Origin of the sequence: Herbiconiux daphne (genome assembly GCF_024979295.1) — a bacterium.
Lineage (GTDB): Bacteria > Actinomycetota > Actinomycetes > Actinomycetales > Microbacteriaceae > Herbiconiux > Herbiconiux daphnes.
Map to the genome: position 1 here is coordinate 55811 of NZ_JANLCJ010000005.1, position 115343 is coordinate 171153.

Annotated in this window: 92 protein-coding genes (2 of these 92 running past the window's edge); 44 read left to right on the forward strand and 48 right to left on the reverse strand. The window is 70.3% G+C overall.

The features are described 5' to 3' along the window. On the reverse strand, positions 1-1456 hold the 5' portion of the coding sequence (locus N1032_RS13990; RefSeq protein ID WP_259539751.1) for an acetyl/propionyl/methylcrotonyl-CoA carboxylase subunit alpha. 338 nt of this gene lie to the left of the window's left edge; the window shows 1456 of its 1794 coding nt (coding positions 1-1456); the start codon lies at positions 1454-1456; its stop codon lies off the left edge, out of view. 128 nt (positions 1457-1584) lie between these two features. Continuing rightward, positions 1585-2232: a Maf family protein gene (locus N1032_RS13995; RefSeq protein WP_259540173.1), complete on the reverse strand. Its 648-nt coding sequence runs from the start codon at positions 2230-2232 to the stop codon at positions 1585-1587. 31 nt (positions 2233-2263) lie between these two features. Here N1032_RS13995 and N1032_RS14000 point away from each other — a divergent pair, with 31 nt between their 5' ends. From N1032_RS14000 to N1032_RS14015, 4 genes are all read left to right on the forward strand, one after another. After that, positions 2264-3724 (forward strand): class I SAM-dependent RNA methyltransferase, encoded by a 1461-nt coding sequence (locus N1032_RS14000; protein ID WP_259539753.1) that lies wholly within the window; start codon positions 2264-2266, stop codon positions 3722-3724. 267 nt (positions 3725-3991) lie between these two features. Next, complete coding sequence (locus N1032_RS14005; protein ID WP_259540174.1) at positions 3992-4657, forward strand: response regulator transcription factor; 666 nt, start codon at positions 3992-3994, stop codon at positions 4655-4657. Next, a complete protein-coding gene (locus N1032_RS14010) occupies positions 4647-6347 on the forward strand; it encodes a sensor histidine kinase (RefSeq protein WP_259539754.1) in 1701 nt (566 codons plus the stop codon). Before N1032_RS14005 ends, N1032_RS14010 begins: the two co-directional genes overlap by 11 nt. Further along, positions 6344-7534 (forward strand): hypothetical protein, encoded by a 1191-nt coding sequence (locus tag N1032_RS14015; RefSeq protein WP_259539755.1) that lies wholly within the window; start codon positions 6344-6346, stop codon positions 7532-7534. The genes N1032_RS14010 and N1032_RS14015 overlap by 4 nt, the downstream gene beginning before the upstream one ends. A gap of 292 nt (positions 7535-7826) precedes the next feature. On the opposite strand, the gene N1032_RS14020 is transcribed toward N1032_RS14015, so the two are convergent. After that, positions 7827-8063, reverse strand: a complete 237-nt coding sequence (locus tag N1032_RS14020; protein ID WP_259539756.1) for an acyl-CoA carboxylase subunit epsilon — start codon at positions 8061-8063, stop codon at positions 7827-7829. A 48-nt stretch (positions 8064-8111) separates the two neighbouring features. On the opposite strand from N1032_RS14020, the gene N1032_RS14025 reads away from it, so the two are divergent. Both N1032_RS14025 and galE read left to right on the forward strand, forming a co-directional pair. Beyond that, the gene (locus tag N1032_RS14025) at positions 8112-10631 is read left to right on the forward strand and encodes a phosphatidylglycerol lysyltransferase domain-containing protein (protein WP_259539757.1); all 2520 of its coding nucleotides are present in this window, start codon (positions 8112-8114) and stop codon (positions 10629-10631) included. A gap of 103 nt (positions 10632-10734) precedes the next feature. Next, entirely contained in the window at positions 10735-11703 is a 969-nt protein-coding gene (galE, locus tag N1032_RS14030) for a UDP-glucose 4-epimerase GalE (protein WP_259539758.1), read from the forward strand. Between the two features lie 65 nt (positions 11704-11768). Here galE and N1032_RS14035 read toward each other — a convergent pair whose 3' ends face one another. After that, a complete protein-coding gene (locus tag N1032_RS14035) occupies positions 11769-13340 on the reverse strand; it encodes an acyl-CoA carboxylase subunit beta (RefSeq protein ID WP_259540175.1) in 1572 nt (523 codons plus the stop codon). 170 nt (positions 13341-13510) lie between these two features. On the opposite strand from N1032_RS14035, the gene N1032_RS14040 reads away from it, so the two are divergent. The 5 genes from N1032_RS14040 to N1032_RS14060 all read left to right on the forward strand — a co-directional run bounded on the left by N1032_RS14040 (position 13511) and on the right by N1032_RS14060 (position 18870). Continuing rightward, positions 13511-14359 carry a biotin--[acetyl-CoA-carboxylase] ligase gene (locus N1032_RS14040; RefSeq protein ID WP_259539759.1) on the forward strand — a complete coding sequence of 283 codons (849 nt, stop codon included), beginning with the start codon at positions 13511-13513 and terminating at the stop codon, positions 14357-14359. A 29-nt stretch (positions 14360-14388) separates the two neighbouring features. Then, a complete protein-coding gene (locus N1032_RS14045; RefSeq protein WP_259539761.1) occupies positions 14389-15267 on the forward strand; it encodes a PH domain-containing protein in 879 nt (292 codons plus the stop codon). A gap of 548 nt (positions 15268-15815) precedes the next feature. After that, positions 15816-16964: a 5-(carboxyamino)imidazole ribonucleotide synthase gene (locus tag N1032_RS14050; RefSeq protein ID WP_259539762.1), complete on the forward strand. Its 1149-nt coding sequence runs from the start codon at positions 15816-15818 to the stop codon at positions 16962-16964. A 17-nt stretch (positions 16965-16981) separates the two neighbouring features. After that, complete coding sequence (gene purE / locus N1032_RS14055; RefSeq protein WP_259539763.1) at positions 16982-17482, forward strand: 5-(carboxyamino)imidazole ribonucleotide mutase; 501 nt, start codon at positions 16982-16984, stop codon at positions 17480-17482. Then, positions 17479-18870 (forward strand): LCP family protein, encoded by a 1392-nt coding sequence (locus tag N1032_RS14060; RefSeq protein ID WP_259539764.1) that lies wholly within the window; start codon positions 17479-17481, stop codon positions 18868-18870. The genes purE and N1032_RS14060 overlap by 4 nt, the downstream gene beginning before the upstream one ends. A 90-nt stretch (positions 18871-18960) precedes the next feature. Here N1032_RS14060 and N1032_RS14065 read toward each other — a convergent pair whose 3' ends face one another. The 5 genes from N1032_RS14065 to N1032_RS14085 form a co-directional block, all read right to left on the reverse strand. Continuing rightward, positions 18961-20100, reverse strand: a complete 1140-nt coding sequence (locus tag N1032_RS14065) for a glycosyltransferase family 4 protein (protein WP_259539766.1) — start codon at positions 20098-20100, stop codon at positions 18961-18963. Next, the gene (gene rfbD / locus N1032_RS14070; protein ID WP_259539767.1) at positions 20100-20951 is read right to left on the reverse strand and encodes a dTDP-4-dehydrorhamnose reductase; all 852 of its coding nucleotides are present in this window, start codon (positions 20949-20951) and stop codon (positions 20100-20102) included. The genes N1032_RS14065 and rfbD overlap by 1 nt, the downstream gene beginning before the upstream one ends. Before the next feature lie 19 nt (positions 20952-20970). Next, on the reverse strand, positions 20971-21957 hold the full coding sequence (gene rfbB / locus N1032_RS14075) for a dTDP-glucose 4,6-dehydratase (protein WP_259539768.1): 987 nt from the start codon (positions 21955-21957) through the stop codon (positions 20971-20973). Between the two features lie 71 nt (positions 21958-22028). Next, positions 22029-22502, reverse strand: coding sequence for a hypothetical protein (locus N1032_RS14080; RefSeq protein WP_259539769.1), 474 nt, complete (start codon positions 22500-22502; stop codon positions 22029-22031). A 34-nt stretch (positions 22503-22536) separates the two neighbouring features. Next, on the reverse strand, positions 22537-22866 hold the full coding sequence (locus N1032_RS14085) for a helix-turn-helix domain-containing protein (RefSeq protein WP_259539771.1): 330 nt from the start codon (positions 22864-22866) through the stop codon (positions 22537-22539). Between the two features lie 90 nt (positions 22867-22956). Here N1032_RS14085 and N1032_RS14090 point away from each other — a divergent pair, with 90 nt between their 5' ends. The 11 genes from N1032_RS14090 (at position 22957) to N1032_RS14140 (ending at position 39565) form a co-directional block, all read left to right on the forward strand. Next, on the forward strand, positions 22957-23487 hold the full coding sequence (locus N1032_RS14090; protein WP_259539772.1) for a GtrA family protein: 531 nt from the start codon (positions 22957-22959) through the stop codon (positions 23485-23487). Beyond that, complete coding sequence (locus N1032_RS14095) at positions 23487-24323, forward strand: glycosyltransferase family 2 protein (RefSeq protein WP_259539774.1); 837 nt, start codon at positions 23487-23489, stop codon at positions 24321-24323. Before N1032_RS14090 ends, N1032_RS14095 begins: the two co-directional genes overlap by 1 nt. After that, on the forward strand, positions 24320-26188 hold the full coding sequence (locus N1032_RS14100; protein ID WP_259539776.1) for a hypothetical protein: 1869 nt from the start codon (positions 24320-24322) through the stop codon (positions 26186-26188). The genes N1032_RS14095 and N1032_RS14100 overlap by 4 nt, the downstream gene beginning before the upstream one ends. Positions 26189-26202: 14 nt before the next feature. Further along, on the forward strand, positions 26203-27336 hold the full coding sequence (locus N1032_RS14105) for a glycosyltransferase (RefSeq protein WP_259539778.1): 1134 nt from the start codon (positions 26203-26205) through the stop codon (positions 27334-27336). Continuing rightward, positions 27326-28459 (forward strand): dTDP-4-amino-4,6-dideoxygalactose transaminase, encoded by a 1134-nt coding sequence (rffA, locus tag N1032_RS14110; RefSeq protein WP_259539779.1) that lies wholly within the window; start codon positions 27326-27328, stop codon positions 28457-28459. Before N1032_RS14105 ends, rffA begins: the two co-directional genes overlap by 11 nt. A gap of 99 nt (positions 28460-28558) precedes the next feature. Next, complete coding sequence (locus N1032_RS14115; RefSeq protein ID WP_259539780.1) at positions 28559-29719, forward strand: acyltransferase family protein; 1161 nt, start codon at positions 28559-28561, stop codon at positions 29717-29719. A 110-nt stretch (positions 29720-29829) separates the two neighbouring features. Continuing rightward, complete coding sequence (locus N1032_RS14120) at positions 29830-33942, forward strand: glycosyltransferase (RefSeq protein ID WP_259539781.1); 4113 nt, start codon at positions 29830-29832, stop codon at positions 33940-33942. Positions 33943-33951: 9 nt separating this feature from the next. Next, positions 33952-34563, forward strand: coding sequence for a dTDP-4-dehydrorhamnose 3,5-epimerase family protein (locus tag N1032_RS14125; RefSeq protein ID WP_259539782.1), 612 nt, complete (start codon positions 33952-33954; stop codon positions 34561-34563). Continuing rightward, positions 34563-35432 (forward strand): glucose-1-phosphate thymidylyltransferase RfbA, encoded by an 870-nt coding sequence (rfbA, locus tag N1032_RS14130; protein ID WP_259539783.1) that lies wholly within the window; start codon positions 34563-34565, stop codon positions 35430-35432. Before N1032_RS14125 ends, rfbA begins: the two co-directional genes overlap by 1 nt. Positions 35433-35491: 59 nt before the next feature. Then, entirely contained in the window at positions 35492-37861 is a 2370-nt protein-coding gene (locus N1032_RS14135; RefSeq protein WP_259539784.1) for a cell wall-binding repeat-containing protein, read from the forward strand. Positions 37862-37897: 36 nt separating this feature from the next. Next, the gene (locus N1032_RS14140; RefSeq protein ID WP_259539785.1) at positions 37898-39565 is read left to right on the forward strand and encodes a cell wall-binding repeat-containing protein; all 1668 of its coding nucleotides are present in this window, start codon (positions 37898-37900) and stop codon (positions 39563-39565) included. A 73-nt stretch (positions 39566-39638) separates the two neighbouring features. Here the strand turns inward: N1032_RS14140 and N1032_RS14145 are convergent, their stop codons facing one another. The 9 genes from N1032_RS14145 to N1032_RS14185 form a co-directional block, all read right to left on the reverse strand. Further along, complete coding sequence (locus tag N1032_RS14145; protein ID WP_259539787.1) at positions 39639-40433, reverse strand: hypothetical protein; 795 nt, start codon at positions 40431-40433, stop codon at positions 39639-39641. A 9-nt stretch (positions 40434-40442) separates the two neighbouring features. Then, positions 40443-41369 carry an NAD-dependent epimerase/dehydratase family protein gene (locus N1032_RS14150; RefSeq protein ID WP_259539789.1) on the reverse strand — a complete coding sequence of 309 codons (927 nt, stop codon included), beginning with the start codon at positions 41367-41369 and terminating at the stop codon, positions 40443-40445. A 12-nt stretch (positions 41370-41381) separates the two neighbouring features. Then, a complete protein-coding gene (locus N1032_RS14155) occupies positions 41382-42551 on the reverse strand; it encodes a glycosyltransferase family 2 protein (RefSeq protein WP_259539790.1) in 1170 nt (389 codons plus the stop codon). A 75-nt stretch (positions 42552-42626) separates the two neighbouring features. Then, on the reverse strand, positions 42627-43610 hold the full coding sequence (locus tag N1032_RS14160; RefSeq protein ID WP_259539791.1) for a glycosyltransferase family 2 protein: 984 nt from the start codon (positions 43608-43610) through the stop codon (positions 42627-42629). Next, positions 43607-44749 (reverse strand): glycosyltransferase family 4 protein, encoded by a 1143-nt coding sequence (locus N1032_RS14165; RefSeq protein ID WP_259539792.1) that lies wholly within the window; start codon positions 44747-44749, stop codon positions 43607-43609. Before N1032_RS14165 ends, N1032_RS14160 begins: the two co-directional genes overlap by 4 nt. A gap of 178 nt (positions 44750-44927) precedes the next feature. Further along, positions 44928-46061 carry a glycosyltransferase family 2 protein gene (locus tag N1032_RS14170; RefSeq protein WP_259539793.1) on the reverse strand — a complete coding sequence of 378 codons (1134 nt, stop codon included), beginning with the start codon at positions 46059-46061 and terminating at the stop codon, positions 44928-44930. A 1-nt stretch (position 46062) separates the two neighbouring features. Continuing rightward, positions 46063-47271, reverse strand: a complete 1209-nt coding sequence (locus N1032_RS14175; protein ID WP_259539794.1) for an ABC transporter ATP-binding protein — start codon at positions 47269-47271, stop codon at positions 46063-46065. 3 nt (positions 47272-47274) lie between these two features. Further along, positions 47275-48186 carry an ABC transporter permease gene (locus N1032_RS14180; RefSeq protein ID WP_259539795.1) on the reverse strand — a complete coding sequence of 304 codons (912 nt, stop codon included), beginning with the start codon at positions 48184-48186 and terminating at the stop codon, positions 47275-47277. Between the two features lie 86 nt (positions 48187-48272). Next, complete coding sequence (locus tag N1032_RS14185; RefSeq protein ID WP_259539796.1) at positions 48273-50837, reverse strand: glycosyltransferase; 2565 nt, start codon at positions 50835-50837, stop codon at positions 48273-48275. A gap of 62 nt (positions 50838-50899) precedes the next feature. Here N1032_RS14185 and N1032_RS14190 point away from each other — a divergent pair, with 62 nt between their 5' ends. The 5 genes from N1032_RS14190 (at position 50900) to N1032_RS14210 (ending at position 57517) form a co-directional block, all read left to right on the forward strand. After that, a complete protein-coding gene (locus N1032_RS14190) occupies positions 50900-51421 on the forward strand; it encodes a hypothetical protein (RefSeq protein WP_259539797.1) in 522 nt (173 codons plus the stop codon). A 91-nt stretch (positions 51422-51512) separates the two neighbouring features. Continuing rightward, entirely contained in the window at positions 51513-51821 is a 309-nt protein-coding gene (locus N1032_RS14195) for a hypothetical protein (RefSeq protein WP_259539799.1), read from the forward strand. Positions 51822-51826: 5 nt separating this feature from the next. Then, positions 51827-52636: a rhamnan synthesis F family protein gene (locus tag N1032_RS14200; RefSeq protein WP_259539800.1), complete on the forward strand. Its 810-nt coding sequence runs from the start codon at positions 51827-51829 to the stop codon at positions 52634-52636. Positions 52637-52664: 28 nt separating this feature from the next. Then, positions 52665-54704, forward strand: a complete 2040-nt coding sequence (locus N1032_RS14205) for a glycoside hydrolase family 99-like domain-containing protein (protein ID WP_259539801.1) — start codon at positions 52665-52667, stop codon at positions 54702-54704. A gap of 134 nt (positions 54705-54838) precedes the next feature. Then, a complete protein-coding gene (locus tag N1032_RS14210) occupies positions 54839-57517 on the forward strand; it encodes a hypothetical protein (RefSeq protein WP_259539802.1) in 2679 nt (892 codons plus the stop codon). Between the two features lie 27 nt (positions 57518-57544). On the opposite strand, the gene N1032_RS14215 is transcribed toward N1032_RS14210, so the two are convergent. The 8 genes from N1032_RS14215 to N1032_RS14250 form a co-directional block, all read right to left on the reverse strand. Then, positions 57545-59260, reverse strand: a complete 1716-nt coding sequence (locus tag N1032_RS14215) for a hypothetical protein (RefSeq protein ID WP_259539803.1) — start codon at positions 59258-59260, stop codon at positions 57545-57547. 6 nt (positions 59261-59266) lie between these two features. Continuing rightward, entirely contained in the window at positions 59267-60925 is a 1659-nt protein-coding gene (locus tag N1032_RS14220) for a hypothetical protein (protein ID WP_259539804.1), read from the reverse strand. Positions 60926-61053: 128 nt separating this feature from the next. Continuing rightward, positions 61054-62394, reverse strand: a complete 1341-nt coding sequence (locus N1032_RS14225) for a hypothetical protein (protein WP_259539806.1) — start codon at positions 62392-62394, stop codon at positions 61054-61056. After that, on the reverse strand, positions 62391-63815 hold the full coding sequence (locus N1032_RS14230; protein ID WP_259539807.1) for a hypothetical protein: 1425 nt from the start codon (positions 63813-63815) through the stop codon (positions 62391-62393). The genes N1032_RS14225 and N1032_RS14230 overlap by 4 nt, the downstream gene beginning before the upstream one ends. Beyond that, on the reverse strand, positions 63812-65203 hold the full coding sequence (locus tag N1032_RS14235; RefSeq protein WP_259539808.1) for a hypothetical protein: 1392 nt from the start codon (positions 65201-65203) through the stop codon (positions 63812-63814). Before N1032_RS14235 ends, N1032_RS14230 begins: the two co-directional genes overlap by 4 nt. Next, positions 65178-66203 (reverse strand): NAD-dependent epimerase/dehydratase family protein, encoded by a 1026-nt coding sequence (locus tag N1032_RS14240; protein ID WP_259539809.1) that lies wholly within the window; start codon positions 66201-66203, stop codon positions 65178-65180. Before N1032_RS14240 ends, N1032_RS14235 begins: the two co-directional genes overlap by 26 nt. Before the next feature lie 26 nt (positions 66204-66229). Further along, positions 66230-66985 (reverse strand): glycosyltransferase family 2 protein, encoded by a 756-nt coding sequence (locus N1032_RS14245; RefSeq protein ID WP_259539810.1) that lies wholly within the window; start codon positions 66983-66985, stop codon positions 66230-66232. Then, positions 66982-68187 carry a nucleotide sugar dehydrogenase gene (locus tag N1032_RS14250; protein WP_259539811.1) on the reverse strand — a complete coding sequence of 402 codons (1206 nt, stop codon included), beginning with the start codon at positions 68185-68187 and terminating at the stop codon, positions 66982-66984. The genes N1032_RS14245 and N1032_RS14250 overlap by 4 nt, the downstream gene beginning before the upstream one ends. Before the next feature lie 148 nt (positions 68188-68335). Here N1032_RS14250 and N1032_RS14255 point away from each other — a divergent pair, with 148 nt between their 5' ends. Continuing rightward, complete coding sequence (locus N1032_RS14255) at positions 68336-68863, forward strand: GtrA family protein (RefSeq protein WP_259539812.1); 528 nt, start codon at positions 68336-68338, stop codon at positions 68861-68863. On the opposite strand, the gene N1032_RS14260 is transcribed toward N1032_RS14255, so the two are convergent. The 6 genes from N1032_RS14260 to N1032_RS14285 form a co-directional block, all read right to left on the reverse strand. After that, the gene (locus N1032_RS14260) at positions 68833-70323 is read right to left on the reverse strand and encodes an ArnT family glycosyltransferase (RefSeq protein ID WP_259539813.1); all 1491 of its coding nucleotides are present in this window, start codon (positions 70321-70323) and stop codon (positions 68833-68835) included. The two genes, N1032_RS14255 and N1032_RS14260, sit on opposite strands and share 31 nt — an antisense overlap. A gap of 31 nt (positions 70324-70354) precedes the next feature. Continuing rightward, positions 70355-70672 carry a hypothetical protein gene (locus N1032_RS14265; RefSeq protein WP_259539814.1) on the reverse strand — a complete coding sequence of 106 codons (318 nt, stop codon included), beginning with the start codon at positions 70670-70672 and terminating at the stop codon, positions 70355-70357. After that, positions 70666-72360 carry a DUF2142 domain-containing protein gene (locus N1032_RS14270; RefSeq protein ID WP_259539815.1) on the reverse strand — a complete coding sequence of 565 codons (1695 nt, stop codon included), beginning with the start codon at positions 72358-72360 and terminating at the stop codon, positions 70666-70668. The genes N1032_RS14265 and N1032_RS14270 overlap by 7 nt, the downstream gene beginning before the upstream one ends. Further along, entirely contained in the window at positions 72357-72749 is a 393-nt protein-coding gene (locus N1032_RS14275) for a DUF2304 domain-containing protein (RefSeq protein WP_259539816.1), read from the reverse strand. Before N1032_RS14275 ends, N1032_RS14270 begins: the two co-directional genes overlap by 4 nt. Then, positions 72746-73483 (reverse strand): glycosyltransferase family 2 protein, encoded by a 738-nt coding sequence (locus N1032_RS14280; protein WP_259539817.1) that lies wholly within the window; start codon positions 73481-73483, stop codon positions 72746-72748. Before N1032_RS14280 ends, N1032_RS14275 begins: the two co-directional genes overlap by 4 nt. Positions 73484-73545: 62 nt before the next feature. Continuing rightward, the gene (locus N1032_RS14285) at positions 73546-74478 is read right to left on the reverse strand and encodes a glycosyltransferase (RefSeq protein WP_259539818.1); all 933 of its coding nucleotides are present in this window, start codon (positions 74476-74478) and stop codon (positions 73546-73548) included. Positions 74479-74534: 56 nt separating this feature from the next. On the opposite strand from N1032_RS14285, the gene N1032_RS14290 reads away from it, so the two are divergent. Continuing rightward, positions 74535-75845 (forward strand): hypothetical protein, encoded by a 1311-nt coding sequence (locus N1032_RS14290; RefSeq protein WP_259539819.1) that lies wholly within the window; start codon positions 74535-74537, stop codon positions 75843-75845. After that, complete coding sequence (locus N1032_RS14295; RefSeq protein ID WP_259539820.1) at positions 75842-76606, forward strand: glycosyltransferase; 765 nt, start codon at positions 75842-75844, stop codon at positions 76604-76606. Before N1032_RS14290 ends, N1032_RS14295 begins: the two co-directional genes overlap by 4 nt. 70 nt (positions 76607-76676) lie before the next feature. On the opposite strand, the gene N1032_RS14300 is transcribed toward N1032_RS14295, so the two are convergent. Genes N1032_RS14300 through N1032_RS14315 form a run of 4 tightly spaced genes read right to left on the reverse strand, consistent with a single transcriptional unit; the run spans position 76677 to position 81561 of the window. Beyond that, positions 76677-77561, reverse strand: a complete 885-nt coding sequence (locus N1032_RS14300) for a glycosyltransferase family 2 protein (protein ID WP_259539821.1) — start codon at positions 77559-77561, stop codon at positions 76677-76679. A 38-nt stretch (positions 77562-77599) separates the two neighbouring features. Next, positions 77600-78916 (reverse strand): O-antigen ligase family protein, encoded by a 1317-nt coding sequence (locus tag N1032_RS14305; RefSeq protein ID WP_259539822.1) that lies wholly within the window; start codon positions 78914-78916, stop codon positions 77600-77602. Further along, on the reverse strand, positions 78913-80331 hold the full coding sequence (locus tag N1032_RS14310) for an O-antigen ligase family protein (RefSeq protein ID WP_259539823.1): 1419 nt from the start codon (positions 80329-80331) through the stop codon (positions 78913-78915). The genes N1032_RS14305 and N1032_RS14310 overlap by 4 nt, the downstream gene beginning before the upstream one ends. Before the next feature lie 51 nt (positions 80332-80382). Continuing rightward, positions 80383-81561: an acyl-CoA dehydrogenase family protein gene (locus N1032_RS14315; RefSeq protein ID WP_259539825.1), complete on the reverse strand. Its 1179-nt coding sequence runs from the start codon at positions 81559-81561 to the stop codon at positions 80383-80385. A gap of 173 nt (positions 81562-81734) precedes the next feature. Between N1032_RS14315 and manA the strand changes: the two genes are divergently transcribed. Continuing rightward, positions 81735-83042 (forward strand): mannose-6-phosphate isomerase, class I, encoded by a 1308-nt coding sequence (manA, locus tag N1032_RS14320; protein ID WP_259539826.1) that lies wholly within the window; start codon positions 81735-81737, stop codon positions 83040-83042. Between the two features lie 11 nt (positions 83043-83053). Here manA and N1032_RS14325 read toward each other — a convergent pair whose 3' ends face one another. Then, positions 83054-84010 (reverse strand): GlxA family transcriptional regulator, encoded by a 957-nt coding sequence (locus N1032_RS14325; protein ID WP_259539827.1) that lies wholly within the window; start codon positions 84008-84010, stop codon positions 83054-83056. Positions 84011-84195: 185 nt separating this feature from the next. Between N1032_RS14325 and N1032_RS14330 the strand changes: the two genes are divergently transcribed. The 3 genes from N1032_RS14330 to N1032_RS14340 all read left to right on the forward strand — a co-directional run bounded on the left by N1032_RS14330 (position 84196) and on the right by N1032_RS14340 (position 90152). Then, positions 84196-84516 carry a WhiB family transcriptional regulator gene (locus tag N1032_RS14330; protein ID WP_259539828.1) on the forward strand — a complete coding sequence of 107 codons (321 nt, stop codon included), beginning with the start codon at positions 84196-84198 and terminating at the stop codon, positions 84514-84516. A 283-nt stretch (positions 84517-84799) separates the two neighbouring features. Continuing rightward, positions 84800-88726, forward strand: a complete 3927-nt coding sequence (locus N1032_RS14335) for a glycosyltransferase (RefSeq protein WP_259539829.1) — start codon at positions 84800-84802, stop codon at positions 88724-88726. Further along, entirely contained in the window at positions 88716-90152 is a 1437-nt protein-coding gene (locus N1032_RS14340; protein WP_259539830.1) for a DUF5719 family protein, read from the forward strand. The genes N1032_RS14335 and N1032_RS14340 overlap by 11 nt, the downstream gene beginning before the upstream one ends. Before the next feature lie 78 nt (positions 90153-90230). Here N1032_RS14340 and N1032_RS14345 read toward each other — a convergent pair whose 3' ends face one another. Beyond that, the gene (locus N1032_RS14345; RefSeq protein WP_259539832.1) at positions 90231-90671 is read right to left on the reverse strand and encodes a metallopeptidase family protein; all 441 of its coding nucleotides are present in this window, start codon (positions 90669-90671) and stop codon (positions 90231-90233) included. A 136-nt stretch (positions 90672-90807) separates the two neighbouring features. Between N1032_RS14345 and N1032_RS14350 the strand changes: the two genes are divergently transcribed. Continuing rightward, positions 90808-91011, forward strand: a complete 204-nt coding sequence (locus N1032_RS14350) for a DUF3499 domain-containing protein (protein ID WP_259539834.1) — start codon at positions 90808-90810, stop codon at positions 91009-91011. Here N1032_RS14350 and N1032_RS14355 read toward each other — a convergent pair. Genes N1032_RS14355 through N1032_RS14365 form a run of 3 tightly spaced genes read right to left on the reverse strand, consistent with a single transcriptional unit; the run spans position 90999 to position 93054 of the window. Beyond that, positions 90999-91340 (reverse strand): DUF2834 domain-containing protein, encoded by a 342-nt coding sequence (locus N1032_RS14355; protein WP_259539835.1) that lies wholly within the window; start codon positions 91338-91340, stop codon positions 90999-91001. The genes N1032_RS14350 and N1032_RS14355 overlap by 13 nt on opposite strands. Next, positions 91337-92428 carry a hypothetical protein gene (locus N1032_RS14360; RefSeq protein WP_259539836.1) on the reverse strand — a complete coding sequence of 364 codons (1092 nt, stop codon included), beginning with the start codon at positions 92426-92428 and terminating at the stop codon, positions 91337-91339. The genes N1032_RS14355 and N1032_RS14360 overlap by 4 nt, the downstream gene beginning before the upstream one ends. After that, complete coding sequence (locus tag N1032_RS14365; RefSeq protein WP_259539837.1) at positions 92425-93054, reverse strand: MerR family transcriptional regulator; 630 nt, start codon at positions 93052-93054, stop codon at positions 92425-92427. Before N1032_RS14365 ends, N1032_RS14360 begins: the two co-directional genes overlap by 4 nt. Before the next feature lie 95 nt (positions 93055-93149). On the opposite strand from N1032_RS14365, the gene ahcY reads away from it, so the two are divergent. After that, positions 93150-94637: an adenosylhomocysteinase gene (ahcY, locus tag N1032_RS14370; protein WP_259539838.1), complete on the forward strand. Its 1488-nt coding sequence runs from the start codon at positions 93150-93152 to the stop codon at positions 94635-94637. 18 nt (positions 94638-94655) lie between these two features. Here the strand turns inward: ahcY and N1032_RS14375 are convergent, their stop codons facing one another. Then, on the reverse strand, positions 94656-95576 hold the full coding sequence (locus N1032_RS14375; RefSeq protein WP_259539839.1) for an RDD family protein: 921 nt from the start codon (positions 95574-95576) through the stop codon (positions 94656-94658). Between the two features lie 17 nt (positions 95577-95593). Here N1032_RS14375 and N1032_RS14380 point away from each other — a divergent pair, with 17 nt between their 5' ends. After that, positions 95594-96589: a stage II sporulation protein M gene (locus N1032_RS14380; protein ID WP_259539840.1), complete on the forward strand. Its 996-nt coding sequence runs from the start codon at positions 95594-95596 to the stop codon at positions 96587-96589. 1005 nt (positions 96590-97594) lie between these two features. Here the strand turns inward: N1032_RS14380 and N1032_RS14385 are convergent. The 5 genes from N1032_RS14385 to N1032_RS14405 all read right to left on the reverse strand — a co-directional run bounded on the left by N1032_RS14385 (position 97595) and on the right by N1032_RS14405 (position 104366). Then, the gene (locus N1032_RS14385) at positions 97595-98902 is read right to left on the reverse strand and encodes a DUF58 domain-containing protein (RefSeq protein WP_259539841.1); all 1308 of its coding nucleotides are present in this window, start codon (positions 98900-98902) and stop codon (positions 97595-97597) included. Between the two features lie 556 nt (positions 98903-99458). Further along, positions 99459-100490, reverse strand: a complete 1032-nt coding sequence (locus tag N1032_RS14390; RefSeq protein WP_259539842.1) for an AAA family ATPase — start codon at positions 100488-100490, stop codon at positions 99459-99461. 101 nt (positions 100491-100591) lie between these two features. Continuing rightward, positions 100592-101956 (reverse strand): DUF4350 domain-containing protein, encoded by a 1365-nt coding sequence (locus N1032_RS14395; protein ID WP_259539843.1) that lies wholly within the window; start codon positions 101954-101956, stop codon positions 100592-100594. Further along, on the reverse strand, positions 101953-102645 hold the full coding sequence (locus N1032_RS14400; protein WP_259539844.1) for a DUF4129 domain-containing protein: 693 nt from the start codon (positions 102643-102645) through the stop codon (positions 101953-101955). The genes N1032_RS14395 and N1032_RS14400 overlap by 4 nt, the downstream gene beginning before the upstream one ends. Continuing rightward, positions 102642-104366 carry a glycerophosphoryl diester phosphodiesterase membrane domain-containing protein gene (locus tag N1032_RS14405; RefSeq protein ID WP_259539845.1) on the reverse strand — a complete coding sequence of 575 codons (1725 nt, stop codon included), beginning with the start codon at positions 104364-104366 and terminating at the stop codon, positions 102642-102644. Before N1032_RS14405 ends, N1032_RS14400 begins: the two co-directional genes overlap by 4 nt. Positions 104367-104571: 205 nt before the next feature. On the opposite strand from N1032_RS14405, the gene mtrA reads away from it, so the two are divergent. The 6 genes from mtrA (at position 104572) to secA (ending at position 113551) form a co-directional block, all read left to right on the forward strand. Next, the gene (gene mtrA, locus N1032_RS14410) at positions 104572-105249 is read left to right on the forward strand and encodes an MtrAB system response regulator MtrA (protein ID WP_259539846.1); all 678 of its coding nucleotides are present in this window, start codon (positions 104572-104574) and stop codon (positions 105247-105249) included. Between the two features lie 13 nt (positions 105250-105262). Then, the gene (mtrB, locus tag N1032_RS14415) at positions 105263-107137 is read left to right on the forward strand and encodes an MtrAB system histidine kinase MtrB (RefSeq protein ID WP_259539847.1); all 1875 of its coding nucleotides are present in this window, start codon (positions 105263-105265) and stop codon (positions 107135-107137) included. Further along, positions 107130-108818 carry a GerMN domain-containing protein gene (locus N1032_RS14420; RefSeq protein WP_259539848.1) on the forward strand — a complete coding sequence of 563 codons (1689 nt, stop codon included), beginning with the start codon at positions 107130-107132 and terminating at the stop codon, positions 108816-108818. Before mtrB ends, N1032_RS14420 begins: the two co-directional genes overlap by 8 nt. A gap of 61 nt (positions 108819-108879) precedes the next feature. Beyond that, positions 108880-109635: a ComF family protein gene (locus tag N1032_RS14425; protein WP_259539849.1), complete on the forward strand. Its 756-nt coding sequence runs from the start codon at positions 108880-108882 to the stop codon at positions 109633-109635. Positions 109636-109750: 115 nt separating this feature from the next. After that, positions 109751-110485: a ribosome hibernation-promoting factor, HPF/YfiA family gene (gene hpf / locus N1032_RS14430; RefSeq protein ID WP_259539850.1), complete on the forward strand. Its 735-nt coding sequence runs from the start codon at positions 109751-109753 to the stop codon at positions 110483-110485. A gap of 126 nt (positions 110486-110611) precedes the next feature. Next, on the forward strand, positions 110612-113551 hold the full coding sequence (secA, locus tag N1032_RS14435) for a preprotein translocase subunit SecA (RefSeq protein ID WP_259539851.1): 2940 nt from the start codon (positions 110612-110614) through the stop codon (positions 113549-113551). Positions 113552-113628: 77 nt separating this feature from the next. On the opposite strand, the gene N1032_RS14440 is transcribed toward secA, so the two are convergent. Further along, positions 113629-114027 (reverse strand): Rv3235 family protein, encoded by a 399-nt coding sequence (locus N1032_RS14440; RefSeq protein WP_259539852.1) that lies wholly within the window; start codon positions 114025-114027, stop codon positions 113629-113631. Positions 114028-114407: 380 nt separating this feature from the next. Between N1032_RS14440 and N1032_RS14445 the strand changes: the two genes are divergently transcribed. After that, positions 114408-115343: the 5' portion of a sensor histidine kinase gene (locus N1032_RS14445; RefSeq protein WP_259539853.1), read on the forward strand. The gene runs 558 nt beyond the window's last position; only the first 936 of its 1494 coding nucleotides appear in the window; its start codon is at positions 114408-114410; its stop codon lies off the right edge, out of view.

Consider the following 115343-nt stretch of genomic DNA (forward strand, 5'->3'; position numbering starts at 1 on the left):
GGGCCACCTCGACGCGCTTGCCATTGACCTCGACGATCACGGTGCGGCGCTCGGCGGCCGGTGCGGCGTCTTCGAGCGACCCGCTCCACGGCTCGGCGGGGTTGACGTATTCGGTTTCGATCCAGCGGGTGTAGACCGAGAACGGCTCGCCGTCTTCGGGGGCGAACGCGGGGTTGCGCACCACGTCGCGGTGGAACGGCAGCACCGTCGGCAGACCGGCCACCTCGAACTCGTCGAGCGCGCGGCGGGCACGGTCGAGGGCGTCTTCGCGGGTCGATCCGGTGACGATGAGCTTGGCGAGCAGCGAATCGAACGAGCCCGAGATCACGTCGCCGGCCTGAACGCCCGAGTCGACGCGCACGCCGGGGCCGCCGGCGGGCTTGAACACGTGGATTGGCCCGGGCGAGGGCAGGAACCCGCGCCCCGGGTCTTCGCCGTTGATGCGGAACTCGAACGAGTGGCCGTGCGGCACCGGGTCGTCGTAGTCGAGCGTGCCCCCCTCGGCGATGCGGAACTGCTCGCGCACGAGGTCGATTCCGGTGACCTCTTCGGAGACCGGATGCTCGACCTGCAGTCGCGTGTTCACCTCGAGGAACGAGACGGTGCCGTCTTTGCCGATCAGGAACTCGCAGGTGCCGGCGCCGAGGTAGCCGACCTCTTTCAGGATCGCCTTCGACGATTCGTAGAGCAGCGCGGTCTGCTCCGCGTTGAGGTAGGGTGCGGGAGCCTCTTCGACGAGCTTCTGGTGGCGTCGTTGCAGCGAGCAGTCGCGGGTCGAGACCACGACGACGTTGCCGTAGGCGTCGGCGAGGCACTGGGTCTCGACGTGTCGAGGCTGGTCGAGGTATTTCTCGACGAAGCACTCGCCGCGGCCGAACGCCGCGATCGCCTCACGGGTGGCCGACTCGAACAGCTCGGGCACCTCTTCGATGGTGCGCGCGACCTTGAGGCCGCGACCGCCGCCGCCGAAGGCCGCTTTGATGGCGACGGGCAGACCGTGGATGGCGACGAAGTCGAGCACCTCGTCGGCGCCGCTCACCGGGTCGATGGTGCCGGGGGCCAGCGGCGCCCCGACCTTCTCGGCCACGTGACGGGCCGAGACCTTGTCGCCGAGCTTCTCGATCGCGTCGGGTGACGGACCGATCCAGGTGAGGCCGGCGCCGATCACGGCGCGCGCGAAGTCGGCGTTCTCGGCCAGGAAGCCGTAGCCCGGGTGCACGGCGTCGGCGCCGGAACGACGGGCGATCGACAGGATCTTGTCGATCACGAGATAGGTCTCGGCACTCGTGGTGCCGTCGAGGGCGTACGCCTCGTCGGCCAGCTGAGCGTGCAGGGCGTCGCGATCCTGGTCGGCGTAGACCGCCACCGAGGCGATTCCGCTGTCGCGGGCCGCCCTGATCACTCGAACTGCGATCTCGCCTCTGTTGGCGATGAGGACCTTGGTGATTCGCGGCATAATCCCCTAGCTTATTGCCGCGTCACATCACTGATTTGGCATATAGGCACAAAAATGGGGCGCGAACTGGTCGCAGTGTCTACAAGCTGTCGGCAGGCGCGTCGACGATCTCTGTCGACGAGCACTGTCTACGGGCGCTCGATGTTCCAGAGGCTCGTCCAGTCGACCCCGAAGTCGTGCAGCAGGTCGCGCAGCACCGGCAGCGACATGCCGATGACCGCCGAGGGCGGCCCGGTGATGGTGCGGATGAAGGGGGCGGCGAGCCCGTCGATGGTGAAGGCGCCTGCCACGAGCAGCGGTTCGCCCGACCCGATGTAGGCGTCGATCTCGGCCTCGGTGATGTCGTCGGCGAAGGTGAGCTCGGCGTGGTCGGTGCGGCCGGCCGCGCCGTGACGGATGCCGCCGCGGTGGTCGATCAGCCAGTGCCCCGAGTGCAGCACCCCGGTGCGGCCGCGCTGCAGCAGCCAGCGCTCGCGGGCGACCTCCGGGTGATGCGGCTTGCCGTAGGCGATCCCGTCGAGCTCGAACGCGGAGTCGCCGCCGAAGATGAACCCGTCGATCGGTTCGCCGCCGGGCTGCAGGCCCACCACCGCCTCGGCCTTCGCCCGCGCGAGCAGCTGCACCATCGCATCCGGGGTCAACGGGCCATCGGCCGCCTCGGCGCGCGCGACCGCGGCATCCTCGTCGACCTCCGACGGCACGACCACCGGTTCGATGCCGATCTGCCGCAGTAGGGCGAGCCTCGCGGGGGAGGTCGAGGCGAGATAGAGACGCACGGTGCCGCCTTTGCTGTGCAATGCTCGAAGGATGTCTGAAGACCGAGACGACCCCGTCAGCCCCTCCGAGCTCGTCGAGCTGCAGATCAACAATGTAGCCCACGGCGGTGTCATGGTGGCGCGCCTCGACGGTCGCGTCGTGTTCGTGGCCGACGCCGTTCCGGGCGAGCGGGTGCTGGCGCGCATCGCCGACGACTCGAAGTCGTCGTTCTGGCGGGCCGACACCATCGAGGTGCTCGAGGCGTCGCCTGCCCGTGTGCCGCACGTGTGGCCGGCCGCCGGCCTCGAACGGGCTCCGGCCGAGCGGGCGGGCGGGGCAGAGTTCGGGCACATCGCGCTCGAACGCCAGCGCTCGCTCAAGGGCGAGGTGCTGACGGATGCGCTGCGGCGCATGGGCGGTGTCGATCGCGCCGTCGAGGTGGAGGCCGTCGGTGCCGACGCTCATGCGGACGCGGACGCGGACGCCGATGCAGATGCCGGTGCCGGCGCCGACGGTGCGCCCGAGCCGGCGGGCGGGCGCGTCGCCGGAACGGGCTGGCGCACGCGGGTGCGGCTGCACGTCGGGCCCGACGGGCGAGTGGGCCCGTATGCCGCGCGCTCGCACCAGGTGGTGCCGGTCGACGATCTTCCGCTGGCCACCCCGGCCCTCGAGCAGGCGGCGGCGCTCGGCCGCCGGGTGCACGACGCGGTCGCCGTGGAGCTCGTCGAGACCTCGCAAGGGGAGGTACGCGTCATCCGGGTGACCGAGGAGCAGTCGAAGACCGGTGGCCGTTCTCGGGCCGGCGCTAAGGGGCGGAGCGAGCGCGGGCGTGGCCGGCGCGCGCCCGCGCGCACGGGGTCGGATGTCGCGAGCGCCCGCGGTGCCGCCGCCGGCACGCCCCCCAACCCCGCCACCATCGTGGAGCGGGTGGGGGAGCGGGAGTTCCGGCTGGCCGAGAACGGGTTCTGGCAGGTGCACCGCGATGCGGCGGCCACCCTCTCCGACGCGGTGAAGAGCCTCACGCGCGAAGACCTGTTCGATCCGCGTGCCGCCAACCACGACCTCTATGGCGGAGTCGGGCTGCTCGCCGCCGCCATCGGCGACCGCTTCGGCCCGGCGACCCGCATCACGAGCGTCGAGAGCGATGCGGCGGCCACCGACTACGCGTCGGGCAACCTCGCCGAATGGGTGGGCGCCCGGGCCGTGACCGCGCGCGTCGACCGCTACCTCGCCGACCTCGAGCGGCAGGCCTCACCCGACGACCGCCGCCGGCTCGCCGCCGCGACCATGGTGATCGATCCGCCCCGCTCGGGGGCGGGCAAAGAGGTGGTCTCCTCGCTTGCGCGGCTCGGCGTGGCGCAGGTCGTCTACGTCGCCTGCGACCCCGTGGCGTTCGCCCGCGACGTGGGCACGTTCCGCGAGGCGGGCTACGAGCTCGACGCCCTGCGGGCGTTCGACCTCTTTCCGCACACCCACCACGTCGAGTCGGTCGGCGTGCTCGTCCGCGCGTGACGCGCCTCGCGCCATGCCCACGTCGCCCCGCGTCCTGCGCACCCGCCTCGCGCCGCGACACCCGCACCTCGCCCCGCGCCCTGGGCACCCGCCGCGCCCCACCCGCCGCGCCCCTCCCACCTCTCCGAGAAGTCACTTTTTGTGCCCAAACACGGTCGCGAAGACCGAAAAGTGACGTTTCGCGGGGAATGAGATGATGGTGTCGAGGCCGACGAGGGGTGGATGGTGGGCGACGACGACGTGACTCCGGGGGAGTCGAGCGGCGGGATGCCGCAGCCGGCGGCGGTTCGGGTCGCCATCGTCGACGACCACGAGTCGGTGCGTCTCGGGCTCAAGGCGGCCTGCCTGGAGTCGGGCTTCGAGGTGACCGCCGCCGCGGCATCCGTCAGCGAGCTCTGGGTCGCGATGGCCGGCCGCAGCTGCGACGTCATCGTGCTCGACCTCAGCCTCGGCGACGGGTTCACCGTCACCGAGAACGTGCAGCACGCCCGCTCGATGGGCGCCGCCGTGCTCGTGCACAGCATCGCCGACCGGGTCGCCCTCGTGCGCGAGGCGCTCGCGGCGGGGGCGGCCGGAGTTATTCCGAAGTCGGCGGCCACGAGCACCGTGATGGCGGCGATCGCGGCGGTCGCGCGCGGCGACGTGCTCAACAACCTCGAGTGGGCGAGCGCCATCGACGCAGATCGCGAGTTCGGCAAGGCGCAGCTCGCGCAGCGCGAGCGCGACGTGCTACACCTCTACGCATCGGGCCTGCCGCTGTCGCAGGTGGCGCTCAAGCTCAACATCAAGGTGTCGACGGCGAAGGAATACCTCGACCGCATCCGGGCCAAGTACGTCGAGGTGGGGCGCCCCGCGCGGTCGAAGGTCGAGCTGCTGCGACGAGCGGTGGAAGACGGCATCCTGGCCCTCGACGAGCACGGACATGTCGAATAGCCCTGGCCCCACCAGCGCCAGAGGCAGCTTCTGGACCGGCCCGGCCGCCTCGGGCGCCGCGAACTCCCGCGCGCCGCTCAGCCGGGCGCAGATCGACACGACGCTCGCGCGGCTCGAGGGGCTGTTCGGCTTCGTCTTCGCGCTGATCTCGATTCCGGCGCTCGGGCAGTCGGCGCACACGCTGAAACCCGAGTGGGCCTGGGGCGTGACGATCGCGGTGTTCGGCTCGATCGCGGTGGCGTTCGTGTGCTCGCTGGTGGGCCGCGGCATCCGGGTCAGCATGGCCGTGGTGGCGTGCGTGTTCGTGGTGGCGCTCGTGCTGTGGCCGCTCGCGGTGGTGACGCCGGCGGCGGCGATGGGCACGCAGCCCTGGCTCTGGTACATCATGATCGTGGCGATCGCGGCCGCGGGCATCTCGTTCCCCACGCTGTGGGCGGGTGTGTACGCGGTGGGTGTGCCGGTGATCTTCGCGGTGCTGAGGGTGCTGCCGGCCGGGGGCGGCGTGTCGTGGCCGCTCGCCATCCTCGACGCGATGTACACGCTGCTGCTCGGCTCGTTCGTGGTGGTCGTGATCACCGTGCTGCGCAACGCCGCCTCGCGGGTCGACGAGGCCCAGGCCACCGCCGTCGGCCGATATGCGGATGCCGCCAAGCGCCACGCCGCGGAGCAGGAGCGCACCCGGGTCGACACCGTCATCCACGACCGCGTGCTCTCGACCCTGCTCGCCGCGTCGCGCAGCCGCTCGGCGGCCGACCGTCACGTGGCGGTGCAGATGGCCGAGCGCGCGCTGGTGGCACTGCAGAGCGCCGACGCCGAGTCGGAGGGCGCGGCCGACCTGCCGATCGCCGTGCTCGTCGAGCGGTCGCGGGCGCTCGCCGACACCCTCTCGGCGCCCATCGCGTTCTCGACCGAGGGCGATCTCGCCGGCTCGGTGCCGGCTCGGGTGATCGAGGGGGTCTATTCGGCCACCGTGCAGGCCATCGTGAACAGCATCCAGCACGCGGGCGCAGCGGATGTCGCCCGCACCATCTCTCTGCACGGCCGCGGCAGCTCGGGGTTCACGGTGGTGGTGGCCGACACCGGCGCCGGGTTCGATGTCGACGGCGTGCCGGCCGACCGGCTGGGTGTGCGCATCTCGATCCGCGAACGCGTGGCGTCGGTCGGCGGCGAGGCCGACCTGCGCTCGGTGCCGGGCAGCGGCACCTCGGTGGTGCTCTCGTGGCCGGCCGAGGGCGTGCCCGCGTTCGCGAGTGCGGCGCCCGAGCCGATGGCCGCACCCCGGCCGGAGCCGGAGGCCGGGCCGGATCCGGAGGGGCCGGCCGCAGCCGGGTCGGAGCCGGCCGTGCCCGGCGACACCGCGCCGGGGCCGGAGGGGCCGGGCGCCACCGGGTCGGAGCAGGCCGTGTCCGGCGGCCCCGCGCCGGGGCCGGAGGCGACCGCTCACGAGCGCGCCAGCTGGAATGGCCCCGTGCCGGAGGCGAAGGTCGCCGCGCCGACCGGGCCGAAGTCGACCGGCTCCGAGCCGTCAGGGCCCGAGCCGACGAGGCCGGAGGCGACCGCAGCTGAGCCGACTGCACCTGAGCCGACCGCATCCGAGCCGACTGACCCGGAGCCGACCGACGCTGCGAACGCCGGCCCCCACGCCACCCGCCCCGGCCCGCCGGCCCGCGACGCGGAGGGCGAGCGATGATCTCGATGCCGCGCGGGCTGCTCGTCGGGCTCGCCGCGTTGTTCTCGGCCTACCACGTGGTGCTCGGGCTCTATTCGCTCGCGATTCCGGCGTCGCCGTGGCCCTCGGTCGTCGCGATGGCCCTGTACGGGGCGGCGACCGCCGTGAGTCTCGCGCCCTCGGCGGCGATGCGGATGCCGGTGGGCATGGCCGCGGCCAACGTGGGCGTCACCGCGTTCGGGCTGGTGCTCGTGCTGACGCAGCTCGATCCGGCCGACGACAACGGCTACGCCACCTGGATCGTCGGCGCGGTCGGCACCCTCATGACCATCACCGTCGTGCGCCAGCGACCGCTGTTCGCCTGGCTCGGCCTGGGCGTGATGCTCGTGTCGGTGCTGATCTGGTCACGCGACATCCTGAGCCTGCCCGCCCTGGGCGCGGTCGGCGGCCCGATCTGGGTGGGCGTGGCGCAGGCCACCACGACCGCCATCGTGCGCGCCGCCCGCGACGCGACGCTGTTCGAGCAGGCGGAGCAGCGCGCCGCCGAGTGGCACGCGCAGGAGGAGGCGGAGTTCTTCGAGCGCAAGGTGCGGCTCGGCCAGATGAAGCGCGTGGTGGAGCCGATGCTGCGCCGCATCGTGATGAGCGACGGCCGGCTCGGCGACGGCGACCGGCAGGAATGCCTGCACCTCGAGGCGGCGATGCGCGACGAGATCCGCGGCCGCCGTCTGCTCGACGACGCGGTGCGGCGCGAGGTCCTCGCCGCGCGCCGCCGGGGTGTGGAGGTGACGCTGCTCGACGACGGTGGCATCGACGACCTCGACCGCACCGAACACGCTCGGGTCACCGCCGTGATCGCGAAGCAGATCGGTGAGACCACGGCCGATCGCGTCGTGGTGCGCACCGGCCACGCCGACGACGAGGTCGCCGTGACCATCGTGGGCCTGCGGGCCGCCCCCGAGAGCGACGGATCGGTGCTCGACGACGACGCCCAGCTCGACCTCTGGCTCGAAGTTCCGCGGGAAGACGCTCCGGATGCCGCCGCACGCGCCATCGGCGCCGACACCGACAGCGGCAGCGGCTCCGGCACCGACACCGGCGCGAGCGCCGGCACCGCAACCAGCAGCGGCGCGAGCGCCGGCACCGGCGCGACAGGCGGCCGCGGTCCGGCCCCCACCGGCGCGACGCCCGCATTCCCCCCGGAATGAGAACCGGGGGCCGATTCTCATCGACCCCCGGAAGCTTCGAGCCAGGACGATAACCCGAATATCGCCCTGACTCGCCCCCGGAACGCAAGCCCGCTTACCCTAGTCGGCCTGCATCCGGCGGTGTAACTCAAAGAGACACACCTAGCACTGTCTATAGTGCTGAACCGTCGACACCCGCACAGTAGGTATTTCGGTGGACATTCTCGCGAACGGTTACAGCGAGTATTCAGATTCCACCCAGAGAAGCCTCAAGGAGAGAAGCCTCAAGGAGAGAAGCCTCACCCAGAGAAGCTCACGCAGAGAAGGAACGCCAGGCGCCGGCATCCGGATGCAGCGGGCCGCGCAGTGACCGTTGGCTCCGCTCCCAGGCCGACGGATCGGCTCGCACGTCGTCGTGCAGCTCGGCGAGCTCTTCGTCGACCGCGGCGTCGATCACCGCGGTGACGGCGGCGAGCTCTTCGGCGGTGACGCCCCGCGTGAGCACCCGGATCGCCGGTTCGGAGTCGGAAGTCGGGGTCGAGTCGTTCACATCGACGAGGCTACATTAGAACCCTGGCTTCGGAGGGGAATCGTCGGCATGAGCAACACCATCGCATTCGCGGGCCGCTACCTCAGGTCGGTGCCCCTCAGCATCGCGTTCGCCGCCATCATCGTGGTGACAGCGCTGGTGACCGGAACGTTCTTCGGCGAGGCCTCCGCCGACACCCAGGCCTACTGGAGCGCCGGTGTCATCACCGTGGTCGAGATGGGCCGGTGGTACACGATCTTCACCGCCCTCTTCATTCCCTGGGACCCGTTCCAGCTCATCGGCTGCGTGCTCGCGGCGCTCGTGCTGATGGGCGTCGCCGAGCGCATCCTGGGCCGGCGACGCCTGATTCCGGTGTTCTTCGCCACCGGCATCGTGGGTGTGGGGCTCGGAGTGCTCGTGCAGTGGATCGGGTCGCTCGCGGGCGAGTGGTGGGCCGACGGCACGAGCGCCGACCTCACCATGGACCCGCTGACCCCCATCGTCGGCTCGCTGCTCGTGGCGAGCGCGTTCATGGGCCCGCTCTGGCGCCGCCGGGTGCGTCTGGTGACCTTCGGACTGCTCATCATGTTCGCCCTCTACGACGGCGACACCTCGACCGTCTACCGGCTGATCGCCGCGATCGCCGGCGTGGTGATCGGGCACTTCCTCAGCGCTCGCCGCCACCGCATCGTGCTGCTGCGCAGCTCGTTCGGCGAGGTGCGGGTGCTCATCGCCGCCATCGTGCTGATCACCGCCATCGGCCCCCTCATCTCGCTGCTGAACCCCGACGGCAGTGGCGCGTTCGGTCTCGCCGGTAGCTTCTACGGCGACATCTTCCCGAGTGCCGCCGACATCGACGACTTCTGCTCCACCGCCACCACCGGAGTGTGCGACGACATGCAACGACTGGCCGCCCTCGGCGGGGTCGGGCCCGTCGTGCAGACGTTCGTGCCGCTCGCCCTGCTGCTCGTGTCGGCCTGGGGGCTGCGCAAGGGCCGCCGGTTCGCGCTCTGGCTGGGCATCGTCACCAACCTCGCCCTGATCGCGCTGGCCTTCGTGTTCCTCGGCCTCGTGGTGTCGCTCGCCGCCGGTGTGGCCTCGGCCGACGACTCGGCGACCGAGCTGCAGCCGGTCGACGTCGGGGAGTACATCGTGTGGGGCGGGTCGACGGTCGCCGTTCCGCTCGCCGTGGCGATCCTGCTGTTCGTCACCCGCAAGCGGTTCCAGATCAGGGCTCCCCGCGAGGCGTTCATCCGTTTTCTCGTCGTGGTGGTGGGCGCGCTCGCCATTCTCTCTATCGTCAACGTCGGCGTCGGCGCGGTCACCCTCGACAGCTACTCGCCGCCCGGAACGACCATCGTCGAGCTCGTGTTCGACCTGCCGCGCCGCTTCCTGCCGGTCACCCTCGTGGGCGTCACCGGCGACGTCGTCGTGCCCGCGGCGGGAGTGGCGCTCTTCGTCTTCCAGTGGATCGGCCCGGTGTTCTGGCTCATCTTCACGATCGCCTCGTTCCAGCTGCTCACGTCGACCGAGCACGCCGTGAAGGTGGGCGACCACCAGCGCATCCGGGCTCTGCTCCGCCGGGGCGGCGGCGGAACGCTCGGCTGGATGACCACCTGGCCGGGCAACGTCTACTGGTTCAACGAGGCCGGCGACGCGGCGGTGGCCTATCGGGTCATCAACGGGGTGGCGATCACGATGTCCGACCCGGTCTGCCGCGAGGGCGACGACGAGGCGACGGTGCGCGCCTTCGCGGCGTTCTGCGACGCCCACAGCTGGACGCCGGTGTTCTACAGCGTGCACGAGAACGTCGTGCCCGTGTTCGACGCGATGGGGTGGCAACGGATGTCGGTGGGCGAAGAGACCCTCATGCACCCCCAGTCGCTCGAGATGACGGGCAAGTCGTGGCAGAACGTGCGGTCGGCGCTCAACCGCGGCGTGCGCGAGGGCATGACCACGCTCTGGACGACCTACGACGAACTGCCGCGCACGATGATCGCGCAGATCAACGCGATCTCGGAAGCCTGGGTGTCTGAGAAGGAGCTGCCCGAGATGGGGTTCACCCTCGGCGCGCTCGAAGAGATCAAAGACCCCGACGTCAAGCTCATGCTCGCCCTCGACGCCCAGGGCCGCATCGCCGCCGTCACCAGCTGGCTGCCGATGTATCGCGACGGCGTGCCCGTGGGCTACACCCTCGACTTCATGCGCCGCGCCGACGAGTCGATGAGCGGCACAATGGAATACCTGATCGCGTCTGCGGCCCTGCACATGAAAGACGAGGGGGTCGAGGTGCTGAGCCTCAGTGGTGCGCCGCTCGCGGCCGCCCCCGTGGCATCCGGTGAGCCCGAGCCCGAACCCACGGTGATGACGGGGCTGCTCGAGTTCCTCGCCAAGACGCTCGAACCGGCCTACGGGTTCTCGTCGCTGTTCAAGTTCAAGGCGAAGTTCAACCCGACCTACTCGTCGATCTACATGGCCTACCCCGACCCGCTGGCCCTGCCCACCATCGGCGGCGCCATCGGCCGTGCCTACCTGCCGTCGATGTCGCCGAAGGAGGCCGTCTCGCTCGTGCGGACGCTCGTGCGCTGAGCCGGGTTCACGCAGCCAGGGCTTTCCCGTGGCCCCGGTAGGGTTTTCTGTGGGCGATCGAGCCAATCGAGCGCGATCGAGCGCCCTCGAGCGAGAGGAAACCATGACCTGGTTAGTCACCGGCGGAGCAGGCTACATCGGATCGCACGTCGTGGCGGCGTTGCGCGAGGCCGGCATGCCGAGCGTCGTGCTCGACGACCTCTCGAGCGGGCACGCCTCGTTCGTGCCCGACGACGTGCCGTTCGTGCGGGGCAGCATCCTCGATGCCGCGCTGGTGCGCCAGACCATCGCCGAGCACGCGGTGACCGGCGTCATCCACATCGCCGGCTTCAAATACGCGGGTGTCTCGGTGCAGCGGCCGCTGCACACCTACGAGCAGAACGTCACCGGCATGGCCGTGCTGCTGAAGGAGATGCAGGATGCCGGTGTCGACCGGGTGGTCTTTTCCTCCAGCGCCGCGGTCTACGGAACGCCCCCGACCGACATCGTGACCGAGGAGACCCCGAAGGCTCCGGAGAGCCCCTACGGCGAATCGAAGCTCATCGGCGAGTGGCTGCTGCGCGACCAGGGCATCGCGGCAGGCCTGCGGCATACCTCGCTGCGCTACTTCAACGTCGTCGGCTCGGGCAGCCTCGACCTCTACGACACCAGCCCGCACAACCTCTTCCCGCTCATCTTCGACGCGCTGCTCGCCGGTCGCACGCCGCGCATCAACGGCGACGACTACCCGACGCCCGACGGCACCTGCGTGCGCGACTACATCCACGTCGCCGACCTCGCGCTGGCGCACGTCGAGGCCGCCAGAAAGCTGGATGCCGGCGACACCCTCGAGCCCGCCTACAACCTCGGCTCGGGAGACGGCGTCTCGGTGAAACAGATCATGACGGCCGTGGCCTCGGCCACCGGCATCCCGTTCACGCCCGAGATCGCGCCCCGTCGCCCCGGCGACCCGGCGCGCATCGTGGCCACCGGCGACCTCGCCGCCCGCGACCTCGACTGGCGCATGCGCCACACCCTCGACGACATGGTCGTCTCGGCCTGGCAGGCCCGCGAGGCGGCAGCGACCGTCTGAGCGAACGGCCGCCCCTCTTCCGACCGAGCCGAGCGCGTCTTCCGACCGAGCCGAGCGCGCCGTCCCTAGAGCGGGATGTTCCCGTGCTTCTTGGGCGGCAGCGAGGCCCGCTTGGTCTTGAGCGCGCGAAGCGCCTTCGTCACGGCGACGCGTGTGGCGGCCGGCTCGATGACCCCGTCGAGCTCGCCGCGCTCGGCGGCCAGGAACGGGGATGCCACGTTGTAGGTGTATTCGTTCGCGAGCTTGGTGCGCACGGCCACGACGTCTTCGCCCGCCTCTTCGGCGCGCTTGATCTCGCCGCGGTAGAGGATGTTGACGGCGCCCTGCCCACCCATCACCGCGATCTCGGCGGTCGGCCAGGCGAGGTTGATGTCGGCGCCGAGCTGCTTCGAGCCCATCACGATGTAGGCGCCGCCGTAGGCCTTGCGCAGGATGACGGTGACGAGCGGCACGGTGGCCTCGGCGTAGGCGTAGAGCAGTTTCGCACCGCGGCGGATGACGCCCGTCCACTCCTGGTCGGTGCCCGGCAGGTAGCCCGGCACGTCGACGAGCGTCAGGATCGGAATCGAGAACGCGTCGCAGAACCGCACGAACCGCGAGGCCTTCTCGCCCGCTTCGATGTTGAGCGTGCCCGCCATCGAGTTCGGCTGGTTCGCCACGATGCCGACCGAGCGCCCCTCGATGCGCGCAAACCCCACCACGATGTTGGGCGCGTAGAGCGGTTGGGTCTCGAGGAAGTCGCCGTTGTCGACGAGGTGCTCGATCACCGTGTGCACGTCGTAGGGCTGGTTGGGGGAGTCGGGGATGATCGTGTTGAGCTTGCGGTCGGCATCCGTGATCTCGAGCTCGACCTCGCTGTCGTAGACCGGCTGCTCGGCCAGGTTGTTCTGCGGCAGAAAGCTCAGCAGGGCGCGGGCGTAGTCGAGCGCGTCGTCTTCGTCGCTCGCGAGGTAGTGTGAGACGCCCGAGACGCTGTTGTGGGTGAGCGCGCCGCCGAGCTCCTCCATGCCGACATCCTCGCCCGTGACGGTCTTGATGACGTCGGGGCCGGTGACGAACATCTGGCTGGTCTTGTCGACCATGATCACGAAGTCGGTGAGGGCGGGGGAGTAGACCGCGCCGCCCGCGGCCGGGCCCATGATGATGGAGATCTGCGGGATGACGCCCGACGCGGCCGTGTTGCGGCGGAAGATCTCGCCGTACTTGCCGAGCGCCACGACACCCTCCTGGATGCGCGCGCCGCCGGAGTCGAGCATGCCGATGATGGGCACGCCGGTCTTCAGCGCCAGATCCATCACCTTGATGATCTTCTCGCCGGCCACTTCGCCGAGCGACCCGCCGAAGATCGTGAAGTCCTGCGCGTAGACGGCCACCTGGCGGCCGTGGATGGTGCCGGTGCCGGTGACGACCGCGTCGCCGTAGGGCCGCGACTTCTCCATGCCGAAGGCGTGGGTGCGGTGGCGCACGAACTCGTCGAGCTCGACGAACGAGCCGTGGTCGAGCAGCTGCTCGATGCGCTCGCGGGCGGTCTTCTTGCCGCGCTTGTGCTGCTTCTCGATGGCGGCTTCACCCGACGCCGTCACGGCCTCGTGATAGCGGTTCTTCAGGTCGGCCAGCTTGCCCGCCGTGGTGTACATGTCGGGCTCGGTCGTTGCGTCTTCACTCACGCCGTTCACTCTACCGGCCAGGGGTTGGGGCATCCGGTTGCCGAAACCCTACAAAAGGGGCGGGTGCGCTTGTGCGGCGAGCGGCAGCCGGGGCGCGGAGGGCCTGACGCTCCGGATGCCGCGTCCGGTAGCTTTGCGGCATGGCGCACCGTTCCTTCCCGCTCTCCGAGGCCACCGTGCCGAAGCTCGTCTGGCGGCCGCAGGCGGGGTCGACCAACGTCGAACTCGTCGAGGCGGCCACGGGGGCCGACGCGGCTGACTGGCCCGACCTCTCCGTGCTCGCGACCGACGACCAGGTCGCGGGGCGCGGCCGGCTCGGCCGCACCTGGACCGCACCGGCCGGTCGGTCGCTCGCCATCTCGGTGCTGCTGCGGCCGCGCCGGGTCTCGGGCGAGGCCGTGCCGCTCAACCGGTACGGCATGCTGCCCCTGCTGGCGGGGGTCGCGATGTCGCAGGTGGTCGGCCGGCTCGTCGGGTCGGCGCACATCAGCAACCAGCAGCATGCGGCTGAGAAGGTGTCGCTCAAGTGGCCGAACGACGTGCTGATCGGCGACCGGAAGGTCTGCGGCATCCTGGCCGAACTGCTGCCGGAGGGTCAGGGCGTCGTGATCGGTGCGGGCATCAACCTCACGCTGACCGCCGACGAACTGCCGACGCCGGTCGCGACCTCGCTCGCGCTGGCGGGCGTGCACGCGGTGTCGGCCGACGCGGTGCTCGCGGGGTATCTGCGCGATCTGTCGGTGCTCTACCGGCACTGGCTCGCGGCCGACGGCGATGCGGTGGCGAGCGGTGTGCTCGAGGCGGCGGTGCGGATGTCGGGCACCCTCGGGCGCCGGGTGCGCGTCGAGCTGCCCGGCGGCGAGGTGAAGACGGGGGTCGCCCGGTCGATCGACGAGACGGGGCGGCTGGTGGTGGAGGTCGACGGGGCGGCGGATCCGCTCGTGGTCGCGGCGGGCGATGTGACGCATCTCCGGCACGATGACAGCTGAGATCGCGATTCGCGGTAAAGAATGGCCCCATGGCCAAATCGTCGCCCGGAGCGGACTCGTTCGAGTCGGTGCTGCGCGGCGACGCCGCGAGGGGGGCTGACGGGGGCGGTGCGGCTGGCGGGTCAGGGCCTTCTGCATCGCCACAGGGCCGGCCGAGCCGCCGGGAGCGAAAAGAGGCGCGCGCCCGCTCGGAGGCCGCGCGGGCCGAAGTCGCCCGCGCCGAAGCTGCCCGCGGTGGGCGGGGCGTGGCCGACACGGCGGCGACCGAACGCTTCGGCTGGGGAGCGGCCACCTTCGAGGGCGACGCATCGCTCTATGAGAGCGGAAGCCGCGTCGGCTCGCCCTACGCGGTCGCCGGATCGGGCAACTCCTACTCTCCGCCGCAATACGACGACATGGCGGGCTACACCTCGGCGGTCGAGCCGCCGCGCCCCACGACGCCCGAGGCCATCATCGCCCGCACGAGGCCGCATGCACGTCGGCTGACGATCCCGGTGCTGCTGCTGTTCGCCACGACCGCGGCTTACGGATGGTTCGGCGGCCGGTTCCCCGAGGAGTGGCAGAACTGGGCAGCGCTCGCCGCCGCCGGGGCCCTCGTGTTCTTCGGAGTGCTGCTGCCGTTCCTGGCCTGGGTCGGCCACCGCTACACCATCACCACCCGCCGCATCATCGCGCGCCACGGCCTCGTCGTGCGCCACCGCCAAGACGTCTACCTCGCCCGCATCAGCGACGTTCGCCTGCGCCGCACCCCCCTCCAGGCCGCCTTCGCCTCGGGCAACGTGCGGGTCGTGGCGGGCCCCGACCTCGTCCTCATCATCCACGACGTTCCCTCAGCCCGCCTCGTCGCCGACCTCCTCGGCGACCTCACCGAGCACCCCACCCCGCCCTCCCACCTCCCCCCACCCTGACCGCCGCGGCGCTCTGCCGCCCGCCGCTCCGCCCCGCGCCCGCTCGCCCCGCGCTCGCCCGCCCCGCCCCGTCCCGCCGCCCAGCGCTAGCCCCGCCCCGCTCTGCCCCGCCCTAGGGAGGCCGCTGGCCCCGCGCTCCCCGCCGGGAGGCCACTCCGGCCTCCCGACCACCAATCGGACTCCCGAACAGGCGGGTGGTGTCTCCCTTCCCGCAGGCCCGCGCTCGCCCCCCCCTCAGCCGTCAGGAGGCCGTCGACCTCTCTCCCGCGCTCGGGTGGCCGCCACGACCTCCCGAACCACGAACGGCCTCCCGACCGACCGCAACGTGCTCACCGAACCGCGACCCGCGCCGCGCGTGGCGCGCGCCCGCCGGACGCCGGCCACGGCACCGCACGCAACAGGCCGCGCTCGACGACCCAGGGTGAGCGGGTGGCCGCGCCAGCGACCGCCCGCTCACATGTCGCCCGGCGCCGGGCAGGGACCGGCGCCGCCCGGCGAGGCCGCGCGAAGCACGGCCCCGCCGGCAGCCAGCACCGTAAACTGACACAGTGACTTTTCGAGTAGGCGTTATCGGTGGCGGACAGCTCGCGCGCATGATGGTGCCGCCCGCGATCGAGTTGGGGATCGACATCCGGGTGCTGGCCGAGACCGAGGGCATGGCGGCATCCATCGCCGCGACCGCGGTCGGCGACTACACGAACCTCGACACCGTGCGCGAGTTCGCCAAAGACGTCGACGTCGTCACGTTCGACCACGAGCACGTGCCCCAGTCGGTGCTGCGCGCCCTCGTGGCCGACGGGGTGACGGTGCACCCTGGTCCGGATGCGCTGCAGTTCGCCCAAGACAAACTGCGCATGCGGGAGCGGCTCGGCGAGCTCGGCATCCCGATGCCCGACTGGGCTCGGGTGTCGACGGCGGCCGAACTCGACGACTTCATCGCCGATCACGGCGGACAGGCGGTGGTGAAGACCGCGCGCGGCGGCTACGACGGCAAGGGCGTGCGGGTCGTCACGAGTGCCGCCCAGGTGGAGGAGTGGTTCCTCGCGCTCGACGAAGACGGGGGTCCGAGCGAGGCGGGCGGCGCGCTGCTCGCCGAGGAGCTCGTCGACTTCCGGCGCGAACTCGCCCAGCTGGTGGCCCGGCGGCCGAGCGGAGACGTCACGCTCTGGCCCGTCGTCGAGTCGGTGCAGCAGAACGGCGTGTGCGCCGAGGTCATCTCGCCCGCACCCGGTTCGGCCGGGCGGGTCGCTGAGATGGCCGCGCGCATCGGCACCACGATCGCCGAGGAGCTCGGCGTGACCGGTGTGCTCGCGGTCGAGCTGTTCGAGACGACGGATGAGCGCATCCTGGTGAACGAGCTCGCGATGCGCCCGCACAACACCGGCCACTGGTCGATCGACGGCAGCACGACGAGCCAGTTCGAGCAGCACCTGCGGGCCGTGCTCGACCTGCCGTTCGGCGCGACGGGCCAGCGCGATGCGTGGTCCGTGATGATCAACATCCTCGGCGGCCCGGCCGACGGCGAACTCGACGGCCCGACGGCACGCGCGATGGCCGATCAGCCGGCGGCCAAGGTGCATCTCTATGGCAAACAGCCCCGCCCGGGCCGCAAGATCGGGCACGTCACGGTGAGCGGAGAAGACCTCGACGAGGTTGTCTTCCAGGCGCGTGCCGCTGCGGCGTTCTTCCAGAACTGAGACCTACCATTGGGCCTATGCCCGAAGCCAATCCCGTCGTGGGCGTCGTCATGGGGTCGGATTCCGACTTCACCGTCATGAGCGATGCCGTGCAGGTGCTCGCCGATTTCGGCGTGCCCTGCGAGGTGCAGGTCGTGTCGGCGCACCGCACGCCCGAGAAGATGATCGCCTACGGCAAGCAGGCCCGCGAACGCGGCCTCAAGGTGGTGATCGCCGGCGCCGGCGGGGCGGCCCACCTGCCCGGAATGCTCGCCTCGGTCACCACGCTCCCCGTCATCGGCGTGCCCGTCCCGCTCTCGCGGCTCGACGGCCTCGACTCGCTGCTCTCGATCGTGCAGATGCCCGCCGGCATCCCGGTGGCCACCGTCTCGATCGGTGGCGCGAAGAACGCCGCCCTCATCGCTGTCAGCATTCTGTCGACATCGGATGCTGAGCTTGCCGACAGACTCGACGCCTACCGCACCGAGCTCCGCGAGCTCGTCGAACAGAAGAACACGGATCTCCAAGCCCGCCTATGACCGCCTCCGCATCCGCCGCGCATTCCACCGCGAACGCCACCGCCAGCCCCATCCGTTACCCCGACACGTCGTCACCCAAGGCGATGACGGTGCGCGGCTGGTGGCTCGTCGTGCTCAACTTCGTGATCCCGGGCTCGGCGCAGGTGCTGGCCGGCAACCGCAAGCTCGGGCGGTTCGGCCTCTACTTCACGTTCGCGCTGTGGGTGATGGCCATCCTCGGCATCGTCATCTATCTCATCTGGCCGCAGGTGATCTTCTCGATCGCCACCAACCCGATTCCGCTCGGCCTGGTGCAGGTGGTGCTCGGCGTCTATGCGGTGCTGTGGGTCATCCTCACCCTCGACACGCTCCGGCTGGTGCGACTCGTGCGGGTCGGCACGCGGGCTCGGCCGTGGCTGGCGGTGTTCTCGGTGCTGCTGCTCGTCGTGACATCCGGTGGCGCCGCAGCCGGCGCCTACTTCGCCAACGTCGCCCAGAGCGGGCTGAACGCCGTGTTCTCGGCGCAGGCCGCGGCCGAGCCGCCGGTCGACGGGCGCTACAACATCCTGCTGCTCGGCGGCGACGCCGGACCCGACCGCGACGGCATGCGCCCCGACAGCATGACCGTGGTGTCGATCGAGGCCGACACCGGCCGGGCCACGATGATCGGCATCCCGCGCGACCTGCAAGACGTGCCGCTCGCCGAGGGCTCGCCCCTGATCGGCAGCGACTACGCGCCCGACGGCAGCTACGACTGCGGCAGCGACTGCCAGATCAGCTTCCTCTACCCGCGCGTGATGGCTTTCAATCCCGACATGTACCCGAACGCCGAGGCCGAGGGCTCGAACTCGGGCGTCGAGGCCACGAAGGATGCGATCGAGGGCGCGCTCGGCATCACCATCCAGTACTACGTGATGATCGACATGCAGGGCTTCTCCGACCTCATCGACGCGCTCGGCGGCGTCGACATCAACGTCACCGAGGCGCTGCCCATGGGCGGCGACGAAGACGGCAACGAGATCGAGGGCTGGATCTGGCCCGGCCAGCAGCACATGAACGGCTACACGGCCTTGTGGTACGCCCGCTCGCGGCACACGACGAGCGACTACGACCGGATGCAGCGCCAAGGCGAACTGCAGACCGCCATCCTGCAGCAGTTCCAGCCGGTGAACGTGCTCACCAAGTTCCAGGGCATCGTCGAGGCCGGCACGCAGGTCGTGCAGACCGACATCCCGCAGTCGACCCTGTCGTACTTCATCGACCTGGCGCTCAAGACCAAAGACCTGCCGATCGACCGCGTCGACCTCACGCCGCCCCTGATCGACCCCGAAGACCCCGACTGGGATGTCGTGCGCTCCACGGTCTCGAGCGCCCTCGTGCTCTCCACCGCCACCGATACCGCCCAGTAGCCCCCACCTCGTTGAGTTGCGCCGAAGTGCCCATCCGCACACGCGGGATGGGCACTTCGGCGCAACTCGGCGAGAAGTAGAGGCGCGGGGCTAGAGGTCGGCGTGCAGCTGCCAGACCTTGTCGGCGGAGTCGCGCCACGAGAAGGCGCGCGCCCGGTCGAGGCCCGAGATCGAGAGGCGGTTGCGCAGGGCGGCATCCGTCGTCACGGTGTGGATGGCATCCGCCAGCTGGCCCGGGAACTCCGAGGGCGTCGTGCGCTCCACCACGAACGTCGAGCCCGCCGCCACCTCGAGCAGCGCCGGCACATCGGCGTGGATGACGGGGGTGCCGAAGTTGAAGGCCTCGATCAGCGGCAGGCCGAAGCCCTCGGCCTGGCTCGGGTAGACGAACACGGTCGCCCGCTCCAGCGTGAGCGCGAGGTCGGAGTCGCTCAGAAAGCCGAGCACCCGGATGCGCGCGGGGTCGACGCCGGCGGCCGCCGCGACCGACGCCACGTCGACCTCACCCCAGCCCTCGGGCCCCGCGATCACGAGCGGCAGGTCGTCGGTCGCGGGCTCGGCCAGGGCCTCGATGAGCGCGGCGAGGCCCTTGCGGGGCTCGAGGGTGCCCACGGCGAGGATGTAGCGCTCCGGCAGCCCGAGCGCGAGCGCGCGTTCTGCGGGGTCGAGCGGCAGCCGCAGCTCGTCGCTGACGGCGCCGCCGATCACGCGGATGCGGTCGCCGAAGTTGAAGTACTGCGACAGCTCCTGGGCGACGGCGTGGGTCGGCACCACGATCGCGTCGGCGAACTTGGCCGCGCGCTTGGCCATGGCCTTGTGCCAGGTGACGCCGCGCGGGGTGAGGGTCTCCGGATGCGTCCACGGCACCACGTCGTGAATGGTGACGGCCGTCTGCGTGCCGAGCTCTTCGCGGCGGTCGTGCCGCCGCATCGGGGCGAGCAGGCTGGTGGCGTGCACCATGCCGCCGCCGGAGGAGCCGATGATGCCGTGCTGCCAGGCGGCCGAGAGCTCGCGCCGCGGCAACGAGGCGCGGTGCAGGTCGGCGAGGCCGGGCAGGCGCTCACGCACCGACGCGACCGTCTCGGGCGGCACCGCCGAGATGATGCCCTCGACGTCGCAGTCACGCGGCGCGGTGGCGATGAGCTGCTTGGTGAGCTCGAGGGTGTAACGACCGATGCCGCCGGGAACGGGGGCGACCAGCTGGTCGACGATCACCCGCAGCGTGGCCATTATTCTCCAAAAACTCCCGAGGAGACTGCGTCGTGTAAAGCAGCCCGCCAGTCACGCATGGGCTCTAATCCTGCTCGGGACCACGCGTCGTGCCCGAGCACGGAGTACACGGGACGCGGGGCAGGACGAACAAACTGCGAACTGTCTGTGGGCTTGACTTTATCAGGGTCGAGTCCCGCTTCCTGAAAGGTTGCCTGGGCGAAATCGAACCAGGAGCCCTGCCCGGAATTGGTGCCGTGATAGATGCCGGCCGGGGCATCCGAGTCGACCAGCTGCACCAGTTGGCGGGCGAGATCGGCCGTCCAGGTGGGCTGCCCGACCTGGTCGTGCACCACCGTCACGGTGTCGCGCTCGCGCCCGAGGCGCAGCATGGTGGCCGGGAAGTTGGCCCCGTTGCGGCCGTAGAGCCAGGCCGTGCGCACGACGTAACCGCCGGCCGGGTTGAGCCGCAGCACGGCCTCCTCGCCGTCGGCCTTGGTGCGGCCGTAGGCGTTAAGCGGGTCGCGCGGCTCGTCTTCGGGGTAGGGCGAGGTGGCCGAGCCCTGAAAGACGTAGTCGGTCGAGATCTGCACGAGCTTGGCGTCGTTCGCGGCCGTCGCCGCGGCGAGCGTCGCCGGGCCGATCGCGTTCACCGCGTGGGCGGTCGCTTCGTCGGTCTCGGCGGCATCCACCGCGGTGTAGGCGGCGCAGTTGAACACGACGTCGACGCCGGCGAGAGCGGATGCCACGGCCGAGGCATCGGTGATGTCGAGTTCTGCGCGCGAGAGCGCCACCACGTCGCGCCCGTCGAGGGCCTCGACGAGGTCGTGGCCGAGCATGCCGGCGGCGCCGGTGATGAGGTAGCGGGTCATGACGATCTCAGCCCGCGGATCAGACGAGCGCGGCGCGGGCCTTGAGAGGCTCCCACCACGGGCGGTTGTCGCGGTACCACTGCACCACGTCGGCGAGGCCCTGCTCGAACGGCACGAGCGGCTCGTAGCCGAGCTCGGCCGTGATCTTCGAGATGTCGACCGAGTAGCGCAGGTCGTGGCCGAGGCGGTCGGCGACGCGGTCGACGTACGACCAGTCCTTGCCCGTGGCATCCAGCAGCAGCTGCGTGAGCTCCTTGTTGGTCAGCTCGGTGCCTCCGCCGATGTTGTAGATCTCGCCGGCGCGGCCCTTGGTGAGCACCAGGGCGATGCCGCGGGTGTGGTCGTCGACGTGCAGCCAGTCGCGGATGTTGTTGCCCTCGCCGTAGAGCGGCACGTGCTTGTCGTCGATGAGGTTCGTGACGAACAGCGGGATGACCTTCTCGGGGAAGTGGTAGGGCCCGTAGTTGTTCGAGCAACGCGTGATCGAGATGTTCATGCCGTGGGTGCGGTGGTAGCTGCGGGCGAGCAGGTCGCTGCCGGCCTTCGAGGCCGAGTAGGGCGAGTTCGGCTCGAGCGGGCGGTCTTCGGCCCACGAGCCCTCGGCGATCGAGCCGTAGACCTCGTCGGTCGACACGTGCACGAAGCGGGGCAGGTTGTTGCGCAGCGCCGCGTCGAGCAGCTGCTGGGTGCCGAGCACGTTGGTCTCGACGAAGATCGAGGCGTCGCGCACCGAGCGGTCGACGTGCGACTCGGCGGCGAAATGCACCACGGCGTCGAGGCCCGGGAAGAGGTCGTCGAGCAGCTGGCCGTTGCGGATGTCGCCGTGCACGAAGGTGAGGCGCGGGTTGTCTTTGACCGGAAGCAGGTTGTCGAGGTTGCCGGAGTAGGTCAGCGCGTCGAGCACGACCACCTCAGCGCCTTCGAGGCCGGGGTAGGCGTCTTCGAGAGTGCGTCGAACGAAGTTCGAGCCGATGAATCCGGCGCCGCCGGTCACAAGAATCTTCATGGTGGGGGATGTCTCCTCGCATCTATGTCGCCCTCGATTGTAGCGGGAGGCCCCTGTGCGCCTCGCCGGGCCTACTCCCCGGACCGGTTGCGGGGATTGCGCGACGCCAGGATCTCGCGCAGAGTCGGCAGCACCCGCTGATCCTTCGGCCGGTTGGCCGCCTGCTTCGAGCGGATGATGTCGGCCAGCGACGCGACCCGCACCGTGACACCGTGGATGTCGCCCGTGACCGCATCTCGCTTGAGGTCGTCGTAGCCGGTGGTTCCGTCCGGGACGAAGGAGATGTCGAGCTGGCCGAATTTCGTGGCGAGATTCCACACCGCGCTCTCGCCCAGCGACGTGCCCGTGTGATTGAGCGGAAGACCGGCGGGTTCCTCGCTCGTGTAGATCCGTGCGCCCAGTTCTCGGAGCGCCTCGGATAGACGACTGAGGTTGTCGGTCGACCGGGCAGGGGTGATGTCGATGTCTTGCGTGACAAAGGGCGCCGATTGCAGAATGGCGCCGTATCCGCCGATCACGACGAACTCGACACCATGTCGGGTCAAGCACTCGAGGATCGGCAGAGGCTCGAAAGGCATGTCAGGCGGTTGTCTCATTGAACTGGGAGACCATGTCGGAGTTGAGCGCGTTCCATCTTATCAGTTCATCATGGTTCTGAGTAAAACTCGAGTTCATTCGCGACTGCGCCTGCCTCCAATCGGATTCGTCGCGGTCGACGAGCATGACGTCGAGGTCGAGGCCCATCAGCCGCAGGTAGCGCATGACGTCGTCGAAGCTCGGAGACGTGCGGCCCGACTCGAGTCGCGCGATCGCCGACTGGGTCGTGCCGGCGAGGCGCGCCAACTCGGCCTGGGTCATGGCGACGCGCAGACGGCCCTCGCGGATCAGATCGTTTCCCATGCCATTCATGCAAACACTATACCAGAACTGCTATATAGCAGGACGGAGATGCGGGGTGTCGTGAGGCCGCACCCAGCCACCAGCCCCTAGAGTGGGCCCGTGACACAGCCGGACCAGGACGGCGCCGCCCGCCCCGGCCTCATCCTCCGCCTCATCAAAGATCAGAGAGTCGCGTTTCTGCTCGTCGGCGCCACCAACACCGGCGTCGGCTTTCTCTTCTTCATCGCCTTCGACCTCACCGTCGGCAACTGGCTCGACGACGCCGTCAACGAGACCATCGGCTCGCTCGCCACGCTGGCGTGCGCCCACGTGCTCGGCGTGCTCTTCGCCTTCGTGATGTACCGCCGGTTCGTGTTCCGGGTCACCGGTCACGTCTGGCGCGACCTGGCGCGATTCGAGAGCGTCTACCTGGTGGCGATCGTCATCAACGCGATCATCCTGCCGATCCTGGTGGGGTTCGGCTGGAACCGCATCCTCGCCCAGTTCTCGATCCTCATCATCACCACGCTCATCAGCTGGTTCGGGCACAAGGGCTTCTCGTTCCGCCGCGAGGCCGAAGCCGCCACCGAGGTCGAGCCCGGCCGACCCGGCGACACCGGCGACACCACAGGATCGGGGGCCGGCCGCTGATGCCCAAGCTCTCCGTGGTCATCCCCGCGTTCAACAACGCCGACTTCATCGTCGACACCGTGCGCTCGGTGCTCGACCAGCGCTACGGCGACTTCGAGCTCATCGTCGCCGACCACTCGTCGGCCGACGACACCCGAGCGCTGCTCGAGCGCTTCGCCGGCGACCCCCGCGTGACCCTGCTCGACACTCCGGCGGGCGGCGGCGCCGAGGCGAACTGGCGGCGGGTGACGGATGCCGCCACCGGTGACTACCTGAAACTCCTGCCCGGCGACGACCTGCTCTACCCCGGCGCCCTCGAGCTGCACGCCCACGCCCTCGACGCGCATCCGTCGGTCGTGCTCGTCTCGAGCCCACGCGACATCCTCGACGCCCGCGGCCGCGTCACCATCCGCAAACGCGGACTCCAGGGCGTGCCGCGCCGGGTGCAGCCCGGGGTCGAGGTCATCCGGCAGACCGTGCGCCGGGGCACGAACGTCTTCGGCGAACCCGGATGCGTCACCATGCGCCGCTCGGTGCTCGAGCAGGCCGGCGGCTGGGACGCTCGGTTCCCCTACCTCATCGACCAGACGAGCTACTCCAAGGTGCTGCTGCGCGGCGACTACCTGCCGGTCGATCGCGCGCTCGCGGGCTTCCGGGTGAACCAGGGGCAGTGGAGCGTGGCGCTGGTGAACGACCAGGCCGAGCAGGCCAAGGCCTACAACCGGTGGTGCCGCGAGCAGGCGCCCGACACCATCAGCGCCCGCGACGTCTGGATCGGCAACCGCCGCGCCGAAGTCATGGCCCTCGCGCGCCGCGCCTACTACACCGTCACCGCGAGCAGGATGCGAGCCGCATGAATACCCTCGACCGGGCCGCCGCCCGCCTCACCACCTGGCGCTGGTTCCCCTATGCGCTCGCCGCGCTGCTCTCGCTCGTCGCCGTCTGGTTCGGCCTCGACCTGTGGCACCTCGACTGGAGGGTGCCGCTCTACTACACGGGCGACGCCCTCGCGGTGGGCTCGCACTTCAAGACCATCATCGAGACCGGATGGTTCACCCACCAGCCCGACCTCGGCGCTCCCTACGGGCAGTTCTACAACGACTATCCGCAGGCCGACAACCTGCATTTCATCGCCGCGAGCGTGCTGCGGGTGTTCACGAGCGACTTCGGTGCCCTGATGAACATCTCTTTCGTGATCGGCTTCCCGCTCGCGGCCGTCACGGCGGTGTGGTTCCTGCGGCTGGTCGGCGTGAGCCGCACGCTCTCGGTCGCGCTCGGCGTCGCGTTCTCGATCGCGCCCTACCACTTCATCAAGGGCGAGGGCCACCTCTTCCTCGCCGCCTACTTCGTGGTGCCGCTCGCGCTCGGCATCCTCTACCTGGTGGCGACGGGGCAGCCCGTGTGGTCGCGGCGCATCCTCAGCCGGCGCAATCTCGCGACGGTCGGCATCCTGGTGCTGCTCGGCACGGCCTCGAGCTACTACTCGGTGTTCGTGGCCCTGGTGCTCGCGGTGGCGGGGCTCGCGAAGCTCTGGCAGACGCACGCCTGGCGGCGGTTCTTCGGCGCGGCCGCGGCCGGGCTGGTGATCGCCTTCACGATGTTCCTCAACCTGCTGCCCGACCTGATCTACCGCCTGGCCAACGGGGCCAACGAGGCGGTGCTCGTGCGCAGCCCACCCGAGGCCGAGCTCTACTCGTTCAAGATCGCGTCGCTGCTGCTGCCTGTTCCCGGGCACCGCTTCGCCCCATTCGCGAACCTGCGGCAGCTCTACGACACCTACTACCCGCTGCCCTCCGAGGCGCCGGCGCTCGGGCTCATCGCCGCGGCGGGATTCGTGGCGCTGATCGTGTTCGCCGTGTACTTCTTGCTCACCGCCGGCAAGACGCGGTGGCGGGCGCCGCGCAGCTACGTGCGCACCCTCTCGGTGCTGTCGGGGCTGACGCTCGTCGCCTTCCTGTTCGGCACCGTCGGGGGGCTCTCGACGTTGCTCTCGTTCGTCGACTTCCCGATCCGGTCGTGGAACCGCATCGCCATCCTGATCGCGATGCTCGCGCTCGCCGCCGTGGGGCTGCTGCTCGACCGCGCGGTGCGGTCGGTGATGCGCCGCGCCGAGCGGCGTGCCGCGGCGCGAGATGCCTCCGCGCTGGACGCCGCGAGCGGCTACGGCGGCATCGGCGCTTCCGCGGCATCCGCCGCCCGCCCCCGTCGTCGCTGGCTCGTCGCCGTGCCGCTCGCCGTGCTGCTCATGGTGCTCGCCGTCTGGGACCAGATTCCCCCCATCGACCACGCCGCCCGGGCGGCGACCGTGGCGAGCTTCGACTCCGACGAGGCGTTCACGAAGCAGGTCGAGCAGACGGTGGCGAGCGGATGCCTGCTCTACCAGTTGCCCTACATCGCCTTCCCCGAGTCGCCACCCGTCAACGGCGCCACCGATGCCGACGAGCTGCGGCCGTTCCTGCACTCCACCGATCTGCGCTGGTCGGCGGGCGGCATCAAGGGCCGGGCGCCGGTCGACGAGGTCGGCGCGCTGGCCTCGCTGCCTGTGCCGGCGCTCGTGATGGCGCTGAAGGGCATCGACGCGTGCGGCATCGTGGTCGACCGCGCCGCCTATGCCGACGGCGGCGCCGCGGTGGTCGACCAGCTCGAATCGGTGACCGGCGACGCCGCGTCGTCGTTCGACTCACCCGACGGCCGCTTCAGCTTCATCCGCACCGTGCCGTGATAGCTTCTGGTCTCGTGGACAATGTCGACGCGACCGCTTCCACGGTGTACTCCATCTCGGTCGTGGTGCCCGTGTATCAGGGCGAACGCACCCTCGCGGCGGTCGTGGCCGAGCTCGAGCCCTACACCCGCGGGGCGCGCACGCCCGATGGCGTCGCCTACCGCGTCTCGGAAGTGCTGCTCGTGCACGACAACGGCCCCGACCACTCCGACATCGTGATGCGCACGCTCGAGGTGCAGTATCCGTTCGTCAGCATCATCTGGCTGAGCCGCAACTTCGGTCAGCACGCCGCCACCATCGCGGGAATGGCGGCCTCGAAGGGCCGCTGGATCCTGACGATGGACGAAGACGGCCAGCACGACCCCGCCTCGATCGGCGCCTTCCTCGACACCGCCATCCGCGAGCGGGCGGGCGTGGTCTACGCCCGCTTCACCAACGAGCGCCCGCACGGGTTGTTCCGGGCGGCCGCGTCGCGGTCGTCGAAGCGGATGCTCGGGGCCGCGTTCCGCCTGCCCGACGCGAGCCAGTTCCAGAGCTACCGTCTCGTGCGCGGCGACGTGGGCCGCAAACTCGCGGGGTTCGCGGCGACCGGCGTCTACCTCGACGTCGCGCTGAGCTGGGTGACGAACCGGGTGGCCACGTCGCCGACCCGCCTGCGCACCGCCGACGGACGGGTGTCGGGCTATTCGCTGCCGGCCCTCTTCGCCTACTTCTGGCGCATGGTGCTCACGAGCGGCACCACGGGCCTGCGTTTCGTCAGCGTGCTCGGTGGCATCATCGCGGTGATCGGCGTGATCATCGCGATCTACATCATCGCGTCGCCGAACGTCGGGCAAGAGCCCGAGACGGCGGGCTGGGCGTCGCTCATCGTCGTCATCCTGCTCTGCTCGGGCGCCATCCTGGTGTCGCTCGGAGTGATCGCCGAATACATCGGGGTGTCGCTCAACGTGGCGATGGGGCGGCCCCTCTATCTGGTGGTCGACGACCCCGAGACGATCATGCCCGAAGACGAACCCGTCACGCCCGAGACCATGCGCTCGGCCGACACGGCCACCATCCCCTACCTCGACCCCGCTGAACCACAGGCAGTCCGGCCCGAACCGACCGTCGCTCCCCACGGAACGGAAAACCACCCCGGTGCCCGATGAGATCGTCTTCAGCCGCCCGCTGCGAACGCCCGACGAACTGCCGAACCTCGACACGGTTCTGCGGTCGGACCACTCGCACGGCGACGGCCCCTTCACCGCGACGGCGACCGCCCGGCTGAAGGTGGTGACCGGGGCGTCCGAGGCACTGCTCACCACGTCGTGCACGCACGCCCTCGACATGGCGTCGCTGCTGCTCGATCTCGGCCCCGGCGACGAGGTCGTGCTGCCGAGCTTCACGTTCCCCTCCGCGGCCACGGCGATCGTGCTGCGGGGAGCGACCCCGGTGTTCGTCGACATCGACTTCTCGACCGGCAACATCGACCCCGAGCAGGTCGCCGAGGCGCTGACCCCGCACACCAAGGCGGTGACCGTGATGCACTACGGCGGGGTGCCGGTCGACCTCGACGCCGTCGTCGGCATCGCCGAGCGCGCCGGCATCGCGCTGATCGAAGACAACGCCCACGGCCTGGGCGGCCGCGACGGGGAGCGCCGGCTCGGCACCGTCGGCGCCTTCGGCACGCAGAGCTTCCACGACACCAAGAACGTGCACTGCGGCGAGGGCGGCGCCCTGCTCATCAACGACGAGCGCTACGTCGAGCGCGCCGAGATCGTGCGCGAGAAGGGCACCAACCGCGCCCGCTTCCTGCGCGGTGCGGTCGACAAGTACACCTGGCAGGATGTCGGCTCGAGCTACCTGCTCAGCGAGCTCAACGCCGCCGTGCTCGACTCCCAGCTCGCCTCGTTCGACACCATCCAGGCCGCGCGCAACCGGGTCTGGAACGCCTATGCCGACGGTCTCGGCGACTGGGCCGACGACACCGAGGTGCGCCTGATGTCCGACGACCCGAACCTCGAGCACACCGCGCACCTCTTCTATGCGCTCATGCCCGACCACGAGGGGCAGTCGGGGCTCATCCAGCACCTCCGCGGTCTCGGCATCCGGGCGGCCTTCCATTACGTGCCGCTCGACTCCTCGCCCGCCGGCCGGCGTTTCGGCCGCACGGCGCATCCGCTCGACCGCAGCGAAGGGTTCTCGTCGCGCCTCGTGCGGCTGCCGCTCTGGGCCGGCATGACGGATGCGCAGGTCGAGCGCGTGATCGAGGGCGTGCGGTCGTACCGCTGAGGCGTGACAGCGGGGAGCGCGGGCTGCCCAGTGCCCGTGCGCGTGGCCGTGCCCCGGCCGACCTGACGACTGATTAACATCGGTTAACCTCCGTCGGTTATGCTGACGGCTTCACTACGACTGTCGAGCAGCGGCCCGGTGCCGCCCGCAGCGGCGGTCGCCGCCACCGCAGGGAGCCGCACCCGCATGATCACCCGGCCCGCGCCCGATCCGCGCCGGCGACCGAACGCCTTCACGGCGCTCACGGTCGCGGGCGCGCTGCTCGTGGTGCTGCGGCATTCCGGCCCGATCTTCGGCGGCGACGCCGAGACGTCCTGGTTCCAGACGCTGCCGCCGCTCGGCATCTACGTTCTGCTCGCCGTGAGCGGATTCCTGCTGGTGCAAAGCTGGGAGCGCCGACCGAACCTCGCCGTCTATGCGGGGGCGAGAGTGGTGCGCATCTTCCCGCCGCTCGCGATCGTCGTGCTGCTCACGGTGTTCGTGCTCGGCCCGCTGACGACGACGCTCGACGGTGAGCTCTACTTCTCATCGCCCGAGACCTGGGCCTACCTCGGCAACATCGCGCTCAACCCGCATTACTTCTTGCCCGGGGTGTTCGCCGACAACCACTATCCCTTCGCCGTGAACGGCTCGCTCTGGTCGCTGCCGGCCCAGTTCGCGTGCTACTTCTTCGTGCCGGTGGTGGCCGTGCTGCCCGCGCGCCCGGCCCGTGGCGCCCTGTGGATCGTGCTCGGCATCGTCGCCGCGGTGGCGTCGCAGCTGCCCGCGCTCGCGACCTTCTCGGTGTGGGGCAGTGCTCCGCAAGACGTGCTGCGGGTGTGGCCGGCATTCTTCTTCGCGGCGGCCCTGCGCGAGCTGGTCGGCGCACCCCGCGTGCGGTGGGGCGTCGCCGCCGCCGCGCTGCTCGCCGTCGTGCAGCTCTGGCTGCCGGCGCAGCTGCAGCTCGCCGACTGGGCACTGGTGCCGGTGGCGGTCGCAGCGATCGGCTCCGCACCGATCCCGGTCGTGTCGGCGGCCGGGCGCTGGGGCAATCCGACCTATGGCGCCTTCCTCACCGGCTTCCCCATCCAGCAGACCCTCGCCGAGACGTTCGGCACCGATCACGCGGCGGCTCTGCTCGTCGCCTCGCTGGTGCTCGCCCCCACCGCGGGCTTCGTGCTCGCGCGCACCGTCGAGCAGCCACTCACAAACGCTTTTCGGCGCGCGACCAGGGTGCGTACAGGGCCCGTCAAGGCGCTGCCGGAACCTCTCGTGGCATGAGACGACCGGTCTCAAACAAGGAAATGTGAATTCGCTATGCTGATGCCGCCTGACACGGTGGAGACCCTGGTTCCCGTTGTTCGACCACACCTGATCAAAGGGATTGCACGATGACCACCGACCTCACACCCGCGCGCAGAATCGCCGCGCACGCCGACGCCTCCGGTGTTCGGCCGCTCGGCCCGCACGAAGACGACAGCGCCCCCGACCAGCACGCCGACGATGCTCTGCTGCCGATCGTGCGGAGCGCCCGAGACCTGAGCGCGGCAAGCACCGAGCTGCTCGAAGCCGCCATCGCTGCCGGGTCGCTGCACCGCCGTCACGTCGACCCGTCCCGGGCCAACGTGCTGCGGGCCCTGGCGCTGCCCCGTGAAGCCCGGGTGCTCGAGATCGGCGCCGGGTACGGCGCCATCACGCGCTACCTCGGTGAGACGGTGGCGGTGGTCGACGCGCTCGAGACGGAGCACGCCCGCGCGGCGGTCGCCCGCGAGCGCACCCGCGACCTCGCGAACGTCGAGGTGTTCGCCGGCGTTCTCGCCGATCTGCCGGCCGAGCCGGCCTACGACGTGATCGTCATGGTCGACGTGCTGGAACACGTCGGCCACGGTTCGGCCGATCGCGCGCCCTACGTCGCCTTCCTGCGCGAAGCGGCCTCGCGCCTCGCGACAGGCGGCCGCATCGTGCTCGCCATCGAGAACAAGCTCGGCGTGAAATACCTCGCCGGAGCACCCGACGATCACACCGGGCGGCTGTTCGACGGCCTCGAAGACTACCCTCGCGGCACCGGCGCCCGCTCGTTCAGCCGCGCCGAGCTCCTCGTGCTGCTCGAGCAGGCCGGGCTCACCTCGCGCACCCTGGGCGCCTTCCCCGATCACACGTCGGCTCGTGTGGTGCTCGATTTCGACGACGTTCCGGATGCCGCCACGGAGCTGCTCCATCGCATCCCGTCGTTCCCGAGCCCCGACACCGCCGGGCGCCGGGTGGCGCTCGTCGACGAAGGGCTGCTCTGGCGCAGCCTCGTCGACGCGGGGGTGGGGCGCGACTTCGCCAACTCGTTCGTGGTGATCGCGACGGCCGAGGCCGCCGATGACGCGCTCTGGCCGTCGGCCACGCTCGCGCGCTTCTTCTCGCGCGACCGCACCCGCGACGCCTCGGCCTCGACCACCGTGTGGCGCGAGGGCGACACCGTGCGGTTCTCGCGATCGTTCGCGGCCGACCCCTCGCCCCTCATCTCGACCGAGATGGCGGAGTCGGAGTTCGTGGCGGGCCGCGCCTTCGACGAGGTCTTCGTGGCCGCCGACGACGACGAGCGCCGCCGCCTGCTGACGGCCTGGAGGCAGCTCGTCGACGCGTCGGTCGACGCGGAGGGAGTGCCGATCGACGCCATTCCGCAGAACGTGCGGGTGGAGGCATCCGGAGCGCTGCGGCTGATCGACATCGAGTTCCGGTCGCCCGACGTCCGCGTCGAGTTCGTGATCGAACGCGGGGTGCTGTGGCTCGGCACCCAGCTCGCGTCGACGACCGCCCCCGAGGTGTGGCCGCAGTACGGCCGCATCCGGGAGCTCGTGGTGGGTCTCGGAGCACTGGCCGGTCTCGACCCGTCGGGGGCCTGGGTGAGCGCCGCCGTCGAGGCGGAGGCCCGGTTCCAGGCGGAGGTCACCACCCGGTTCGCCGGGCCCGACGCCGTGGGGCTCTGGCAGAGCGAGCTCGATCGCATGCTCGACTCCGACCTCATCGCCGGGCCGCTCGGACTGCGAGTGAACGACGTGCTCAACAGCGCGGAGGGGCGCCTGGTCGACCTCGCCGCCGAGCTCGCCGAGACCGAGCAGCAGCTGGCGACCGTGACCGGCGAGCTCACGGCCGAACGCGCGGCCGCGGAGGCCGCCGTGCTGCGGCTGGAATCCGAGTTGCTCGCCACGGCGCAGCGGGTGACCGAGCTCGAGATCCGGCACCAGGACACCGAGTTCCAGCTGCGCGCGGCCGAGAACGAGCTCGGCACGGCCCGCAGCGAGGGTGCCCGCCTGCTGCACCAGAGCCAGGACGAGACGTTCGTCGCCCGCAGCGAGCTGCAGGCCCTGCAGTCGTCTCGCGCGTTCCGGGCCCTCGCGTTCTCGCGCCGCCGGCTCGACCGGCTGGCGCCGTGGGGCACGCACCGCCGCGGTCTCTACGAGCGCAGCCTCCGGGCGGTCGGTGTCGCGGCACGCACCGTGCGTCGCGCGCCGGCGGCGGTGCCCGCGCCGCCCCGGTTCGCCATGCCCACGGCCGACGTGCCGCTCGTCAGCATCGTCATCCCCATCCACGGCAAGTGGGATTTCACCGAGCGCTGCCTGCACTCGCTCATCCGCTGCCACAACGGTGAGTCGTTCGAGGTGATCGTGGTCGACGACGCCTCGCCCGACGATTCGTTCGCCCGCCTCGAGGAGTTCGAGGGCGTTCGCGTCGTCGCTCTGGCGCAGAACGCCGGTTTCACCCGGGCGGCCAATGCCGGCATCCGTGCGGCCCGCGGCCGTCACGTGGTCATGCTGAACAACGACGCCGAGGTGACCCACGGCTGGCTCGACGCCCTGCTCGACGCGGCCGAGCTGCCGGGAGCCGGCATCGTGGGCGCGAAACTCGTCTACCCCGACGGGCGGTTGCAGGAGGCGGGCGGCATCATCTTCCGCGACGCGAGCGGCTGGAACTACGGCCGCTACGGCGACCCGAACGCGCCGGAATACAACTTCCGTCGCGAGGTCGACTACTGCTCGGGCGCCGCCATCCTGATCACCCGCGCCTTGCTCGACGTCGTGCCCGGCTTCGACGAGCGCTACGCGCCGGCCTACTACGAAGACACCGACCTCGCCTTCGAGGCCCGGCGCCACGGGCTCACGGTGGTCTACGAGCCGCGCTCCACGGTCATCCATCACGAGGGAATCTCGCACGGCACCGACGAGGCCTCGGGCACCAAGAAATACCAGGCGATCAACCGCGAGAAGTTCCTCGAGAAATGGGCGGTCGAACTCGAGGGCCAGTTCGAGAACGATCCGTCGGTCGCCACGGTGGCCTCGATGCGGCGATCGGGGCGCCGCACGGTGTTCATCGTCGACCACATGGTGCCGCGCTGGCGGGAGGACTCCGGGTCGCTGCGCATGCAACGCCTCATGACCACGATGATCGAACTCGGCTACGACGTCGTGTTCCTTCCCGACAACCGCGACCAGGCGCAGCCCTACACCGCCGAGCTGCAGCGGCTCGGCGTGTTGGTCTGGTACGGCTGGGGAGACATCTGGGCGCACCTCGAGGCGATCCGCGACGTGGTGGCGCTGGTCGTGCTCTCGCGGGCGACGGTCGCCTCGACCTACATCCGTCACGTGCGCGAGGTGCTGCCCGATGTGCCGCTGGCGTTCGACACGGTCGACCTCCACTTCCTGCGCGAGCAGCGGCGCCTCGATCTCGCCGCCGGCGGCAACGCGAAGTCGGTGCACGCCATGCGCGAGCTCGAGCTGGCGATCGTGCGGGCCTCCGATCTGACGCTCGTCGTCTCGGAGTTCGAGCGCAGCGTGCTGCAGCAGCTGGAGCCGCAGAAGCCGGTCTACGTGCTCTCGAACTCGCACGACAGCGTTCCGGTGTCCGAAGCGCTGCCGCGCACCGAGATCACCTTCGTGGGCAGCTTTCAGCACAACCCCAACGCCGACGCGATCCGCTGGTTCGTGCGCGAGGTGTTCCCGCTCGTCAGACAGCAGGTGCCCTCGGCCCACCTCTCGGTCGTGGGGCGCTTTCCGCCCAGCGATCTGCTCGACGTGCCGCATCCGGGCATCGACTACCTCGGCTGGGTCGAGGATGTCGCTCCCGTTCACGCCCGCAGCATCGTGTCAATCGCGCCACTGCGCTACGGCGCCGGTGTGAAGGGCAAGGTCGGCGACGCCTGGGCGCACGGGGTGCCGGTGGTGATGACCGCGCTCGCGGCGGAGGGCATGCAGGTCGACGACGGCCGAACCGGCATCGTCGCCGACACCGCCGAGGAGTTCGCGGCCGCCGTAGTGCGGCTGCACCGCGATCGCGAGCTGTGGCAGAGCATCTCCGACCAGTCGCGGGCCCACGTCGACCGCGTGTTCGGCCGCGAGCGGCTCGTGCAGGCGCTCGCGGAGATCCTCGAGTTCCAGGTCGATGACGCCGACGCTGCTGCGCCGGGCTCGCCGGGCGCCGACGGGCCCGTGGAGTGGGAAGAGCGGCCGGTTGGTTAGACTCGGTGCGTGCAATTCCGCGAACTGAGTATTCCTGACAGCTACGAGATCACGCCGAAGCAGTTCGGCGACGATCGGGGCGTGTTCCTCGAGTGGTACCGCTTCGACAAGCTCGAAGCCGAGATCGGCCACTCGCTCGACCTCGCTCAGGCGAACACGTCGGTGTCGAAGAAGGGTGTCGTGCGCGGCATCCACTTCGCCGACATCCCGCCGTCGCAGGCGAAGTACGTCACGGCCACCCACGGTGCGGTGCTCGACTTCGTCGTCGACATCCGGGTGGGCTCGCCCACCTATGGCCAGTGGGACTCGGTGCTGCTCGACGACGTCGACCGCCGGGGCATCTATCTCGCCGAGGGCCTCGGGCACGCGTTCGTGGCGCTGACGGATGACGCCACCGTCTCCTACCTCGTCACTTCGACGTTCGCGGCCGAACGCGAGCACGGCATCAATCCGCTCGACCCCGAGATCGAGCTGCGGTTCCCCGACGAGGCCGGCAACCTGCTGCTGTCGCCGAAGGACACGGATGCCCCGAGCCTCGCCGAGGCGGCGGCATCCGGTCTGCTGCCCACGTGGGACGAGGCGAAGGCGTTCTACGCGTCGCTCAACGAGGGAGGCCGCTGATGCGCGGAATCATTCTGGCGGGCGGGTCGGGCACGCGGTTGTGGCCGATCACGAAGGGCATCTCGAAGCAGCTGATGCCGATCTACGACAAGCCCATGGTCTACTACCCCCTGTCGACGCTGATGATGGCGGGCATCAACGAGGTGCTCATCATCACCACCCCGGAGTACAACGAGCAGTTCAAGGCGCTGCTCGGCGACGGCAGCGAGCTCGGCATGCGCATCGAATATGCGGTGCAGCCCTCGCCCGACGGCCTGGCGCAGGCGTTCATCATCGGTGAGGAGTTCATCGGCGACGAGAGCGTGGCCCTGGTGCTCGGCGACAACATCTTCCACGGTGTGGGGCTCGGTTCGAGCCTGCGCAGCAACGACGAGATCGACGGCGCCCGCATCTTCGCCTATCACGTGGCGAACCCGCGGGCGTATGGCGTGGTGGAGTTCGACGACGACTTCACGGCGGTGTCGATCGAAGAGAAGCCGGTTCAGCCGAAGTCGAACTACGCGGTGCCCGGCCTCTATTTCTACGACAACTCGGTGGTCGAGATCGCGAAGTCGATCGAGCCCTCGGCGCGCGGCGAGCTCGAGATCTCGACCGTGAACGAGCGCTACCTCGAGCGCGGTGACCTGCACGTGCAGGTGCTCGACCGCGGCACCGCCTGGCTCGACACCGGAACGTTCGAGTCTATGATGCAGGCCTCGGAGTACGTGCGGGTGATCGAAGACCGGCAGGGCTACAAGATCGGCTGCATCGAGGAGATCGCGTGGCGCGCGGGCTGGATCGACACCGCGCAGCTCGCGAAACTCGCGGCACCGCTGGTGAAGAGCGGTTACGGCGCCTACCTCGAGACCCTCATCGCCGCCGACGACTGACCCCACCACTCGGGGCGTGGCTCCCTCGCGGCAGGCGCTCGAGGCCCTAGCGTGTGAGCGTGCGCTCCCTCAGTTCCCGACCTCGCCGGCGCGGTCTGCGTTCCCTCGCGGTCGTCGCCTTCGCTGCCGCGGCCCTCGTCGTCGCCTCCGGACTGAGCGGCCCCGCGGCCGCGGCGACGGCGGCTGACGAGCCGCCGATCGAGGTCGCGCCCACCGAACTGCCGCGCATGTCGGACTACCCGGCCGCGGAGTTTCTGAGCGAGGCGGCCGAGCTGCCCGGGGAGCTCGCCACCGCCGTCGAGCGCGACCTGGGCGAGACCCCCGAGGAATACCTCGCCCGGGCGAACGCGGCCGCCGACGCCTCCGACGTGGTCGAAGCGCTGCAGGCGAGCGGCATGAACCTGCTCGGGTCGAGGCTCGAGGGCACGACCCTCGTCGTCAACGTCGCGAACGACACGGATGCCGCCACGGTGCAATCCCTCGGCGCGACAGCCGAGGTGGGCGAGCCGCCCGCGACCGACTACTCCGACCGCCACCTCGAGGCGCTCGCCGACATCGTGGGCGGTCAGGGCTTCCAGTTCCTGGCCGAGGGCTACACTTGGGTGTGCTCGGTCGGCTTCACGGGGCGCTACAAGGCCTACCCGCAACTGCAGTTCGTGACATCCGGGCACTGCATCGAACCCGACCACGCCGACGGCACCTATTACTACGAGTCGAAGCAGTCGTCGGCCGGCTCGACCCCCTCCCGCGGCGGCATCATCGGCGCGCCGATCGCCGACCAGTACAAGTTCGGCGGGGGAGCCGACGTGGGCGCCGTGGGCGTCTCGCCGGCCTGGGGAACCCAGCCCACGGTGTCGACGTGGGGCGGTGGCGCCGGCGCGCTCGGCGACGGCAACCCGGTGACGGTCACCGACCTCACCACCGGTGTGGTGGGGTCGCCGATGTGCAAGTCGGGCCGCACCACGGGGTGGACCTGCGGCGAGATCCTCGTGGTCAACGAGTCCTATCCCGTCTACAACCGCGCGGGCGTGCCGCAGTTCGTCAACCTCACGCTCACCGACGTGTGCGCGCTGCCGGGCGACAGCGGCAGCGCCGCCATGATCGGCAACAGCGCCTTCGGGCTGGGGTCGGCCGGCGACTGGGTGAACAACTGCGACCGGGCGAGCCAGCCGAACGCGATCACCGCCTTCTTCCCGCTGCTCACGACCGACGGCTCGCCCAGCGTGGCCACGGCGCTGCCCACCTTCGAGCTGGGAGTGCAGCTCGCCCAGCCCACCTACGTGCGGCCGTCGTTCGTCGGCGACACCATCCGCGGCACCCTCCAGAACGCGGGGCCGCGGCACCGTGTGGTCGTCACCATCGACGGAACGGCCTACAGCGTCACCCCCGGCGCCGGCGGCCAGTGGTCGCTGCCCATCCCGGCCGCCCTGCAGACCGGCAAGCACACGTTCACCGTGGGTTCGCACTGGGGTGACGTCACCGACTCGCCGGTGGTGAGCGACAGCTACGAGCTGCTGCCCACCCGCCCGACCGTCGAGCGCGTCGACGGGGCCACCCGCTACGACGTGGCGGTGAAGATCTCACAGCGCAGCTACCCGGGCACCGCTCCGGTCGTCTACGTCGCTGCGGGCAGCAACTACCCGGATGCGCTGAGCGCCGCGCCGGCGGCCGTGAAGCAGGGCGGCCCGCTGCTGCTGACCCCCGGCGATCAGCTGCTGCCGGTGGTGTCGGCCGAGATCGCCCGGCTGAAGCCCGCGAAACTCGTGGTCGTCGGCGGCGCCTTCTCGGTCAACGACGCCGTCTTCGCCCAGCTCGCCGCGCTCGTGCCCGACGCCACGCGCATCGCGGGCGACGACCGGTTCGCGGCATCCCGCGCCGTGGCGGCCTTCGCGTTCGGCACCACGGCCAAGAGCTTCGTGGCGACGGGCACCAACTTTCCCGACGCCCTGTCGGTGAGCTCGGCTGCCAGCTCACAACGCGTGCCGATCGTGCTGGTGAACGGGCCGGGGGCGGCATCCGCCGGTCAGGCCACTCTCGACCTCTTCCGTGCGATGGGCACCACGCAGACCACCATCGCCGGTGGGCCGAACTCCGTCTCGACCGGCGTCGAGAACTCGCTCGCCGTGCTCGGGCCGGTCACCCGGTTGACGGGCAGCGACCGCTTCACCGCGTCGCAGGCGATCAACCGGGCCGCCTACTCGACGAGCAGCACGATCTACCTGGCCACCGGCCTCAACTACCCCGACGCCCTGGCCGGCGGGGCGCTCGCGGGCAAGGGCAACGCCCCGCTCTACATCGTGCCGACCGACTGCGTTCCCCGCGGCGTCATCGCCGACATCAGCGCCATGAAGGCGAGCAAGGTGGTGCTGCTCGGCGGCGTCAACTCGTTGAACGCGTCGGTCGCGAGCCTCTCGGCGTGCAGCTGGTAGTTCCCTCGGGCGCCGCCCGGTGGCAAGGTGGTGGGCATGCGACACCGCCGTCTCATGACGGCCGTCTCGTCGATCCTCGTCGCGGTGGCGGCCGGGCTGTTCGGGCTCGTCGTCGCCCCGGCGTCGCCGGCGAAGGCCGACACACAGGAGGACCAGGTCTTCGACCGGGTCAACTCCGAGCGCGCGGCGGCGGGTTTGCCGCCGCTGGTGCGTGACGCGCAGATCGAAGCCGCCGCCGAGGAGTGGGCCAACTGGATGGGCACCATCCCTGACCCGCTCACGCACAGCTCGAACGAGTGGCGCGCGTCGCGCCTGCCGGCCGGCTGGAGCGCGAACGGCGAGAACATCGCGGTCGGCCAGACCTCGGCCACCCAGGTGATGACCGCCTGGATGGCCTCGCCCGGGCACCGCGCCAACATCCTCGACGGGCGCTTCACCCGCATCGGCATCGGCTACGCGGCCACCCCGAAGGGCCCGACCTGGGTGCAGATCCTCGGCGCCTACGCGAGCAACCCGCCCCCACCGCCGCTCACTGTCTCGCCGACGCCCACCATCTCGGGCACCGCCCGGGTGGCCCAGACCCTCACGGCCACCGCGGGAACGTGGGGCCCGGCCCCGGTGTCGCTGTCGTTCCAGTGGAACGCGGGCGGTGCACCGGTGGCGGGGGCGACCGCGAGCTCCTTCCTGCCCGACCAGACGCTGGTCGGAAAGACGGTCACCGTGACCGTCACCGGCTCGCGTCCGGGCTACCAGAGCGCCAGCCGCACGAGCGCGCCCACCAGCCCGGTCACCTCGCCGTTCGCCACCGACCGCCTCGCGGGCGCCGACCGCTACGCGGTGGCGATCGCGCTCGCGCAACGCGGCTACCCCGGCACCGCTCCGGTGGTCTACGTCGCGACCGGCGCCACCTACCCCGATGCCCTGAGCGCCGGCCCGGCAGCCGCATCGCAGGGCGGCCCGCTGCTGCTCACCGCGGGCAACGCGCTGCCGTCGGCCGTGGCCGCCGAGATCTCGAGGCTGAGGCCGGCGACCGTCGTGATCGTCGGCGGGCCGGCATCCGTCTCCACCGACGTCGAACGAAGCCTGCGCGCCCTCGCGCCCACGGTCACCCGGGTGGCGGGCGCCGACCGGTTCGACGTCTCGCGCGCCATCGCGCGCACCGCCTTCGGGTCGACGGGGGCCGGCACGGCCTATGTCGCGACGGGCCTCAACTTTCCCGACGCCCTCGCCGCCGGGGGAGCGGGAGGCCACAGCGGCAGCCCGGTGCTGCTCGTCGACGGCACGGCCGGTGCCGCCGACTCGGCCACCCTCGCCACGCTGCGGAGCCTCGGAAGCGCGACGATCAAGGTGGCCGGGGGCCCGCTGTCGGTGAGCGGCGGCATCCAGAGCTCGCTCCTGGCCGTCGGCGGCGTGACACGCCTGGCGGATGCCGACCGCTACTCGACCGGGGTGGTGATCAACCTCGACGCCTATTCCCGGGCGACGAGCGCCTACCTCGCCACCGGTGTCACCTTTCCCGACGCCCTCACCGGAGCGGCGCTCGCGGGTGCTCTCGATGCGCCGCTGTTCGTGGTGCCGACCGATTGCGTGCCCCGCACGGTGCTCGGCGCGCTCACCACGCTCGGGGTGACGCGGGTGACGGTTCTCGGCGGGCCGGCGTCGCTCGCGCCCGCCGTGCAGAACCTGGCGGCGTGCGCCTGGTGACGATGTGGGCGCCTGGTCACGGCGCAGGCGCCGGCCGGGGCTGACGAGGCGGGCGGCGGCCGGGCGGCCGCGGTCAGCGCGCCGAGAGCTCGCGGTAGAACTCGCGCTTGAGGTCGCCGAGCGACCAGTGCTGGTTGGTGTCGTGCAGCACGAACTCGATCTCGACCGGGAGCTTCGCGAGCGTGTAGCCGTGCGACTTGGCGAACCAGGTGAACCAGAGGTCGTCGAGCAGCCAGTAGCGGTCGGGCAGCGCCGTGAAGAACGTGTCGTCGAGAAAGAGGTCGGAGTCGCACACCATGCCGCCCGGGCCGACGTGGTCGACGGGGCCGCCCACCACGGCGGGCACCCGATCGAAGTAGTCGTCGGAGGCGATGGTGAACGCCCAGAACGCGTGCGCCGACTTCGGCCGGTAGGCGTCGAGCGCGGTGCGCACGAAGCCGGGCTCGATGATCTCGTCGTCGTCGATGACGATGATCGGCTGCTGCTTCTGCCGCGCCAGCAGGCGCGCCCAGTAGAACCGCGCGATCGAACCGAGGTTGTAGGGCGTGCGCACCAGGTGCACCGACCGGATGGCGCCGCCGCCCGCGAAGTCGCGCACGGTGTCGCGGTAGTGACGGTGGGCGCGGCGGTTGTTGTTCCACAGATAGAGGTCGATCGGCGGGCTGTCGGCCTGGGCGTCGATCAGCTCGAGCATGGTGCGGAAGTGGTCGGGACGGTTCCACAGGCACATCAGAACGGCCACGGGGGCGGCATCCGCTCGGCCTGCGACCGGCTCGAACCGCTTCTCGGTCGAACGGAAGCGCCCGTCGAGCAGGCGTCGGCGGATGCCCGCCTTCACCCACGATTTCGCCCGACTCGAAATTGTCACCCGCGAAGCCTATCGATTCCTCATCCACGCCAGAGTCGCGGCCAGGCCGGCGTCGAGCGGGATCGGTTCGAGTGCGGGGAACAACCGGGCGAGCTCGGCGCCCTCGGCCTGGGAGTGCAGCACGTCGCCGTCGCGGGAGGGTGCGAAGGCGGTCTTCACGGGGTGGCCGAGTTCGGCCTCGATCAGGCCGATGAGTTCGAGCAGGCTGGTGCGCACCCCGAAGCCCAGGTCGACGGGGATGTCGGATGCCACGCGGCGGTGCACGGCGTCGGCGATGACCTCGCAGACCGAGCCCACGTAGGTGAAGTCGCGCGACTGCTCCCCGGTGCCGTGGATGATGAGGGGCTCGTCGGCGAGGGCCGCCTCGAGGAAGGCGGGAACCACGGCGGGGTAGGCCGAGGTGCTCTGCTGCGCGGGCCCGAAGACGTTGAAGAAGCGGAACGCGAGCACCGGCAGGCCGTAGGCGCGCTGCCAGGTGAGGGCGTAGGCCTCGGCGGCGAGCTTGGTGACGCCGTAGGGGCTCTCGGTGCGCGGCAGCATGTCTTCGCGCTTGGGCAGGGCGGGGTTGCTGCCGTAGACGGCCGACGACGACGCGAGCACGACGTGGGCTCCGCCCGCGCGCCGCGCCGCCTCGAGCACCTCGACGGTGCCGGTGACGTTGACCTCGTGCACGTGCCGCGGGTTGTTGATCGACTCCTGCACCGAGGCGATCGCGGCCAGATGCACCACGGCAGCCGCGCCGGCGAAGGCCCGGTCGAGTGCCGCCTCGTCGAGGATCGAGCCCTCGATGACGGCGACGTCGAGCGCCGCGAGGTGCTCGCGCGAGCCCGACGAGAAGTCGTCGAGCACCACCACGTCGGTGTCGGGCTCACGGGTGAGAACGCTGCAGAGATTGCTGCCGATGAAGCCGGCGCCGCCGGTGACGACGACCTTCATCGCACCGGTCCGTCAGCCGGAGACACGTCGGCCGTCTCGTCGGAGCCGGTTCGACACCCGCACCTCCCAGCGGTCGTTGACCGCGTGCAGGTGCTGCTCGAGGTTCGCCACGTGCTTGTCGGTGAGGGCCTGCACCTGCTCGAGGTGCAGCACCTGCGCTTCGAGTTCGGCGATGCGCCCGGTGGCGGCGTCGAGCTGCGCCTCTTTCTCGTCGAGCTGCTCGGCCTGACGGGCGGTGGTGGCACCGAGACGGCCGAGGCGCACCTCGGCGTCTCGCAGAGCGGGGGCGACGCGGTCGTGACGGGCCGCGGCCTCGGGCGAGAACGGCACATCGGCCACGACGGAGGTGAGGTGGTCGGCGAGCACGGTCTCGAGTGTGAACACGCCGTCGGCGAGCCCCTGCTCGAGCTCGGCCGCGCTCGGATGCCGCAGCAGATAATAGTCCTCGAGCGCGCCGGCCTGCAGCCGCGCGTAGTCGCGCATGCCGTGGTGGTTGGGGCTCGGCGTGAGGCCGGGGTTGCTCTCATAGGCCCGGCCCGACACGTCGACCTTGTGGCGGAACTGCTCATAGGAGCGCCAGGGCAGGTGCAGCACCTCGATCGCGAGTTCGGCGGGCGGAAAGCCGCGGCCCTCGAGGCTCACGAAGTGGTTGCCCTGGATGACGTCGATCTCGGGGTCGCCGATGTGCACGGCGTCGGCCGTGGGGTGGGCGCGCAGGCCGGCGGCGGCGAGCTGCTCGTCGGAGCGGAGGTCGCGGTAGACCAGGCGCTGCAGGCCCGAGCCCGCGACGGCGCCGGGGCCGGTGAGATTGGTGACCGGCACCAGGAACGCCTGAATGGCCGGGTCGATGCCCTCGAAGGCCTCGTGCAGGGTCAGCGACCGGTCGACGGGCAGGAAGAACTCGTCGGCGTCGGCGTTGATCACCCAGTCGGCCCCGTGCACGGTGGCGGCGTCGCGGGCCATCTGCGTGACGACCGGGCTCTGCTGCTTGAGATGCCGTGGGTCGTGGCGCAACTCGATCAGGCCGCGGGTCTCGTAGTCGCGCAGGATGTCGGTGGTGCCGTCGATCGAGCCGTTGTCGGTCACGATGATCGTATCCACACCCTGGGCGAGGTGGTGGTCGAGCATCGACGACACGATGTCGGCTTCGTCGCGCACCATCAGCGTCAGTGCGAGCTTCACGGGTCGGCCTTCCTTCCAGTCGGATCGGATCGGGTCAGGACGGGATTCGGCATTCAGAACACCCTAGCGTCGGATTCATCCTCGCCTTCGCGCCTCGTCTGCGAGCCTGCGGTTGCGGCGGCGCACCACGAGCGACCGCAGCGACAGCCCGAACGAGAGCGTGGCCCGCACGGGCCAGAGCAGTGGCCCGGAGTACTTCTTCGCGAGGAACCGCTTGGCGCTGTCGTGGTGGGCGACGAGCATGCGCTCGGACTCACCGGTGGTGGAGTGGGCGCCGGTGTGCAGGGCTTCGGCGGCGGGTTCGTAGAGGTTGCGCCATCCGTGGGACCCGAGGCGGTAGCCGAGGTCGACGTCTTCGAAATACATGAAGTAGCCGGTGTCGAACCCGCCCAGCTGCTCGAAGGCCGTGCGGCGGATGAGGAAGCACGAGCCCGAGAGCCAGCCGGCGTCGCGGCGCACGGGGTGGTCGCCGATCTCGTTGCGGTAGGAGCGGGTCCACGGGTTGCCGGGCCAGACGTTCGCGAACAGGGCGTGGCCGATGCCGTTGCGGATGGAGGGCACGGCGCGCGCGGAGGGATAGGCGCTGCCGTCGGGCTCGAGGATCTTGGGCCCGACGGCTCCCACGTCGTCGAACTCGCGCAGGGTGGCGACGAGCACGTCGATCGCGCCGGCGGCGAGCACCACGTCGGGGTTGCTGACGAGCACGAACTCGGTCGCGGGGGGCAGGGTGGCGACGACGGCGTTGATGGCGTGGCCGTAGCCGAGGTTGCCGGTCATCGGCAGGTAGGTGGCGCCGTGGGCGGCGACGATGCGCTCGATCTCGGGGCGCTGGGTGGAGCCCGGCTTGTTGTCGGCGACGTAGACGGCTGCCCGCACCTGCTGGGCGGCGGGGCCGACCGAGGCGAGGAAGGGCTCGAGCACCACGGCGGAGTCGAAGTTGACGGTGACGACGGCGACCTCGGGGGCGACCGGGGCGGCCTCGGGTGCCGCTGCGGGCTGCGCGGCGGGGTCAGGGGTGTGGTCGGCGGCAGCGGGGCGGGCGGGGCCGGCGGCGGTCATGCGGCGGCTCCGGCGCGCTCGTAGGCGTCGAGGTGCACGCGGGCGCAGGCGAGCCAGGTGAACTCGGTCGAGCGTGCGGCCGCCTGACTGGCGAGGCCGGCGCGGCGCTCGGGCTCGGCGAGCAGCGTCTCGAGGGCCGCGGCGATCGACTCGCTGTCGGGCTCGGTGTAGGCCACGGCGTCGCCCCCCACCTCGGGGATCGACAGGCGCCGCGTCGTCAGCACCGCGGCGCCACAGGCCATCGCCTCGAGCACGGGGAGCCCGAAGCCCTCGCCGAGACTCGGGTAGGCCACGACGCTCGCGCCTCCGAGGAACGCGGGCAGGTCGTCGAGGGGGAGGTAGCCGGCCTCGACCACGAGGTCGGTGGGGGTCAGCGCGTCGAGGCGGGTGGCGGCATCCTCGTCCCACCCGCGGGAGCCCGAGAGCACGAGGGTGGGGGTGCCGCTGCCGAGCCGCTCGCGCAGCAGGGCGTGGGCGCGCAACAACGCGGGAACGTTCTTGCGGGGTTCGATGGTGCCGAGGAACGCGATCCAGCCCGTGGGGGAGTCGAGGGCGTGCTCGCGCGCGAACCGTTCGACCTCGGCAGACGCCGGCACGTGGAACACCGCCGGGTCGACGCCGAGGTAGGCGACGAGCATCGCGGCCCGCACGTCGCGGATGCTCGCCCGCACGGCGTCGGCGGTCGCGCGACTCGGGGTGATGAGCACGGCGGCGCGGCCGGCGGCGCGCCTGGTCCACCAGGTGAAGAAGGTGCGCTTGAGGCGCGAGTGCACCTCGGGGTCGGTGAAGAAGGTTGCGTCGTGCAGTGTCACGACGTTCGCCGCGCGCGACACGAGCGGCAGCGTGTAGTGAGGGGAGTGGATGACGGTGGCGCCGAGCGTGCGCGCCAGCCGGGGGAGGCCGAGCTGCTCCCAGGCGAAGCGCACCGGGCGGGCCCTGATGGCCGCCGGAGCCGGGTGGTACCGGTGTCCGGGAGCCGCGTCCCGCAGCCGCGCGATGTCGGCCGGCTTCGCCACGACGTGCACGCTCACGCCGAGCTCGTCGAGCCCGGCCAGCACGCCCTGGATGTAACGGGCGACGCCTCCCCAGTTCGGCGGCAACGACGTCGCGTCGAACAGAACGGATGTGTGGGGGCTCACCGATAGTCCTTGCTTGGGCCGAAATCGAGCAACCACCAGCATACCCGCGCCCACCTGAGCAACCTTCGAGCGCGCCGCCCGTCGGCGGAGTGCGCCAAAAAGCTGCAATTCACGACGAGCGAGGCCGTATAGGGCTCCACTCCTCGTGATTTGCAGCTTTTTCGACGGCAACCCGACGTCAGTCGCGCACGAGGAAGGCGGCCACCGCCGCGCGTGGCACGACCGCAGCGCGGTCGAGGCGCCGGCGCTCGCCGAGCGCGGCCGGCAGGCGCCCGAGCGCCGCCGACAGCGACCGCACGCGCCGCTGCGCGTCGGCGAGCGTGTCGCCGGCGTCAGGGGCGTCGCCCGCGCGAGCGGAGGCCACGAATGCGGTCGCCAGGGTTCGCGCCGTGCCCACGATGGTGCGGGCGAGGGCCGTGAGCAGCACCGCGGCTGGGGCGTTCTTCGCGGCCACGAGAACGCGGTTGCGCTCGTTGTAGAAGCGGAACGTGTGCGACCCGGTGCCCGTCGACGCCGCGTGAGCGTGCCGCACCGAGGCCGACGGCTCGTACCGGATGCCCCAGCCCGCCCGCCGCAGCCGCCACGACAGGTCGGTGTCTTCGTAATACATGAACAGGCTCTCGTCGAACAACCCGACCTGCGCGAGCGCGCTCGCCCGCAACGCCGCCGCGCCCCCCGAGAACCCCATCACCTCGCCGGCCGGCCGGCGATCACGGTCGACGGGCACCAGCCAGTCGCGGTCGCGCCCGTTGCCCGACCGGGTCACCTCGTTGCCGGTGCTGTTCACCAGCTCCTGACCCTCGGCATCGACGACCCATCGCGCCCCGTCAGCCGCCACGAGTGCCGCACCGGCATCCCGCGGGCCGGCCCCGGAACCGGACTCGGCCCCGACCGGGATCGCCGCCTCACGATACCGCTCCCGCAGCACGATCCGCCCCGTCACGGCGCCCACCGACGGCTCCGCCCGCAGCGCCCCCACCAGCACCGCCACGAAGCCCGCCGACGCCACGGCGTCGTTGTTGAGCAGCACGTACACCTCCGCCGCCACCGCCCGGATGCCGGCGTTCACGCCGGCTCCGAACCCGCCGTTCGTGGCCACCGCCACCAGGGCGTGCTGCGGATGCCGCGCCGCGAGCACCTCGGCCGACCCGTCGCCCGACCCGTTGTCGACGATCACCACCGACAGGTCGACGTCGCCGAGCCCGGTCTGCGCCTCGAGCGAGGCGACGGCCGCCGACGTCAGATCGGGCTGCCGCCAGTTGACGACGATCGCGGCGACCGCGATCCGGCCCGACGACGCCGCGGCGGGCATCTCAGGCTCCGAACGACCGGATCTCCGGCACGGCGTGCACGAGGCCGACGGCGAGATCGTAATAGGGAACGTCGAACGAGACCGCCTGCGGCACGTCGTGCAGGTGCACCTTCTCGCTGTTCATCAGGGTGGAATTGATGAAGTACTTGCCGGTGCCGAACTGCACGTCGCGCAGCACGAACTCCACGGTGCGGGGCTCCCGCAGCGTGCCCAGCTCGAGGCCGGTGCGGAGCGACGCGGTGCCGTAGACCGGCACCCCCTGCACGTTGTCGATCTGGATGGCGGCGATCCAGTCGTCGATGCCGGTCGGGTGCTCGTAGGTCACCCGCACGATCAGGTCGTCGCCCGGCTGCACGGGGTCGCCCTCGGCTCGGCCGGCGGCGTGCACCGTGGTGGCGAGGATGCGCCCGTTGTTCACGGGCACCTTCTCTTCGTGGGTGGCGTTGTGCTCTTCGGCCTCGTCTTGACGGCGCTCCTCGAGCACCTCGCGGAAGTCTTTGACGGCCTCGTGCGGCACGCCGTCGAACAGCACCTCGCCGCGGTTGAGCAGCACGGCCCGGTCGCAGAACTCGGTGATCTGCCCGAGCGAGTGGGTGACCAGCACGATGGTGCGGCCCTCACGCTGGAACGAACGGATCTTGTCGAGGCACTTGCGCTGGAAGGCCTCGTCGCCCACGGCCAGCACCTCGTCGACGAGCAGCAGGTCGGGGTCGACGTGCACGGCGACCGCGAAGGCGAGTCGCACGTACATGCCCGAGGAGTAGAACTTCACCTGGGTGTCGATGAAGTCCTTGATGCCCGAGAACTCCACGATGTCGTCGAAGTAGAGGTCGGTCTGCTTGCGCGACAGCCCGAGGATCGAGGCGTTGAGGTAGACGTTCTCGCGCCCGGTGAGGTCTTGGTGGAACCCTGCTCCGAGCTCGAGCAGCGCGGCGAGACGCCCGCGCCGCCGCACCGTGCCCGAGGTGGGCTGGATGATTCCGCCGATGGTCTTCAGCAGCGTGCTCTTGCCCGAGCCGTTCTGCCCGATCAGGCCGATGGTGGTGCCGGACTCGATCTCGAGCGAGATGTTCTTCAGCGCCCAGAAGTCCTCTTTGAACTGCTTCGACCGCCCGGCGTTGACCAGGCGCTCCTTGAGGCTCTTCTCCTTGCGGATGATGAAGCGCTTCGAGACGTCGTTGATCTCGACGACGGGGACATGACTAGCCACGGATCACAGCTCCTGTGCGAAGTCGCCCTGCAGGCGGCTGAAGACTCGTTGCGCCCCGAAAAGGGCGAGAAGGCCGACGGCGCCCGCGATGAGCATGCGCAGCGCGAGGTGCGGCAGCGGAACACCGTTCGAGGCCTCCGACCAGAAGGCCTCCTGGAAGCCCAGCACCGCGAGGGTGATGGGGCTGTTCACGTAGATCTCGAGCAGCCACTGCGGCAGGATCGCCGCGGCCTGCTGCCACGAGTAGAGAATCGGCGAGGCCCACATGAGCAGCAGCAGCACCACCTCGACGAGGTACTGGATGTCGCGCAGATAGACATTGAGGGCGGCGAGCAGCAGCCCGATCGCGGTTCCCCAGAGCAGGATGAGCACGAGTGCCCCGAGCCCGAACAGCAGTTGCGGGCCGAAACTCAGCGTGCCCACCACGACCGACGCGATGATGAGGATGACGAACTGCACGGCGAAGTTGAACAGCGCCGATCCGACCGCGGCGAGCGGGAAGATCTCGCGCGGCAGGTAGACCTTCTTCACCAGCCCCGAGTTCGCGATGATCGACCCCGTGCCGGCGCCGACGATCTCGCTGAACAGCGTGTAGACCGTGAGCCCGGCGAAGATGTAGATGGCGAAGTTCTCGATGCCCCGGGCGGCGCCCAGGAACTGGCCGATCACCAGGTAGTAGATGAACAGCTGCGTCAGCGGCTTGGCGAGGCTCCACAAGAACCCGCCGGCGCTGTCTTTGTAGCGCGACTTGAGCTCCCGGCCGGTGAGCAGCCGCAGCAGTCGCCGCTGCTCCCAGATCTCGCGGATCGAGGCGATGGTTCCCGACACGCCCGAACTCGGCCCGCCGGCATACTGCCACGGTTCGGCGAGCAGCCGGGCCGAGCGCTCGGTGGGGGACTCCAGTGAGCCAGCCATAATCACGGCCTCCAAGCCACATGGTCAGGCAGGGGTGATCTGCCGGGTAGAAGAATACATGACCGTTCCGCGGGGAACGCTCAGGCTCAGCCCTTGGCCGCGCGGGCGTGCTGCAGCCGCGAGCGCACCTTGCCGCCGAGCGAGGCGAGCCCGCCGTTGGTGAGGTAGTGCCGGGCGAGCGCGAGATCGCGACGGATGCCGTGCCGCCTGGTGGAGATGGCCTGGAACTTCTCTTCGGCCGTCACCGGCCGCGCGCGTCGGGTCCCTGACACGTCGAGCGGGGCCGACAGCGAACCGAGCACCCGGTCGGCCGCGGGGTGCGGGTCGCGGCAGAACTCCACCAGGGGGCGGAGCGTCTCGTCCCAGGTGAAGCGCTCGCGCACCCGGCCCACCGCCTCGACGGCAGCCTCGCGCTCGGCGGGCGCGTAGAGCATGCGCTCGAGGGCGTCGGCCAGCGCGTCGACGTCGCGCTCGGGCACCGAGACGCCGAGCCCTTCTTTCTCGACCAGGTCGCCGAAGCTGTCGCCGCGGGTCGTCACGATCGGCAGGCCCGCCCAGAGGTAGTCGAGGATGCGGGTGCGGAACGAGAACGTCGTCTCGATGTGGTCGAAATGGGTGCTCACGCCGACATCCGCTTCCAGCAGGTAGTTCTGGCGGTCGTCGAGGTCGACCCAGGAGTCGTTGAAGAACACGTTCGTGCCGGTGAGGCCGAGGTCGGCCGCGAGCTGGCGCGTCTTCTGCACCACCGCCATCTCGGGCACGTCGGGGTTCGGATGCGCCACGCCCATGAAGAACAGGCGCACGTCGGGGCGCCGTGACGCCAGCTGCCCGACCGCCCGCACGAGGGTGAAGGTGTCGAACCAGTTGTAGATGCCGCCGCCCCAGATGACGACCTTGTCGCTCTTGCCGATGCCCGGCACCACGCCGCGGATGGCGTCGCGGGTGTGTCTCGGGGGTGTCGCGTCGAGCCCGAACGGCGCGATCGCGATGAGCTCTTCGAGCGAGTCGTCGGCCGCGTAGTTCGCGGGGTTGATGCGCCCGAGCGCGGCGAGCTGCCCCAGCCAGAACAGGCGCTGGCGTTCCGAGGCGCAGAGGAAGAAGTCGGCGCGCGAGAGCTGCTGGTTGAGCACCTCGGTGGCCGAGCGCACGATGTTCGTCCAGCGCTCGGTGCCGAACTCGCGGCCCTGCTCGAGCTGTTCGAGGTGCATCGGGTCGTAGATGTCGGCCACGATGATCTTCTCGGAGCGCTGCAGGGTCGTGAAGTGGTGCAGGGCGTAGCCCTGGAAGAAGATGATGTCGGCCCACTGCTCGTGCACCTTCATCTGGCGCTCGTTCTGCAGCTGCACGTGCTCGACCTCGAACGCGTCGGAGTGCCGGGCCGCGGCGTTCCACGTCACGAGCCGCACGTCGTGCTCGGCCGACAGCGCCTCGCTGATCTTCCAGGCGCGAAGGCCCGGGCCCGCCATCTTCTCGCCGAGCGAGTCGCCCGTGATCACGAGCACGTGCCGCCGGTCGGCCGACGACTCGATGTCGAACGCGTCGACGACGGCCCGGAAGCCCGAGAGATACGACGAGCCGCCGAGCAGCGGGTGGATCATGTTGCCGAACAGGCGGAACAGGTCGGCATCCGTGCGCCGCCGCCGCCGCTGGATGTCGTCGCGCGACACGCTCAGCGACTCGAGCTCCTCGACGAACTGGTCGAGGGCGAACAGCCCGGCGAGCGACTCCTTCGCCACCGGCGTGGTCTCGTCGAACTCGCCCTCCGCGGTGCGATCGAACCGGCGGATGTCGAACAGCTGCGAGTCGAGATCGCTCTTCGACACCGCGCGGCGGGCGAGCAGCGCCATCGCCCCGGGCAGGAACCGCGCGAGGTTCTCGTCGGACAGGTTCTTGTAGAGGGTGGCTAGGGCATTGCGCTCGAGCAGGTAGCTCTCGCGGTAGGGCCCGAAGCTGCGCATCGAGGCGTGGTGGCGGTGGAAGACCACGGATGCCGGCGCGAATCGCACCCGGTAGCCGAGCAGGTTGAGGCGCCACCCCAGGTCGACGTCTTCGTAGAACATGAAGAACCGCTCGTCGAACCCGCCGACCTCAGCGAAGGTCGAGGCCCGCACGAACAGGGCCGAGCCCGTGCCGTAGAGGATGTCGCGGGGCGTCTGGAACCGCTCGTCGTCGGGCTCGTTCTCGTGGTCTTTGTAGCCCATGCCGAACCAGGTGAGCGAGCCGTTGACGAAGTCGACGACCTTGCCGTCCCAATCCAGCACCTTGCTGCCGACGGCGGCGACGGCGGGGCTGGTCTCGAACTGCTCGACGGCCCCGCGGATCCACGAGGCATGCGGCTTGGCGTCGCTGTTGAGAAAAGCGATGAACTCGCCCCGCGCGACCGACGCACCGAGGTTCGACCCGCCGGCGAAGCCGAGGTTCTCGGCCGATTCGACCACCCGCACGCGGTCGTCGGCCGCGAAGGCGGCGGAGAGGCGTGCGAGGCTGTCGTCGCCCGATCCGTTCTCGACCACGACCACGTCGAGGCGGTCGGCCGGCCAGTCGACCTCGCCGAGAGCGGTGACGCACTCGATCGTGTCGTCGGCTCCGCGGTAGTTGACCACCACCACCGAGACGACGCCGGGCTGGACGGTCGGAACGGGATTCTTCACCCGATCAGCCTATCGTCGGAGGGTCATCGGGCATCCGGAGGCATCGTCCTTAGGATCGTGTCATGGCTCGTTCGACTCTTCTCCGTGTGACCCTGGGCAGCGCCGTGGCGGTGCTCGCGACCGTCGGCATGACGGGCTGCATCGGCGGGCCGGGCACGCCGACCGCCAGCCCCACGGCGTCGACCTCGACCCCCACCGCCACCCCGACGCCGACCCCCACTGCCACGCCCACCACACCCCCGTCGACCCCCACCGCCCCGCCGTCGACCCCCACGACGCCGCCGGTCGAGTCGGTCTCGGTGCAGATCCTCAACGCGGCCTTCGACCCGTCGACGTCGACCGTCTCCGTGGCCGGTCAGGTCGTCGGCCTCGTCAGCGACAGCGGAACCTGCACGGCCACGGCCAGCCAAGACGGCCAGTCCGTCACGGCCCAGTCGGCCGGCATGGCGAACACGGCCGAGACCTACTGCTCCGACCTCACGCTCGCCCTTCCGGCCGGCAGCACGGGCACCTGGACCATCGATCTCGCCTTCGCCGACGCGACGCACTCCGGATCGGTGTCGGGCACCGTCGAGGTCGGCTGACCCGGGCTCCCATACGGCGTCCTGCCAGGCGGGATGATTCGAACCTGGATACTATGGGCAGCGTTTCCCCTGTCCGAAAGTAGCGGTAGCGATGAGCTCACGACTCTCACCAACAGGCGACGGCGCCTCAGTTTCGTCTGCGGCATCCGGCGACCCCGGTCTTCCGGCCGACGTCGCCAACGAATTGCGCGAACTGCGCCTCGAAGTGGTCGCCCTGCGCTCGCAGCTGGCGAGCCGCGCGGCCGAGACCCAGGAGTACCGCAAGATGCTCGTGGCCAGCCGCAACCAGTGCGAGCGCTACAGCAGCCAGCTGAAGGCCCTGCGGGCATCGACCAGTTGGAGCATCACCCGGCCGCTCCGGATGCGCCGGCGCAAGGCCCTCAACAACGGCTGGACGTGAGCGGGGTGGCTCCGAACGTCTTGGAGCTCGTGCTCCCCAGTGCCACCATCGAAAGCGAACGCACCACGCTGCCCCGCACCGACCGTGTGGCCGTGGTGGCCAGCTGGGGTGTCGACTCCCGGGTGTCGCTGTCGTTGTCGTGGATGGTCGCCCGGCTCGAAGAGGCCGGTTACGCGGTCGTCGTGGTGCGGGCCTCCGACGACACCGCTCCGCTCGACTGGTCGCGGGGGCCGGCGAACGACGCGATCGTCATCCGCAAGCCCAATATCGGCTACGACTTCGGGTCGTGGGCGACCGGTCTCGAGATGTTCCCCGAGATCAGGCGCCTGCCCTACGTCATCATCACGAACGACTCGCTGGTCGGGCCGTTCACGAGTCTCGAGCCCATGGTCGCCGATTTCGAGGGCTCCTACTTCGACGTCTGGGGCGGCACCTGGACGAGTCAGTACATGCAGCACCTGCAGAGCTTCCTGCTCGGCTTCCGCAACGGGGTGCTCGACGACCCGGCGCTGAAGTACTTCTGGCAGAACCTGCCCGACGAGACCAACAAGTTCGACATCATCAACAAGTACGAGCTCGGGCTCAGCCGTCTGCTCTACGGCGAGGGCTTCGTGTCGGGCGCGTGGTTCGACTACGAGCTCGTCGTGCAGTACACGCAGAACCCCACCATCATCGGCTGGCGCGGGCTGCTCGAGCGAGGGTTCCCGTTCGTCAAACGCGAGCTGGTGACGAACCCCAGTATCGTTGCCGATGGTCTCCAGGTGCCCGCCGTGGTGCAGGAGAGATACGGCGTGAACCCGGCGGACTGGCTCTGATGCCCTCCGCCCGGTCAGTGAGAGGACTATGAGAAGAATCACCATCGGCGGCGTCAAGCGTCGCACCGGCCGCGTGCTGAAACGAGCCGGCGAGAAGCTCGCCGAGATGCCCGTCGCGCCGGTGGGCGACGACTTCCCGGCCGGATTCACGGCGTGGTCGGAGAACCGCACCAACCGGCTGAAGGCGCTCTATCCGGGCGCCTGGAAGAAGCAATTCGTCAGCGAGGCGCCGACCTCCCGCGTCGCGGTCGTGGTGCACGTCTTCTACGTCGACCTGGTCGCCCAGATCATCGAGTCGCTCGCCGCGCTGCCAGTGCAGTTCGACCTCATCGTGACCAACGCCTCGGGGGCACCGCTCGACCTCGACACGAGCGCGCTCGCCAACGTCGACCGCGTGCAGGTGTTCGACATCGAGAACCACGGCCGCGACATCCTGCCGCTCGTGTCGGTGGTGAACGCGGGCCTGCTCGACCCCTACGAGCTCGTGTTCAAGGTGCACACCAAGAAGAGCGCGTGGCGCGAGGCGCACACCGAGCTCGGCGGTTCGGGCGACCAGTGGCGCGAGAGCTTCTTCAGCGAGCTGCTCGGGTCGGTGCAGAACGTCGAGCGGGTGCTCGACGAGTTCGCCTCCGACCCGGCGCTCGGCATCCTGACCTCGTCGGGCAATGTGCTGGGCCCGGAGTTCTGGGGCGGCGACCAAGCCATCGTCGGATCGCTGTTGCGGCGCATCCAGCTCGACCTCGATGTCGACGGCCTGCGGTTCGCCGCGGGCTCGATCTACTGGGTGCGGGGCTTCCTGCTGCAGGGACTGCGCGCCTTCGAGCTGTCGGCCGACGACTTCGACGAGGAGGCCGGTCAGGTCGACGCCACCACGGCGCACGCGATCGAGCGCATCCTCGGCATCGTGGCGGGTGAGGCCGGCTACGACGTGCGCGACGTCACGAGCCTCACGGCCGAGCGCGACGGCCGGGCCTTCGAGCGCTATCGCCCCGAGCATCCGGAGTCGCCGCGGGCCCGAGTGATCCCTTTCTATCTGCCGCAGTTCCACACCTTCCCCGAGAACGACGAGTGGTGGGAGAAGGGGTTCACCGAGTGGTCGAACGTGGCCGCGGGCACCCCGCTCTACCCGGGGCACATCCAGCCCCTGCTGCCGAGCGAGCTCGGCTTCTACGACCTCCGCACGCCGGGCGTGCGTGACGCGCAGTACGACCTGGCGACCTCGATGGGCATCGAGGGCTTCATGTACTACTACTACTGGTTCGCGGGCAAGAAACTGATGGACCTGCCGATCGAGCAGCTCGCGGCATCCGGCGAAGACCAGAAGTTCTGCATCATGTGGGCCAACGAGAACTGGACCAGGCGCTGGGACGGCAGCGAGAAGAACATCCTCATCGCCCAGGACTACGACCGCGTCTCGGCGAAGCAGTTCATCCACGACGTGCTGCACCTCGTCACCGACCCGCGCTACATCCGCATCGACGACAAGCCGGTGATCGCGGTCTACCGCATCACCCAGATCCCCGACCACGTCGAGGTGGTCGCCTACTGGCGGCAGGTCGCGCTCGACGCCGGTCTGCCGGGCCTCACCCTGGTGACCGTGGATGTCGGCACCTCGATGCAGGGGGTCGAGGGCGAGCTCGCGGCGCACGGCCTCGACGCCTACCTCGAGTTCGCCCCGCACAACATGTTCTGGGCGTCGCTGCCGCGCGACAACCGCGGCCTCGACGAGCGGTTCCAGGGCAACCTGCTGAGCTACAACGCCATGGCCGAGCACGCCGAGGCGCGACTCAACTCCACGCCGCCCGAGCACCGCTACCCCGGGGTGATGGTGAACTTCGACAACACCGCCCGCCGCCAGTGGCAGCCCGACATGTGGTACGGATCGAACCCCTACACGTTCCGCCGCTGGCTCAACACCACCGTGTCGTCGGTGGCCGACCGCGACCGCGACGAGCGGGTGGTGTTCGTGAACGCCTGGAACGAGTGGGCCGAGGGTGCGGTGCTCGAACCGTCGCAGCGCTACGGTCGCACCTACCTGCTCGCGGTGAGGGACGTGCTCTACCGCTGACCCGTCGGCGCACGCCCGCGGGCCCCGGCCAACAACCCGTGGGCCCGGCCCATCGGCACGGACACGCCGCAGTTCAGCGAGTCCCCGGCTGACGCCCACCTTCTCCTTACTATGGACGGGTGAGGGGAACGACGATGACGCGCAGCCAATTCCGACGAGGTGCTCTCGCCGCCATGCTGAGCGCCGTGCTCGCCGTGAGCGGCCTGACGGCCATCGCCGCGCCGGCGGCGGCCGCGACCACGACGACCCCCGCGAGCGCGACGACCACGAGCGCGACGGCCGCGGCGGCCTCGGCCCCCGCCGCCTCGGCTCCCGCCGCCACCGCGAGCGACTTCGACCCCGGCAACATCATCAGCGACGCCAACTTCTTCAACGGCAACGCCATGTCGGCCGGCGCCGTGCAGAACTTCCTCAACGCGCAGGTCTCCAGCTGCCGCGCCGGCTACACCTGTCTCAAGGACTACAAGCAGTCCACCTGGACGAGACCGGCCGACGCCATGTGCAACACCTACACGGGCGCCGGCAACGAGTCGGCGGCGACCATCATCGCCAAGGTGGGCCAGGCCTGCAACGTCAGCCAGTCGGTGCTCATCGTGCTGCTGCAGAAGGAGCAGTCGCTCGTCACCGACTCCTGGCCGAGCCAGAGCCAGTACACCTCGGCCACCGGTTTCGCCTGCCCCGACACCGCGCCGTGCGACGCCGAGTACTCCGGCTTCTACAACCAGGTCTACAAGGCGGCTTGGCAGTACAAGCGCTACTCGAACCCACCCGGCACCTCGGCGTTCTTCAACTGGTTCCCGGTCGGCAAGTACTCCAACGTGCGCTACCACCCGAACGCCGCGTGCGGTTCGTCGCCCGTGCTCATCCAGAACCAGGCCACGGCCGGTCTCTACTACTACACGCCCTACCAGCCCAACGCGGTGGCGATGTCGAACGTCTACGGCGGGCAGACCGACGGATGCTCCTCCTACGGCAACCGCAATTTCTGGCGGCTCTACACCGACTGGTTCGGTGACCCCCGCGGCTCGAACAACCCGCACGGCGCCTTCGACACCGCGGCCCCGGTGGCCGGCGGCGTTCTGGTCACCGGCTGGGCGGTCGACCCCGCGAGCGACGCGCCCGTCAACGTGACCGTCTCGGTCGACGGCGTGGCCTCGACCCTCACCGCGAACGTGCGCCTCGACTGGATCCCCGTTCTCTACCCGAGCCTCAGCCCCAACCACGGGTTCAGCGGCATCGTGGGAGCGTCTCCCGGCAACCACACCGTGTGCGTCGCCAAGGCGAACGGCGCCGACCTCGGCTGCAAGTCGGTCACGGTGGCCTCGACGACGGCCGCGGGCTACCTCGACACGGCCGACGGCGTCGTCGGCGGCGTGCACATCGCCGGCTGGTCGCTCAACAAGGCCAGTGCCGCGCAGACCTACATCTGGGTCGACATCGACGGCGTCGGTCAGCCGTTCAAGGTCGACAAGCAGCTCAGCTGGACCCCGGCGCTCTACCCGAACATCGGCAACACCCACGGTTACGACCGCGTCGTGCCGGCGGCGCCCGGCAAGCACCAGGTGTGCGTCTACGGCTTCGCGTCGGTGCTGCTCGGCTGCAAGACGGCCTACGTGCCCTCGAACGAGGCCGGCACCGTCGAATCGGCCACCGGCGTGCTCGGCGCCATCACGGTGAGCGGCTGGAGCCTCGACAAGCGCACCACCGCATCCACCTATGTCTGGGTCGACGTCGACGGCACCGGCAAGGCCGTCTACGCCGCCGACAACTCCGAGACCGCGGGGGCCGCCTGGCCCTCCACCGGCAAGCGCCACGGCTTCACCACCAGCATCGCCGCGAAGCCCGGCAACCACCAGGTCTGCGTGTTCGGCACCCTCGAGAACACCTCCTACGGCTGCCGCACCGTCACCGTGCCGCACAACGAGGTCGGCTCGTTCGACTCCGCCACCGGCGTCATGGGCGGCATCAACGTGAGCGGCTGGTCGCTCGACCAGACCAAGTCCGACTCCACCTACGTCTGGGTCACCATCGACGGCGGCGGGGGCGGCGCGATCTGGGCCGGCGGCAAGCTGAACTGGATCGAGGGGCTCTACCCGGGCAAGGGCCCGCGCCACGGCTTCAGCGGCTTCTTCAGCGCCTCGGCCGGCGTGCACAACGTCTGCGTGGTCGGCACGTCAGAGAACGTCTCCTATGGCTGCAAGCAGGTGACGGTGCCCTCGAGCGGTGCCGCCTCGTGGGACACGCTGACCGCCACCGAGCAGCAGATCAACCTCACCGGCTGGGCGGTCGACCGCATCTCGACCGACATCAAATACGTCTGGGTGACCGTCGACGGCGTCGGCGGGCCCTACATGGCCGGCGAAGCCCTCAACTGGATCGACGGCTACTTCCCGGGCGTCGGCCCGAGGCACGGCTTCAACATCACCATCAAGGCCGGCGCCGGGCCGCACACCGTCTGCGTGGTGGCCACCTATGACAACCAAGACCTCGGATGCCGCACGGTGGAGGTGCCCTCGACGGGTGCCACGAGCATCGACTCCGTGACGGGTGTCAAGGGCGGCGTGCGCATCACCGGCTGGTCGGTCGACCGCAACTCCACCGCCACCACCTACATCTGGGTCAACATCGACGGCGTCGGCACGGCGATCGCCGCGGCGAGCAAACTCGACTGGATCAACGCCTACTTCCCCGGCGTCGGGCCGAACCACGGCATCGACAGCACCCTGCCGGCCAGCTCGGGCAGCCACCAGGTGTGCATCACCGCCACCTTCGACAACCGCAACATGGGCTGCAGCACCGTCACCGTTCCGTGACGGGTGCCGGCCGCCGCGCCGGTGACCTCAGGCAGCGCCGTGCCGCACCCCGCTGCGGCGTGCCAGGAGCATCGGCACCACGAGGGTGAACGCGAGGGCCGCCGCGCCGACCACGAGAGCCGCGGGTGAGAACCGCTGCGGGGCATCCGGGCGCAGCAGGGCGAAGTAGACCACCATCAGGCCGACCGCCTGAACTCCGACGAGCGGCAGCGCCAGCCGGGGCACGCGCTCCAACAGCCAGGCGAACGGAACGGTGGCCAGCACGAGGATCCAGGCGTGCGACCCCTGCGCCACGATGGCGGCGTTCGCCGAGAACAGGGCGATCACCCACACCACGATGCACACGAGCATCGCTCCGACGATCAGCAGCCGCTGGCGGCCGGCGGAATCGAGGCGGCGCCGGCGGGCGAGATTCCACGCGATCATCGCGACGAGGCATCCGACCGCGATCACGCCGAGGGCGAAGGCCGTGCTGGTCCAGTCGACCACGCGCAGGAAAACGAACGGGTTCACGTTCGGGTCGGCCAGCCGGTAGAACTGGTCGGCGCCGAACACCGTGCCCAGGTTGGCCAGCCGGTTTCCGACCAGGTCTCTGAACGGCAGCGCGGAGTACTGGGCCACGAGCACGTCGGCGAACGAGTCCTGGGTGACCGGCACCCAGCCCGCCAGGTGCCACTTCAGCAGGCGGTCGCCGGGCGGGTCGGTGAACCGCTGATAGATGAACCACGGTGCATAGAGCAGGATGCCGGCCACCGCGCCGAGCGCGATCGGGCTGAACGACGCGCGGATGCCGCGGCCGCGCAGCGAGACGAGGCCCACGATGACCAGGGCCGGGATGGCGAAGGCGGCGGCGCCGTGCGCGAGCACCGCGAACGTGGCCGAGATGACCGCGAACACGAACGGCCAGAGTGCCCCGGTCGTGGTCTGCCGGGTGGCGAGCAGAAAACCGAGGGCGGCCAGCACGAGCGCGGCCGAGAGCATCTTGGGCCAGGTGTAGACCGAGTCGACCAGGATGGTCGGCACCACGGTCGCGAAGACGAGCGCGCCGATGGCGACCCAGGCGCGGAACCTCAGCAGTCTCAGCAGGCTGTAGCCCACCGGCAGCCAGAGGAACTGGCTGAGCACGTCGACGGCGAACGACGCCCCGAGCGGGAGGGTTCCGCCGAGCCCGACCGGCGTGAGGCCCGAGATCGCCTGCGCGACGGCGACCACGGGGCTGACGAGCAGCTCGAACCCGGTCTGCAGCGGAGGCCGGTCGCCGCCGTTCCAGTCGCCGAGCAGCAAGGTGGTGCTCTGGCCGAGGGCCAGCTTGTCGGCGAAGAGCATCGGGATGGTGTTGTCGCTCGGCAGCAGGAAGTGGAAGAACCGCCCGGCGACCACCGAGTAGGGGTCGGTCGCGGCGCCCCAGAGATAGCTGAACGCGATGGCGAAGGTGATGGCCCCGGCCATCAGGGCGAGCACCGGCACGGCCTCGCGCCAGCGCCGCCACACCCCGCCGTGCGCGACCGCCACGATGGCGCCGCCGAGAAGAACGGATGCCGCCACGAGACCCGCCGCCGGTGCCACCCAGTAGGCAACGAAGGTCAGCCACGCCGCCAGGGCGAGCCCGACGGTCGCGAGCAGGGGCGCGAGCTGTGGCGTGTGCTGCCACAGCGACCGGGTCGCGGTCATCGCGCCGAGGAACACGAGCCCCAGGGGAATCGCCAGCACGCCGAGCCAGACGAGCACCAGCCACATCGACACGGGAGCCTACCGGCAGAGGGTCAGGGCGGTGCCGGCTGCGGTGACGGTGGCCGGGCGACCGGCGACCGACTCGAGCTCCGTTCCGTCGGCCGGCACGGCGATCGACCGGGTGGCGTCGCTCGTCGGGTAGGCGAGGGTCGCGGATGTCGCGGCGCCGTCTATCGGGGCGATCTCGAGGTCGGTGCCCTCCGCCACCGCGACCGTGGTGTTCGCGGGCACCGTCGAACAACTCGTGCCCGCGTCGGCATCCGCCTCGACGGCCGCCCACTGCACGTTGAGCGACACCTGGTCGGCGGTCAGCTGCGACGGCTCCTCGCCGTCGATGCGGCCGGCGTCCACCATGCCGGTGAGCTCGCTCCAGGTCACGGTGGGGGCGAGACCGGGCGAGGGCGCGGCATCCGCCACCACCGGGAACTCCTGCTGACTGAGGTAGGCGGCCCCGGTCAGCAACGCCGCGTTCGAGGCCTTCCAGTCGGCGAGCCCCCGGGCGTCTTCGCCGAACCCGACGATGTTGATGGCGCTCCAGCCCGCGAGCAGCAGCACGATCACGGCGACGGCCAGCCGCGTCGCTGAGACGAACCGGGCGATCGTCGCCACGAAGAGCGGGATCGCCGCGATCAGGATGAAGTAGCTGTAGCCCCCGCTCGCCGATTCGGCGACGTCGCGGCTCAGCCGGCCGACGAGGGTGATGACGAGTGAGAGCACGAGGCCGACCAGCAGGAAGAGGTAGGTGCGGCGGGCCCGCGAACTGCCGACCGGCGCGTTGCGCACCGCCAGGTAGGCGATCACGCCGAGGGTGCTGACGACGAGCAGGGGGGTGGTGAACGAGTCGCTCACCGGGATCGAGTCGTTGACGGCCTTGTTGAGCAGGGCGTAGACGAACTCGGGTCCGTCGCGCAGCACCTGCGTGATGCTGTGGGCGCTGTTGTAGCTCGGGATGGTCCAGAACACGCGCGCGAGCACGAACCAGACCGCCGGGATGAGAACGGTCACGATGCCGAGCAGGTAGCGGCGCAGGCTGATCGCCGCCAGACCGGCCGCGACCCCGAGGGGGATGTAGGCCGAGCCGCTGAACGTGCCCACGATCGAGAGCGCCATCATCCAGACCCAGCGGCTTCGGTCGCCGAGGGCCGGCGACAGGGCGCAGTAGAGCACCCAGAGGCCGGCCGCCGTCGCCGCGGTGTACTGGAACTGCCCGGCCCAGGTGAGGGTGCCGACGCCGGCCGCCATGAGCAGCACGGGAGCCACCGCGGCCACGGCGACCGCGCGCGAGGGGATGACGAGGCGGAGCAGCTTGTAGACGGCGACACCGCCGGCGAGGTGGCTGATGATCATCGGTGCCGCATAGAGCCAGTAGCCCTGCAACCCGATCGTGTTGTAGAGCAGCGAGAACCAGAGCTTCGTGAAGAGGATGGTGTGCTCGTTGTGCGGGGTGATCAGCCAGCCGATCCAGCTCGCGCCCTCGGGCGGGTTCAGGTAGTCGAACTCGTCGTAGATGAACCACTGACCGCGCACGTTCGCCCACAGCACGAGAGCGGTCACGACGAGCAGCAGCACCAGCGCGACGCGCGCCACGACCACGGGATCGAGGCGTCGCCAGAGGCCGAGGAGGCGTCGGTGGGCACCCGTCACTCCACGGTCGACGGCGGTGTCGAACCGCGTCACAGACGATCCTGCAGGGGAGTGGTCACTCATTCCGGGCACCATTCGTTTCACTGGGGGAACGGATCGACACTACACTCGTCGAGTTGTGCGCCGCTCGCGGCACTCCGCGGCCACCGGGCGTCAGGCGTTCAGTCGGCAAGGATGCGCTCGCAGGGCACGGAGAAGGTGAAGCCCGGGGGCGCGATCGGCACGTCGACCGAGCTGTGCGGCCGCGCCTCGCAGGCCGCTCGGAAACCGGGCACCGAGGTGCTCAGCTCGGGCACGCCGGCCTTGTTGTCGGGCGTGCGGTAGTTCAGGATGCCGGGGGCGATGAGCGCCGCGGCTACGACGAGCGCCACCACGATGCGCACGACCCGGCGGGCGCCGCGGGCCTCGGGCCCGGGGAGCCACATGCTGACCGTCGCCACGATGGCCACGATCAGCAGCAGAGACGGCACGACGAGGTAACGGCCGCCGAGGAAGACCTCCACCCCGGGTTCCTGGCGCCCGAGCGACGCCCAGGTGAGAACCGCCGTCACGGCGTAGAAGCCCAGCGACCCGGCGAGGGCCACCGCCGCGAGCCCGCTACGGCGCCAGCGCAGCGCGATGAGCGCCGCGAGCACGACCATGGCCGCCGCGGCCAGGAACACCACCGGCTGCCGGCCGAGTTCGGCATAGAGCCGCGTGCCGTCGACCTGGCCCACCAGATCGCCCCAGACCACCCGCACCAGGTAGGTGGCCGCCATCGGTCCGGGCTGGAGTTGCGGCTCGCCCCGGTCGCGCTCGGTGCCGAGCGCCACCAGCACCTGCACCACCCCGGCGGCGACGAAGGCGATGCTCACGATGTTCTCGCGCAGGCGGGGCAGGGCGAGAGCCCGCGCGACGACGAGCGGCAGGAATGCCAGGGCGAGCGGGTCGCTCATCACCGCGGCCGCGACGAGCGCGGCGGCGAACACCGTGCGGGCGACGCCCCCGCTGCGGGCGGAGAGCGCCATGAACAGGCCGAACATCAGGAACCAGTGCGAGTTCGACGTATTGGTCGCGACCTCCATCGACCCGATCGGCACGATCAGCACGAGAATCCACAGCAGGGCGCGCAGCGGCACCTGCACCCGGTCACGGGTGAAGACGAAGGCCGCGAGGGCCGCCGCCGACCACACGGCGGCGCCGGCGAGGTTCATGCCGAGCCCCAGGTAGCCGGTGGGCACGACGCCCTCGACGATCTGCGCCGCCGTGCGGGGCAGGAAGTGCATGTAGCCGGCGTAAGGCGTGAAGAGGTTGGTGAGGTAGTCGGCGTGGAAGGCACCGGCCAAGAACTGGTTGCCGTCTTCCGACCAGAGCACGTTGCGCTGCTCGCGCGGCAGCCGCCCGATGGTCACGACGATCCCTGCCGCGAACAGCACGACCACGACCGCGGCCCGCAGCAGCAGGGGCCGAGCGGGCGTGAGGGCGCGCCCGAAGGCCCAGTCGGCGAATCTGTCGCGGCTCATTCCGCGGGCTCGGCCGGTGAGGTCACCGTCGCCGGAGCGTCGTCGGGCAGTGTCAGGCGGCTGAGCGCGATGTTCCAGCCCCGCTCGGAGTACGGCCCGGCCGTCAGAAGGCCGGCGTCGACGAAGGCCCGGATGTCCCCGACCGTGACGCTGGGGGCGAAGGCAGGGTCGGGGTAGGCCGAGATGTTCACGTCGCGGCCCGGCTCGCCGATGAGCGCGACGGTCGCGTAGAAGACATCCCTCGTCGCCTGCTCGGTGATGGCCTGTGCCTGCCCGGTGACCCGCATCACGTAGCCGCCGTAGACCGCGGTGAGCCCGAGGGCCGCCACGATGGCGATGCCGACCCATCGGTTCGCCGCGGCCAGACGGGTGCAGAGCAACCCGATCAACGGAACGAGCAGCACCGTCGTGAGGTAGATGTATCGGCTCGACATCGAGGTGTCGGCGCTGAAGTCGATGCGCGAGACCGCGGTCACCAGGGCGAATGCCACGGCGGCCGCGGCGAGTCCCAGGGCCGCCGGCGAGGCCGTGAAGAGCCGGCGCGCGAAGATCGCGCCGTACAGCACCAGCACACCGAACAGCAGGTATCCGAAGAACGGCACCGGCGTCAGCCCGTCGAGCCCGCCCACGATCATGCGCACCGCGAAGGCCGGCACGTCGATCACGAACTTGTCGACGCCACCCGGCTTGATGCCCGGCGGCATGAAGTAGACCGGGTTGAGCTTCGCGTAGACATACCAGGCGCCGTAGACCGCCACCGCGGGCGTCAGCAGCAGCGCCGTGCGCCAGAGTCCGACGCGCCGCAGGGCGACCACGCCGATCGCCACGAGCATGGGCAGCGCGGTGCCCGAGAACAGCAGCGACAGCACCGACACCAGCGCCACGGCGAGAAAACGGCGCCGGTAGTTCTGCCGCGTCATCCGGTCGGTCAGCAGCACGGCCACGAGGCCGAGCAGCACCGCGCCGAGAAACCCGAACTGGAAGGCCCAGAGCACGTTCTCGCTGCCCGCGCCGAACAGTGCGACCACGAACGCGAGGGCCACCGCGATCCACGGCGCCACCCGCAGGCGCCGCATCACCCGCCACAGGGCGTGGGCGATGCCGAGGTGGATGAGCAGCGTCGGCACGAGATAGGGCCAGTAGCTGCCCAGCCCGAACAGCTGCCGGGTGGCGGCGGTGACGAGCATCGGCACGGTGCTCCAGTGGCCGAGGTGGGGCGTGAAGTAGTCGATCGACGAGAGCTTCAGAAAGTCCCACTCGTCGAAGAAGAACCACTGCCCCCGGCCGCAGACGACGAGCCAGGCGAACGCGACGGCCATCGAGACGTAGTGCACGGTGGCCGGCGTGAGCATCGTGCGCAGTCGCGTGGCGACCGGATGCCGCGGCCGCGCGACCGGCGAGGCGGCGACCAGCCCGGTCACTCGTCGCCTCCGGATGCCGGAACGATGTTCTTGATCGCCAGGTCGAGCGCCGCCTGATCGAACTCGCCCACGTCGAGGTAGCCCGCGTCGACCAGGCCGCGCAGCTGGTGCACCGTGAGCGTGGGCGCGTAGAGCGGCTCGACGTAGGCGTCGTCGTCGACGGTGACGGCCGGGTCGTCGATGAGCGACGCAGCCGCGTAGACCACGGCCCGGGTGGGCAGCTCGATGCCGGCCATCTCGGCCGAGTGCTGCCGGATGCCGAGGGCACCCCACACGCCCACGGCCGCGCTGACGGCGAGCACGGCCGCCAGGGCCACGCGCCGGCGGGAGCGGAAGAGCGCGCAGAGCGCGGTGAGCGCGACCCCGCACAGCGGCACCGCCATGGCGAACACGAAGTAGAGGTAGCGGCCCGAGGTGGCGAGCGCGGGGTCGATGTTGAGGCGCGAGAAGCCGGTCAGCAGGCCGAACGCGATGCCGGCGAGGGCGAAGGCGAGCGCCAGGGGGGCCGCGCGCCACTGACGCCGCAGAGTCGCGACGGCGAAGACGAGCAGGGCCACGGCGACGACGAGGCCGGCGAACGGAAGGGGGGAGAGGCCCTGGAAGGCGCCCACGATCATGCGGCCCGCATACAGCGGAACGTCGATGAGCAGCTGCCCCGCCGAATCGGGCTGCCACTGCGTCGGCATCGAGTAGGAGGGGTTGGCCTTGGCGAACAGATACCAGGCCAGGTAGACGACGGTGGGGGCGCCGGCCACGATGACGGCGCGGACGAGTCCCACGCGTCGCAGGGCGAGCAGCGCGAGCGCCGCGACGAGTGGCACGGCGGTGCCGGCGAACATGAGGCCGAGCAGCATGATCAGGGCGATCACGGGCGCCCGCCGGCGCAGGTTCTCGCGCGTCAGGCCGTCAGCCAGCAGCACGGCGATCGAGCCGCACAGGATGCCGCCGACGAAGCCGAACTGGAAGGCCCAGAGGATGTTGTCGGCGCCGGCCCCGTAGAGGGCGAAGACGAGCGCCAAGGCCGTGGCGATCCATGGCTGCACACGCACGGCGTTCATCACGCGCCAGAGAACGTGGGCGAGGCCGACGTGCACGAGGATGACGAGCACGAGATAGGGCCAGTAGCTGTGCAGCCCCACGGTGTGCACGAGCGCCTGGGTGACGAGCATCGGAACGGTGCTCCAGTGACCCACGTGCGGCGCGAGGAAGTCGAGACCGCCGGTCGTCAGGAAGTCCCACTCGTCGTAGTAGAACCACTGGTCTCTGCCATACCAGCAGATGAAGGCGAAAGCGAGGGCGAGCGTGGCGTAGTGGGCGTGCGCGGGTGTCAGCCACCGGCGCACGCCCACCGGGCGCATCGACTCAGATGGTGCCGTCTGCGACGGCATTCTCAATCCACGGGATGACCTCGTCGAGCATGTCTTCGAGCGTGGTGGTCGCTTCGAAGCCGAGCAGCTCCTTCGCCTTCGAGACATCCGGAACGCGCTTGGCGACGTCGTATTCGAAGCCCGGGTCGCTGGTGTAGTTGAAGGGCACATCCGGGCCCTTGATCTTGCGCCAGATGGTCTCGGCGAGCTCGAGCACCGAGTGGCCCTCGGCGGTCGAGACGTTGAAGTCGTTGTTGAGCGCCGCCGGGTGGTCGAGCGAGAGCACGATGCCGCGCGCGAGGTCGCCGCCGTAGGTGTAGTGGCGCACCTGCTCGCCCGAGCCGAGGATGTGCAGCGGGTCTTGACCCTTGAGCACCTTCTGCACGAGGTCGGGCACCACGTGGCTCATGGCGAGCTTCACGTTGCCCGAGTCGATCTCGACGTCGCCGAGCGCGCGGCTCTCGCCGATGCCGACGCAGTTGAACGGGCGCAGGATCGTGTAGGGCAGCTTGTACTGGTCCCAGGCGGCGCGGGCGAAGTACTCCACCGCGAGCTTCTGGAAGCCGTACGACGACAGGGGCGGCGGCACGAGGCGCTCGTCGCCTTCTTTCGAGGGCCAGCGGTCGGTCGACTCGAACACCATCGAGCTCGACATGTAGGTCACCTTCTCGAGGCGGCCCTTCTTGTGGGCGGCGATCGCGGCGTCGACGCTCGAGGCGATGATGCGCTCGTTCTGCGCCAGCAGGTCGTAGGCGTAGGTGTGGAAGTACGAGATGCCGCCGATGAGGGCGGCTCCGGCGATGAAGTGGTCGCAGTCCTCGAGCAGGCGCGTCATCAGCTCGACGTCTTGCACGTCGCCCACCACGAGCTCGTAGTTCGGGTTGTCGTCATAGCTCTTCTTGACGGGGCCGTACTTGGAGTAGTTGTCGACTCCGACGACCTGGTAGCCCTTGGCGAGCAGCTCTTCGACGATGTAACCGCCGATGAATCCCGCGGAGCCGGTGACGAGGACCTTCTTCATGAATGTGTTTTCTTTCTGGTGGGTGATCAGGGAGTGGGGGCGGACTTCGCTGCGAGCTCGTGCAGTTCGTCGACGGTGAGCTTGCGGCCGAACGCGAAACGGTACCAGCGGAAGTACTTCGGCAGCCATTTCGCGAGCTTGAAGTTCGACTGACCGAACGCGCGGTCGAGCCAGATGGTCGGGATCTCGGCCACCGGCAGCCGCAGGCGGCGTGCTTTCGCGGTGAGCTCGAGCCCGATCTCGAAGCCGTCTTTGGAGTTGATGCCCACCTGGCGCACGAACTCCGCGTTGTAGGCCTTGAACGAGTTCGTGGCGTCGCGGGTGCCGGCGTTGGTGAACAGCTCGAGGGTGATGCCGGCCGTGCGCGAGAGGAAGCTCTTGAAGCGCGGCCCGCCGACCTGCTGGCCGCCCGGCATGTAGCGCGACGCGGCGGCCACGACGACACCGCGTTCGACCAGGCGCACGAGGTCGTCGATCTGGCGCGGGTCGTCGCATCCGTCGGCCATCGTCACCACGACGGTCTCGCTCGTGGCGTGGTCGATGCCGTAGCGGATGGCGTAGGCGGGGCCCCGGCCGTAGTCGTTGACGAGCACCTTGAGATTCGGATGCCGCTCGGCATAGCGTTCGACCACGGGCACCGTGGTGTCGCTCGGGGAGTCGACCACCACGAGCACCTCGGAGTCGAGGTGCACCGCCTCGAAGATGCGGTCGAGGCCGGGAACGATGTCATCGCCCTCGTTGTAGGCGGGGATGACGATCGAGGCGCGAAGCCCGTCGGTCAAATCACGACCCCCTGGCCGAGCATGTTCCAGACGTCGGCGACCGGCTTGTCGGTGACGAGGTCGCGGTATTCGCTGTGCGGGGTCGCGATGATGAGGATGTCGGCCTTCTCGAGCACCGACTCGAGCGGCAGCAGGGTGTCGTCGGTCTCTTCGGTCACGTAGGGGTCGGTGCCGAGCACGGCCTTCGCGCGGAACTTCAGCACCCGGCGCAGCTTGTAGGAGAGGCTGGAACGGATGTCGTCGGAGCCGGCCTTGAACGCCATGCCGAGGATGCCCACGGTGAGGTTCTCGAGGTCGAAGCGCTTCTCGAGCTGGGTCACGATGTAGAGCGGCAGCCCCTCGTTGACGAGCATCGCCGAGTGGCCGAGCGAGAACTTGTTGTCGCTGAACGCGGCGAGCTGCATCGTGTCTTTGAACAGGCACGGCCCGGCGGCGAAGCCGGGGCCCGGCAGGTCTTTGGCCCGCGGGTAGTCGTGGGTGAGACCCTTGCGGATCTTCTCGAAGTCGAGCCCGCGGTCGTTCGCCATCATGTAGAACTGGTTCGCCGCGGCGAACTTGATGTAGCGCCAGGTGTTGGTGAACAGCTTCGCCAGCTCGGCCTCTTCGGGCTCGAGGTCGACGATCTGGTCGGTGAGGGTGCGGAACAGCTTCGACGCACGGGCGCGGCCGGTGTCGGTGCGGCTCGAGACGATCTGCGGCAGGGTGAAGAGCTCTTCCATCGCCTTGTGCTCGGCGATGCGCTCGGGGCAGAAGGCGACCTCGGTGGCGAGGCCGGCCTCGCGCAGGCGGCGCTCGACAAGGGCGGTGACACCCGGGTAGACCGTGCTGCGCAGAATGAGCAGCTGGTCGTCGGAGAAGAACGGCATGCAGGTCTCGAGCGCGGCCGGGATGGCGTTCGGGTCGGGGTTGAGGTGCTCGTCGACCGGCGTGCCGATCACGACGATCACGTTCTCGGCCGTGCCGACCACGCTGGCGTCGGTCGACGCGGTGAACATGCCGTTGGCCAGCACCTTCTGCAGCACGGGTTCGGCACCGGGCTCGCTGAACGGCATGACTCCGGCGTTGATGCCGGCGACCGCGCGTTCGCTCACGTCGTAGACGACGACTTTCGAACCACGGTCGGCCAGGGCGATGGCCAGAGGAAGGCCGACGTGGCCACCTCCGCCGATGACGACTACGTCTCTGTCAAAGTTGGTGGACAAACGCCTGACCTCTTGTTGTAGGGGATGTTTTTCGCGACTCTCTGCCCGTGTCGACAGCAGTAGAGCAATCGCAAGGATACATGGCCGGTTATCATTTTGAAGGCTCGGCACACTCGCCGGGCGTCAGGATGCTCAGGAAGCCTGCTACGTGAAGAAGATCTGGAACTACCTCTGGGAGCGCTTGGTGCGCTACGCGCTCAAGTTCGGCGTGGTGGGGCTCATCGGTTATTTCATCGACTTCGGCATCTCCAACTTCCTCTGGTCGGGCGCGCTCGGCGACGGATGGTACGAGACCCCGCTGGGCGGAAAACTCATCTCGGTCACCGTCGCGACGCTCGCCACCTGGTTCGGCAACCGCTACTGGACCTTCCGCGACCACCGCCGCAAGAACTTCGTGCTCGAGCTGGCCGAGTTCAGCCTCATCGCGGTCATCGGCCTCGGCATCTCGCTGGCCTGCCTCTACGTCTCGCACTACCTGTTCGGCCTCACGTCGCTGTTGGCCGACAACATCTCGGGCAACGTCATCGGCCTGGTGCTCGCCACGGCGTTCCGCTTCTTCCTCTACCGCTTCTGGGTGTTCGCGCCCACGCGTGCCGACGGCTACACGGCCCTCAAGAACAAAGAGGCCGCGGCGGCCGAGGCGGCTCAGCCCGCGGCGGCCTCGTCCAGCACGTAGAGCGTCACGTCGTCGAGTTTCTCGACGGTGAGATCGCCGGCGTGCTCGTCGAGGAACTCGGTGACCGCCGGCGTCGGCGGAAAGCGCAGCGAGTCCTTCGAGATCACGGCCACGACGTCGGGGTCGGCGGCATCCTTCGTCTCGCGGTCGTCGAGGTATTCGGTGTACTCCCAGTCGGCCATGCCGTCGACGAGGATGTCGCCGTCGTCGACCCCCAGCTCGTCGAGTGCCGGCAGCACGAGTGCCACGCCCGCGGCCCGCTCGTTCCAGATGGCCACCGAACTGTAGGCGCCCGAGACGACGGCGAGCAGCACGAGGGCACCGCCCAGCACGCGGGTCGCCACGGTGGCCGCGCGGCCGCGTTTCGCCGCCAGCAGCGCGCCGATGCCGATGCCCGCGAGGGCGCAGAACAGCCAGACCCAGGCGTAGTAGTAGTGGGTGAGCGCGACCTTCGAGATGCCGAGGTAGAACACGAACAGCAGGGCGACGGCGGCGCCGAGGTAGAGCACCAGGCTCCATCGCCGGGCCCAGAGCGAGGCGAGGGAGCCGATGGCCAGCACCGCCACGGCCGCGACACCCATGCCGTCGACCATGAACAGCAGGTTGGCCCACCATTGTGGGAACAGCTGCGGCACGCCCGCCACCACCACGAGGTGGCCCTGGGCGTCGTGGGTGGCCTGGAACTCGACCATGTAGGTCAGGGCGCTCCGGATGCCGAGCGGCAGGTAGGCCGCGACGAACACCACCGCGAACACGGCGCCGAACACGAGGCCGCCGAGCACGGTGTCACGCCAGCGCCTGCGCAGCGGCATCCGGCGGTCGAGCAGCGGTAGCAGCAGGAGGGCCGGAACGATCACGACCGACGAGATCTTCGACGTGACCGAGAGGGCCATCAGCACCGCGGACGCCACGAGCCAGACCCACGATCTTCTGCGGAACCACAGCCATGCGGCGGCCATGGCGGCGATGGCGAACACCACCATGAACGGCTCGAGCAGGGCGAACCGGTCGATGCGCACCCCGCTCTGCACCCCGCGCGGCAGCACGAGCCAGAGACCGGCGACGCTCAGGGCGCCCACCCAGCCGATCTCGCGGCGCATCCAGAAGTAGAGGATGAGCGCGCCCACGATCACGCACACGCCCACCGCGATTCGGCCGGCGAGGGCGCCCTGGCCGAAGAGCAGCTGAGCCAGGCCGATCAGGTATTTCGCGGTCGGCGGATGCTCGCGGTTGGCCGAGAAGTCGCCGTGCACGTAGGCCCAGCCGGCGTCGAGGTAGATGGGTTCGTCGGCATTGAAGTTCGCGGCCCCGAGGTTCCAGAACGCGAGGTAGAGACCCCACGCGAACACAGCCGCGAACGCCACCCACTGCACCACGCGACCGCGGCTGCTGCCCGCCGCGACCCACGGGGTCGCCTCGGTCGCCGGCCTCGGCCGGGTGCGCGAAGTCTCGTGGGTCACGACGACCAGGGTAGAGGAGCTCGGTGGGAGGTCAGGACTCTCCGCCGACGGGCGGTTCGCCCACGAAGTCGTGCGCCTCTTCCGCGAGCTCGGGCCACAGCTGCAGGTCGCTCACGCGCACCCAGTTGCGCTCGGACTTCTCGCCGTCGAGGAACGGGGCGGCGACCCCGCGGGTCGTGAGGTCGGCCGTGCGGGCCTCGGAGAGTTCGACGACGAGGTCGTCGCCCTCGACGAAGGCGAAGAGCTTGCCGTGCACGAGCAGGCCCTCGGAGGTGACCTTGACGCCCTCTTCGTCGCGCAGCGAGAGCAGCAGGTTGTCATAGGCCGCGGCGGTCAGTTCGTTCACCATGGTCGTTCCTTTCGATCGATCGAGTGGGCGGGAATGTAGGGCTGCTGAGCGGGCTGCTGGCCGGGCCAGTGCTGCTCGGGCCAGGGCGTGCGCGCATCGGGTTCACCGGCCACGGGCGGCAGCGGCGCGGCGACGAGCACGCGGCGGTCGCGTCCGGCGATCGCCACGTAGAGCGCGAAGCCGATTGTCAGGGCGGTGAACAGCGCGATCAGGGCGACCGAGCCGAGCGGAGGCACCCAGGCGCCTGGCTCCAGCATCGCAGGCCAGTCGGTGGCGTAGCCCGAGGCGAAGCGGCGCAGGGTGGTGGCGAAGGCGTAGGCCGTGGCGAAGGCCCAGGCGCCGGCCACCAGCCACGCGATGACGGTCAGGATGCCGCGGCCACGGCGCCAGCGCACGAAGCGCTCCGAGGCGGCGATGCACGCGGCCATGCCGAGCAGGAGGGTCATCAGCAGGATGAGCGTGTAACGGCCCTGCCAGATGAACCCGCCCTTCGTGACGTAGGCCGCTTGCACGAGCGGGGGCAGGAAGAAGAAGGCCAGGGCCATCGCGATGACGAACACGAGCTTGCGGCCGCGCACCCAGATGATCACGCCGAGCACCAGCAGCCCGGCGAACGCGTAGAAGACGTGGTACACGGCGGGATGCAGGGTGGTGTCGAGCCAGCCGAGGATGCCGACCATCTGCCGGGCCTGGCCGTAGAAGTTGCCGATCAGGCCCCAGAATCCTTCGATCGGGCTGAGGCCGACGCCGGAGTTCGACGGCACGACGTCGGGCCCCGAGCTCGGTCCGGTGCCGAGCGAGTTGCTCTGCAAGGTCCACCAGAGGCTCACCACGGCGCTGATGGCGATGAGCAGGATGGTCACGATCACCCCGGGGCGGCGCAGCAGCCCCAGCAGGTCGCGCCCGGTCAGCAGCACCAGCGGCAGCACGAGCAGCACCGCGACCCAGAGCGGCGAGATGCCCCGGGTGTTGCACACCAGCGCCGCCGAGACGACCACGAGCGTCAGGCGGCCGCCGAGCAGCTTGGGGTTCGGCTCGAGCACGATGCTGAGCATGCCGGCGAACATCGCGAGACCGGCCGTGAACTCCAGGGCGTTCGGGTTCACGGTGCCCATGAGGTAGAGCACGATGGGCGTGATGCCCACGAGAACGCCGACGGTCGGCACCCGGCGCGAGCGCCACGAGCCGATCACCCAGAAGCACACGGCCAGAAAGAACGACGTGAGCACGGCGCTCACGATGCGCATGGCGTAGATGCCCGAGAAGTCGGGCAGCACGAGCGACGGCCAGCCGACCAGCCAGTAGTAGGCCGGGTTGTAGAGGCTCGCCGACGAGTGGCTCTCGACGATCTGTGACGGGTCGCCGGTGAACGGGGGAGCGCAGGATGCCGGCGTGTCGGCGAAGAACGCGAAGCAGCCCTGCTGATATTCCGACGCGAGAGCGGCGGGCACGTGCAGCACGCCGCCCGCGGCGATCATGGTCTCGGGCAGGAGCTCGCCACGCACCACCGACCCGGCCTTCACGACGTGGGCCGGTTCATCCGGAGACCCGCCGATCGGGGTCGCCAGCGCCCAGAGCGAGCCGAGCGCCGCGAGCAGCAGCCACGGCAGCAGCAGCGACTTCCAGACGGACCGTCGAGGCCGGGCGGGAGCGCCGACGGCGACGGCCGGCGATGGAGCGTAGGTCATTGGTTCCTTCGGGACTCGAGCGCCTGGCGGGCCTCGGCCAGCGCCTTCTCGAGCTCGGTGATGCGCAGGTCTTGCAGGGCGACCGACTCGGCCAGGGTGCGGGTCTCGCTCTCGAGCTCGGTGAGTTCGCCGGAGTGCTGGATCGACACCAGGAACAGCACGGCGATGCTCACGAAGAACACGAGGTTGGTGGGCACGGTCACGCCGACCACGCTGGCCGCCCAGCCGAGCAGGTCGGGGAAGATTCCGACGACGAGCGCCAGGGTGCCGGCGAACAGCCACCAGATGGCGTGGCGTTCGCGCAGGTGGTGGCGCCGCAGCGACTCCACCACCACCCCGAGGGTGATGAGGGCGGCGACGATGCCGAGGATGTAGGTGGCGACGCTCATGCCGTGGGAATCGGTTCTGCGAGGGGAACGGGCGGGCGGATCAGCGCGACGAACAGCGCCATCGCGGCGCGGCCGAGGTAGACGGCCGCCTTGTAGGGGTTGTGCGAGGGCACGCCGCCGGCACGCGGGCGCATGGCGACGGGCACCTGGGTGACGGTGAGTTTGGCGCGCGAGGCGATGACGAGCGATTCGACCGTGTCGCCCAGGTACTCCGACGGGTAGTGCTGGGCGAACAGGGCGACCGCCCGTGGGCCGCTCGCGCGGAAGCCCGACGTCGTGTCGGTGAGCTTGGTCTTGGTGAGCGAGCTCAGGATGCCCGAGAGCGCCTGCATCGCCCAGCGGCGCGGGCCTCGCACCGCGTAGTCGCCGACGCCGGCGAACCGCGCGCCGAGCACGAGGTCGTAGGTGTCGAGCTGGCTCACCAGCGCCTCGATGCCGACCGGGTCGTGCTGGCCGTCGGAGTCGACCTGCACCACGTTTGCGAAGCCCTTGGAGCGTGCGTACTTGAACCCCGCCCGCATCGCGCCGCCGACACCGAGATTGATCGGCAGCTGCAGCACGGTGGCGCCGGCCGCGGCTGCCTCGAGCGCGGTGGCATCCGTCGATCCGTCGTCGACCACGAGGCACGAGACGCCGGGCACCTTCGCGAACACCTCGCGCACGACGGCGCCCACGGCCTCTTCTTCGTTGAACGCAGGCATGACGATCAGCGTGCGTTCGAGGGCGGTCGGCATGCCCACCATCATAGACGCGGGCCCCTGGCGGAATCCGGTGACGCCGCCGTGCGGCACGGTGCTCAGCGCCCCGCCAGACGGCGCTCGAGCGAACCCGGGATGCGCCCGGTGCGCCCGGCCCAGCCGTCGCGCACCCCCGCGGCCATCGCCCGCAGTCGGGCGGCGCGACCGGGAGCGACGGCGAGCACCACGAGGCAGTGCCGCAGGTCGGCGAGCGTCTCGCGCACGCACCAGGCCCGGTTGCCCCGGGCGTGCCGGCGGTTGAGCAGGATGCGGTTGCGCAGCAGGTAGTAGTAGCGGAACGGCTTGCTGACGACGAGGGCAACCGGGGCGCCGCCGAGCACCAGGGGCCGCCCGAGGAGGGTGGGTGTGAACCGGTCGCCGAGGCTGTGCCCGAGGGTGGCGCCGGGCGCGAGCACCACGACGAGGCCGAGCCGCGCCGCGCGCAGGGCGAAGTCGGTGTCGACGCCGTCGATGAACAACGGCTCGGCGAACAGGCCCACCCGGTCGAAGGTCGGCGCCGGAATGAGCAGACCCGACTGGATGGGCGTGCCGCCGAGCATGAAGCCCCGCGAGTAGCCGGTGACCGGCGACGGCAGCCCCTCCACGTGCACGGGCGCCACCATGCCCACCCGTAGTCCGGCGCCCGCCGCGTCGCCCGCCGTGGCGACGAGGGCCGCGACGACGTCGTCGGCGATGCGGGAGTCCTGGTCGAAGGTCAGCACGAACGCGGGGCGGGGCTCGGCGGCGAGCACGGTGCGCACACCGGTGTTGAGCGCGGCGGCGATGCCGCGATTGGCGGCGTGGCGCACGACCTCGGCGCCGGCATCCGTCGCCGCCTGCAGCACGGCGTCGGACGCGGGGCCGCTGCCGTCGTCGACGACCACCACCCGCGCCGTCTGCGCCACGAGGCTGCGCACCAGCGGAACGAGCCGCTCACCAGGGCGGAACGCCGTCACGACAGCGCTGACCGCGGGGCTGACGAGCTCGGTCACAGGCACCTCTCCGCTCCCCGGACGATCCTCGGGAGCGACTACTATGCTTGCACTCCATGACCGAATCGAGCCCGGAGACACAGCCGGGCGACGACACCGGAGCCCGGGTGCCCACCATCGGGCGGCGCTCGTTCGTGGGCGTCGGGGCGGCCTCGCTCGTCTCGGCGGCGGTGGGGTTCGCGGTCATCATCATCGTTCCGAACGTGCTCGACAAGCCTGAGGCGACGCTCTTCCTCACCTTCTGGGCGTTCCTGTTCGCGTGGTTCGGCATCCTCGGCGGACTGTCGTCGGAGACCACCCGTGCGGTGCACGCGAGCGATCGCAGCCCGGTAGCGGCATCCGAACGACGGGAACCGCGGATGCTTCCGGTCGGGCTCGGCGTCGGCGTCGCGCTCGGCGTGCTGCTGTGGGCGACGAGCTTCTGGTGGGCACCGGTGCTGCTGCACGAATACGCCTATCTCGCCCTGCCGCTCAGTGCCGCGATCGCCCTCTACTCCGGGCATGCCACCATCGTGGGCATCCTGGGCGGGCGGCTGCAGTGGCCGACCTATGTGCGGCTGGTGATCGGCGACTCGGTGCTGCGCATCGTGCTGGTCGTGGTGGTGGCCGTCGTGGCGGCGAGCGTGGCCGGGTTCGCGGTGGCCGCCAGCGCCTCCACCGTGGCCTGGCTGATCGGCCTGCTGTTCTCGCCCACGCTGCGTTCGGCGGCCCGGGCGCGCGCCGACAACCGCTTGCCCGAGTTCTTGAAGCGGGTGGGGCACGCGTCGCTCGCGTCGGGGTCGAGCGCGGTGCTCGTGGTCGGCTTCCCGGTCGTGCTCAGTCTCACGACGAGCCCGGAGGCCTACCTGCTGGCCACGCCGCTGCTCGCGGCCATCACGCTCACCCGGGCCCCGCTGCTCATTCCGCTGAACGCCTATCAGGGGGTGGCGATCGCGCACTTCGTGAACAACCGCTCGGCCGGCATCCGCACCCTGGTGCCCGTGGTGAGGCTGCTCGCCCTCGTCGCGGTCGTCGGCGCCGTGCTCGGCTGGTTGCTCGGGCCGTGGCTGCTGACCGTGTTCTACGGGCCGACGTATGTCGTGGCGCCCGCGACCATCGCGGGGCTCGTGATCGCGGCCGGCATGCTCGCCCTGCTCACCCTCACCGGAGCGCTGTGCCTCGCGATCGACAGGCACCGGTCGTTCTCGCTCGGCTGGATCGCGGCGACGGTGCTGGCGATCGTCATCCTGCTGCTGCCGCTCGGCGTCGGCATCGAGGCGCGGGCGGTGCTCGCGCTCGTGATCGGGCCGGTGGCGGGGCTCGTGGTGCACTACCTGGCGCTGCGGCCGGGCGCCGCGGCGCGAGCGCCGGAAGGAGCCACGTCATGAGCGGCACACCCGTTCGGGCCAGCGTCTGCATGGCCACCTACAAGGGCTCGGCCTACGTGGCCGAGCAGATCGAGTCGATCGTCGCCCAGCTGGGGCCCGACGACGAGCTCGTCATCGTCGACGACTGCTCGCCCGACGACACGGTGGCCACCATCGTCGCCACCATCGACCGGCTAGGGGAGTCGCGGGTGTTCCTCACGAAGACCGACCGCAACGTCGGCTACGTGCGCGCGTTCGAGGCGGCCATCAAGCGGGCACGGGGCCGCTTCGTCTTCCTCTCCGATCAAGACGACGTGTGGACCCCCGGCCGGCACGAGGCGATGATCGCCGGCCTCGCGCGCTCGCTCGTCGTGGCGGGCAACCACTCGATCCTCGGCCGCAACGGGGCGAGGCTCTGGTATCCGCCGCTGCGTGCCAGCGGGTCGCGCCGGCACGTGGCGAACCTGTTCGGCATCCTCATCGGCTACCGGCCCTACTTCGGGTGCGCGATGGGTTTCCGGCGCGAGGCGATCGCGGGCGGCATCCTGCCCATTCCCGACTTCATCGTGGAGTCGCACGACGTGTGGATAGCGATCACCGGCAACGTGCGCCGCAGCATCCGGCACCTCGACGAGGTGGTGGTGGAACGGCGCCTGCACGACTCCAACCAGACGCCGCTCGGCATCCGGGGCGCCCACGCCATCGTCGCCGCGCGCTGGATGTTCGTGCGCGCCATCCTCGAGGCCGCCCGCCGCGCCCGCTCCCGCTCCCGTTCCCGCTGAGTTGCGCCAAAGTGCCCTACCCGCGTCCGCGGGTGGGCACTTTGGCGCAACTCAGCGAGGGGGAGCGGGGTTAGGGGCCCAGGGCGTGGCGGAGCAGGGCGCGGCGGCCCTCGGGGTCGTGCGCGCGCAGGGCGGCGGGCAGCTCGCTCAGCGCGTTGAGGCGTGAGGTGAGGTGGTGGCGCGCGGCCCGGGCGGCGCGGCTCCAGCCGAGGGCGCGCATGCGGGCGTCGGCCTCGTCGAAGAGCGCGCGTTCCTCGGCGAACTTCGCGCCGTCGGGCCCGGTGACCGCCGAGACGCTCGTGGCGTGCCGCCTATAGCTGAAGCAGACGGTGTCGTCGAGCACCATCGATCCGCCCGCCTCGATGATGTCGAGCATGAGCGCGAGGTCTTGCACCACCTCGAAACCCTCGCGGAACCCGAACCGCCGCAACTCGTCGGCCCGCCAGACCACCGACGGGAAGTAGGCCCAGTTGCCGCGCAGCAGGCTCGTGGCCAGGCGCTCGCCGGCGAAGACCCTGGCACCGGTGCCGCCGAAGCGCAGCACGTCTTTCACCCGGTCGGCGAGAGGCCGGTGCCGGGCGCCGTCGGCATCGATGACGTCGACCCCGGGCTGCACGATCGAGACATCCGGATGCCGCCGCACCAGCTCGCCCACCCGCTCGACGTAGCCGGGGTGCATGCGGTCGTCGCAGCCCATCAGCACCGCCCGCTCGGCCTCGATCAAGCGCACGCACTCCCGGAAGTTGCCGCCGACACCGAGGTTCACGGCATTGCGCCGGTAGTGCACGCGCGGGTCGTCGATCGCGGCGACCCACTCGCCGGGGGCGGGGTCGGGGTAGACGTCGTCGACCACGACGAGCCGCCAATCGGGGTCGGTCTGCGCGAGCACGCTCTCGACCGCCTCGCGCAGGTGGTCGAAGCGGCCGTAGAAGGGCATCATGATGTCGAGGGTCACGCGGTCACTCCTTGCACGCCGTCAACCCTTGCACGCCGTCAGTCCTTGCCCACGGCGCGCGGGTCGTCGGCGCGGCGGAGGCGGCCGCGCCAACTGAGGTCGCGCGCGGCCTTGACCGAGCAGATCACGAGCAGCAGCCAGCCGTATTCGACCACGATGGCGCTCTCGGCCATGGCCGTGGCCACGAGCACCACCACGATCAGCGCCAGCCAGAGGTAGACGATGCTCTTCTTCGACGCCGCCAGCACCCAGGCCCGGCCGAAGGCGAGACCCACGAATCCCACGAAGATGACGAACCCGATCAGCCCGGTCTGGAAGTAGACGTCGATGAACGCGTTGAGCGCGGAGGTGTGGGCGCGGTTGCCGATCACGTCGAGGGCGAAGAACGGCGACACGTTCGGTCGCCAGTAGCCGGCCCAGCCCCAGCCCTCGAGCGGGTTGAGGGTGATCAGCCGCCAGAGCTCGCGCCAGATCTCGAGCCGGTAAGTGAACTCGCGTCGGGTGGAGAGGATCTCGAGGATGCGCCCCCGCAGCAGGAAGGCGCTGAACAGGGCGAGCAACGACACCGCGAGCAGCACGAAGTGCCAGCCGCGCCGGGTCTCGGGCGCCGCGCGGCGGAGGGCGAGCAGGATGACGGCGGCGACGGCGGTCACGATCGTCACCCCCACCGTGACCGGCGATCCGGAGAGCACGATCGCGAGCCCCGCGATCACCACGCTGTAGATGCCCGTTCCTCGCCGGATCGACCGGGTGGCGAGCTCGATGGCGAACGTGACGATCGCGATCAGCCCGACGAAGCCCACCATGTTGCGGGTGCCGAGCACACCCTGGATCGGCCCCGCCGAGGCCAGCGATCCCGTGATGCCGAGGAACCTGATCGGCACGTCGAGCAGCACGCCCGACACCACCTCGAGCACGAGCGACGCCGTGAGCACCACGCGCAGCACGTCGCCGATCGCGCGCACGATCTGGATGAGATCGCGCACCACGGCCACATAGATGCCCAGGAAGGCATATGCCAGCAGATAGGCGAGGCCGTTCAGCGTCGACGGCAGGTATTTGCTCCAGAGCAGGGTGATGACGCTCCAGGCCAGGAACACCAGCAGCGAGATCGGCAGCAGCCCGTGCCAGTCGAGCTCGCGCCAGCGGCCGATGAACGAGATCGCTGCGAAGAGCACGAGCGCCGACACGACGCCGATGAGCCCCGGCCAGCCGAGGGTCGAGCGGATGAGGAACGACAGGAACGCCGTGGCGATGATGGTCAGCGTGAGCGCGCGGGTGAACCGCGTCGAGCCGAAGAACTCCACCACGGCCGTGGCGACGGGGTGGTGGCGGCGATCCGGCGACGCCGTCATCGGCGTGCGGACGCCTTTCGGGCGAGCCGCGGGGCCACGGCAGGCCGATGCGCCTCGAGGGCAAGCGCCGCGCGTGAGGGTCGCGGATTGACGGCCTCGGGGTCGTTGCCGAGATCGATGGCCACGAGCGACTGATCGAGCTTGGTCTTCACCGCGAACACCACGAGCAGCAGCCAGCCGCCCTCGACCAGCATGCGGCTCTCGACGAAGCTCTGGGCGATCATCGCGGTGAGCAGCAGGGCGGGGGCTAGCGTGAGCGGCACCCGCGAGATGGGCAGCCCGAGCGAGTCGAGCGGGCGGTCGACCGCGAACCACCAGGCGCGGTACCAGGTGGCGACCACGAGGAAGACGAACAGGGCCAGACCAACGAAGCCGAGCTGGAACCACACGTCGAGCCATGCGTCGTGCGCCTGCAGGTAGACGACGCCCCTGCGCACCGCGAGGTCGTTGAACGGCTCGACCCAGGGCGCCCAATAGCTCACCCAGCCCCAGCCGAACGCCGGACGCTGGGCGGCGAGCCCGGCGACCGCGTTCCAGATGTCGACCCGGCCGGTGAGGTCTTCGGACTTGCCGAAGAGCCCGAGCACCTGCTGCCAGAAGGTGCTGACCGCCACGATGGCGCCGGCCGAGACCACCACGACTCCCGCGAGCACCCACACCCGGCGGCCATGGCCCGCGCGGCGGGCGAGCAGCAGCACACCGAGCATGAGGGCGGTCACGACGAGTGCGCCGATCGCCGTGGCCGAGCGCGTGAGCGCGAGCACGATGACGGCGATGGCGATCCACGCGATCGTGGGCCGCGGCCGGCGCAGCTTCTGGGCGAGCTGCACCCCGAAGACGATGAGCGCCAGCACCGCGACGAAGGCCAGGATGTTGCGGTTGCCCACGATGCCCTGGATGGGGCCGCCCTGGAACAGCAGCCCTTGCGACCAGTAGAAGGCCTTCGGCACGACGGTGTCGCCGTAGTCGGTGAAGAACGGCAGCACCGGCTGGCGCACGAAGACGGCGATGACGAGTTCGAACACGAGTGACAGCCCGAGGATCCACGCGAACGCGGTCGACAGGGCCGCCAGCAGCTGCGGCCAGCTGAGCGAGACGCAGATGAAGAGGGCGGCGAGCGTGGTGGCGGCCTGCGCCACGAGGCCCAGCACGGTCGCCCCGGGATAGAACGACCAGGCGAGCGAGACGACGGCGAGCACTCCGAAGAGCACCAGGGTTCGCGGCATCCGGCGCAGCGGCAGTCTCGACCACAGCTTGCGCCTGGTCATCACGACGGCGAGCAGCACCGTGAGAGCGCCCACGAGGGCGAGATAGCCCCACCAGCTGATCAGGTCGCGCCAGAAGTCGCCCGCGAACAGGGTGAACACGACGAGCACGGAGAGCGACCGGGCGGCGGCGTCGGTCGGGTATCGCATATGCAGAAGCCTACTTACTCCGTTTCGACCGTGCGCGCCGGCCGGGCCGCGTCACACGAAGGCGGCGAGGCCGGTGAGGGCGCGCCCGACGATCAGGGTGTTCATCTCGCGCGTGCCCTCATAGGAGTAGAGCGCCTCGGCGTCGGCGAAGTGCCGCGCCACGTCGTATTCGAGAACGATGCCGTTGCCGCCGAGGGCCTCGCGGCACCACGCCACGGTCTCGCGCATGCGGGCGGTGGAATACGCCTTGGCGAGGGCGGAGTGCTCGTCGCGCTGGGTTTCGTCGTCGAGCATCTGCGACACGCGCACCACCATGCCGAGGCTAGCGGTGATGTTGCCGATCGACTTCACCAGCAGGTCCTGGATCAACTGGTGGCTCGCGATCGGCTTGCCGAACTGGATGCGCTCCTTCGTGTAGTGCAGCGCGGCGTCATAGGCGCCGACGGAGTTGCCGACCGCCGCCCACGCCACCTCGGCCCGGGTGAGGCGCAGCACCTTCGCGGTGTCGCGGAACGAGTTCGCCTGCTGCAGACGCAGGCTCTCGGGCACACGCACGTTCTCGAGGGTGATGTCGGCGTTCTGCACGATCCGCAAGCTCTGCTTGCCCTCGATCTTCGAGGCGGTGTAGCCCGGCGTGCTCGTGGGCACGATGAAGCCCTTCACCTGGCCGTCGGCGGTGTCCTTCGCCCAGATGACGGTGATGTCGCTGAAGGTCGCGTTGCCGATCCAGCGCTTCGACCCGTTGAGCACCCACTCGTCGCCCTCGCGCGTTGCCGTCGTGCGCAGGCCCTGTGCCGAGTCGGAACCCGAGAGCGGCTCGGTGAGGCCGAACGCGCCGACGACCTCGCCGCTGGCCATCTTCGGCAGCCACTCCGCGCGCTGGTCGGGCGAACCGGTGACGCTGATCGACCCCATGGCGAGACCGTTCTGAACGCCCACGAGGGTGGCGACGGATGCATCCACCCGCGCCAGTTCGAGCGCCACGAATCCGCGGAACACCGCCGAGTTCTCAAACGGCTTCGTCTCGTCCCACGCGAAGCTGAACACGCCCGAGTCGGCGAGGCCCTTGAAGATTCCGGGCGGTGTCGTAGCCGCCTCCCAGTGCTCGTTGACCACGGGCTTGACCTCGGTCTCGAGGTAGCTGCGCAACGTGGCCAGCGCCTCTTTCTCGTGGTCGGCGAGAAGGTTCTCGTAGCCGTAGAAGTCGCTGGCGAGTGGCTCGAAGGTCATGTGTGCTCCGTTGCGTGTGTGCTGTTTTCGGCCTGCAGAGCCTAACCGGGTGTGTCGGCCGGTCGCCGGTCGGTTGGTAGTTTGGTCTAACCGGCCGGAACCCGCGCGACCCGCGGATTGTAGGTCGGGGATAACCGCAGCGCCGCCGCTGCCGTGAAAGCGAGATTGGGACCATGTTCGTATCGATTGCCAATACGCCGCGCGACTACGCCTGGGGGTCGACGAGTGCGATTCCCCGGCTGCTCGGCACGCCCGAGACCGGCGAGCCCCAGGCCGAGCTCTGGCTCGGGGCGCACCCGGGCAGCCCGAGCCGCATCCTCGATCCGGCCCGCACCGGCGGCGCGACCGACCTCGCCGCGTGGATCGCGAGCGACCCTGCCACGGCCGTGGGTGAGAAGGGGTCGCTGTCGTTCCTGCTCAAGATCCTGGCCGCGGCGCATCCGTTGTCGTTGCAGGCGCATCCGACGCTCGAGCGTGCCCGCGAGGGGTTCGCCCGCGAGAACGCGGCCGGCATCCCGATCGACGCCCCCGAGCGCAACTACCGCGACGCACTGCACAAGCCCGAGATCATCGTGGCGCTCAGCCCGACCTACGAGGCGCTCTGCGGATTCCGGCCGCTGGCCGAGGTGCGCGAGATCGTCGACCTGCTGGTGATGCTCGACGGCTCGCAGGTCGCGCCGCGGTGGGAGCTCTACGGGCCGATCGTGCACCTGCTCGAAGACTCCGAGACGGTGGGGGAGCCCGACGGCGAGGTGCTGCGTTCGGTGGTGTCGTGGCTGCTCGAGGGCGGCCCCGAGGTCGACGCGCTCGTGGGCCATCTCGTGCGCACGACCGAGAAGGCGCTGCACCCCGCGCACGCGCACCTCACCGACCCCTACACGAAGTCGCTCGAGACGGTGGTGCTGCTGAACGAGCAGTACCCGGGCGACCCCGGCATCATCATCTCGCTGCTGCTCAATCGGGTGACCCTTTCGGCGGGCGAGGCGCTCTACCTGCCGGCCGGCAACATCCACGCCTACCTGCGCGGCCTCGGCGTCGAGCTGATGTCGGCGTCGGACAACGTGCTGCGCGGCGGGCTCACGCCGAAGCACGTCGACGTCGCCGAGCTGCTCGAGGTGCTCGACTTCGACCCGCTGCCGGTGCCCTACCTGCGGCCCGAGCGCCAGGTCGACGGGCTGCAGCTGTTCGCGCCCGACGTGCCCGACTTCGAGCTCGCGCGCATCGACGTGGGCGACGCCGAGGTGCTCCCGCTCGAGAGCGGCGTGCCGTCGGTGGCGCCCACCGTGGCGTTCGCGCCGCAGGGGCCGGCGATCGCGATCTGCATCGGCGGGTCGGTGTCGATCGCGGGGGCCTCGGGGTCGGTCACGATCGCCCGTGGCGAGTCGGTGTTCGTGACCCCGGATGAGGGTGAACTCGTGTTCGCGGGCGACGGCACCGTGTTCGTGGCGGCACCGGGAGCGCCCGCCAACGAGCTGCCGTAGGCGGCATCCGGTCACGCCGTGGCGCGCACCGAGAAGGCGCGCCGGTAGGCCGCCGGCGTGGTGTTGAGGGTCTTGGCGAAGTGGTGGCGCATCACCGACGCCGTGCCGAAGCCGCTCTCGGCCGCCACCGTGTCGAGGCCCAGGCTGCTCTCCTCGAGCAGCTGCTGCGACCGCAGCAGGCGCTGACGGTTGAGCCAGGCTCCGGGAGTCGCCCCGAGGTCGGCCTTGAACCGGCGCGCGAAGGTGCGCGGCGACATCAGGGCGCGGCGGGCGAGCTCGTCGATGGTGAGCTCCTGGTCGAGGTTCTCGAGCATCCACTCGGTCACGGCGGCGAAGGAGTCGCTCTGGCTGACCGGGATCGGGTTCGCGATGTACTGGGACTGCCCTCCCGCGCGCTGCGGCGGCACCACCATGCGGCGGGCGACGACGTTCGCCGCCGAGGCTCCGAGCTCGTTGCGGATGAGGTGCAGGCAGGCGTCGATGCCGGCGGCCGTGCCGGCGCTCGTGATGATGCGCCCGTCTTCGACGAACAGCACGTCGGGGTCGACCGAGATGTCGGGGAAGTCGGCGGCGAGGCGGTCGGCGTGCATCCAGTGGGTGGTCGCGGAGCGGCCCGCGAGCACTCCGGCCTTGGCGAGCGTGAAGGCGCCGCTGCAGACGCTCAGCACCCAGGCGCCGCGTGCGACGGCGTCGCGGATCACGGCGATGACGGCGGGGTCGACGTCGTCGTCGATGACGTGCGCGGGAACGGCGATGAGATCGGCGTCGGCCGCCACGTCGAGCCCGTCGGCGATGACCATGTCGTAGCCCATGCTGGTCGGCACGGAGCCGGGATGCGCCGTGGCGATGGTGAAGTCGAACACGGGGCCGCCGTGGCTCGTGCGGTCGATGCCGAACGCCTCGCAGACGACGCCGAACTCGAACGGCGCGACGCCGGGAATGGCCAGGAGCACGACTTTTCGCAACATGCTGGCAGGATATCGACGGGCACTCAAGAATGTCCAGCCGGGGGGCGAATGGCTACCGTGTCGCAACTCTCGACGAGGGCTTGAGGGTTTACGATCTGCGACTTGACGCGAGCGAACTACAACGGTGTAATTAGGGAACGGGGATTTCGGCAGGTCGCAGACTAGTTCAGAGGGTGGAGCGTGATATGGCAATGTCAGAGTATCGCTCGGGCGTTCCGGACGACTGGTTCGTCGATCCCGTCAATCTGGGAGTGCCAGGAGTTCGTCAGCCCGAGGTCGAGGAGAACCCGCTCGCGTGGCAGGCCGACTCGCTGTGTGCGCAGACCGACCCCGAAGCCTTCTTCCCGGAGAAGGGCGGCTCGACCCGCGACGCCAAGCGCATCTGCACGTCGTGCGAGGTGAAGGCCCAGTGCCTCGACTACGCCCTCGCCAACGACGAGCGGTTCGGCATCTGGGGCGGGCTGAGCGAGCGCGAGCGCAGGAAGCTGCGTAAGCGCGCGGGCTGAGCTGGTCTGAGTTCGTCTTGCACGCCGCCGCCGCTGCGGCGTGCCTTGCGGGGTGTTTGATCGCGCCACCGGTTCGGCCGCTCTCTTCGAAGAACGCGGCGCGCTGGTCGCCGCGTTCTTCCGAGCCCGGCGGGTTTGTAATGGTGCGTTTCGTTGGGACGCGTGGGTTCGTCTAGGAGGGCGATAGGGCGCTCGCTCGGGCGTTCACACGGGATTCATAAGAACCTCGGCACGCCGGGGAGGTCGCCCGGGAATGGTGGGGGCGCCGCTTAGAGTCGTTGCGATGCACGCCCGAGTCACTGCCGTCCTCGTCTCCTCGAACGGAGCCGAACACCTTCCGCGAACCCTTGAAGCTCTCGCGGCGCAGACTCGAGCGCCCGACGCCGTCGTCGTGGTCGACTGCGCGTCGACCGACGGCACGGGCCCGCTGCTCGCCGCCGCGAAGCCCACCGGCTACATCTCCGCCTCGAGCCGCCTGAGCTTCGGCACCGCCGTCACCCACGCTCTCGGCGTCGCACCCCCGCCGGCCTCCGAGAACGAGTGGCTCTGGCTGCTCGCGCACGACACGGCTCCCGAGCCCGACGCCCTGGCCGCTCTGCTCGCCGCCGTCGAGGTCAACCCCTCGGTCGCCGCCGCCGGGCCCAAGCAGATGGAGTGGAACGACCCCGACTACATCAGCGAGTTCGGCGAGACCATCACCCGCCTCGGCGCGAGCGTTCCGCTCGTCGAGACCGAGCTCGACCAGGCCCAGCACGACCGCCTGAGCGACGTGCTCGCCATGGGCGCGGCCGGCCTGCTGGTGCGCCACACCGTCTGGAACGAGGTGGGCGGGTTCGACCCGGCCCTGCCGACGGCCGACAACGCCCTCGACTTCTCCATCCGCGTGCGCCTCGCCGGTCACCGCGTGCTCGCCGTGCCCGCCGCGCGGGTCGCCACCGACGGCGACGGGTTCTCGGGCCCGGGCCGCTCGATCAAGGGCTCTGCACGACGCCGTCGGCAGACCGCCCGCCGTGCCGCGCAACTCCATCGCCGCCTCGTCTACGCACCTCCGTTCGCCGTGGTGTTCCACTGGCTCTCGCTCGTGCCGCTCGCGGTGGCCCGCTCGTTGTTCCAGCTCGTTCGCAAGCAGCCCGGCGCGATCGGCGGCGAGTTCGCGGCCGCCTTCAAAACGGCGTTCGGATCGAAGATCGGCGAGTCGAGATCCCGCCTCAAGGCCGCGCGAAAAGTCGGCTGGAAGGCGATCGCCCCGCTGCGCATGCCGGGCGACGAGATCCGCCGCCGCCGATCGCTGCAGCGCGAGATCGCACTCACCTATCTGCGCGGCGAACGCGATCGCATCCAGTTCGTCGCGAGCGGCGGAGTCGCCACGGTGCTCGTGGTCGCCCTCATCGGGTTCGTGGTCTTCCTGCCCGTGTTCGGCGCGGCCGCCATCACCGGCGGGGGAGCGCTGCCGCTCGAGACCACGGTCGGCGGCCTCTGGGCCCAGATCGGCACCGGATTCCGCGACATCGGCCTCGGGTTCGTCGGTGCGGCCGATCCGTTCGCGGCCGTGCTCGCCGTGCTCGGCTCCATCACCTTCTGGTCGCCGTCGTTCGCGATCGTGTGCCTCTACCTCGTGGCCCTGCCGCTGGCCGCCTTGGCCGCGTGGTTCTGCGCGGCGCACCTGACCCGGCGTCCGCTGCTGCGCACCGTCGCCGCCGTGCTCTGGGTGCTCGCGCCTCCGTTCCTCGGGGCGCTCGACTCCGGCATGATCGGGCCGGTGCTTGCGCACCTGCTGCTGCCCTGGCTGATCCTCGCCATCCTCTCGGCGCCGAAGTCGTGGTCGGCGTCGGCCATGGCATCCATCCTCTTCGCCGCCGTGCTGGCCGCGGCACCGTCGCTGTGGCCCGCCCTCATCGTCATCTGGCTCATCGCCACGGTCGCGAGCCGCCGCAACGTGGCGCGCCTGATCGGCCTGCCGATTCCCGCGCTCGTGCTGTTCGGCCCGCTGGCCTGGAACCAGTTCCAGCGCGGCACGCCGCTCGCCATCCTGGCCGACCCCGGTCTGCCGGTGTGGCGTCCCAGCCTGCCGATCGTCGACCTGCTGATGGGACTCCCGCAGACCGGCATCGCCGGCTGGGAGTCGGTCGGCGCCACCTTCGGCATCGACTCGGGCGTGGTGCTGCTCGTGGTGGGGCTGCTCGCCGTGCCGCTGGGGCTGCTGGCGCTGGCCTCCCTCTTCCTCCCGGGCTCCTACCGGGCGGTCTTCGCGGTGATCGTCGGCATTCTCGGGTTCGTCACCGCCGTCGCCGCCACCCAACTGGCGATCGCGACATCCGGATCTCAGGCGGTGTCGATCTGGCCCGGCTCCGGCCTCTCGCTCTATTGGATGGGCCTCGTCGGCGCCGCCGTGCTCGGGCTCGGCGCCCTGCCCCGCTTCGCCGGAGCTCCCGCCCTCGTGGCCACCGTCGCCATCGGCGTGATCGCGCTGCCGCTCAGCCTCGGTGTGCTGCTCGGAACGGCCGAGGTCGTGCCGGGTTCGGGGCGCGCCCTGCCGGCCTACGTCACCGCCGAGGCGTCGAACACGCCCCGCGTCGGCACCGCCGTTCTCGAACCGCAGCAGAGCGGTGGCCTCGCCGCGAGCGTCGTGCACGGCGCCGGCCCCACCCTCAACCAGCAGTCCACGCTCGCGTCGACCGCCGCCTTCTCGGCCGTCGACGACGAGAAGCGCACCGGACTCGCCGCCATCGTCGGCAACGCGTCGTCGATCAGCGGGGCGGATGTCGCCACCCGCCTCACCGCGCTGGGTGTCGAGTTCGTGCTGCTCGAGCCCGTCTCGCCGGCCCAGACCGGCATCGCCGCCGACGGCATCTCGGCGCGGGCGGCCAACGCGCTGAACAGCAATCCCCAGCTCACCTTCATCGGCAGCACCTTCGCCGGTGACCTCTGGCAGGTGTCGTCCGACGGCAGTCTGGCCACGCTTCCCGAGCCGGTTCCCACGAACACCGGCACTCCGCTGGGCGTGCTCGTGCTCGTCATCCAGGGCTTCGTGTTCGGTGTGGCGTTGCTGCTCGCGCTGCCCGCCGGCCGCCTCCAGGTGCAGGGCAACCGCGCCGTCAGCACCACGGCCCACGTCGGTGCGGCCGACTCGGTCGAAGAGGAGATCGCCGAAGAGAAGCACTCGGAGTTCGACGACGACGTCGCCGTGGGCGAAGAGCCCGAGGCGCTCGAGGTGGTCGAAGAGCCCGACGTCGTCGACACCGCGGTCGTCGTGAACGCCGAGCCCGAGTCGGTCGGTGCGGGCGCCGGTTCTCGCGCAGTCGGCACGACCTCGGCCATGAGCTCGGCGGGGACCGCCGGGGCAGGTGCCGGTGTCACCACAGGCGCGGGTCTGATGGCAGGCGCCGTGGCAGCCGGTGTGCTCGACCGCGACCGCGATTCCGACGCACCCGCGACCGACGCAGCCACGGCCTCCACCACCACCGACAGCGTCACCACCTCCGCCGCGGACGACCACGCCGCCACGCTCTCCGCTCCGGCGGCTGCCCGAGACACCGGCGGGCCTGCGGATGCCCCCACCGACTCGGCGCCGATTCCGGCATCCGCCGACTCGGCGCCGGTTCAGGCACCCGCCGACTCAGCGCAGGTTCAGGCACCCGCCGACTCGTCGCCCGTCCAGGCCCATGCGGTCTCGGACCCGGTTCAGGCACCTGCGGACTCGGCGCCGGTTCAGGCCCCCACCGACTCAGCGCCGATCCAGGCCCCTGCCGACTCAGCGCCCGTCCAGGCCCCCACCAGCCCGGCCGGCGGAGGCAAGCCGGCCCCCGAGACTCCCATCGTTGCCGATGCATCGACCGAACCGGCCGGCGTCGACCCGTTCACCGAGACCGAGATCGTGCCACCGGCACCGGCACCGGCACCGGCACCGGCTCCGGCTCCGGCACCGGCAGACGCCACGGCCGCGCCCAACGGGTCGACTCCCGTTGGCGGCGACGTCTTGCCGCCCGCCGAAGCGGCCGCTCCCTTCGGCGACACCGCGGGCCTCGAGTCGCCCGGCGTGGATCCGCTCACCGAGACCGAGATCCCCGCAACCGAAGCACCGGAATCCACCGGGCCAACCACAACTACCGCCGCCCCCGACGCCGATGACTACGACCCCAACGACGAGACCGTGTTGAGCGTGCGCGACGCAATCGACCGCACCGAGGAGGGCCGCACCGATGGCCGCTAATCGCAGAATCGTCGCCACCGGCGCCCGCGTCGTGACCGGCATCGTGGTCGGCGCCGTCGCGGTCGTGGTCGCGGGCGCCGCGCTCGTGGTGCCCCTGCCGTCGATCACGGCCACGCCGGCCTCGGTGACCGTCGATCCCGCTGCGGCCGAAGAGGTGCGCGCCTGCACCGGACCACTCGTGCGCCTCTCCGACGACACCGGCCAAGACGCCACCGCCATCTCGAGCGTCGGCTCCGCCTCGGTCGTCGCCGCGGCCGACCAAGCCGCCGTCGTGCTCGATCAGAGCGTGCTCGCCTCGCCCGACGACACCGTGGCCAGCGAGTCCAACGCCCCCGCGCGCGTCGCGCTGCCGGCCGGTGACGCGACCTCGGGTGCGTTGTTCGCGGCCTCGCAGTCGCAGTCCGTGGCATCCGGTGACCTCGTCGGCTTCGCCTCGACCTCGTGCGGCGAGCCCACCGCCGACAGCTGGCTCGTCGCCGGCGCCACCACCGTCGGCCGCACGAGCTTCGTGCTGCTGTCGAACCCCGGCGACGTGCCCGCGGTCGTCGACCTCACCATCTACGGCGACGGCGGCCTGATCGAGTCACCCGGCGCCAAGAACCTCGACGTGCCGGCGCGCTCCACCCGCATCCTGTCGCTCGCGGGCCTCGCGCCCGACCTCGCCGACCCGGTCATCCACGTCACCGCCGGCGTCGGCTCGGTCTATGCTGCCGTGCAGCAGAGCGTCGTGCGCGGTCTCGAGCCCGGCGGCGTCGAGATGGCGGGCCCCTCCACCGCTCCGGCGACCACTCAAACGGTCACCGGCGTGCAGATCTCGGGCACCTCGGCCATCGCCGAGCGCCTCGGAAACCCGGATGCCTCCGACCTGCAGAGCGTGCTGCGCCTGTTCCTGCCCGGCACCGAGCCCGCCGCCGTCACCGTGCGCATCGCCGAGGAGAAGACCGGCGGCGCCGAGACCGAATACCAGGTGGGCCTCACTCCCGGCATCGTCACCGAGTTCCCGCTGCAGGACATCCCCGACGGCATCTACACCATCGAGACCCAGTCCGATCAGCCGATCGTGGTCGGCGCCCGCACCTCCACCATCGTGAACGGCGCCAACGACTTCGCCTGGTACCAGGCCGTCGAGCCCCTCGCGAACTCCTTCTTCGTGGCCACCGCCAACGGACCGACCCCGCGCCTGCACCTCGTGAACACGACGGGGGCGGATGTCGACACCACCCTCACCACGACCTCCGGCGTGCAGACGAACGTCACCATCGTTCCCGGAGCCCGCTACGTGCCCCTCGAGGCGGGCGTCTCCTACACGGTGACCACGTCGGCCCCGCTGTCGGCGGCCGTCACCTACTTCGGCGACGGGTTCTCGTCGTCGTTCCCGATCGCGAATCCGAGCCCGGCGGCGTCTCCGGTGGTCATCTACCCGTAGCCGGCACCAGGTGTGGCAGGCGCGACGCGGCAGCTCGGATGCCGCGGCCGAACCACATCGAACGGCCGCCGATCGGGCTCAGAAGTGACGGAACCGGTCGGGGGCCAGATCCCACGGGTCTTTGCCGAGCAGCTCCGCCACCGCGCGGAAGACGCACGACTCGATGGCCAGACGCCGGTGCACCTCGTCGTCGCGGTGCAGTCGCGACATCCGCTCGATCGGCAGGCGGAACATGATGACCCGGTTCTTCGTGACCGACCAGCGGTCGACGTGATCGGGCGACCCGAACGACCCGAACGGCATCGTCGCCACCTCGAACGTGACGTTCGCGAGCTCGTTGGGCCAGAGGCTGCGCAGGTATTCCGCCGTCGACGCGACCGTCATGTCGAAGAGGTCGATGCGCGACCGCAGGAACGGCAGATGCGGCCCGGCGACCGAGGAGCGGAGGTCGCGCCCGTGGCGATTGCGGGTGCGCGCCCGGATCGTCGCCGCCCGCGGCGCCCTGCGTGAACGAGCCATGCTCCGAGTCTACGGCCGACCGCCGACCGCGTGCGGCGCGGCCCGACGCGAGAGGCGAGCGGATGCCGCCCCCGCCGCCGCGACACGGAGGCCGCCTACCCGGCCGAACGCCACCAACGCGCCTAGGCTGAGATCGATGACGAACAGGGAATGCTCGCGGCCCTCGTGCCGCGGTGAGGCCACCACGACCCTCACCTACGACTACGCCGATTCATTGATCGTCGTCGGTCCGTTGAGCCCGCTGCCCGAACCGCACAGCTACGACCTCTGCGCCCGCCACACCGACCGGTTGTCGGCACCCCAGGGCTGGCAGATCATGCGTCACGTCTACGTCGACTGACGTCTCTCGCGCGCGAGGTGCCGCTCGCGCGCCGACAGGAACAACGGCAGCGCGAACGCCAATGCCACCAGAGGCACGAGCACGACGTAGAGCACGACGCCCCGCAGCCCGAGCCGGCGCGACTCGGTCACCATGAACGCGATCGCCGCCACGGCCACGATCAGCAGATCGACCCCGAGCGAGTTCACCGACGGCCCACTGCCGAACCACTCGCCCACGAAGTCGCGCTGCTCCACGATCGCCGCGATGTTGAACCACCAGGTTCCGACCAGTCCGGCCACCGCCAGCACCAGGTAGACGACGGCCATCGGGCTCCACCCCCGGCTCATGACCGGCGCCCCGTGCTCGTCGGTGCCGCCCCGACGGGAGTGCTGCCCGGCGCGGGCGCCACGGCCCCGACCGCGAACTGTGATGGGCCTCCCGCAGCGCCCACTGCAGCCGCCGCAGCCGCCTCACGCGCAGCGCCCGTCGCGCCGCCCACCGCACCCGCCGCGACATCCGGATGCCGCCGCCACCCCGCCAGCAGCACCAGCGCCCCGGCGACCACCACGCCCGCTCCGAGCACCCACCCCGCCACCAGGAACCCACCCCCCGGCCGCACGATCGACTGCCCGGCCAGAGCCTGCAGGGTCACCAGCACCACGACCGCGCCATACGCCGCGGTCGCCACGACAACCAGTCGCACGCGGGTGCGATCCGAGGCCACGGCCCTCCACCGCCGGCCCAGCGCGCCGATGGCGATGGCGAACAGCGGCAGCACCTGCAACGCGTGCATGCCGATGAAGTGCGGGATGCGCAAGTCGCCGCCCACGGTGCTCCAGCCGAGCAGCGGCAGGCCGGGGCCCCCGTCGTCCAGTCCGACGGTGTGCGCCCCGGCGACCCCCTCGAAGTCGGCGAGCTGCGACGACGTCGGCGAGGTCATGAGAAACGCGAGCCCCATGCCCACCAGCGCGATCACCGCTCCGGCCCGCACCGCGAGGGTGAGCGATGGCGTCGGCAGCCGCAAGAAGAACACCGCCGCCGTGGTCACGAACGTGCACACGTAGAGCACCGTGATCGACGTCGCCATCACGCCCCAGATGGTGGTGGCGAAACCCGTCGACACGTTGAAGTGGCTCGACGTGCCGAGCGCCGCGGCCAGCACGATCGCCACCTGCTCCACGATGAGGGCGACGGCGATCACCGTGCCCGCCACGTGCGCGACCCGCCGGCGGCGGGGCAGGTGCGCGATCAGCCAGGCCCAGGTCACCGAGTAGACGAGGATCGAGATCGAGAACTTGAGCGGCTTCAGCCAGGCGTCGACCCCGGTCACCTGCCGGTGGTCGACGAGCAGGCCGATGGTGCACACCACGATGCACACGACCATGAGCGCCGCCACCGTCATCAACGGGCGGTGCCAGGCGAAGATCGACGTCATGAGAGATTCCTTTCCGCGGTGATGTGCGCCTGGGCGATGCGCCGCAAGCCCACCGAGAGCGTGTCGCCGAGCACTGTGCCGACCACCATCAGTTCGGTGCGGTCGGCGGGGTCACGGATGCCGGCGACTTCGCCCACATCGGCGCGGGCGACCTGCTCGGCGGCGGCCGCATACGCGTCGAGGTAGTGATCGGGCAGCGGGTGCCCGGCGCTCGCGAAGGCATCGATGGCCTGGGCGGCGATGCCGGCGCCGACGTTGCCGTGGCACCACTCAGACCAGCCGGCGCGTTCGATCAGCGCGTCGACGCGGGCGAGGCCCTCGGGGGAGGGCTCCGCGACATCCGTCACCGCGTCGCGGGCGAGTGCGCGCTGCGCGACCTCGAAGGTCTCGGCGATGGGCTGGTCGGGCCGGTCGAGGGCGGCCAGCACGGCGCCGGCCGAGCCGATCGAGAGCTTGCCCACCTCGAGCAGAGCGCGGATGAGTCGCAGGCGGTGCACGTGCTCGTCGCCGTATTCGGTGCGGTTGCCCCCCGTGCGCTCGCCCGCGGGCAGCAGGCGCTCACGCACGTAGTACTTGATCGTCGGGGCGGGGGTGCCCGAGAGGCGGGTGAGTTCGGAGATCAGCACGCACCGATAGTAACACTATCGATAGTCGCACTACCAGTGATATTTCGCATCGGTGAACGAGCCGGTTCCCAGCGAGTCTCTGCGAGAATGGGGCCATGACCACCGTTTCCTCCACCACCGCCACGTCCGTTCCTTATCGCGTCGCGAACCTCGGCCTGGCCGAAGCCGGCCGGCACCAGATCCGCCTCGCCGAGAACGAGATGCCCGGGCTGATGGCTCTGCGCGAGGAGTTCGGCCCCACCCAGCCGCTCGCCGGCGCACGCATCATGGGCTCGCTGCACATGACGGTGCAGACCGCGGTGCTGATCGAGACGCTCGTCGCACTCGGGGCGCAGGTGCGCTGGGTGAGCTGCAACATCTTCTCCACGCAAGACGAGGCGGCGGCCGCGGTCGTCGTCGGCCCCACGGGAACCGTGGAGGCCCCGGCCGGCGTGCCGGTGTTCGCCTGGAAGGGCGAGACGCTCGAGGAGTACTGGTGGTGCACCGACCGTGCGTTCGACTGGTCGACCGAGGCCGCGGCATCCGGTGCGTCGTTCATCGGGCCGAACATGATCCTCGACGACGGCGGCGACGCCACGATGCTCGTGCACAAGGGCGTCGAGTTCGAGGCCGAGGGCCGGGTTCCGGATGCGTCGGCCGCCGACAGCGAGGAGTTCGCGATCGTGCTCGACACCCTGCGCGACTCGCTCATCAACGACCCCACGCGCTGGACCCGCATCTCGCAGGACATCAAGGGCGTTTCGGAGGAGACCACCACCGGCGTGCACCGGCTCTACGAGCTGGCGGCGCAGGGAGAGCTGATCTTCCCCGCCATCAACGTGAACGACTCGGTCACGAAGTCGAAGTTCGACAACAAGTACGGCATCCGCCACTCACTGCCCGACGGCCTCAACCGCGCCACCGACGTGCTGATGGGCGGCAAGGTCGCGTTCGTCGTGGGCTACGGCGACGTGGGCAAGGGCGCCGCCGAGGCTTTGCGGGGGCAGGGCGCACGCGTGATCGTGGCCGAGGTCGACCCGATCTGCGCGCTGCAGGCGGCGATGGACGGCTTCCAGGTCGCCCGCATCGACTCGGTCGTCGGCGAGGTCGACATCTGGGTCACCGGCACCGGAAACGTGAACGTCATCGGCGTCGACGACATCCTCGCCATGAAGCACCTGGCGATCATCGCCAACGTGGGGCACTTCGACAACGAGATCGACATGGCCGGCCTGGCGAAGCTCGAGGGCGCCGAGAAGGTCGAGATCAAGCCGCAGGTGCACGAGTGGCGGCTGCCGAACGGCCGCAGCGTGCTCGTGCTCTCCGAGGGGCGCCTGATGAACCTCGGCAACGCCACGGGGCATCCGTCGTTCGTGATGAGCAACTCGTTCACCAACCAGGTGCTCGCCCAGATCGAGCTCTACGCCACGCCCGAGAAATACCCGGTGGGTGTCTACGTGCTGCCGAAGCACCTCGACGAGAAGGTGGCGCGCCTGCACCTCGACGCCCTGGGGGTCGAGCTCACCACGCTGCGCCCCGACCAGGCGGCCTACATCGGTGTGAGCGTCGATGGTCCTTACAAGGTCGACCACTACCGCTACTGAGGCGTCGCCCCGCCGGCGTCAGCGGTCGGGGAAGCCGTTCGGCAGGCCGCGCAGAATGGGGTCGACCCGGGCGAGGCGGTCGCGCTCGAGCATGAGCGCGCGGTACTCCCGGTCGCGCCGCATGGCCGCCACGCCGAGCAAGAAGGTGTGCGGGTGCACGTTCGGCAGCGGCGACACGAAGGGGGCGGCCTCGCCGGCGAGCTCCAGGGCGAGGCGCTCGCGGGTGGCCGGGGTCATGCGGTCGGCCTGGGTGAGGAACGCCACGACGCGGCGGGAGAGCCGATCGGGAAGCTTCGCGACATCCGCCGTCTGCGCCCAGATGAGCAGCTCGGGCGGCACGCCCACGGTGAACGGCAACGGATGCGGCACCCGCTCGTGCTGGCTGTAGGTGCCCGCGAGCAGGTCACCGAGCCGTTTCGAGCGCCCGTTGAGCAGAGCCGTCACGAAGGCGAGCACGCCGAGTGTCAGGTAGATCTCGACGAAACCCGTGACGCCCCGGATGAACGCGTGCCGCAGCGAGATCGCCCCGCCGTCGTCGCGCACGATGCGGGCGCCGATGGCGAGCTTGCCGAGCGAACGGCCACGGGATGCCACCTCCACCACGATGGGCGCGATCACGAGACATCCCACCAGCGTGGCGGTGAACAGCGCCTGCGCCAGAGCCGCGTCGATGCCCGCGTCGGCGAGCACGACGAGATAGCCGACGACGAAGAGGATGAAGCCGCCCACGTAGACGGCGAAGTCGATGGCCCCGCTGGCGCTGCGCAGCAGAAAGCCGGCCGGACGCACGTCGAGGGCGACGGCCTCGCCGGTCAGCAGCTCGTCGTCGCCGACGGCGGAGGCTTCGGCCCAGCCGGCCGGGCTCGCGGTGCTTGCCGGGCTCGCGGAGCTTGCCGCGCTCGCGGTGCTGCCTGATTCCACCCTGAACGGCTGCGTCATGAATATCATCTAATCAGATGGATCTCGACGCCTACTCCTCAGCCCATCGCGACGAATGGGATCGTCTCGATGAACTCGGCCGACGCCGTGAATTCACCGGGCGCGAGGCTGACGAGCTGATCGAGCGTTACCAGTCGGGCTCGACGCAGCTCTCGGCCATCAAGACGGTCGCGGGTTCCACTGCGCAAGGCGATCGTCTGTCGGTGTCGCTCTCGCGGGCGCGGCTGCGGTTCACCGGGGCGGGCACCAACCTGTTCCGGCAGTTGCCGATGTTCTTCGGGGTGCAGCTGCCGGCGGCGCTCTACCGCATCCGCTGGCTCACGCTCGCCGTCGCGGTGGCCACCGTCGTCATCGCGTCCCTCTACGCGCTCTGGATCACACAGAACCCCGCCGTGCTCGCCGCCTTCGGTTCGAGCGACGAGCTCAAGAAGTTCGCCGAGGAAGACTTCGTCGACTACTACTCCGAGAACCCCGCCGCCTCGTTCGCCGGCCAGGTGTGGACGAACAACGCCTGGATCGCCGCCCAATGCCTGGCCTTCGGCATCCTGGGCGTCTACGTGCCCTACATCGTGCTGCAGAACGCACAGAACCTCGGCATCAGCGCCGCGGTGCTGTTCGAGACCGGGCACGGCGACACGTTCTTCCTCTACATCCTCCCGCACGGCATGCTCGAGCTCACTGCCATCTTCGTGGCTGCGGCGGCCGGCATCCGCATCTTCTGGGCCTGGGTCGCCCCCGGCGCGCTCACCCGCGGCCGGTCGCTCGCCGAGAACGGGCGGTCGCTGTTCACCGTGGCCATCGGGCTCGTGTTCGTGCTGCTCGTCTCGGGCGTCATCGAGGGCTTCGTGACCCCGGCACCCTGGCCCTGGTGGCTCAAGATCGGCATCGGCGCGGTCGCACTGCTGGCCTTCCTCTTCTACATGCTCGTCATCGGCGGTCGCGCCGCCCGCGCCGGCCACACCGGCGACCTCGACGAATTCGAGTCCGGCGCCAAGCAACTCGTCGCCGGCTGACCGCGTCCCGCGCGCGCCGCTCTGCCCCCACCCCGCCCAGAAGTCACTTCTCGCGCCAAAACCGCCCCGCACCCCACAAAGCGTGACTTCTCGACAGCGCGGTCCCGCCTAGCCCGCCCGCGCAGCCGCCGCACCCCGCGTGCCCCGCGCGGCCCCACCACCCGCCCAGAAGTCACTTTTGGTGCCAAAGCCGCCCCGCAACCCACAGAACGTGACTTCTCGGCAGCGGGCCGGCGCAGCCCGCCGGCGCCCGCCCGCTACACCCGCCCGCGCAGCCCCGCCGCACCACCCGCCCCGCACGCTCGCCCTGTGCTGGCCCGAACCGTGCCAAATCCCCACCCCGCCGAGAAGTCACTTTTGGCGCCAAAACCGCCCCGCAACCCACAGATCATGACTTCTCGACAGCGGGGCACCCCCCGCAGCTCGCCCGCCCAGCCCCCGCGCCACCTCCCCACCCCGCCCAGAAGTCACTTTTGGCGCCAAAACCGCCCCGCAACCCACAGATCGTGACTTCTCGCTGGCGGGCCGGCGCATCCCGCCCGGTCCGCCCACTCGCTAAGCCCGCTCGCGCACCCCCGCAGCACCCCACGCCCGCACGCCCGCGTCGCGCTCGCCCGGTGCTGGCCCGGGCCCCTGCCCAATCACCACTCCGCCGAGAAGTCACCTTTCGTGCTCAAACCGCCCCACATCCACCGACAGTGACTTCTCGACGGCGCGCGCCCGCACACCCGGCCCGTGTAGCCAGCGCCCCTCCGCGAAAGCCTGCAGGCCCGCCCGCGCTGGCTTCGCCGCGCGGGACTTCCCACCTCGCCGATAAGTCACTTTTGGCGCCCAAACCGCCCCGCAACCCACGGATCGTGACTTCTCGGCGGCCGCGTGCCCCGGTCAGCCCGCTCGAGCAGGCCGCGCGCCACCTTCCACCCCGCCGAGAAGTCACTATTGGCGCCAAAACCGCCCCGCAACCCACAGATCGTGACTTCTCGCGGCGGCGCGCGAGCGCCGCACTCAGAGGCGCCCGGCGGCCTTGAGCGCGATGTAGCGGTCGGCGAGGGCCGGCGGCAGGTCGGCAGGAGCGGCCGTGATCACATCGGCGCCGTACCGCTTCAGCACCGTCGTGACCCGGGCCACGTCGAGCAGGGCGCGTTCGGCAGCGGCGGCGCGGTAGACCTCGTCGCGGTCGCCGCGCTCGAGAACGCCCGCCACGACATCCGGATCGGTGACGGATGCCACGACAACCAGGTGATTGCGCGTCAACTGCGGCACGATCGACATGAGCTCTCGCGAGATGCCGGGCGCGTCGATGGCGGTGAGCAGCACCACGAGCGAGCGCTGCGTGGTGACCTGGCGCACGAGGCCCGGAACGGCGGTCCAATCCATCTCGATCAGGTCGGGCTCGATCGGCGCCATCACGTCGACCATGCGCGAGAGCAGTTCAGGCCCGGATGCCCCGTGCACGCGTCCGCGCAGCCGCCGGTCATAGGCCACGAGGTCGACGCGGTCGCCCGCGCGCGTGGCGAGGGCGGCGAGCAGCAGCGCGCTCTCGAACGAGGTGTCGATGCGCGGCTCGTCGTCGATGCGCGCGGCCTGCGTGCGACCGGTGTCGATGACGATCACAACCCGACGATCGCGCTCGGGCCGCCAGGTGCGCACCATCACGTCGCTGTGCCGGGCCGTGGCCCGCCAGTCGATCGAGCGCACGTCGTCGCCGCGCACGTATTCGCGCAGGCTGTCGAACTCGGTGCCCTGCCCCCGGATCATCACGCTCGCCCGCCCGTCGAGCTCCCTCAGCCGAGCGAGCCGCGAGGGCAGGTGCTTGCGGGCGTTGAATGGCGGCAGCACCCGGATGCGCCCGGGCGCCCGCAGTGTCGCCTGCCGAGCGGCCAGACCGAGTGGGCCGAACGACCGCACGGTGACGCGTTCGGTGCGCCGCTCGCCGCGGCGGAACGGCGTGAGCGCGATCGTGATCGCCCGCCGCTCACCCCGCGGAATGACAACGGGGGAGCGCGTGGTGCTCGCACCCGCCGAGGGTTGCCACGCGTCGCGCACCACCGCGCGCAGCGTGCGCCTGCCCGTGTTGGTCAGGTAGAGCGTGCTGGCGACGGTCTCGCCGAGTCGCACCCGCGCCGGCACGGTGCGATCGACGGCCAGCCGCCGAGGGGATGCCGCGAGCACGAGGTCCACGACCACGAGCACCACCATCAGCCCCAACCACCCCAGCAGCACCGCGTACGCCGAGTCATAAAGCTCCCCGAGCCACACGATCGGCACCACCCCAACCGCGAGCAGCGCCACCAACCGCCCCGAAACCGTCATCGCGCCCGCCCCCGCAGTTGCGGGAGGCCACCCACCCGTCGGGCGGCCGAATCGGCCTCCCGACGAAGCTTGGTGGTGCCGACGGCCTCCCGACCGGGAGCACCAGCTCGGAAGCTGGCGAGTTCGTGAACGGGACCCGCGAGGAGCAGCGTGAAGGGCGCCGCGCTCGAGGCGGCACCCGCTCGTGGGTAAGGATCTGGCGCTGGATGCCGCCGACCAACAGTCCCGGGAGCTCGACGCCCGTGCTTCGGCAGGCCATCTACCCGTCGGGCGGCCGTTTCGGCCTCCCGAGCGAGCGTGGGGGTGCCGGTGGCCTCCCGAGCAGCACGGCCGCCGACCCGCAAGGACGTTGCCGCTCTAGCAGCGGCGCCGGCTCCTCGGCGCTGAGAAACGGTCGCAGGATGCCGCTGACCGGCCTGCCAGCGATCAGAGTCTCCGAGCGTCGGGCGGTCGTTTGCCCGTCGGGCGGCCGTTTCGGCCTCCCGAGCGACCGTGGGGATAACGGTGGCCTCCCGAGCGACCGTGGGGATAACGGTGGCCTCCCGAGCGGGAGCACTCATAGGGGCACCCGCACCTGGGTGAGGATCGAGCGCAGGATGGCGTCGACCGACACCCCCTCGAGCTCGGCCTCGGGGCGCAGCTGGATGCGGTGGCGCATCACCGGCAGCACCATCGCCTGCACGTGGTCGGGGGTGACGCCGGGGTATCCGTTCAGCCACGCCCAGGCCTTGGCCGCGGCGAGCAGCGCGGTGCTTCCGCGCGGGCTGACGCCGAGCTTGACCGAGGGGCTCTGCCGGGTGGCCCGCGCCAGATCGACGATGTAGGCGAGCACGTCGGGCGACGCCTGAACGGCGGTGACGGCATCCTGAGCCTGGCGCAACTCGACGGGGCCGAGCACCGGGGTCACTCCCGCCGCCACCAGATCGCGCGGGTTGAAGCCGTTGGCGTGACGGGTGAGCACGGACACCTCGGTGTCGCGCTCCGGAAGGTCGAGCACGAGCTTGAGCAGGAAGCGATCGAGCTGGGCCTCGGGCAACGTGTAGGTGCCCTCGTACTCGATCGGGTTCTGCGTAGCGGCCACGAGGAAGGGGTCGGGCAGCTTTCGCGTGACGCCGTCGGCGCTGACCTGGCGCTCTTCCATCGCCTCGAGCAGCGCGGACTGCGTCTTCGGGGGAGTGCGGTTGATCTCGTCGGCGAGCAGGATGTTGGTGAACACCGGCCCCTGCCGGAACGAGAACTCGCCCGCCTTCGCGTCGTAGATGAGCGACCCGGTGACGTCTCCCGGCATCAGGTCGGGCGTGAACTGCACACGCTTGGTGTCGAGGCTGAGCGCCTGGCTGATCGACCGCACCAGCAGGGTCTTCGCGACGCCCGGCACGCCCTCGAGCAGCACGTGCCCGCGCGCGAGCAGAGCGATGATGAGGCCGGTGACGGCGCCGTCCTGCCCGACCACCGCCTTGCCGACCTCCGCGCGCACCCGCGCGAGCGACTGGCGCAGCTGATCGCCCGCGGCGCCTGCCGAGGCGGGCGTCGGTTCGGCCTGGCCGCCCGGCTGGGCGGAGGTGGGGAACTGAGGCTGGTCGGTCATCCGTTGTCCTTACTGTTCTGAGGGTCGTGCGAGTGCGAGTGCGAGTGCGAGTGGGGGTGCGGGTGCGCGAGTGAGTGCACGCACGGATGCCGCGGCGACCGTCACCCGGAAGGCGACGACGTGGCCGGCGGCCCGTCGTGCGTCGCCCGGTGCACGGCCTGCTCGAGCACGAGCAGACGGTCGCTCAGAGCGAGCAGGTCGGCCTCCGAGCGCGGCAACGCCCCCACGAGCGTGTCGTGCACCTGGTCGACCGGCAGTCCGGTGACGCTCGCGACGGCACGGCTGACGTCGACCACGGATGCGTGACGCGGCAGCGCGAGAGCCACGGTGAGCCGCGAGATCGTGCCGATGCGCAGCGCGTCGAGCGCCCGAACGTGCGCCGACTGCTTGGCATAGAGGCGGGCGCGCCCCTCCATGGTCTCGCTCGCGCGCACGGTCACCGGCAGGTTCTCGACCACCACCGGTCCGAACCGGCGCCCGCGCCAGACGCCGGCGGCCACCACCACGACGAGCAGCAGCAGGATCACGGGCGTCACCCACCCCGGCGTGAGCTCACCGATGGTCGGCTCGGGGCCTCCGGCGACGTCGGCGTAGGTGGGCATGTACCAGACGAGCGTCGGATGCGTGCCGAGCACTCCCAGAGAGAGCGCCGCGTTGCCGCGCAGCAACACCCCGTCGTTCGTGAGCGCGTCGCCCGCGCCGAAGACGGTGACGGTACCGGAGTCGGAGCCGGAGCCGGAGCCGGCATCCGCATCGCCCGGCACCTGCACGACCCCGAACGCGTCGTCATACGACCGGAAGCACGTCACCGAATCGGCCCCGGCATCGATCATCCGGTAGGTGGCGGTGGGCCGGGAGATGTCGCCTGCCCGCTCGGCGGCCGGCAGGCGGCATCCGGCGTCGACCGCGTCGGCCTCTTCGGCGGCACCGGCGGGTGCGACGGCCGGGGCGAACACCGACAGCTCGGCGCTGCCCGGCTCGACCAGCACGAGTTCGGAACCGAGGCCGCCCACCTGCCCCAACTGGTCGTCGTCGAGGTAGCCGTAGGGGTCGATGAAGAGCACGGTCGCGTCGCCGTCGGCGGCGTCCACAGCCGCCACGGCTTCGGCCATCGTGCCGGCGGCCACGACGTCGACGCCCTGCTGGCGCAGCACCTCGGCCACCGCTTCGCTGCCGCTCGGGCCGGCCGAGCCGATGGAGAACCGCTCGGCGTCGGGCGCACCCGACGCGGTCAGCAGCACCGAGATCACGGCGAACACGACGGCCGCGACCACGACGACCACCCAGAACAGCCAGCGCCGGGCGGTGGTGCGCAGCCGGGGCGTCTCCGCCACGGCGGACGCGGTGACCGCCGCGGCGCCGGGCGAGCCCGACCCGACGGGCCCGACGGGCTCGACCAGCCCGCCCGGCCCGGCCGGCGCGGAAGGCATCGGCGGCACGGGGGCGGCGGGCGGCGCGGCAGTCATCGCACGACCTCGCTCTCGATGCGGTCGAGGGCCACCGGGCGCTCCGCCTGCAGCCGCCGGTCGAGGGTCGTGACGCGATCGAACTCCTCGCGGGTGCCGCGCCGATCGAGGTAGCGCACGCCGTCGAAGAGCATCGCGCAGGCGATGAGCTCGGCGCTCGCGGCGGGGAACGCGACGCCGGCGCGCTGGGCGAAGTCGCGCGCGGTGGTTCCGGGTGCGGTCATCACGATCGTGCGCTCGGCGAGCTGGCGGGCGAGAGCGCGGAAGGCCTCTTCGATGGCGGTCGTGAAGTCGCCGTCGCCCGCGGCGCGCGCCGCCGATGCGCGCAACTCGGCTGCCGAGCGTGTGTCGTCGGCACCGAACAGGGCCCCCGTCGCGACCTGACTCCGCCGGTTCAGCCGCGGGCGCCCGAACACGAGGAAGGCCACCACCACGAGCGCCACGAGCACCAGCACCACGATGAGTGGCACGAGGGCGCCGAGGCCCTCACCCGAGGGCAGACGGAGCGATGCCAGCCAGTCGCCGATCGCCTGTGACACGAGGTCGAACCAGGTCGGCCGGGCCGCCTGGTACTGCGGTTTGCCGAGCTCGTTGGTCAGCCACTCCCGCGCCTGGTCGGCGTCGGGGTCGACCGGGATGTCGGTGGGCAGGCGAGCGGCGAGGCTCGCGATCGACGCGGCAGCCGTCATCCGCGCTGCCGGGGCAGGTAGGGGTCGGGCCAGTCGTCGAGTCCGGACTGGCGCGATTCGACGAACCGGGTGAGCTCGATGTCGAGCCCCTCTTTGCGCATGCGCAGATCGATGTAGATCACGGCGATGGTCGACGCCTGGATGACCGAGGTGATGGCGCTGATGACGATCGTGAACGCCACGAACAGCAGGTAGATCGCGCCGATCGCGACGATGCCCGAACCGGTGTTGTTGGGGTCGACGATCGCCGCGGCCGCGGGCAGCAGGAACGAGATCGGCGTCGAGAGAATCTGCGTCGCCACGTAGAGGATGGCGTAGACGAGGGCGATCACGCCGAAGGTGCGCCAGAAGTTGCCGGCGGTGAGCTGCCACGATCGCCGCATCGCCGTGCCGACGCCCGCCTTCTCGAGCACGATGACGCTCGGCACCAGGGAGAGCTTGGTGCCGAGCCAGACGAACAGGGCGGTGATCGCGGCGCCGAGCAGCAGGCCGAGCAGCACGCCGACGACGATCGCGCCGGGCCCGATGGCCGCGACGAGCACGATCACGCCGATGATGAGAGCGACGCCGATCAGCACGGCGAGGGCGAGCAGGGCGAACCATCCGGTGAGCGGCAGGATGCGCCGGAACGCGGCCCGCCACAGTTCGCCCAGCCGGCGCTTCTCGCCGAGGGTTCCGCGAGCGACCTCCACCACGAGCACGCCCTGCAGCAGCGCCGAGGCGAACAGCGAGAGGGCGAGCGGAATGAGCGCCGACACCAGCAGGATCGCGACATTGCCCGAGTTCACCGCGTCGGCGTCGGCCGAGGCGACGTTGGCGGCCCGCGAGAACGCCCACACCGCGGCCGCGCCGACGAAGAGCACCGTCACGATGACGATCACGAGCTGCACGATCAGGCCGCTGCCGAAGGTCGCCTTGGGGTTGCGGCGCAGCACCTGGAAGGGCGCTCCGAGCAGGGTGCCGAATCCGAGCGGACGCAACGGGATGAGCCCGGGCTTCGGCGGCGGCGCCCACCCCTGGGCGCCGGGCTGCTGATAGCCCTGCTGGGCGTAGGCGGGCACGCCGTAGGCGGGCTGTCCGTAGCCGGGCTGTCCGTAGGTCGGTTGTCCGTAGGCGGGTTGCCCGTAGGTCGGCTGTCCGTAGGCCGGCTGTCCGTATGCGGCCTGTCCGTAGGCCGGCGGCGGGGGATACGCACCCGGCTGGCCGTACTGCGGCGCGGCCGGCGGTTGCGGCGGGGCGTATTGCCCGTACTGCGGCTGTGCCGGTGCCGAGGCGGTCGCGGAGCCGAGCGGCGGCGGATAGGCGCCGTTCGGCCCGTACGGCGGAGCGGGCGGCGGCGGGTACTGCCCGGCGGGCGGCGGCGGGTACTGCCCAGCGGGCGGCACGGAAGGCGGCGCGGTCGGTGGCGCGTACTGCCCATACTGCGGTTGCGCGGGCGTTACGGGCGGCGCGGGCGGCGGCGCATACTGCCCGTATTGGGGCTGCGCGGGCAGAGCGGACGGCGCGGGGGTGACGAGTGGATCGGATGCTTGCGCCGGCGGCGCATACTGCCCAAAGGGCGCCTGCGGCTGCTGCCCCACCGGTGGCACCGGCGCCCCCGCCTGCCCGCCCGCGGCACCGCCCTCCGGCTCGCCCTCGCTCGCCCCGCTCCCGGGCTCAGGTCGACGGGTGTCGCCCGGGCCCCCCGGCGTCGGCGGAGCCCAGTTGTCGTTGTCGCTCATCGGTGATCCTCAACCCCCAGCGCTGGTGTGCGAGCCACCCGTCCTACACTCTCCATGCTTCCATACTCGCTCAGAGTTTTCTCGGCATCCGTCGAGAAGGTGCCCCGACGGCTCGACTACTCTTGTCGCAGTGCACGCCTGATTCGGCGGCGCCGCGCGCAACGGAGCTCGTGGCAACGCCTGCCGACCCGAAAGAAACAGCAAAATGGACCCTCGCATTCTCGTTGTCGACGACGACACCGCCCTTGCAGAGATGATCGGCATCGTGTTGCGTGCCGAAGGCTTCGATCCGGTGTTCTGCGCCGACGGCGGCGAGGCGCTCGCGGCCTTCCGCGACGCCAAGCCCGACCTGGTGCTGCTCGACCTCATGCTGCCGGGCCTCGACGGCATCGAGGTGTGCGGTCTCATCCGGGCCGAGTCCGGCACCCCCATCATCATGCTCACGGCCCGCACCGACACCTCGGATGTCGTGAAGGGGCTCGAATCCGGCGCCGACGACTACGTGGTGAAGCCGTTCAACCCCAAAGAACTCGTGGCGCGCATCCGCACCCGTCTGCGCCCGACACCCGAGAACACGCCTGACCTGCTGCAGATCGGCGACCTGCAGCTCGACGTCGCCGGCCACGAGGTCAAGCGCGGCGCCGACCGCATCAACCTCACGCCGCTCGAGTTCGACCTGCTGCTGGCGCTCGCCACCAAGCCTCAGCAGGTCTTCACCCGCGAGATGCTGCTCGAGCAGGTGTGGGGCTACCACTACAAGGCCGACACCCGGCTCGTGAACGTGCACGTGCAGCGGCTTCGCGCGAAAGTCGAAGAAGACCCCGACAACCCGAAGATCGTGATGACCGTGCGCGGTGTCGGCTACCGCGCCGGCACGTCCTGACGCGCCCACGGCCATGACCGATTCGCCGGGCATCCGCCGGAGCCGTCTGGGCCCCACGGTGCTGCGCAACACCCGCAACGTGCGCACCTGGCCCCGGCAGATCGCCCGCGCGTGGCGACGTTCGCTGCAGTTCCGCACCATCGTGATTACCGTGGCGCTCTCGGCCATCGCCGTGGTGGCCACCGGAACCTACATGTCGGTCTCGATCGGCAACGACCTCTTCCAGTCGCGGCTCAACCAGGTGCTCGTCGAGTCGAAGAACGCCGCCACCGCCGCACAGACCATCTTCGACTCCTCCGACGCGTCGGGCGAGGCCTCCACCATCTCGCTCCTGAGTTCGGCGAAGTCGGCCATCATCGCGTCGTCGTCGAGCCGGCTAATCGCGCTCTACGCCACGCCGGGCGAGACGACGGATGCCACGACCGTGCTGTCGTTCGCAAGCCCCGAGCTGGCGACATCCGGAGTCATCACCGACGAACTGCAGCAGCAGGTGGCCGACGATCCCGACGGGGTGGAGCAGTACTGGCAGTCGGTGCCCCTCGACAACGAGTCGGGCGGCACCGACCCGGGCATCATCGTGGGCTCGCCGCTCACCATCCCGGGGGCCGGAGACTTCGAGCTCTACATCGGCTACAACCTCGCCGAGGCCGAGCAGACGCTCGTGTTCGTGCAGCAGACGCTCTGGCTCGGCGGGCTCGCGCTCGTCATTCTGATCGGGCTGGTCGCCTGGGTGATCGTGCGGCTCGTGGTGCAGCCCATCCGCATGGCGGCCGAGACGAGCGAGAAGCTCGCCGCCGGCCAGCTCGAGGTGCGCATCCCCGAGCGCGGCGAAGACGTCATCTCCACCCTGGCCCGGTCGTTCAACGGCATGGCCGACAGCATGCAGTCCCAGATCACCCAGCTCGCCGATCTGTCGCTCGTGCAGCAGCGGTTCGTGTCGGATGTCTCGCACGAACTGCGCACACCGCTCACCACCATCCGGCTCGCCGGCGACGTGCTCTACGACCAGCGCGACACGTTCCCGCCCGCAACGGGTCGCACGGCCGAGCTGCTGCACACCCAGATCGAGCGGTTCGAGGCGCTGCTCGGCGACCTGCTCGAGATCAGCCGGTTCGACGCCGGCTCTGCGCACCTCGACACCGAGCCCACCAACCTCGTGCGGCTCGCCGAAGACGCGATCGACCAGATGCAGTCGCTCGCCGAGCAGGCGGGCTCCGACCTGCGGCTCGTGGCTCCCGGCGGCTATTTCGAGGCCGAGGTCGACGGCCGGCGCATCCGGCGCATCGTGCGCAACCTGCTGGGCAACGCGATCGAGCACGGCGAGGGGAAGCCGATCGTGGTGAGCGTCGACAGCGACGAGCGCTCGGTCGCCCTGTCGGTGCGCGACTACGGCAGCGGCATGACCGACGACGAGGCCGGGCGGGTGTTCGACCGGTTCTGGCGCGCGGATCCCTCACGCAAGCGCACCATCGGCGGCACGGGGCTCGGCCTCGCGATCTCGCTCGAAGACGCCACCCTGCACGGCGGAGCCCTCGACCTGTGGTCGAAGAAGGGCGGCGGCACGTGCTTCCGCCTCACGCTGCCGCGGGTGCAGGGGCGGCAGATCGGGGAGTCCCCGCTGCCGCTCGAACCCGCGGACGCCTTCGGCGAGGCCCCCGCGGTGGCCGAGCTGCGCCCGCCCGCGGGCGCCACGGGGCCGATCACGCCGATCGCGCCCGTCACCGCGGCGGCGGCGGCCGCGGCATCCGGTCGCGCCACCGAGACGCGACCAGCCGAGCGGCAACCGGCGCTGCCGGAACCAGCCCGGCCCGAAGCAGCCCGGCCCGAACCAGCCCGGTCCGAAGCAGCCCGGCCCCAACCAGCAGAGAGCGGGGCCGATCATGCGTAGACGCCGAAAACTGCTGAGCGCCGTCGTCGCGATGCTGGGCGCCATCCTGCTCGTCGCGATGACCGCGTGCAGCGGCATCCCGCGGTCGGGCTCCGTCGAGGCCGGCGACGCCATCGGCACCGACGACGACATCGACGTCATCTTCCTCGCCGCCGACCCCACCAAGGGCGCGACCCAGCAGCAGATCCTGACCGGCTTCATCCTGGCCGCCAAGAGCCCGCAGGACGACTACCAGATCGCCCGCCGCTACCTCACCAAGTCGGCGGCCGACACCTGGAAGCCCAACGCCAAGACCACCGTCGACTCCGGCACGCGCCCGATCTCGACGGTCGACGACACCACGCTCGACATGTCGGTCACGGTGGTGGCCGACGTCGACTCGAACGGCTCCTACTCCGAGAACCCGCCGGCCCCGCCGACCGCGCTGCGCTTCACGTTCACCCAGGTCGACGGGGAGTGGCGCATCGACGGCCTCGACGACGGCGTGGTGATCGAGAACGCGTTCTTCGACCAGGTGTTCAGCTCGCACGCCCTCTATTTCTACGACCCCACGTTCACCTTCCTGGTGCCCGACCTGCGCTGGTTCCCCACCACGACGGCGGTCGGCACCCGAGTGGTGAAGGCGTTGCTCGCCGGCCCCACGGCCTGGCTCGGCGACGGCGCCGTCGTGACGGCGTTCCCCGACGGCACCCAGACCACGGCGGTGGTCACCTCCGGGGGCCAGACGCAGGTCGAGCTCTCGAGCAACGTGCTGCAGTCCGACGCCGTCGACCTCGTGCGCATGCAGGAACAGCTACGCGCCAGCCTCAGCGACCTCGCCTCGGCGTCGAACATCACCATCTCGGTCGACCAGAACGCCGTGCCCATCCCGCCCTCGAACGTGAGACCGGCGGATGCCGCGCCGCGCGTCAACGCGCTGCCTCTCGTGTTGCGTGACAACGCGTTCGGCTACCTCACCGGCCAGTCGGTGTCACCGATCGACGGCATCAGCGACGGCGTCGAGTCGTTGCAGCCCCTCGCGGCGGCGTATTCCGCCACGTCCGAGACGGCGGCCGTCAAGGCCGGCAACGGCGCGGTCTGGGCGGTTCGCGGGTCGACCGCGCCGGCCGTTCTCGACCAGCGCGCCGGCTTGATCGATCCCGCCGTCGACCCGTTCGGCTACGTGTGGTCGGTGCCCGCGGCCTCGCCGACGTCGGTGAGCGCCTACGGCACCGATGGCGCGGCGATCACGATCCCGACCACGTGGGACGGCGCCTCGGGCATCACTTCGCTCGAGATCTCGCGCGACGGAACCCGGGCGCTCGCGTTCCTGTCGGTCGGTGGCCTGCCGCGACTGGTGGTCGCCGCCGTGATCCGCAACCAAGACGGCGTGCCGCAGAAGCTCGGCCAGCCGGTGGAGCTCGCGAGCGGCAGCGGAGCACCGGTCGACGCCACCTGGGTCGACCAGCTCACGGTCGCGTCGATCACGGTGCTGCCCGCGGGCGAGGCGCGGGCCCGATCGCAGCAGCTCGGCGGTCAGACCTCCGAGCTCGGCGCGCCGTCGGGCGCCGTCACCATGGCCGGCGGCAACGATCTCGCCGGCGTGCGGGTGCTGACCAGCGAGGGCGGGCTGCTCCAACTGCGCGGCAACGCCTGGCAGGCCACCGCGACAGGCATCACCCGCCTGGCTGTGCAGAACTGAGGTTTTCCACAGATCCGCTTCCGCGCGCCCCCTGATCTCGTCGTCCGTTCACGATGGGGTCATGAGAGCGAACGAGGGTTTCGAGGCGGGGTCGCGATGGCGGCGGCATCCGCTGGCCGGGTGGCTCGGCGAGGCGGCGGCGGTGCTCGCGCCGGTGGTGTGCGCGGGGTGCGGTGCGCTAGACGTCGGCGTCTGCGCGGCCTGCCGGGCGTGCCTCGAACCCCGGCTGGTCACGGTGCGCGCCGGCCCGTCGCCCGCGGGTGCGCCGGGTCTCGCGGTGCCGGTGATCGCCGCCCTCGACTACGGCGGTGTGGTCGCACGCCTGCTCGGCGCCGTGAAGGAGCACGGCCGAACCGACGTGCTGCGGTCGTTGGCTCCGGCCATGCGTGCCGCCCTCGACGCGGCCGTGGCGGCGAGCGGATGCCGCCCGCCCGACCTGCGGCTGGTGGTCATGCCCTCGGCGCGCTCCGCCGTGCGGCGGCGGGGCCACCGCCCGGTCGACGACCTCGTGCGGCTCGCCGGCCACCGCGTCGCGCCGGCGCCGAGACTCGAGCTCGTGCGCGAGATCGCCGACCAGGCCGGGCTCTCGGCGGCGCAGCGTCGCGACAACCTGCGTGGAGCGATGCGGGCGAACGGGCGCTCTCGCGCGGGTGGCCGGGCGCCCTGGCACGGCGATGGCGCGCAGGTGCTGCTCGTCGACGACGTTCTCACCACCGGGTCGACGTTGGCCGAGGCGCATCGTGCCATCACTCTGGCGGGCGGCCGGGTCGTCGGGGCGGCGTGTCTGGCGCGCACAGTGAAACGAAAGGTGACGTGAAGGGGTTTAACCGGTGACAGCCCGGTGCGCCCGAGGTAGCGTGATCTGCACAAGGCGCGAATGTTCCCGACCTTGTGCCGGGGCGGGCGCCACCCAATATGGCTAGGAGGTCTCCATGGAAGTCAACATCACTGGAAGAAACCTAGGGATCACCGATCGATTTCGCGATTACGCGAGCGAGAAGGCAGAGAAGGTCGCGCACCTCGCCGACAAGGCTCTGGCTCTCGAGATCAAGGTGTGTCGACACAATTCGGCCAACGGGACGCAAAGTGGGGATGACAAGGTCGAGCTCACGCTCATCGGGCCTGGCCCTCTCGTGCGGGCCGAGAGCGCTGCGAGCGACAAGTACGCCGCATTCGATCTCGCCCTCGCGAAACTGATGCAGCGCCTGCGCCGAGCGAAAGACCGCAAGAAGGTGCACCGGGGCCAACATCGCCCCGTCTCGCTGCACGAGGCCGCGACCGGCGGCTTCAGCGTGATCGACGTGCGCCCGGCCGACTCCGACGTGATCACCCGTCGTCGCGAGCCGCAGCCCGTCGACGAGGTCTCGTCGGCTGCGCCGTCCGGCTCGACCGATTCCCTTTCCGGTGATGAGGCCGACGACGAGGTCTACTGCCCCGTCGTCATCCGCACGAAGGTCTTCGGAGCCACTCCGATGACCGTCGACGACGCGCTCTACCACATGGAGCTCGTCGGTCATGATTTCTATCTGTTCATCGATGCCGAGTCCGGGCGTCCGAGCGTCGTCTACCGGCGCAAGGGCTGGGACTACGGCGTCATCGGGCTCGACGAGAACGCCGACGCGTTCGCCGAGCAGACCCCCGCTGCGGTCGGAGCCGCCGCGGGCTAGGGCGTTCTCGCGGGGTTTCTCCCACTGCGAACGCAGCGGATGCGCCGCCGACGCTCAGGCGCGAGCAACTAGTATTGCTTACGCTTGCGCGACCAGCGCAGCGACTACTGCAGTGGGAGAAACTCCGTGGCCTCAGTTCTTGAAAAGGTCCTTCGTGTCGGCGAGGGCCGAACCCTTCGCAAGCTCCAGAACTACGCGAAGGCGATCAACGCACTCGAAGAAGACTTCCAGGCGCTCTCCGACGACGAGCTCAAAGACGAGACTCCCCGCCTGCGCGAACGCTTCGAAGGCGGCGAGAGCCTCGACCACCTTCTTCCCGAGGCCTTCGCCGCGGTGCGCGAAGCCGCGACCCGCACGCTCGGCCTCCGCCACTTCGACGTGCAACTCATGGGTGGAGCCGCGCTTCACCTCGGCAACATCGCCGAGATGAAGACCGGTGAGGGCAAGACCCTGGTCGCCACCACCGCGGCCTACCTCAATGCCATCGCCGGCAAGGGCGTGCACGTCATCACCGTGAACGACTACCTCGCCAGCTACCAGAGCGAGCTGATGGGTCGCGTGTTCCGCGCCCTGGGCATGACGACCGGCTGCATCCTCTCGGGGCAGACCCCGGCCGAGCGGCGCAAGCAGTACGAAGCCGACATCACCTACGGCACCAACAACGAGTTCGGCTTCGACTACCTGCGCGACAACATGGCCTGGCAGGCCTCCGACATGGTGCAGCGCGGCCACCACTTCGCGATCGTCGACGAGGTCGACTCCATTCTCATCGACGAAGCGCGCACCCCGCTCATCATCTCGGGCCCGGCATCCGGTGAGGCGAACCGGTGGTTCAACGAGTTCGCCCAGATCGCCACCAAGCTCGTCGCCGACGAAGACTACGAGGTCGACGAGAAGAAGCGCACCGTCGGCGTGCTCGAGCCCGGCATCGAGAAGGTCGAAGACTACCTCGGCATCGACAACCTCTACGAGTCGGCCAACACTCCGCTCATCTCGTTCCTCAACAACGCCATCAAGGCCAAGGCGCTGTTCAAGAAAGACAAAGACTACGTGGTGCTGAACGGCGAGGTGCTCATCGTCGACGAGCACACCGGCCGCATCCTGGCCGGTCGTCGCTACAACGAGGGCATCCACCAGGCGATCGAGGCGAAAGAGGGCGTCGCCGTCAAGGCCGAGAACCAGACCCTCGCCACCGTCACGCTGCAGAACTACTTCCGGCTCTACGACAAGCTGTCGGGCATGACCGGAACGGCCGAGACCGAGGCCGCCGAGTTCATGAGCACCTACAAGCTCGGCGTGGTCGCCATTCCCACCAACAAGCCGATGCAGCGCATCGACCAGCCCGACCTCGTCTACAAGAACGAGCAGTCGAAGTTCGACCAGGTGGTCGAAGACATCGTGGAGCGTCACGAGAAGGGCCAGCCCGTGCTGGTCGGAACGACGAGCGTCGAGAAGAGCGAATACCTCTCCCGCCTGCTCGCCAAGCGCGGCGTGCGCCACGAGGTGCTGAACGCCAAGAACCACGCGCGTGAGGCCGCCATCGTGGCCCAGGCGGGTCGTTTCGGCTCGGTCACCGTCGCCACCAACATGGCCGGCCGTGGCACCGACATCATGCTGGGCGGCAACGCCGAGTTCCTCGCCGTCGCCGAGATGAACGCCCGCGGCCTGAGCCCCGTCGACACTCCCGACGACTACGAGGCCGCGTGGGACGACGTGTTCTCATCGGTCAAAGAAGACGTGGCCAAAGAGGCCGAGCGGGTCGTCGAGGCCGGCGGCCTCTACGTGCTCGGCACCGAGCGCCACGAGTCGCGCCGCATCGACAACCAGCTGCGCGGTCGTAGCGGCCGCCAAGGCGACCCGGGCGAGAGCCGTTTCTACCTGTCGCTCACCGACGACCTGATGCGCCTGTTCAACGCCGGCGCGGCCGAGAGCCTGATGGGCCGTTCGGGCGTTCCCGACGACCTGGCCATCGAGTCGAAGGTCGTCTCGCGCGCCATCCGCAGCGCCCAGTCGCAGGTCGAGGGCCGCAACGCCGAGATCCGCAAGAACGTGCTGAAGTACGACGACGTGTTGAACCGCCAGCGCGAGGCGATCTACAGCGACCGCCGCCACATCCTCGAGGGCGACAACCTGCAGGACCGCTCGCAGAAGTTCCTCGAAGAGGTCATCGACGAGATCATCTCCGACCACGCCGCCGCCGGCAACGGCGACGACTGGGACTTCGATGCCCTGTGGACCGAGCTGAAGACGCTCTACCCCATCTCGATCACGATCGACGAGGTCATCGCCGAGGCCGGCGCCAAAGGCCGCGTGAACCGCGAGTTCGTGTCGCGCGAGATCCTCTCCGACGCCAAGATCGCCTACCAGCGCCGCGAGGAGACGCTCGGCGAGGCCGCCATGCGCGAGCTCGAGCGCCGCGTGGTGCTCTCGGTGATCGACCGCCGGTGGCGCGACCACCTCTATGAGATGGACTACCTGAAAGACGGCATCGGCCTGCGCGCGATGGCGCAGCGCGACCCCCTCGTGGAGTACCAGCGTGAGGGCTTCGCCCTGTTCCAGTCGATGATGGGCCAGATCCGCGAAGAGACGGTCGGCTTCTTGTTCAACCTTGAGGTCGAGGTCAACGCCTCGCCCACCGAGGTGGGGGCGCCGAAGGTCGAGGCCAAGGGTCTCACCCAGCCCACCGCTCCGGCCGAGAAGCTCAGCTTCTCGGCGCCGAGCGACTCGGGCGGCGTCGAGGTGCGCAACCAGAAGGGCCAGATCGAGCAGGCCGCCAGTGCCCGTGCCCAAGAGGCGCAAGAGAAGTCGGCACCGGTCACGAGCGCGTTCTCGCGCACCGGCTCGGCGCCCGCGCCGGCGCAGTCCGCGCCGGCGGCACGGCCCTCGACGGGTGGCGGCCAGAGCGGCCAGAAGCAGGGCGCGCAGAAGCAGAGCGGTCAGCAGCAGGGCGGCCAAAAGCCCGCAGCTCAGAAGCAGCAGTCCGGCGGTCCCAAGCCGTCCGGGTCGGGCTCGTCAGGCAGCGGCAACCGCGCTCAGCGCCGCGCCCAGGGCAAGAAGAAGGGCTGACGCCCGCGCACTCCGGCCGCCCCGCGCGCAACGGCTGAGAGCAAGTCGGTCAGAGCCCACCGCTCGGGGGAGCCCGTTCAGAGCACGTGGATGGCGCTCGCCCGCCAGCGCTGACCCAGCACTTCGAGCCGGATGGCGACCGCCCGTGACCGCGCGCGGCCGTGCACGATCACGACCGCCTCGACCACGCCGGGTTGCGGCTCGCACAGCACGGTCGTGCCCATGGTGAAGGTGAGCCGCGACGGCACCTCGCCGCGGGCCTGTCGCGCCCGGTTCGACAGCACGACGCGTTTCATCAGGTGCGCGTGCACGTCGGCCGACAGCCATCGCGCGATCTGATCGAGGTCGCGCGTGCCCGAGAGGATCTCCACGACGCAGCGCGCGAGGTTCTCGGCGAGTGGTCGGGGGTCGGGAAGTTCCCTGGTGTCAGCGGCCGGCCTCGGCACCGTGGATGTCGCGATCGAACGCGTGGTCAATGGAGCTCCTTCGATCGGTATCTCGGTAAGCAATGCTCGATTTCACTGCTGGAGGCTGTTACTCAACCAGTGTCGACTTGGGTTGTCCAGCAGCGTTTGTGCCCTGTGGATTCCACAATCCGGCGGTCGCCATTAGGTGGCAATTGCTCATAACACCACCCCCGCTCCGGCTGGTGAACTGTAGTCACACAAAGAGTTGAAGTTTCCGACCGGGGATGCCCGTTCCCCCGACCTACCGCAATCCCGGTCGGAATGAAACGGCTCCCGTGGCCGCTTCGTAGGGAAACGCGGTCACGGGAGCCTGTTTGCATCAGCAGCTACACGAGCCCGCAGGCGCCACCCGCTCTTTCCCCAGGCAGGGTCACCGTAGGCTAGAACACGTGTCAACACTCAGCGATCTGGTATCCGCCCACGGCAGCTCGACCGAAGCCGACGTCGAGTGGCTGCACCTTCTGGTCAGCGACTGCCAGCTTCTGGCCGACCTGGCCTTCGCCGACATCGTGCTCTGGGTGCCCACCGTCGACGGAACGTTCGTGGCCGTGGCGCACTCGCGCCCGTCGAGCTCGGCCACGCTGTTCTATCGCGACTTCGTCGGCCAGACCATCAAACCCGAGTGGCGCAAACAGGTGACCGACGCATTCGAGAGCGCCCAGATCGTCGACACCGCCGCCCCCGACTGGTACGAAGAGACCCCCACACGCGTGCGGGCCGTGCCGGTGCTGCGCCGCCTGTCGGTGTCGGAGCAGACCACCACCGATCGTCCCATCGCCGTGATCACACGGCACACCAACCTGAGTGAGGCGCGCACCCCGAGCCGTCAAGAACTCACGTTCAACGAGTGCGCCAACGACCTCTTCGCCATGATCGCGGCGGGAGACTTCCCCGACCTCGGCGCCCCCACCGGTCCGCGTCGCGGCGCACCGCGCGCATCCGACGGTCTGATCAGGCTCGACGTCGACGGCATCGTCACCTTCGCCAGCCCGAATGGCCTCTCGGCCTTCAACCGCATGGGGTTCGCCGGCGAGCTGGAGGGTCAGTCGCTGGCCGAGGTCACCACCGGGCTGCTGAGCGGCCGCCTCATCGTCGACGAGTCGCTGCCGCTGGTCGTCACCGGCCGGGCGCCGTGGCGCACCGACATCGAGGCCAAAGGGGTGACAGTGTCTTTGCGGGCGATTCCGTTGCGCACGAGGGGACACCGCTTCGGCGCCATCGTGCTGAGCCGCGACGTCACCGAGCTGCGCCACCAGGAGCGCGAGCTCATCACGAAAGACGCGACCATCCGCGAGATCCACCACCGGGTCAAGAACAACCTGCAG

Excerpts from the sequence above, each read along its gene's own strand:
- N1032_RS14395 (WP_259539843.1), bottom strand. The coding sequence starts at position 101,956 with ATGACTGCCGCGCCGCCCGCCGCCCCCGTGCCGCCGATGCCTTCCGCG.
- N1032_RS14060 (WP_259539764.1), top strand. The coding sequence starts at position 17,479 with ATGACCGCCTCCGCATCCGCCGCGCATTCCACCGCGAACGCCACCGCC.
- N1032_RS14000 (WP_259539753.1), top strand. The coding sequence starts at position 2,264 with ATGTCTGAAGACCGAGACGACCCCGTCAGCCCCTCCGAGCTCGTCGAG.
- N1032_RS14295 (WP_259539820.1), top strand. The coding sequence starts at position 75,842 with ATGAGCGGCACACCCGTTCGGGCCAGCGTCTGCATGGCCACCTACAAG.
- rfbA (WP_259539783.1), top strand. The coding sequence starts at position 34,563 with ATGCGCGGAATCATTCTGGCGGGCGGGTCGGGCACGCGGTTGTGGCCG.
- N1032_RS14150 (WP_259539789.1), bottom strand. The coding sequence starts at position 41,369 with ATGAAGGTCGTCGTCACCGGCGGCGCCGGCTTCATCGGCAGCAATCTC.
- N1032_RS14405 (WP_259539845.1), bottom strand. The coding sequence starts at position 104,366 with ATGAGCGACAACGACAACTGGGCTCCGCCGACGCCGGGGGGCCCGGGC.
- N1032_RS14305 (WP_259539822.1), bottom strand. The coding sequence starts at position 78,916 with ATGACGGCGTCGCCGGATCGCCGCCACCACCCCGTCGCCACGGCCGTG.
- N1032_RS14010 (WP_259539754.1), top strand. The coding sequence starts at position 4,647 with ATGTCGAATAGCCCTGGCCCCACCAGCGCCAGAGGCAGCTTCTGGACC.
- N1032_RS14205 (WP_259539801.1), top strand. The coding sequence starts at position 52,665 with ATGAGAAGAATCACCATCGGCGGCGTCAAGCGTCGCACCGGCCGCGTG.
- N1032_RS14210 (WP_259539802.1), top strand. The coding sequence starts at position 54,839 with ATGACGCGCAGCCAATTCCGACGAGGTGCTCTCGCCGCCATGCTGAGC.
- N1032_RS14120 (WP_259539781.1), top strand. The coding sequence starts at position 29,830 with ATGACCACCGACCTCACACCCGCGCGCAGAATCGCCGCGCACGCCGAC.
- N1032_RS14180 (WP_259539795.1), bottom strand. The coding sequence starts at position 48,186 with ATGGCTGGCTCACTGGAGTCCCCCACCGAGCGCTCGGCCCGGCTGCTC.
- N1032_RS14275 (WP_259539816.1), bottom strand. The coding sequence starts at position 72,749 with ATGAGCGTCGCCACCTACATCCTCGGCATCGTCGCCGCCCTCATCACC.
- N1032_RS14310 (WP_259539823.1), bottom strand. The coding sequence starts at position 80,331 with ATGCGATACCCGACCGACGCCGCCGCCCGGTCGCTCTCCGTGCTCGTC.
- N1032_RS14385 (WP_259539841.1), bottom strand. The coding sequence starts at position 98,902 with ATGACGGTTTCGGGGCGGTTGGTGGCGCTGCTCGCGGTTGGGGTGGTG.
- N1032_RS14360 (WP_259539836.1), bottom strand. The coding sequence starts at position 92,428 with ATGACGTCGATCTTCGCCTGGCACCGCCCGTTGATGACGGTGGCGGCG.
- N1032_RS14170 (WP_259539793.1), bottom strand. The coding sequence starts at position 46,061 with ATGCCCGCCGCGGCGTCGTCGGGCCGGATCGCGGTCGCCGCGATCGTC.
- N1032_RS14290 (WP_259539819.1), top strand. The coding sequence starts at position 74,535 with ATGACCGAATCGAGCCCGGAGACACAGCCGGGCGACGACACCGGAGCC.
- N1032_RS14235 (WP_259539808.1), bottom strand. The coding sequence starts at position 65,203 with ATGCCGTCGCAGACGGCACCATCTGAGTCGATGCGCCCGGTGGGCGTG.
- N1032_RS14085 (WP_259539771.1), bottom strand. The coding sequence starts at position 22,866 with ATGAATGGCATGGGAAACGATCTGATCCGCGAGGGCCGTCTGCGCGTC.
- purE (WP_259539763.1), top strand. The coding sequence starts at position 16,982 with ATGCCCGAAGCCAATCCCGTCGTGGGCGTCGTCATGGGGTCGGATTCC.
- mtrB (WP_259539847.1), top strand. The coding sequence starts at position 105,263 with ATGACCGATTCGCCGGGCATCCGCCGGAGCCGTCTGGGCCCCACGGTG.
- N1032_RS14400 (WP_259539844.1), bottom strand. The coding sequence starts at position 102,645 with ATGACGGCTGCCGCGTCGATCGCGAGCCTCGCCGCTCGCCTGCCCACC.
- N1032_RS14335 (WP_259539829.1), top strand. The coding sequence starts at position 84,800 with ATGCACGCCCGAGTCACTGCCGTCCTCGTCTCCTCGAACGGAGCCGAA.
- N1032_RS14095 (WP_259539774.1), top strand. The coding sequence starts at position 23,487 with ATGCCCAAGCTCTCCGTGGTCATCCCCGCGTTCAACAACGCCGACTTC.
- N1032_RS14005 (WP_259540174.1), top strand. The coding sequence starts at position 3,992 with ATGCCGCAGCCGGCGGCGGTTCGGGTCGCCATCGTCGACGACCACGAG.
- N1032_RS14355 (WP_259539835.1), bottom strand. The coding sequence starts at position 91,340 with ATGAGCCGGGGGTGGAGCCCGATGGCCGTCGTCTACCTGGTGCTGGCG.
- N1032_RS14390 (WP_259539842.1), bottom strand. The coding sequence starts at position 100,490 with ATGACCGACCAGCCTCAGTTCCCCACCTCCGCCCAGCCGGGCGGCCAG.
- N1032_RS14065 (WP_259539766.1), bottom strand. The coding sequence starts at position 20,100 with ATGGCCACGCTGCGGGTGATCGTCGACCAGCTGGTCGCCCCCGTTCCC.
- ahcY (WP_259539838.1), top strand. The coding sequence starts at position 93,150 with ATGACCACCGTTTCCTCCACCACCGCCACGTCCGTTCCTTATCGCGTC.
- N1032_RS14350 (WP_259539834.1), top strand. The coding sequence starts at position 90,808 with ATGACGAACAGGGAATGCTCGCGGCCCTCGTGCCGCGGTGAGGCCACC.
- N1032_RS14035 (WP_259540175.1), bottom strand. The coding sequence starts at position 13,340 with ATGTACACCACGGCGGGCAAGCTGGCCGACCTGAAGAACCGCTATCAC.
- N1032_RS14280 (WP_259539817.1), bottom strand. The coding sequence starts at position 73,483 with ATGCCGACCGCCCTCGAACGCACGCTGATCGTCATGCCTGCGTTCAAC.
- N1032_RS14100 (WP_259539776.1), top strand. The coding sequence starts at position 24,320 with ATGAATACCCTCGACCGGGCCGCCGCCCGCCTCACCACCTGGCGCTGG.
- N1032_RS14025 (WP_259539757.1), top strand. The coding sequence starts at position 8,112 with ATGAGCAACACCATCGCATTCGCGGGCCGCTACCTCAGGTCGGTGCCC.
- N1032_RS14265 (WP_259539814.1), bottom strand. The coding sequence starts at position 70,672 with ATGGTGAACGAACTGACCGCCGCGGCCTATGACAACCTGCTGCTCTCG.
- N1032_RS14420 (WP_259539848.1), top strand. The coding sequence starts at position 107,130 with ATGCGTAGACGCCGAAAACTGCTGAGCGCCGTCGTCGCGATGCTGGGC.
- N1032_RS14330 (WP_259539828.1), top strand. The coding sequence starts at position 84,196 with ATGGCAATGTCAGAGTATCGCTCGGGCGTTCCGGACGACTGGTTCGTC.
- N1032_RS14240 (WP_259539809.1), bottom strand. The coding sequence starts at position 66,203 with ATGAAGAAGGTCCTCGTCACCGGCTCCGCGGGATTCATCGGCGGTTAC.
- rfbD (WP_259539767.1), bottom strand. The coding sequence starts at position 20,951 with ATGACCCGCTACCTCATCACCGGCGCCGCCGGCATGCTCGGCCACGAC.
- N1032_RS14425 (WP_259539849.1), top strand. The coding sequence starts at position 108,880 with ATGAGAGCGAACGAGGGTTTCGAGGCGGGGTCGCGATGGCGGCGGCAT.
- N1032_RS14195 (WP_259539799.1), top strand. The coding sequence starts at position 51,513 with ATGAGCTCACGACTCTCACCAACAGGCGACGGCGCCTCAGTTTCGTCT.
- N1032_RS14015 (WP_259539755.1), top strand. The coding sequence starts at position 6,344 with ATGATCTCGATGCCGCGCGGGCTGCTCGTCGGGCTCGCCGCGTTGTTC.
- N1032_RS14315 (WP_259539825.1), bottom strand. The coding sequence starts at position 81,561 with ATGACCTTCGAGCCACTCGCCAGCGACTTCTACGGCTACGAGAACCTT.
- N1032_RS14160 (WP_259539791.1), bottom strand. The coding sequence starts at position 43,610 with ATGACCGCCGCCGGCCCCGCCCGCCCCGCTGCCGCCGACCACACCCCT.
- N1032_RS14190 (WP_259539797.1), top strand. The coding sequence starts at position 50,900 with ATGGCTCGTTCGACTCTTCTCCGTGTGACCCTGGGCAGCGCCGTGGCG.
- N1032_RS14270 (WP_259539815.1), bottom strand. The coding sequence starts at position 72,360 with ATGACCTACGCTCCATCGCCGGCCGTCGCCGTCGGCGCTCCCGCCCGG.
- N1032_RS14140 (WP_259539785.1), top strand. The coding sequence starts at position 37,898 with ATGCGACACCGCCGTCTCATGACGGCCGTCTCGTCGATCCTCGTCGCG.
- galE (WP_259539758.1), top strand. The coding sequence starts at position 10,735 with ATGACCTGGTTAGTCACCGGCGGAGCAGGCTACATCGGATCGCACGTC.
- hpf (WP_259539850.1), top strand. The coding sequence starts at position 109,751 with ATGGAAGTCAACATCACTGGAAGAAACCTAGGGATCACCGATCGATTT.
- N1032_RS14345 (WP_259539832.1), bottom strand. The coding sequence starts at position 90,671 with ATGGCTCGTTCACGCAGGGCGCCGCGGGCGGCGACGATCCGGGCGCGC.
- mtrA (WP_259539846.1), top strand. The coding sequence starts at position 104,572 with ATGGACCCTCGCATTCTCGTTGTCGACGACGACACCGCCCTTGCAGAG.
- N1032_RS14045 (WP_259539761.1), top strand. The coding sequence starts at position 14,389 with ATGGCCAAATCGTCGCCCGGAGCGGACTCGTTCGAGTCGGTGCTGCGC.
- N1032_RS14115 (WP_259539780.1), top strand. The coding sequence starts at position 28,559 with ATGCTGACGGCTTCACTACGACTGTCGAGCAGCGGCCCGGTGCCGCCC.
- N1032_RS14325 (WP_259539827.1), bottom strand. The coding sequence starts at position 84,010 with ATGTTGCGAAAAGTCGTGCTCCTGGCCATTCCCGGCGTCGCGCCGTTC.
- rfbB (WP_259539768.1), bottom strand. The coding sequence starts at position 21,957 with ATGAAGATTCTTGTGACCGGCGGCGCCGGATTCATCGGCTCGAACTTC.
- N1032_RS14040 (WP_259539759.1), top strand. The coding sequence starts at position 13,511 with ATGGCGCACCGTTCCTTCCCGCTCTCCGAGGCCACCGTGCCGAAGCTC.
- N1032_RS14225 (WP_259539806.1), bottom strand. The coding sequence starts at position 62,394 with ATGAGCCGCGACAGATTCGCCGACTGGGCCTTCGGGCGCGCCCTCACG.
- N1032_RS14380 (WP_259539840.1), top strand. The coding sequence starts at position 95,594 with ATGGATCTCGACGCCTACTCCTCAGCCCATCGCGACGAATGGGATCGT.
- N1032_RS14340 (WP_259539830.1), top strand. The coding sequence starts at position 88,716 with ATGGCCGCTAATCGCAGAATCGTCGCCACCGGCGCCCGCGTCGTGACC.
- N1032_RS14375 (WP_259539839.1), bottom strand. The coding sequence starts at position 95,576 with ATGACGCAGCCGTTCAGGGTGGAATCAGGCAGCACCGCGAGCGCGGCA.
- manA (WP_259539826.1), top strand. The coding sequence starts at position 81,735 with ATGTTCGTATCGATTGCCAATACGCCGCGCGACTACGCCTGGGGGTCG.